We start from the raw sequence: 112,667 nt of genomic DNA, 5'->3' as shown, positions 1-112,667 counted from the left end.
CTCGCTTTGCTGATGATCGATGTCGATCACTTCAAGGCCTATAACGACGAATACGGTCACCCCGCGGGCGATGCCTGCCTGCGCCTGGTCGCGAAGATCATCGCCGCCGAGACGCAGCGCGCCGGCGATCTGGCCGCGCGCTATGGCGGCGAGGAATTCGCCATGCTGCTGCCGAACACCGATGCCGCCGGCTGCGCCCAGGTCGGCGAACGGATCCGCCAGGCCATTCATGAGGCCGGCCTCGTTCATAGCAGCAATCAGGCAGCCGGATGCGTCACCGTCTCGGTCGGCGGCGCGACCTGCCGGCCGGCGCTGGAGCGCACGGCCGGAGTGGCCTCGCTGGTTGAAGCGGCCGACCGGGCGCTCTACGCCGCCAAGGACGCCGGCCGCGACCGCCTGATGATGTCCGGCGAGCTCATGAACCTGCTGCCAAAGGCGTCCGGCCAGTAGGACGGCTCAATAATGCGGCGGAGGCTCGTTGGCGGGTCCCGGCGCATGGGCCTCGGCGTCCTGCAGCCGCTCGCCGAGCTCCGCGATCTTCCGCGTCAACAGATCGATCTGCTTCCACTGCGCCGTGATGGTCTGGTTCAGCGTCTCGATCGTGTCGTCCTGATAGGCGATGCGTGTCTCCAGCGTGTCGATGCGCTCGCCCAGCGTCTTGATGTCATTCGTCACGCGTTGCGTCCTTGTTCCGTTCGCGCAAGCCATGGCCAAGCGCGACGCGTTCGTCGAACACGAAGCATTCGCCGCGCCAGCGGCTCTGCGCCTCCGGCACCTCTTCCAGATATTTGAGAATGCCGCCCTTGAGGTGATAGACCTCGGCAAAGCCGCGCGCGAGCAGATGCGCGCTCGCTTTCTCGCAGCGGATGCCGCCGGTGCAGAACATCGCGATCCTGCGATGCGTGGCCGGATCGAGCCGCTCGGCGGCGAAATCCTTGAACTGGCCAAAGCTCCCGATGCCGGGGTCGACGGCGCCTTCGAACGTTCCCATCGCCACCTCGAAGGCGTTGCGGGTGTCGAGCAGCAGCGTGTCGGGCGCCGAGATCAGCGCGTTCCATTCGCTTGCATCGACATAAGTGCCGACCTGGCGGGTCGGATCGGCAGCCGCATCGCCGAGCGTGACGATCTCCTTCTTCAGCCGCACCTTGAGCCGCCCGAACGGCATCGCTTCGGCAGCCGAGAATTTCAATTCGAGATTGTTCAGCCTGCCGCCGAACATGTCGCCGTGCGCGAGCTCATGGGCGAGGGTGTCGATCGCGTCTGGCGCACCGGCGAGCGTGCCGTTGATGCCCTCCTGCGCCAGCAGCACGCTGCCTTTCAGCTTGAGACCGGCGCAGAACGCACGCAGGGGCTCGCGCAGCTCGCGGTAATCCGGGAGGGCGGCAAACTGGTAGAAGGCGGCGACCTTGGTGGCCGAATTCGGATCAGACATGGCGGCTCGTTTAGCAGGCGCGTGCGGCCTGGAAAACCCGCATGAGCCGCCTGCCCCGAAGGTCTATACGCCCAGCGGATGGCAGCCATTTCACTGGCATGCCAGCATTGCCCCTGCGGGCGGGAATGTGTCATGTAGACCCGGTTTTTCCGAGATGGCGCGCACCTGCGCCCACGGCCAAGAGAGCAAGAAATTCGATGAGAAACTTCCATTTCCCCGGCCGGTCCACGGTCCACGCCACCAACGCGATGGTTGCGACCTCGCACCCGCAGGCCTCGCTCGCGGCGATCGAGGTGCTGCGCGAGGGCGGCACGGCGGTGGACGCGGCGGTGGCCGGCTCGGCCGTGCTCGGCGTGATCGAGCCGCAATCGACCGGCATCGGCGGTGATTGCTTTGCACTGGTCCAGCCGCGCGGCGAGGGCAAGATCATCGCCTATAACGGCTCCGGCCGCGCGCCGAAGGCGGCGAATGCCGACTGGTATCTCGAACGCAAGATCAACTCCGTGCCGCTGACCTCGGCGCATGCGGTGTCGATCCCCGGCGTGGTCGATGCCTTCGCCACCGTCTTGCGCGATCACGGCAAGTTCGGCTTCGACCGGCTGCTCCAGCCCGCGATCAAGGCGGCGGAGGAAGGCTACGTCGTCGCGCCCCGCATCGCGTTCGACTGGAAGAACCAGTTCGAGAAGCTGAAGGCCGGCACCAACACGGTGCGGTACCTGCTGCCGGGCGGCAAGCCGCCGGTGGCCGGTGACGTCATCCGCCAGGCTGAGCTCGGCAAGACCCTGCGCGCGATCGCCAAGGATGGCCGCGATGCCTTCTACAAGGGCCCGATCGCCGAAGACATGGTCGAGACGCTGCGCGGGATCGGCGGCCTGCACACGCTCGACGATTTCGCCGCGCACACCACCGAGACGACGACGCCGATCGGCACCATGTACAAGGGCTACGACGTCTGGCAGTGCCCGCCGAACGGGCCCGGCCTCACCATGCTGCTGATGCTCAACATCCTGTCGCGGTTCGACCTGACGAAGTTCGCTCCGCTCAGCGTCGAGCGCTTCCATCTCGAGGCAGAAGCCGCGCGCATCGCCTACATGCATCGCGAACTGCATGTCGCCGATCCCGAGCACATGCAGATCGAGGTCGCCAAGATCCTCGCCAAGGAGTTCTGCGACGAGCACATCGCCAAGATCCGCATGGACGGCATGCTCGATCTGCCGAACGTCGCGCCGCCGATGAACCCGTCGACGATCTACATTACCGTCGTCGACAAGGACCGCAACGTCTGCTCCTTCATCAACTCGATCGCGCATTCCTTCGGCTCGGCGATCGTCTCGAACAAGACCGGCGTCCTGTTCCAGAACCGTGCCGGCGGCTTCCGCATCCAGCCGGGGCATCCCAACTGCATCGAAGGCGGCAAGCGTCCGCTGCACACGATCATGCCGAGCCTGCTCACCAAGGGCGGCCGCTCCGTGATGCCGTTCGCGGTGATGGGCGGGCAGTACCAGCCGGTCGGCCAGACCCGCGTGCTGACCAACATCCTCGATTACGGCTGCGACGTGCAGGAGGCGATTGATATGCCGCGCGGCCTGCACTACGAGGGCCAGTATCAGCTCGAGGACGGCGTGCCGGCCGCGATCGTCGAAGGGCTGAAGAAGCTCGGCCACAAGACCACCAGCGTGGTCGGTCCGCTCGGTGGCGCGCAGGCGATCTGGATCGATTGGGACAAGGGTACGCTCACCGGCGGTTCCGATCCGCGCAAGGACGGCTGCGCATTGGGTTATTGATCGCCAGCGCAAGTTCCTCGCGCGCGAGATCAGGAAAAGTTGACGAAGGGCGATGCGGCATTTGCAGCATCGCCCTTTTCCGTTCGGAACGGAGCTCATTGCTTCAGGTTAAGGGGCGATGAGCGGTGCAGGCGTGCGCTGCTTCGAGAGATCAGCGGCGGAGGCCCGGATGTCCGACACACCAAGTTCCAAACAATCAGCATTCGATCGGCGCGCCTTCATGGCCGGCGCGGCCGGCAGTGCGCTCGTCCCGATCACGGCGCGCGCGGCCGCAGAGGAGGCCAGGGCCCCCGCGGTAAAGGACCCGTCACTCCCTGTCGATGTCACGCTGCGGGTCAATGGCAAGGACAAGCGCCTTCACATCGACGCGCGAACCACGGTGCTCGATGCGCTGCGCGACCATCTCAAGCTCACCGGCAGCAAGAAGGGTTGCGACCACGGCCAATGCGGCGCCTGCACGGTGCTGATCGACGATCGGCGGGTGGTGTCGTGCCTGACGCTCGCGCTCGCGGCCGAGGGGCAGGAGATCACGACGATCGAGAGCCTCGCCACCGACGATCGCCTGCATCCGATGCAGCAGGCCTTCATCGACAACGACGCGTTTCAATGCGGTTATTGCACGCCCGGCCAGATCATGTCCGCCATTGCCTGCGTCAAGGAGGGGCATGCGGGCAGCGAGGTCGACATCCGCGAATATATGAGCGGAAACATCTGCCGCTGCGCCGCCTACCCCAACATCGTCGCCGCCGTGAAGCAGGCCGCGCCCGAGATCATGAAAGGCTAGGCGCATGCGACCGTTCACGTATCAAAGGGCAACGGACCCGAACGCTGCCGTGCAGGCGCTCAGCGCCGCTGCGGCCGCCAATAGTCCGCTGACCCATGCCCAGGCGCAGCCGCTCGCCGGCGGCACCACGCTGATCGATCTGATGAAGCTCGACGTGATGCGGCCCGCCGCGATCGTTGACATCAATCCGCTCGCGCGCGGCTGGTCTGCGATCGAGCCGAAGGGCGACGGCCTGCGTCTCGGTGCGCTCGCGAAGATGTCGGATGTTGCCTCGCACGACGAGATCCAGCGCAATTACCCGGTGATCGCTAATTCCCTGAAGCTCGCCGCCAGCGCCCAGTTGCGCAACATGGCGACGCTCGGCGGCAACGTGATGCAGCGAACCCGCTGCAGCTATTTCCGCGATGTGTCCTATGACAATTGCAACAAGCGCAATCCCGGCTCCGGCTGTGCCGCCATGGACGGCGTCAACCGCATGCACGCGGTGCTCGGCGTCTCCGACCAGTGCATCGCGACCTATCCCGGCGATTTCGCGCAGGCGCTGATCGCACTGGATGCAACCGTCGAAATCACCGGAAAATCCGGCGTCCGCAGCCTGCCGTTTGCGCAGCTGCACAAGGCGCCCGGTAGCACACCCGACATCGAGACCAGTCTTCAACCGGGTGAGCTGATCTCGGCGTTCTCCATTTCCGGACGCTGGCCCCGTTCGGTGTATCTCAAGGCGCGCGACCGGCAGTCCTACGAGTTTGCTCTCTCCTCGGCTGCGGTCGCCCTCGACGTGCAGGACGGCATGATCAGGGACGCGCGCGTTGCGCTCGGCGGCGTCGCCACCGTGCCCTGGCGGGCGCGCGAGGCGGAGGCGCTGTTGAAAGGACAGAGATTCGACGACGGCCTGGCGCAGCGTGTTGCCGATGCCGCCTTCGCGGACGCCAAGGGGCGGCGGCACAACAGCTTCAAGATTGAGCTCGGCAAGCGCGTCGTGGCGCGCGCGCTCCAGCAAGCCGTAACGATGGAGATCTGATCATGACCGTTGCTGCTCCGGAGCCGAAGACGAACATGGGCCAGCCTGTGCCGCGCTATGATGCGGTCGTAAAAGTGACGGGTCGCGCGACCTACGCGTCCGACATGCCGCTCGCCGACCCCGCGTATGCGTTTCTCGTCACCAGCGCCATCGCCAAGGGACGGATCGACAGCTTCGATCTCGATGACGCCAGGCGCGTCCGCGGCGTGATCGACATCGTCACCCACGAGAACGCACCGAAGCTGAAGGACTCCAAGCTCTTCAGCAACGGCGGCTATGCGGGCACGACGATCCAGCCGCTGAAATCCGCCGAGATCGCCCATGACGGCCAGATCATCGCGGTGGTCGTCGCCGAGACCTACGAGGCGGCACGCGAGGCCGCCAACCGCGTCAAGGTCAGCTACACGGCCGCCACGCCGAGCGCGACCTTCGACTCGCCCGGGACGACCAGTGCGCCTGCGAAGGGTCAGAATGCCCAGTTCAAGGAAGACCCGAAGGTCGGCGATTTCGCCAAGGCGTTCGACGAGGCGGAGGTCAAGCTGACCGCTTCCTATGAGACGCCGGCGCAGCATCACAATCCGATGGAGCTGTTCTCGACGAGCTGCGCCTGGATGGGCGACGAGCTCGTCATCTACGAGCCGAGCCAGTTCGTCTACGGCCTGAAATATGGGGTCGCCGAACACCTCGGCATCGACGCCGACAAGGTGCGCGTGGTCAACCCCTATGTCGGTGGCGGCTTCGGCTCGCGCGGCTCCATGACGCCGCGCACCGCCATCATCGCCGGTATTGCCAGGCGGCTGAACCGGCCGGTCAAGCTGGTCCCGACCCGCGACCAGGGCTTTACCATCACCACCCACCGTGCAGAGACTCGCCACGAGATCAAGCTCGGTGCGCGCCGCGACGGCAAGCTGGTCGCGCTCAGACATGAGGGCGCCGAAGTGTCCTCTCGGCCCGATGCCTATTGCGTCGGCGGCACCAAGACGACGACGCGGCTCTATGCCTGTCCGAATGTCGACAGCCTCGTCTCCATCGTGCGGGCCGACCGCAACACGTCCGGCTTCATGCGCTCGCCACCGGAGGTGCCGTATCTGTTTGCGCTGGAAAGTGCGATGGACGAGCTCGCGGTCAAGCTGAACATGGATCCGGTCGAGCTTCGCCGTATCAACGACACCACTAACGAGCCTATCGGTGGCAAGCCCTACACCTCGCGCTCGCTGATGGCCTGTTTCGACGAGGCCGCCAAGGCGTTCGGCTGGGCGCAGCGCTCGCCGCAGCCGAAGTCGATGTCGGAGGGGGACTGGCTGATCGGCTATGGCTGTGCCGCAACCTGCTATCCGACGCAGATGGGCCCCGCCGCAGCACGCGTCCGGCTGCAGCGCGACGGCCGTACCCGCATCGAGATCGCCGGCCACGAGATCGGGACCGGCGCCTATACCGTCATTGCGCAGACTGCGGCCGAAAGGCTCGGCGTGCCGCTGGAGAAGGTCGCCGTCTTCATCGGTGATAGCGATCTGCCGCCGGCGCCTGTTGCCGGAGGCTCGAATTCCACGGCCAGCACCTGCTCGGCGGTAACGATGGTGTGCGATCAGATCCGGCAGCGCCTGTTCAAGGCGGCGATGCCGGGCCAAAGCTTGACGGACAAGGCCAAGGAGACCGTCGGCCTCGGCCAGACGCCGGCCACGCAGGCAGCAAAGGGCGACCGGCCGCTCGACCTGGAGAAGGCGTTCGACGCGCTCGGGGTCGGCGTCGTCGAGGAATATGGCGAGTGGAAGCCGGAAGGCGCGCCGCTGGATTCCTTCCGCGCCATGCATAGCGGGCAGGTGCGGCTCGTGGGCGGACACCAAATGAAGGATCAGATCGCCTATGCGTTCGGAGCGGAGTTCGTCGAGGTGCGCGTCAACCGCTTCACGCACGAGATCCGCTGCCCCCGCCTGGTCGGCGCCTTCGCTGCAGGCCGCATCATGAACCCGCGCACTGCGCGGAGCCAGCTGATGGGCGGACTGATCTGGGGCATGTCGTCGGCGCTGCTGGAGGCCACCGAGATCGACGAGCGCAATGCGCGCTACGTCAACGACAATTTCGCCGATTACCTCGTGCCCGTGAATGCCGATGTGGCCGACGTCGAGGTCATCTTGCTGTCCGAGCAGGATGACCGCATCAATCCCGTCGGCGCAAAGGGCGTCGGCGAGCTCGCCAATGTCGGCACCAATGCCGCGATCTGCAATGCGATTTACCACGCCACGGGCCAGCGCATCCGCAAGCTCCCGGTCCGGCTGGAAAATATCGAGGTGTGAGGGGTGGAAACCCCAACCGCGTTGCGCTAGACACCTTCCGCCACAAACGGAAGGTGTCTTTATGCAGCGTTTCCAGCGCGCGCTCCTCACCCTGATGTCGGCGCTCGCGATCACCGTGATCGCAGGCGTGTCGCATTTCGTTTCCACCACGGCCTCGGCCCAGACCGCAGGAAAGACCATGACCACAGCTTCAGGCTTGCAGATCATCGACTCCACCGTCGGCACCGGTGCCTCGCCGCAGCCCGGCCAGATCTGCGTGATGCACTACACCGGCTGGCTCTATGAGAACGGCCAGAAGGGCAAGAAATTCGACAGCTCCGTCGATCGCAAGGAGCCGTTCGAATTCCCGATCGGCAAGGGCCGCGTCATCGCCGGATGGGACGAGGGCGTCGCCTCCATGAAGGTCGGCGGCAAGCGCACGCTGATCATTCCGCCGCAGCTCGGCTACGGCGCGCGCGGCGCCGGCGGCGTTATTCCGCCGAACGCGACGCTGATGTTCGACGTGGAATTGCTCGCGGTGAAGTGACGGCGCAGCTGTCGTTCGGGATTCGGCTCTTCGAGCCGCCCTGGAATGACTGCACAAACAAAAAGACCGGCCTTTCGGCCGGTCTTTTCGCATTCAACTCCTTGCGCGTCATTCCGTCGCGCGCTTTGCGGAGGCCGCGGCGCGATCGATCGCATCCTTTGCGGCGTCCTTGGCATCGCCCATGGCCTGCTGGCCCTTGCCCTTCACTTCCTGGACGACGCCTTCGCCCTTCAAGCGCTCGGAACCGGTGGCTTCACCGATGCCCTGCTTGGCCTTGCCGATTGCTTCGTTTGCGTTGCCCTTGATCTTGTCGCTGGTGCTGCCCATGAAACTCTCCTTTTCATCTGGTCGTGTAGTCAACGTCCCGGGGCTATGAGGGTTCCAATTTTGGTATGGCTCGCGGGCGCGGCTTCGGGTTAGTTTGCCGCGCACGGAACCAACAGAAAGCAAGTCCCATGACCGGCCATGACCATTCGCATTCTCACCATGACCACGGTCATGACGATCGCTGGAAACATGACGGCGTGCGCGTCATTCCCGGCAACCAGCTCGATACCAACGTGCCGTCCACGGCCGGCATGGATCGTGCGGCCGCGATCAATTTCGCGCGCGTCGGTGCGCAGAAATTGTGGGCCGGCACGGTCAGCATCAAGCCCGATGCCAAGACCGGCGCGCATCACCACGGCCATCTCGAAAGCGTCATCTACGTCGTGAAGGGCAAGGCCCGGATGCGCTGGGGCGAGAAGCTGCAATTCACGGCAGAGGCTGGCCCCGGCGATTTCATCTTCGTCCCGCCCTACGTGCCGCACCAGGAGATCAACGCCAGCCCGGACGAGGTGCTGGAATGCGTGCTGGTGCGCAGCGACGGCGAAGCCGTGGCGATCAACCTCGACATCGAGCCAATCGAGAAGCCCGAGACCGTGCTGTGGATCGATCCGGTACACCGGGACCCGAACGAGAAGAAGTAGGACTGGCCCGGGGGGCGGCGCGATCGTCCCCCGGGACTCGAAAAAAATATTCGGAGGCCGTGTCGGATGGCCTGTGGGCCATCCGTCCTTGGGCAGAACCCGCCCCAAGGAGCCTCCGATGCCCAAGATGATCTTCGTCAGCCTGCCGGTGACCGACCTCGCGCGCGCCACCGCGTTCTACGAGGCGGTCGGCGCGGTCAAGAACCCGCAATTCTGCGACGATACGGCGAGTTGCATGGCCTTTTCCGAGACCATCTTCGTCATGCTGACGACGCACGACAAATTCCGTCAATTCACGCCGAAGCCGATCGCGGATGCCAGAACCTCGAACCAGGTGCTGCTCTGCCTGTCGGCGGACAGCCGCAGCGACGTCGACGAGATCGTCGGCAGGGCCGAGGCCGCGGGCGGGGTGGCCGATCCCAGCCCGAAGGACGAATACAGCTTCATGTACGGCCGCAGCTTCGAGGATCCGGATGGCCACATGTGGGGCGTGAACTGGATGGATCTGGCGGCCGCGCCCGCGCAGCCGGCCATGGCCGACGCCTGATCGAAGTCCGCAAATATCCAACATTCGAAGAGGAGCACTCGAGATGTCAAAGCTCGTGCCTTGCATGTGGTTCAACGGCGATGCCGAAGAGGCCGCGAAGCTCTATACCTCGCTCGTGCCGAACTCCGAGATCACCCATGTTCAGCGCAACGTTTCGGACGGCCCCTCCGGCAAGACGGGCTCGGTGCTGGTGGTCGAGTTCACGGTGGCCGGCCAGCCCCTAGTCGCGCTCAACGGCGGCATGAAGATGGAGTATACCCACGCCATCTCGCTGATGATCCATTGCGACGACCAGGCCCAGGTCGATAGCGTCTGGAATGCCTTTCTCGCTCATGGCGGCAAGGCAGAGCAGTGCGGCTGGCTCAGGGATCGCTGGGGCGTGGCCTGGCAGGTGGTGCCGAAGGTGATGTTCGAATTCCTGTCGAGCCCCGACAAGGCGGCCGCCGCGCGCGCGATGCAGGCGATGATGAAGATGGTGAAGCTGGATGTCGACGCGTTGCGCCGCGCGTTCGAGGGCAAGTCGGCGGCGTGATGGCAAAGGCGCGTTTGCGCCGTGCCCACCCTTTGCCTCCAATATCGAGAGGTGGTGGGCACGCTTTCGCTATGCGCACCCTACGAAATTACGCCCGCAGCTAATAATTTATCCTTAGCCCGACGCCGCCGTGGATGGTGTTGCCCACCGGCTGCGGGCCCAGTGTGCCGTTGGCGAAGAGATCCACGATCCAGCCCTTCTGCACGCGGAAGCCGAGGCGGCCGCCATATTCGAACCAGCCCTGGTTGCCCATGGTCGGCACCACCACGCCCTGGCCGGTCACGGTCGCCACGATGCCGCTGCGGCTGGCAAACGACTGCACCCAGCCGCCATTGATGTTCGTCTCGAAATTGCTGCCGAACAGATGCGTCCACTGGCCGCCGATCTTGACCAGGCTGGTGCGGTCGGTGCCATCAGCGATGGTGGCGTCGAACGGATTGAATGCCACCGCATTGTCGCTGTAGCCGGACACGCGCTGCCAGAGCTGCCAGACCTCGATCGAGGCTGCGACTTCGTCGCGCGGCGACAGGCGGCTCATCCAGCCGGCGCGGCCGTAGACCGCGTAGTTCGAGGCGTTGGTCGAGCTCGTCACGCTCACCGGCCCGAGGCTGGTGTTGTAGCTGCGGGTGTAGCGCGCCTTCTCCCACGGCGTCAGGATCGTGCCGACGTCGAAGAACGGACGCGACGAGCCCCAGTCGGTGAAGTCGTAACGCAGCGCGAAGGCGCCGATCGGTGCGCTCGTGATCTTGTAGCCGCCTTCGTTGTATTGCGTGTAGGCGATGCCGGCGAGCAGCGACAAATTGTTGGTCAATTCCTTGCGGCCGTGGATGCCGGCCGAGAACGAGCCGGCCGAGCCGAATGCGCTGATGCAATCGCTGCAATTGACTTGCTCGTTGACGCCCAGCAACACCGTTCCGAGCACCCGGTTGGTGATCATCTGGTTGAAGCGCTGGCCCGCGAGGCCGCCGATCGAATTGCCGCTGGAATCCGCGCCGGTCGGCGTCGGCGCCGAGGTCGGTGATGGAGACGGACTCGGCGACGGCGAGGGATAGGGGCTGGGCGAAGGAGAGGGGGAAGGCGACGGCGAAGATGTCGGTGATGGGGACGGAGAATAGGTCGGGTAAGGCGTCGGCTCACCACATTCGATCTCGCAAGAAGCCTGAGCTGTAGCCGGGCGAACATCGAGCGCGACGAACGCAAGCGCGGCGGCCACGGTCAGCAGGCCGGCGAGGATCACGCGCTTCAAGCGGAGTTTCGCCATCGTCAGCGCCCGCACAGCATGCCGTCGTCATGGACCGCGGGCGTGATGGTCGGCGAGGCGTCGGCATATTGGTTCACCGCGCACAGCCCGGCGCTCGCGGCGCAGTTGGCGGCGAAGGTCCAGGGCGGCGAGTTGGATTTGGTGATGCCGACCTTGCCGCCGCTCGAGGTGATGATTGCGGTGTCGCCCGGCTGGGTGAGCTGCACGCACTGGAAGCTCGTCGTGCAGACACTGGCTGCGCCGTCCTGAAGCACGACGACGGAGCGTCCGCGCTGGGAAAGGATGTCGAGCGTGGTGCCGCGCACGCCGATGGTGGCAAGCGGCGTCGTGATCTTGTAGGCGGTCTTCTCGGAATGTCCGGTGACGAAACGGAACGCACCGGTGGTCATGCGGATCGCGACATCGCGGTAGCTGTGTTCGTCGTTGAAGACGGTGCGGTCGAGCTTCAGCGTGGCGCTGGGACCGAGCGACAGATTGGTGCTGTCGGCCATCACGAAGCGCGCCGCGCTGTCGGCGCCGGTGCGCACGGTCTCGTCGCGCAGCATGCTGTCGCCGACATTGATCGGCGTGGTGGACGCAGCGACGCGCACCACCTCGTTCTGGATCACGACGGCTTCGCCGACGCGCGTCTGCGCCATTGCGCAGGGCGCGGCGCCAAGCGCCGCCGACAACAGGGTGGGGAAAAGCCAGAAACGCAAATTCATTTTCGCAACCGATCGATATGTCCCTGATCGTACCGGATCGCGCAAGCTTGCGATGTGGCGGAATTATCACAAGCCGCGCGGGACGTGCGTCATGCTTAGTGACAGTTGCGGCAGAATGCGTTCAATGAAAAACGAGACTTCTATTTTTGTCCGCGGTGACGCAAATTTGCCACGCAAAACAGCCTCCCAGCAGCCGCTCGAATTGCCCGCGGTTCCGATGATGTCGCGAAGCGCAGTGATTGCTGTCGCAATCTTCCTGGTTGCGCATCTCGCGCTGTTGATCGGACTGACGACGCCGGAGAAGTTCGTCTTCGACGAGGTGCACTACGTGCCGGCGGCGCGGCAGATGCTGGCACCGGCGATCTCGCAGCCGATGCTCAATCCGATGCATCCGCCGCTGGCCAAGGAGCTGATCGCGACCTCGATCGCGGCCTTCGGCGACAACGCGCTCGGCTGGCGCTACCCCGCGACGTTGTTCGGCGCGCTCGCCGTCGTCGCGATCTATTTGTGCGGCCTCGCGCTGTTCTCCGCGCAAGGCCCCGCGGTCGCCGCGGCGCTGATCGCGGCCTTCAACCAGATGCTCTACGTGCAGGCACGCATCGCCATGCTCGATATCTTTGCGCTCTCCTTCGGTCTGCTTGCCACCGCCGCCTTCATGCATGGGTTTCGACGACAGCGGCCGCAGGCGCTGTTCGCGCTCGCCGGCAGCCTGTTCGGCTGCGCTGCGGCCTGCAAATGGAGCGGCCTGTTTCCGCTCGGCGTCTGCATCGTCATCGTCGCGGTGATCCGCCTGATGCAGGGCTGGCGCACGCTGTTCGCCGACGCGAAGCCGGACGACTGGTATCGGCCGGACCTCTGGCCCGGCCTCCGGCTGCATCATGTCGTGCTCAGCTTCGCGATTCTGCCGGGCGTGGTCTATCTTGCCGCTTTCGTTCCGCTTTACGGGGTGTCGCTGCCGGAGCTGATCGAGGCACAGCGCCGGATCTTTGCCGACAACACCACGACCGCGATTGCCGGCCACACCTATATGAGTTCATGGCCGTCCTGGCCGCTACTCGCGCGCCCGGTCTGGTTCCTGTTCGACAAGGTCGCGGAAGACAACGTCTCCGCGGTCGTCTTCCTCGGCAATCCACTGGTCTTGTGGCCGGCGCTGCTCGCGCTCGCGCTCGTGCTGCGCGATTTCGTCGTCGAGCGCCGCTGGGATGCGTTCCTGATCGCGGCGTTCTATTTCGGTCCCTGGCTCGCCTGGGCCCTGCTGCCGCGCACGCTGGGTTTCATCTACTATTATCTGCCCGCCGCCACCGCGGCGTCGCTCGCCCTGGTCTATGTGCTGCGCCGGGACGGTCTGCCGCGCTGGCTGCTGTGGGCCTATGTCGGCGTTGCCGGGATCGGCTTTGCGGTCATGCTTCCGGTCTCGGCAGCCTTCATCGGGACCTCGATGCGAAGCTTCGGCCGGCTGATGCTGTTCCAAAGCTGGATCTAGTGCCCGCTTGCGTGCATATGCCTGGTAGAATTATCTTGCCTGAATCAATCTGTGCGTGTGGACTGGCCGCCATCCTCGGGCCTGAGGAGCCTTCGGGTGAGCATGGAGGATCGCATCGCCAGTCCGGACCAGTCCAACGCTGATTGGCTACGGGCCGTCGTCGACACCGCAGTGGACGGCGTGATCCTGATCGATGCGCGCGGCGGCGTGCTGATGTTCAATCCGGCCTGCGAGAAGCTGTTCGGCTATGTCGCCGAGGAAGTCATCGGGCGGAACGTCAAGGTTCTGATGCCGTCGTCCTACCGCGACGCCCACGACGGATATCTTCACAATTATCACGTCAGCGGCGAACGCAAGATCATCGGCATCGGCCGCGAAGTGGTCGGCCAGCGCAAGGACGGCTCGACGTTCCTGATGCATCTGTCGGTCGGCGAGAGCAGGCAGGCCGCGGGCGATTCGATCTTCGTCGGCATCATTCACGATCTCACCGAGCGCGAGCGGGTCGAGCGCGAGCTGCGCGAGAGCGCTGCGCGGCTGCGCGCGGTGGTCGACACCGCCGTCGACGGCGTGATCCTGATCGATTCGGACGGCATCATCCTGAAATTCAATCCGGCCTGCGAAAGGCTGTTCAAATACGAGGCCGACGAGGTGCTCGGACACAATGTCCGGATGCTGATGCCCGAGCCCTACCGGTCCGAGCATGACGGCTACATCCGCAATTTCATCGCGACCGGCGACAAGAAGATCATCGGCATCGGCCGCGAGGTGCTGGGCCGGCGCAAGGACGGCACGACCTTCCCGATGGACCTTTCGGTCGGCGAGGCCCAGCAGGACGGCTCGTCCATCTTCGTCGGCATGATCCACGATCTCAGCGACCGCAAGCGCACCAAGGCCCAACTGATCCAGGCGCAGAAGATGGAGGCGGTCGGACAGCTGTCCGGCGGCATCGCCCACGACTTCAACAATCTCCTCACCGTGATCGTCGGCAATGCCGAATACCTCGCCGAGCAATTGGTGCCGCGCGGGGACCTGAAGCGCCTTGCCGACGACATCTGCAGCGCCGGCGAACGCGGCGCCGAGCTGACGCAACGCCTGCTCGCCTTCAGCCGCAAGCAGCTGCTGCGGCCGGTCGAGACCGAATGCAACAAGCTCGTCGAGTCCATGTACATGCTGTTGCGGCGAACGCTGCGCGAGGACATCGAGATCGCCACGCAGGCCGATCCTGCGCTCCGGCAGGCCTTTGCCGATCCGGCGCAGCTCGAGGCGGCGATCCTCAACCTCGCGCTGAACGCCCAGGATGCAATGGCGTCAGGCGGACGCCTGACCATCTCGGCGGCGAATGCTTCGCTCGATGCCGGTGATCACAATGCGCATCCCGATGTCGGGCCGGGCGAATATGTCGTGATCGCCGTGACCGACACCGGCACCGGCATGCCCAAGCGGGTGCTGGAACGCGCGTTCGAACCCTTCTTCACCACCAAGGAGGTCGGCAAAGGCAGCGGGCTCGGGCTCAGCATGGTGTATGGCTTCGTCAAGCAATCCAACGGCCATGTCACGATCTACAGCGAGCCGGGCCTGGGAACGACGGTGCGGATCTATCTTCCGGCCGTGCTGAGCAAGTCGCAGGGCGTGCCGCTGGCGGTCGAGAAGGAGGTGGCACAGAGCGGTTCGGAAATCGTGCTGGTCGTCGAGGACGATCCGTTCGTCCGCTCCTATGCGGTGATGAGCCTGGAAAGCCTGGGCTACAAGGTGATTTCCGCCGTCGACGGCAAGGGAGCCTTGCAGACGCTTGCCGTAACGCCGCATGTCGACCTGCTCTTCACCGACGTCGTCATGCCCGGGGGCGTCAACGGGTGGGAACTCGCGGGTCTCGCCCGCAAGGAGAGGCCCGAGCTGCACGTATTGCTGACCTCGGGTTATGCCCTCGAAACGCTGGCCGCGAACGGCCACGTCCGGCAGGGCGCCCTGATCCTGGAGAAGCCTTACCGCAAGGCCGAGCTCGCGCGGCTGGTTCGGGAGGCGCTCCCCGGAGCGGTGCCGGTCTGAGCGACGGTCCGCCTGCCGGAGGGCCGGCAGGCGAGGGTTGTCATCAGATCATTTCGACGCGGTCTTGGTGTCCATGTTCACGACCTGGACGCGGCGGTTGATCGGGTCGGCGCCGTTGGCGGTATCCTTCAGCTTGGTCTCGCCGTAGCCGACGGTGACGAGATCGGTGCCGTTGAGGCCGTAGTTCTGCACCAGGTACTTCTTGATGGTGTCGGCGCGCCGTTCGGACAGGCCTTGATTGTAGGCCTCGCCGCCGGTTGCGTCGGTGTGGCCGGCGACCACGAAGGTCGAGCCCTTGAGCGCCGGATCGGACAGAGCCTTGCCCAGCGCCTGCACCGAGGGCACCGACGTCTTGGCAATATCGGCCGAGTTGTAGTCGAACTGGATTTCCAGGTCGATTTTCGGCTTGGTCGCGGCGAGCTCGGCGATCTGCTCACGCTCGCCCGTCGAGAGCGAGCGGGTCGAGCGGTTGCGCACGGTATTCAGGAAGGTCGCTTCCTTGGCCTGCACGGTCGTGTCGGCCTGCGGACCGACGGACAGGCCGCGGGTTGCCGGCTTCGGCTTCAGTGCATCCAGGATCTGGCCAGTGGTGACATTGCTGTCGCCGGCCAGAGCCAGGCCCGCCGTCATCGACAGCGCGGCGGAGAGAGTTATCGCCTTCAGTCCAAAGAACTTATCAAAACGGGTCATTGTCGTATCCTCGCTGTTACGCCTGATAGCGATTTGATGCTGCGAGCATAGGTCGGGTTCAAAGGGCCCGATGTGATCTTGGTCACGGTGACGACACCGCGTCCAGGCCTGTTCTCGTGCATTTTCCGGCGTTCGGGCGGTGAACGGGCACGTTTCTGCGCCGTGTCGGGAGCGGAGTCGTTCGTCCCAATAGAAGTGGTCGCATTCTCTCCGGAATAGGTTCACGCGGCGCCGGGCCCGATGTGATTGAAATCACCTTTTGCGATGCGCAGGGTCTTGGACCGCGTCGCCGCGCGGTCCGGCCGTGAGCAGGAAATCGGCCCGGTGCGCGCCTTGACCGTCTGCTTTCGCACCGCAGCAAGAAAATTATCTTCTCCGCGAAACGTCAGCGCGCGAGAATACGTAATTGCGAAGGCCGGCATGACGCCGGTTTCGTTTTACGGAGGAGACTTTTAGATGAAGATCTTGCTCACGGCCGCCGCCTTTGTCGCGTTCACCCTTTCGCTGTCCCCCGCGTCCGCCGCGATGATGGCGTGCACCAAGGACAACATGATGAAGTCCGCCGCGATGATGGGGGGCACGCCCGACACACCGGCCAAGATGGCGTCGAACAAGGAAATGGCCATGGCCAACACCGACATGAGCAATGGCAAGATGAAGAGCGCCTGCATGCACTACATGAAGTCGCAGAAGGCCATGATGGCGAAGTAGGCCTCGGCGACATCGAACAGCCGCGCTGTCAGCAGATGGCAGCGCGGCTTTTTCTTTGTCGGTTCTGGACCACCGCTTTCTCCCGGCGCGAATCCCGCTACATTGCGTTCTGCAATGTCACGCCCGCCCAAACCCCATCCCCTCTCGACGAAACAGGCCCGGCAGATCTGGCTGCACGCCCAGCGGCTGGATGAGCGCGCCCCGTTCGGCGAGGGAGCGCAGGCCGTTGCGGACGCGGTCGCTCATCTCGGCTACGTGCAGATCGACACCATCAACGTCATCGAGCGCTGCCATCATCACATCCTGTTCAGCCGGATTCCGTCCTATCGCCGCGCCGATCTGCGTCATGCCCAGAGCGTCGACAGAAGCGTGTTCGAATATTGGACGCATGCGCTCGCTTACGTGCCGACCGGCGACTTCCGCATGTTCCTGCCGGCGATGCGCGAGCATCGGCGCGAGGGGCACAAATGGTTCGCTTCGGTGAAGCCGGCCGACACGCGCAAGGTGATGCGGCTGGTGCGAGCCGGTCCGCTGACGATCCGCGACATCGAGGATGACGTGCTCACCGAGAAGGAGCATTTGTGGCAGAGCCGCAAGCCTTCGAAGCGGGCGCTGCAGCTCGCCTTCTATACCGGCGCCGTCACCATCAGCGAGCGGCAGGGCATGCTGAAGACCTATGAGCTGATGACGCGTCATTTCGGCTGGGACAAGCTGCCGAGGCCGGCCTCGGCCAGGGAGATCACGGCCTATCTGCTCGATCGCGCATTGCGCTCGCAAGGCGTAGTCAGCCTCGATTCCATCTGCCATCTCGATGCGCCGCGCAAGAAGGCGGTGGCCGGTCTGATCGCCTCGCGCGTGCGCCGCGGCGAGCTCGTGCCTGTTGCGATCGACGGCGCCGGCAAGCAGGAACATTGGGCGGCGCCGGCCGCGCTCGAGGGGAATGGTGAGATGGTCTCGCCAGACCTCGTCCACATCCTCTCGCCGTTCGATCCCCTGATCATCCAGCGCAAGCGCACCAATCTCATCTTCGGCTACAACCATCTGTTCGAGGCCTATGTGCCGAAGGCGAAGCGCAAGCTCGGTTATTTCGCGCTGCCCGTGCTGGTCGGCGACGAGATCGTGGCCGCGCTCGATCTGAAGACCGATCGGCAGGCCAGGAAGCTCTTGATGCAGAAATGGACCTGGGTCGGGCAGGGCAAGAACACGGCGGGGCGCAAGGCGCTCAAGCAGGGCATCGAGGAGGAGCTCGATCGCTTCGAACGGTTTCAGCTGGCGGAGTAGCTGCGACTTCGTAGGACGGATTAGCCGAAGGCGTGATCCGCCACGGCCGTCGCAGCGAAGAGAGCAGAGGCGGATTACGCTCCGCTAATCCGCCCTACGCCTTTCGGCGAATCGATCGATCCACACGCCGAATGCAATCCCCATCGCATACGCCACCACATTCCACAGCGAGAAGATTCGCCCCAGGAGCAGCGCGCCGGCCGTCGTCAGTCGGAATGCGTCGAGCCATGGCGTGTGCACCAGCCGGGAGAATTCCACGACGATGGCGATGATGGCCGCGATGGCTGCAATCTGCGTCCGCGTGAGTCGCGGCAGCAAAGCTCCGGCCAGCAGAAACACCATCGTGGCCCACAAGAGCGAGCCGCCGTATTTCACGACGAACGCGGGCAGGCCGAGTGGAAAGCCGTACCAGCGCAAGGCCAGTCCGCAGGCGATGACGATCGACGCGAGAGCCGCGCGGATCAGCGATGTCCGGAGCGGCGCAATGGCTTGATCCGGCTGCGTCCCGTGCATTGCTCGCTCCATTGACTCTTCGTCTGCGATGCTGAAAACCGCACACCAGCCCACAAAAGCAACAACCAGGGGGAAGCCATGAGCCAGACCACCATCGATGCCGGTTCCGCCGGCGGCGCCAACAACGCCAAGAGCGAAATCGAAACATCGACGATCCGTGCCATCTCCTGGCGCCTGATTCCTTTCCTGGTGCTGGCCTACTTCTTCTCCTATCTCGACCGCGTCAATCTCGGCTTCGCCGCGCTGACCATGAATGCCGAGCTGAAGTTCACGCCGCTGATCTTCTCCTGGGGCGCCGGCATCTTCTTCATCGGCTATTTCATCTTCGAGGTGCCGAGCAATCTGGCGCTGGAGAAGTTCGGAGCCAGCCGCTGGATCGCCCGCATTATGGTGACCTGGGGCATCATCTCCGCCCTGATGGCGGTGGTCAGCGGCGTGACGAGCTTTTACGTCCTGCGCTTCCTGCTCGGTGTCGCCGAAGCCGGATTCTTCCCCGGCATCATCCTCTATCTCACCTATTGGTATCCGGCCGAATATCGCGCCCGCTTCCTGGCGGCCTTCGCCATCGCGGTGCCGGTCTCGACCGTGATCGGCGCGCCGATCTCCGGCCTCTTGCTCGGGCTCGACGGCATGATGGGCCTGAAGGGCTGGCAGTGGCTGTTCATCATCGAGGGTATCCCCTCCGTGCTGCTCGGCATCGTCACCTGGTTCTATCTCACCGACAAGCCGGAGAAGGCAGACTGGCTCTCGGCCGAGCAGAAGGCCTGGCTCAAGGCGAAGCTCGATTCGGAAATCGCGGCCAAGCAGGCCGTGAAGCATGTCTCGCTCGGCGAAGCGCTGTCCTCGCCGAAGGTGATCGCGCTCAGCCTGATCTATTTCGGCTTCGTCGGGGCGCTCTATGGCATGCAGTTCTGGCTGCCGCAGATCGTCAAGGCGTTCGGGCTGACCAACGCGCAGACCGGCTTCGTCACCGCGATCCCCTATCTGTTCGGCACCATCGCCATGATCCTGTGGGCGCGGCACTCCGACGCCACGCGCGAGCGGGTCATGCATGTCGGTGCGCCGTTGCTGCTCACCGCCGTCGCGCTCGCCGTCTCCAGCTACCTCACCGATCCCACCATGACGATGGTGGTGCTGACGGTGGCCGCGATCGGCGTGTTCTGCTGCTTCGGCGTGTTCTGGACCCTGCCGACCGCCTGGCTCTCCGGCACGGCCGCCGCCGGCGGCATCGCCCTGATCAACTCGATCGGCAACCTCGCCGGCTTCGGCGGGCCGTATCTGATCGGCTGGGTCAAGGAGGCGACGGGACAGACCTCGACCGGCCTCCTGGTGCTCGCCGTGCTGCCTCTTCTCGCCGGCATCCTGGTGTTCATCGGCGGCCACGAGACCAAGCACGAGTTCGCCGGGCAGGGGCGGTAGAGCGCACCGTCCAAGCTACCGGCTAATCTGCGTCGGCGCTTCTCTGTGAGCCAGCCCGAAAACACCAACATTGCGCGTTGAGGCGCAACAGGTCGTCATCATCAAGTCGTCCACCCTCTTAACGATCACGTATTCCTGATGACTGACGATTATTGACTTTTATCAGTGATTAGTCGACATTCCTCTCATTCGAGCTGCAGGAGTGTCCTTCGATGTTCGTCCGGTCGGTTTTGTCGAGCTATTCCAGGCTATTGGCAGGCGTGTCGCTGGCCCTGATGGCCGCGGCCCTGGCCGGGTGCAATGATACCGTCGCCGAGAAGGCCGAGCCGCCGCGGCCGGTTCTGGTCGCAACCGCGCATTATGATGCCGAGACCCCGGAACGCAGTTTCGTCGGCACCGTCAGGCCCCGGATCGAGAGCGATCTCGGCTTCCGCGTCGCCGGCAAGGTCGCCAAGCGCCTCGTCGAAGTCGGCCAGACCGTCGAAATCGGCCAGCCGCTCGCGACCCTCGATGAAGTCGATCTGAAGCTGCAGGCCGAGCAGGCACTGGCCGAGCAGACCGCCGCGACCGGCGTGCTGGCCCAGGCCGCCGCCGCCGAGCAGCGCGCCAAGGATTTGAAGGCCAAGGGCTGGACCACGGATGCGCAGATGGATTCGAGCCGCGCCGCTGCGGACGAAGCCCGCGCGCGCCTGAACCGCGCCGAGCGCGCGCTCGAGCTGAGCAAGAACTCCCTTTCCTACGCGACGCTTGCTGCCGACGCCCGGGGCGTCGTCACCGCAACGCTGATCGAGCCCGGCCAGGTGGTCGCCGCGGGCCAGGCTTCGATCCGTGTCGCCCGCTTTGCCGAGAAGGAAGCGGTCGTCGCGATCCCTGAGACGCTGGTTGGACGCGCCAAGTCGGGCGTCGCCAGCGTCACTCTTTGGTCCGAGCCGGACAAGAAATATGCGGCCAAGCTGCGCGAGATCGCGCCGACGGCCGATCCGGCCACGCGCACCTATCTTGCGAAATTCTCGCTGCCCGAGGCCGACGACAAGGTCGCGCTCGGCATGACCGCGACGCTGACGCTGTCGGACGCCGCGACCGAGCGCGTCGCGCGACTGCCGCTGTCGGCGCTGTTCAACGAGGGCGGCAAGCCGTCCTTCTACGTCGTCGACGACAACGGCGCGCTCACCTTGAAGCCGGTGACGGTGAAGTCCTACGAGAGCAACGACGTGCTCATCACCAGCGGCGTGGATGAGGGCGCCAAGATCGTTGCCCTCGGGGTGCAGAAGCTCGATCCGGGCCAGCGGGTGCGGGTCGTGTCGTCACTGTCGTTTTAATTTTTGTCATTCCGGGCGATGCGCGCCGGAGTGACAAGAGAATGAGTTACGTCGTGTGAGGTGAGTTTCGGCCTTTGTCCCTAAGCAAAGGCTGAAGCGGCGAAGCGATCCAGAACTTGCCCAGCCCCCTGGATTGCTTCGCTGCCTCGCGACGACGGAATGAACAGAGTGGCTGTCGTGTCTTTGGCAACTGGATCGTCTTTTCGGAGAGAGCGATGAAGCGCTTCAACCTTTCGGCCTGGGCCGTCAGCCATCCGACGCTGGTTCTCTTCCTCATGATCATTCTCGGCGTCGCCGGCTTCTTCTCCTATGAGAAGCTCGGCCGGGCTGAGGATCCGTTCTTCACGGTGAAGGTGGTCAACGTCTCCGTGATCTGGCCGGGCGCGACCGCGCAGGAGATGCAGACGCAGGTCGCCGATCCCATCGAGAAGAAGATCCAGGAGCTGCCCTATTTCGAGAAGGTGCAGACCTATTCCAAGCCCGCCTTCACCGCGCTCCAGGTGACCTTCCGCGACTCGACGCCGCCGAAGGACGTGCCTTATCTCTTCTATCTCTTGCGCAAGAAGCTGGTCGATGTGCAGGGCCAGCTGCCGTCGGGCATTCTCGGACCCGTCGTCAACGACGAGTTTTCCGACGTTGATTCCATTCTCTACATGATGACCGGCGACGGCGCCGACTACGCCCAGCTCAAGAAGGTTTCGGAAGGCTTCCGTCAGCGCCTGCTCAAGGTGCCCGGTGTGACCAAAGTCGACGTCTACGGCAACCAGGACGAGCGCATCTTCGTCGAGTTCAGCCACGCCAAGCTCGCCACCCTCGGCATCACGCCGCAGGCGCTGTTCGATTCGCTCGCCAAGCAGAACAACGTGACCCCCGCCGGCACGGTCGAGACCTCCGCGCAACGCGTGCCGCTGCGTGTCACCGGCGCGCTCGACGGTGCCAAGGCCGTCGCCGAAACGCCGGTCGAGAGCAACGGTCGCGTGTTCCGCTTAGGGGATATCGCCACCGTCACCCACGGCTATGTCGATCCGCCGAGCTTCGTCGTCCGCCAGGAAGGCAAGGCCGCGATCGGGATCGGCGTCGTCACCGCCAAGGGCGCCAACATCCTCGAGCTCGGCAAAGAGGTCGAGAAGGCGACGGCCGACTTCATGAAGGCGGTGCCGCAGGGCATCGACGTCAAGCTGATCGCCGACCAGCCCAAGGTGGTCGAGCACGCCGTCGGCGAATTCGTGCACTCCTTCATGGAAGCGCTCGTCATCGTGCTGTTCGTCTCGTTCCTGGCGCTGGGCTGGCGCACCGGCATCGTGGTCGCGCTGTCGGTGCCTTTGGTGCTCGGCATCGTCTTCGTCGTCATGAACATGATGTCGCTCGACCTGCACCGCATCACGCTCGGCGCGCTGATCATCGCGCTCGGCCTGCTCGTCGACGATGCCATCATCGCGGTCGAGATGATGGTGGTGAAGATGGAGCAGGGCTGGGACCGCATGCGTGCGGCGTCGTTTGCCTGGGAATCAACTGCGTTTCCGATGCTCACGGGAACGCTGGTCACGGCCGCTGGCTTCCTCCCCATCGGCTTTGCCAATTCCGCGGTCGGCGAATATGCCGGCAGCATCTTCTGGATCGTGGCGATCGCGCTGGTCGCCTCCTGGTTCGTGGCGGTGATCTTCACGCCCTATATCGGCGTCAAGCTGCTGCCGGAGATGAAGGCGCACCACAACCACGATCCGCACGCGGTCTACGAGACCCGCATGTATCGGGGCCTGCGCGCCATCGTGCAATGGTGCGTCAACCACCGCATCACCGTGGTGGCCGCGACCGTCGGCGTCTTCATCGCCTCGATCGTCGGGTTCGGCCATGTCCAGCAGCAATTCTTCCCGCTGTCGGAGCGGCCCGAGCTGTTCTTCCAGCTGCGCCTGCCCGAGGGCACCGCCTTCAACGTCACCGAAAAGGCGGTGAAGAAGGCCGAGACGCTGCTGAAGGATGACAAGGACATCGAGACCTATACGTCCTATGTCGGCCAGGGCTCGCCGCGCTTCTGGCTCGGCCTCAATCCGCAGCTCCCGAACGAGGCCTTTGCCGAGATCGTCATCGTGGCCAAGGGCGTCGAGGCGCGCGAGCGCATCAAGGCCAAGATCGAGAACGCGGCTGCCGAGGGCTTCCTGTCCGAGGCGCGCGTGCGCGTCGACCGCTTCAATTTCGGTCCTCCCGTCGGCTTCCCCGTCCAGTTCCGCGTGATCGGCCCCGACGCCAACACCGTGCGCGAGATCGCCTACCAGGTCCGCGACGTCATGCGGCAGAACAAGAGCGTCAAGGATGTCCAGCTCGACTGGAACGAGCAGTCGCCTTACCTCAAGCTCGTCGTCGACCAGGACCGTGCCCGCGCCATGGGCCTGACGCCTCAGGACGTCTCACAGGCGCTCGCGATGCTGATCTCGGGCTCGCAGGTCACGACCGTGCGCGACGGCATCGAGAAGGTCGGCGTGGTCGCCCGTGCGGTCTCGTCCGAGCGCCTCGACCTCGGCGGCGTCGGCGACCTCACCATCACCTCGCGCAATGGCGTTGCCGTGCCGCTGCAGCAGATCGCCAAGATCGAGTATGCGCACGAGGAGCCGATCATGTGGCGGCGCAACCGCGACATGGCGATCACCGTGCGCTCCGACGTCGTCGACGGCGTGCAGGCGCCCGACGTCACCAACCAGATCACGCCGAAGCTGAAGGCGATCAAGGATCACCTCGAGCCGGCCTACCGCATCGAGGCGGGCGGCGCGTTCGAGGAATCCGCCAAGGGCAACGCCTCGATCTTCATCCTTTTCCCGGTGATGGTCATGGTGATGCTGACGCTGCTGATGATCCAGCTGCAGAGCTTCTCGCGCCTGATCCTGGTGTTCCTGACCGCGCCGCTCGGCATCGTCGGCGCCTCGCTCGGCCTCAACGTCGCCAATGCCCCATTCGGCTTCGTGGCGCTGCTCGGCCTGATCGCGCTCGCCGGCATGATCATGCGCAACACGGTCATCCTGGTCGACCAGATCGAGACCGACGTCTCCCACGGCCTGACCCGGCGCGAGGCGATCGTGGAGGCGACCGTCCGCCGCGCCCGTCCGGTGGTGTTGACGGCGCTCGCCGCCATCCTGGCCATGATCCCGCTGTCCCGATCGGCCTTCTGGGGTCCGATGGCGATAACCATCATGGGTGGCTTGTTCGTCGCGACGTTCCTGACCCTCTTGTACCTGCCGGGCCTCTATGCGTTGTGGTTCAGGAAGAGCCTGGACGAGGCGGGCACCCCCGAGCAACCTGCCGCGCCGCAGCATGGGAGCGATGACCCCCACGCAATTCCGCTTGCTGAAGCGGCTGAATAAATGAGAAGACTGCTGACGAACGAGTCCTGATCGATGGCCCTTATTTCGGAACATATCGAAGGCGACACCCGGGATCGTATCCTCGAGGTGGCCGAACGGCTGTTCCGCCAGATCGGCTACCAGAAGACCACGGTCGGCGACATCGCCAAGGAGCTCAGGATGAGCCCCGCCAACGTGTATCGCTTCTTCGAATCGAAGAAGGCGATCCATCAGGCGGTGGCCCGCTCGCTCATGGGCGAGGTGGAGCTCGAAGCGCAGCGGATCGTGGCAAGGCCGGGGCCCGTGCTGGACCGCTTCCGCGAGCTCCTCACCACCATCCATCGCATGAACACCGAGCGCTATGTCGGCGACAACAAGCTGCATGAGATGGTCGAGATCGCGATGCAGGAGGACTGGGATGTCTGCGTCAACCACATGGAATGCGTCGCCGGAATGGTCGGCCAGATGATCGCGCAAGGCGTTGCCACCGGTGAGTTCGAGGCGCCCGATCTGCAACTGGCCGCGCTCTGCTCGTGCACCGCGATGATGCGCTTCTTCCACCCCCAGATGATCGCCCAATGCGCCACCAAGCCGGGCCCGAACATCGACCAGATGATCGATTTCGTCATCGCGGGTCTGTCGCCGCGGCACTGACAGGGCGGGCAAATCTTTCCTATAAGCAAGCTGACGTAGCCCGGATGGAGCGAAGCGCAATCCGGGATGGTTCAGCGTTGCGCTGGCGGACCCGGATTACGCTTCGCTCCATCCGGGCTACCAGGACCAGGAAAGATTCCGCGGTGACGGACAAAGACCTGTATTTCTACGAGCCCTCCAAGGGCCACGGCCTCAAGCACGATCCCTTCAACGCCATCATCGCGCCGCGGCCGATCGGCTGGATCTCCTCCCGTGACGCCAAGGGCCACGTCAACCTCGCGCCCTACAGCTTCTTCAACGCGTTCTGCTACGTGCCGCCGATCATCGGCTTCTCCTCCACCAACTGGAAGGACACGGTGGAGAACATCCAGCAGACCGGCGAATTCGTCTGGAATCTCGCCACGATGGACCTTGCCAAGCACATGAATGCGACCGCTGCGCATGTCGCGCCTGAGGTCGACGAGTTCGAGGTCGCGGGCCTCACCGCGGTGCCCGGCAAGCTCGTCAACGTGCCGCGCGTCGGCGAGAGCCCGGTCGCCTTCGAATGCAAGGTGTCCGACATCATCCGGCTCAAGGGCGCCGACGGCAAGGAGGCCGACGCCTGGCTGACGCTGGGTGAGGTCGTCGCGGTCCACATCGACAAGGCCATGATCAAGGACGGGGTCTACCAGACCGCCGCCGCCCGCCCGATCGTCCGCGCCGGTCGCCGCGGCGATTATTTCGAGATCAAGCCCGAAAACATGTTCGAGATGGTGCGGCCGGATTAAGGCCGCCGCTTCGCTCTCCTCGCCGTCATTCCGGGGCGCGCCGTCAGGCGCGAGCCCGGAATCCATTTATCGACAAACATAAACATTACGGCGCGATGGATTCTCAGGTGCGCAATTGCGCACCATAGCTCACGCCTCGCGTGCCCCGGAACGACGTGGGGAGACATCTCGCCCCATTCCCCTCCCGGAACTGCCCGCGCACCCTGGCCGTTATGGTCCGGGGCCCGCCCGGCCGCGTCAATTTTGCAGGCGAGATGTTCGCCTCCGCCAGCCAGTTTCCGCTAAAATGCCCGATAACCGCGCCGATGCACGAGGTCAGCCATGAGCTTCCGCCGCGACAACATCACGAAGCCGATCTTCTCCTGGGCGCGCGGCGTGCTGCCGGCGATGTCCGACACCGAGCGCGAGGCGCTCGAGGCTGGCGACGTCTGGTGGGACGCCGATCTCTTCACAGGCAATCCCGATTGGTCGAAGCTGCTGAAAATTGCGCCAGCCAAATTGACCGAGGAGGAGCGGGCCTTCCTCAACGGGCCCGTCGACGAGCTCTGCGCCATGCTCGACGAGTGGAAGATCTTTTGGGAATGGCGCGACCTGCCGCAGGACGTCTGGCACTTCGTCAAGCGCGAGAAATTCTTCGGCATGATCATCCCGAAGCAATTCGGCGGTCTCGGCTTCTCGCCCTATGCCCATTCGGAAGTGGTGCGCAAGATCTCGACCCGCTCGATCGCGGCCGCCGTTACCGTGATGGTGCCGAACTCGCTCGGTCCCGGCGAGCTCCTGATGCGCTTCGGCACAAGGGAGCAGCAGGAGCGTTGGCTGCCGCGCCTCGCCGACGGCCGCGACATTCCCTGCTTCGGCCTCACCAGCCCGGAAGCCGGCTCCGATGCCGCCTCGATGGTCGACAGCGGCGTCATCTGCAAGGGGGAGTTCGACGGCCGCGAGGTCATCGGGCTGAGGCTCAACTGGCACAAGCGCTACATCACGCTCGGGCCCGTCGCGACGCTGCTCGGCCTTGCCTTCAAGGCCTATGATCCCGATCATCTCGTCGGCGATCAGGAAGAGCTCGGCATCACCGTCGCGCTGATCCCGACCGATCTGCCCGGCGTCGAGATCGGCCATCGCCATCTGCCGTCGATGCAGGTGTTCCAGAACGGGCCGAACCGGGGACGTGACGTCTTTATCCCCCTGGATTACGTCATCGGCGGCAAGGAGCGGCTGGGGCAGGGCTGGAAGATGCTGATGACCGCGCTTGCCGCCGGCCGCGGCATCTCGCTGCCGTCACTCTCTGCCGCGGGGGCCGCTTACGCGGCGCGCACCACCGGCGCTTATGCCCGTATCCGCGAGCAGTTCGGCATCTCCATCTCGAAATTCGAAGGCGTGGAAGAGCCGCTCGCGCGCATCGTGGCGACCGCTTACCAGCTCGATGCGGCGCGCCGGCTGACCTGCGCGGCGCTGAATGCCGGGGTGCATCCCGCCGTCATCTCCGGCATCATGAAGCTGCACGCGACCGAGCGGATGCGCACCGCGATCGACGACGCCATGGACATCCACGGCGGCAAGGCCGTGATCGACGGTCCGCAAAACTATCTCGGCAATCTGCACCGAGCCGTGCCGGTCGGGATTACGGTCGAAGGTGCCAACATCCTGACGCGCAATCTCATCGTGTTCGGGCAGGGGGCGATCCGCGCGCATCCTTATCTGCTCGACGAGATGAACGCGCTCGCGGACACTGATCGCGAGCGTGGGCTGACTGCGTTCGACAAGGCGTTCTGGAAACATGTCGGCCATAGTTTCCAGACGCTATTCCGTGCCTTCGGCCGAAGCTGGACCTTTGGCGCCTTCGCGATGGCGCCCGATGCCGGCGACGCCACGCCGTTCTACCGCCAGCTCTCGCGCTATTCGGCGGCCTTTGCGCTCTGCGCCGACATGGCGCTTCTGACGCTCGGCGGCGCGCTCAAGCGCAAGGAGATGCTGTCGGCGCGCTTCGGTGACATCCTGTCCGAGCTGTATCTGCTCTCCGCCGCGCTGAAGCGCTGGCAGGACGAAGGTCGGCAGAAGGAGGACTTTGCCGCGCTGGAATGGTGCATGGCGAGCGGCTTCAGGACGATCGAGAACCGGCTCGCCGAAATCCTCGCCAACCTGCCGAACCGCTTCGTCGCCGGCTTCCTCAAGCTCGTCGTCCAGCCGTTCGGCGCGCGCGTGCTCGGCCCGTCCGACCGCGTCGTGCACCAATGCGCTGCCATCGTGCTGGAGTCGTCGGCGGCGCGCGAGCGCCTGACGCCGGATCTGGCCCATGTCGACGACGACGGCGGCTTTGCCCGGCTGGAGCGTGCGTTCAAGCTGGTCGTGGGCACCGATGCGATCGCCAAGCGCATGCGCGCGGCGCAGATCCGCGACTGGAAGGAGGCCGTCACCAAGGGTGTGATCACGCAGGCCGAGGGCGAGCAACTGGCCGCTGCTCATAGCGCTGTCACCGAAGTGATCGAGGTCGACGATTTTGCGCCGGAAGCCCTGTCGCCGATTTACAAGAAAACCGTCAATGTGCATCAGTTCTTCCAGGAACTCGGTGACCAGAGGGCGGCGAGCTGATGGCACGACCGGTATTCATCGTCGACGGCAGCCGGACGCCGTTTCTGAAAGCGCGTTCGGGCCCCGGCCCGTTCACACCGGTCGATCTCGCCGTGCAATGCGGCCGGCCGCTGCTGGCGCGCCAGCCGTTTTCGCCCGACAGCTTCGACCAGGTCATCCTCGGCTGCGTCAACGTGATCGCGGACGAGATGAATCCGGCCCGTGTCGCGGCGCTCCGGCTCGGCATGGGCGAGGACATGGTCGCCTTCACGGTGCAGATCAATTGCGGTTCGGGCATGCAGTCGATCGACACGGCCTACCGCTATATCCGCGAAGGCCATGCCGACATGATCCTTGCCGGCGGCACCGAGGCGCTGAGCCACGCGCCGCTGGTCTGGCCGAATTCCGGCGTGCGCTGGTTCGCCGGCCTCGCCACCGCGAAGGGCGTGGCCGCCAAGCTCGCCGCTGCTTTCAAGCTGCGCCCGCGCGATCTCAAGCCGATCATCGGCCTCGAGCGCGGGCTGACCGATCCCGTCACCGACCTCAACATGGGCCAGACTGCCGAGGTCGTCGGCCATCTCTTCGGCATCACCCGCGTACAGGCCGACGCCTATGCTGCCGAGTCATCGCCGGCTCGCGCACGCGCAAGGCGCGGGATATCTCAAGGGCGAGGTCGAAACTGCGTTCTCGCGCGACGGCAAGTTCTTCGACCGTGACGATGGCGTGCGGCCGGACTCCACGGCGGAGACGCTGGCAAAGCTGAAGCCGGTGTTCGAGCGCCCCTGGGGCCAGGTCACCGCCGGCAATTCCTCGCAGATCACCGACGGCGCCTCCTGGGTGATCCTCGCCTCCGATGCCGCAGTCGCAAAGCACAAGCTCACGCCGAAAGCCGCGATCGTCGACAGCAACTGGGCCGCGCTCGACCCTGCGATCATGGGGCTCGGTCCGGTGATGTCGGCGACACCACTGCTCCAGCGCAACGGCCTTACCATCAAGGATGTCGAGACCTGGGAGCTGAACGAGGCTTTCGCCACCCAGGTGCTGGGCTGTCTCGCGGCCTGGAACGACGACAAATTCTGCCGTGAGATACTTGGTCTCGACGGCGCGGCGGGTGAGATCGACCGTGACAAGCTCAACGTCGATGGCGGGGCGATCTCGCTGGGTCATCCCGTCGGCACATCCGGCAACCGCATCGTGCTGCATCTCGTCAACGCGATGAAGCGGCTCGGCACGCGGCGGGGCGTCGCCACCGAATGCATCGGTGGCGGGCTCGGCGGGGCCATGCTGATCGAGGCGGTGTGACCATGGATTCGAAGATCATGACCGCGCTCGGCGACCGCGTCCTGGAACTGGGGCCCAAGCCCGCGCCGGACAGTCCGTACAAGCATTTCAAGCTCACCCGCGATGAAGACGGCGTCGCCTGGCTGCTGTTCGACCGCGCTGATGCCAGCGCCAATACGCTCTCGTCCGACGTGATGGAGGAGTTCGACGCCGCGCTCGCGGCGATCGAGACCGAGCGCCCGGCCGGCCTCGTGATCCGCTCCGCAAAGCCGTCCGGCTTCATCGCGGGCGCCGACGTCAACGAATTCCGCGGCGCGTCCGACCCGGAAGTGGTGGAGACCCGTATCCGGGCCGCGCATGCGGTGGTCGATCATCTCGAAGCGCTCAAATTGCCGACGGTCGCGGTTATCCACGGCTTCTGTCTCGGCGGCGGGCTCGAGGTTGCTCTGGCCTGCCAGTCGCGCGTCGCCTTCGACGGCGCGCGCTTCGGCTTCCCGGAGATGATGCTCGGCCTGCATCCCGGCCTCGGCGGCACCGCGCGGTTTACCGCGCTGGTCAACCCGACCCAGTCGATGGCCTTGATGCTGACCGGCCGCACCATCGATGCGCGACGGGCCAAGGCGATCGGCCTCGTCGATACCGTCACGCAGGAGCGCCATGTCCGGGGCGCGGTGAAGGATGCGCTGTTCGGCCGGATGAAGCGGGCGCGCGCTGGCTTCCTGACTCGCGCGGCGAACTTCGGCCCCGTGCGCGGGCTGCTCGCAAAACGCATGCGCTCGGAGGCGGCGAAGGCCGCGTCTCGCGAGCACTATCCCGCGCCTTACGCGCTGATCGACCTCTGGGAGAGCCATGGCGGCAGCAAGGCCGCGATGCTGAAGGCCGAGCAGGCGTCCTTCGCCAAGCTGATGGTGACGCCGACCGCGCAGAATCTGATCCGCGTCTTCTTCCTGCGCGAGCAGATGAAGAAGGCAGCAGGCTCCGGCAACTCGATCAAGCATGTCCACGTCATTGGCGCCGGCGCCATGGGCGGTGATATCGCGGCTTGGATAGCCGGGCAGGGCTTTCGCGTCTCGCTCGCCGACATGAAGGCCGAGCCGATCGCGGGCGCGGTGAAGCGCGCCGCCGAGCTCTATGGCAAGATCATCCGCAAGCCGACCGAGGTGCGCGACGCGCTCGATCGCCTCATCCCCGACATGGACGGGGAGGGGGTGCGCAACGCGGATCTCATCATCGAGGCGGTCCCGGAAAAGCTTGAGCTCAAGCAGAAGGTCTATGCCGGGATCGAGCCGCGCATGAAGCCGGGCGCGATCCTTGCGACCAACACGTCGAGCATTCCGCTGCAAGATTTGCGCACCACGCTCGCGCGGCCGGAGCGCCTAGTCGGCCTGCATTTCTTCAATCCGGTATCGCGGCTGCAATTGGTCGAGGTCGTCAGCCACGACGGCAACGACGCGCAGGCGCTGAAGGACGCACTTGCTTTCGTCGGTGCGATCGACCGTCTGCCATTGTCTGTGAAGAGCTCGCCCGGCTTCCTCGTCAACCGCACGCTGACGCCCTACATGCTGGAAGCCATGGTGATGCTGGACGAGAAGATCGACCAGCGCCTGATCGACGCCGCAGCCGAGCAGTTCGGCATGCCGATGGGGCCGATCGAGCTCGCCGACCAGGTCGGGCTCGACATCTGCCTCGACGTCGGGGACATGCTGCGGACCAAGTTCGGCGATCTGCTGCCGCCGACGCCCGCCTGGCTGCGCGACAAGGTCGCCAGGGGCGAGCTCGGCCGCAAGACCGGCAAGGGCTTCTACACCTGGAAGGACGGCAAGGCAGAGAAGGCGCCGCTCCCCGAGACCGGTCCGCGCGTCACCGACCAGATGATCGACCGCCTGGTGCTGCCGATGTCCAACGTCTGCGTTGCGGCGCGTCGCGAAGGCATCGTCGATGACGCCGATGCGGTCGACGGCGCCATGATCTTCGGCACCGGTTATGCACCGTTCCGCGGCGGTCCGCTGAACTATGCGCGCACGCGCGGCGTGGAGAATGTCGTGTCCACCTTGCGCGGGCTCGCCGAGAGGTTCGGCGGACGTTTCGCGCCGGATGCAGGCTGGGACGGTTTGCGATAGGGAGCCGTCGGCAAAAGATGCTATCATGGGTGGTGGAGCCCAAGGAGCATCGCCGATGCCGACGATCCCGTTCTTCAAGCACGCGACCTCGCGCGAGATCATCATCACGCGGCTGTGCTGCGGGGCCGACGTCGTCGTGATCCTGTGTTGCGCAGGCTATCTCGTCGGGACTTATCCCGCGGCGGGATTGCGTTGGCCGTCGCTGATCGTGGCGCTCCTGGCCGGGTATTTCCTCGCTGACCTGTTTTCCGGGCTGGTGCATTGGGTGGTCGACACCTGGCTCGACGAGGGGATGCTCGGCCGCGGCATCGCGATCACGCGCGAGCATCACACCCATCCCGGCCACGTCCTGTTCTACGACTTCCTCGACCAGGCATCGCTCGGTGCGGCACCGAGCGCCGTAGTGGTCGGAATTGCGGCCGCCGTCACGGCGTCGTTTCCGGTTTCCACGTTCACTTATGCGCTGATGATCGTCTGGTTCGTGATCGCGACCTGCATGCTGTTTGGCATGAGCTTTCACAATCTCGCGCACTGGTCACACCGCCCGCCGCTCCTGCGCATCGCGCAACGGCTGCATCTGGTCTGCTCACCCGAGCATCATTGGCGTCATCACCATGACCACACCATCCGCTATTGTGTCATCAATGGATGGGCCAATTATCCCTGCGACCGTCTCCGGATTTGGAGCAGGCTGGAACGGCTGGTGACGGCGGCGACCGGACGCGCGCCGCGGGCCGACGATGCGGAGTGGCAACGCAGACTGAACGATGCCGGCGGCCTCGTCGGAGCGCCGCGACCAGCTGGATAGCGCAAGCTTGTCTCGTGTCGATGTTGCGCAAGACGCCGCGGCTTTGTATCGAGAGCTGAGAGCCGCGGGAGACCAGCCACATGACCGATACGCAAATCCACGCCCCTAACAGCTCAGGCACCGGGCCAAGCGGCGATCTCTGTATCCGCACGCTGGCGATGCCTGCCGACACCAACGCCAATGGCGACATCTTCGGCGGCTGGCTGCTGAGCCAGATGGATGTCGGCGGCGGCGTATTTGCGTCGAAGGTCGCGAAGTCGCGGACCGTGACGGTCGCGATCGAGGCGATGAACTTTCGCAAAGCCGTCTATGTCGGCGATCTCGTGTCGGTCTACGCCAATATCGTGCGCGTGGGCCGCACCTCGCTCACCGTGCATCTGGAAGCGTGGGCGCTGCGTCGCGGGGAGGAGCATCCTTTCCTCGTCACCGACGGCAACTTCACCTACGTCTCGATCGACGAACACGGTCGCCCGCAGGCGGTTCGTCCGGCCGACGCAACCATCGCGACGTAACGATGTGCCTTATTGATATTGCATCGTCAGCTTCGTGAATGATGACCGATCACGCGTTCCTGCGTCGCGGCTTCGCCAAGAACCAGTCAAGAACCAGTCATAAAACGGATGAGGTCCCGGCGTACTCAATTGCGTGCCGATTCGAGGTGGTAACGGCCTCAAATGCCCTGGGAACCTTTGGGCAGGAACACCGTTATTTGCCCGCACTGAGGAATCCACGGACTATGCCGGACAGCTACATCATCGAAGTCGACTCGCAGACCGCAGGTATCGTCGTTCGTTCTTCCGGGGGCTACTGCTTCTTCGCCTCGTCCCACCGATTCAACCGTCTCGAAGGCCAGCTCTTCCGCAACGCGCGCGAAGCCGAGCGCGCCGCGCGCAAGCTGGTGAACGGAGATGTGAAGGAAGCGGCGTAAGCGCCCGCCGGTCGATCGGCCCGCGAAATGTGGGCGGAATTTTTTGCCGCCCTTGATACTGCCTTCTTCCTTCTCCCCTTGCGGGAGAAGGTGGCGCGAAGCGCCAGATGAGGGGGTCTATCGACGAATTCAAAACCTAAGAGACTAACTCGCTGAGGCAGCCCCTCACCCGTCTCTCCGCTGTCGCGGCGAGCCACCCTCTCCCACAAGGGGAGAGGGCAAGAGCGTCATCACAACTTCGTTGCAGCCCGCGACAGCAGCTTCCACTCGTCGCCTTGCTTCTGCCAGTTCATCAGGATGTGAAGATTGGTCGATACTTTCTTCCCATCGGCCGCCATCTCCTGCTCGCCCAGCCAGTGGAAGCGGACGATCGCGGCGGGGCCGACGACCTTGATGGTCGGGTCCTTGTACTCGATCGACAGGAATTTGGATTTGCCGTCGGTGGCGTTGGCAATGAACGTCGCCTTGTCCTCGACCTTGCCACTGGAATGGCTGTAGCTGAGATCGTCCCAGCACAGCGCGCCGAGCGCCTTCGGATCAGCTGCGATCTGGGCGAGACGGAAGGCCTCGACCTTTTTCGCCACCGCCTCTTCGTCTGCCGAGGCGGCGAGCGCCGGTGGGGTGAGCGCAAGCGCGGAGACGGCAAGAGTCGAAAGAGCAAGGTCGCGTCGGTTGATCATCGTTTCCTCCTTTTTGATCTTGCGAGGAGTGTTGCAGCCGCGCGCGACTTTGTCGAGTGCTGCATTGTCGTCATGTGGATGCGCCATTGCGCGCTCGAGCCCGTATTGATACGCCTTTCGCATTGATGCGCCGCGGTTTTGGGAAAGTAGGGAAATGATCGAAGCAATCGGCAGGGCATTGTTGTTCGACATCGACGGCACGCTCGCCAACACCGACCCGCTGCATCTCGAGGCCTTCAACCAGGTGCTCGGTCCCCGCGGCCATGTGTTCGACCACGCGCGCTTCTCCAGGGAGCTGCAAGGCTTCGCCAACGTATCGATCGGCGACCGCTTTCTGCCCGACGAAACGCCGGAGCGGCGCGCCGCGATCCTCGCCGAGAAGGAAGCGATCTTCCGTGACCTCGTGGTCGGGCAGATCGAACCGTTGCCGGGGCTGATGGCATTGCTCGACCGCGCAGACGCGGCCGGCGTTCCCATGGTTGCCGTGACTAATGCGCCGCGTCTCAACGCCGAGCTGCTGCTGTCGGGCCTCGGCATCACCGCGCGGTTCAAGGCGATCGTGATCGGCGACGAGCTGCCGCACGGCAAGCCGCATCCGCTGCCCTATCAGGAGGGGTTGCGCTTCGTCGGAGCCAGTGCGGCGGCTTCGGTTGCGTTCGAGGATTCCCGCTCCGGCGTGCAATCGGCCGCCGCCGCCGGCATTCCGACGATCGGAATCCGGACCAGCCTCAGCCACGCCGACCTTGTCGGTGCCGGCGCAATTGCCTCTGCGAGCGCGTTCGACGATCCGGACCTGCTCGTGCGCCTTGCCGCCGCCATGGCATGGTGAGCCCGCCTCATCCGTTAACCGTGATCGAGGCGCGCATTGACCGCCGCTGCGAACCGCCGCACCATGCCGCTTCCTGATTTGAGGCCCTTGCCGTGACCGGACTGACCCATCGCCAAGCCGAAATCCTCAACATCGCGCGCGCCTCGGGCCGCGTCATGGTCGAGGAGCTCGCGCGCCGCTTCGAGGTCTCGGCGCAGACCATCCGAAAAGATCTCAACGACCTCTGCGAGCGGCGCTCGCTGACCCGCATCCATGGCGGCGCCATCATCGCCTCCGGCGTCGAGAACCTCGCCTATGAGGCGCGCCGCTTCGTCGCCGCCGACGAGAAGAAGGCGATCGGAGCTGCCGCCGCATCCCTGATCCCGAACGGGTGCTCGCTCTTCATCAATATCGGCACCACGACGGAGGAGGTCGCGAGCGCGCTCACCTCGCATGAGGATCTCCTCGTCATCACCAACAATCTCAACGTCGCGATGCTGCTCTACCGCCACCCCCGCATCGAGGTCGTGGTTGCCGGCGGCACGGTGCGGCGCGCCGACGGCGCCGTGGTCGGCTCGACCGCGACGCAGCTGATCGGCCAGTTCAAGGTCGACTACGCCATCATCGGCGCATCCGCGATTGATGAAGAGGGCGCGCTGCTCGACTTCGACTATCGCGAGGTGCAGGTCGCGCAGGCCATCATCGCCAACGCCCGCAGCGTCATGCTGGTCGCCGATTCCACCAAGCTGCGTCGCAGCGCGCCGGTGCGCATCGCCCACATCACGCAAATCCAGACCTTCGTCACCGACCAGGAGCTTCCCGAGCGCCTCGCCACCATCTGCCACAGCAAGGGCATCGAGGTGATGGCGGCGATGCCGAAGGGCGCGGACATCGACGATGCGCCGGCAGATAGCCAGGATGCCGCACCGGAGGCCGCGCCGGTGGTGCGTCTGCGATAAGACTAGGCGTCGCCCCACGGATTGTGCAGCGCCACGCCAGTAGGTTCGAAATCCCCGACATTACGCGTCACGACGGTCAAGCCGTGAACAAGCGCGGTCGCTGCAATCAGGGCATCGCGTTCAGCCCGCGGATTGGGAATGTGAAGTTGCGCGCAGCACTGCGCGACCGCCGTATCGATAGCCAGAATCCGCCCTTCGAAGCGGGCCAGGACGTAATCGTCGATCCAGGCTCGCAGGATAGCACCTTGAACTGCGTCTTTCCGCTCGATCAGTCGCGCCCCGAGTTGAATTTCAAGAATCGAGATGGCGGACATGAAGAAATTTGCCGCGGGCACTGCATTGGCCCAAGCGAGAACCTTGCGATCAGCCTTGTCCGGCCGCCTCAGTTCGGAAATGACATTGGTGTCCAGCAGAAACATCAGTCGAGATCAGCGGGCCTGGAGATGCCGCCCTCGATGCGAGGCGGATCGAAATCGAAGTCCGCGTTCGCCTGAGCCAGAGCTTCGGCGAGGCTCATGTACCCGCCGCTCAGGCGCAGATAGTCTTCGAAGGTTAGCAGGACATGGGCCGGGCGGCCGCGATCCGTAATGAAGACCGGGCCCTGCGAGGCAGCCTTCTTGGCACCGCCGGTATCCTGGTTGAATTCTCGGCTGGTCAGAGTCGTCACCATCGTCAGTGCGTCCTTCGCCGTAGCAATGTCACCAGCCAAAAATATGTAGTTATGTTGCTACATTCAAGGCGGACGGATGCTTCGGGGTATGGCTTGGCCGTCCCTTGGGCAGTCCGCCGCCAAATTTGCCCGTTCGTCGGCCAATTTCTTCGCCTTATGGACGTCGAAAAAGTTCCGCTTTCGCTTCCTTTCGCCTCTCTTTCATCTTGCTTTCGTTTTTCGGTGTGATCTAATCAAAAACGAAAGTAGCCGACCGAAGGAACGGGCGGCCGTCAGGGGAAGCGTCTGTTGGAGCGTATCTTCGACCTCGCCATCATCGGAGGCGGTGTTAATGGCTGCGGCATCGCGCGGGACGCGGTGGGTCGCGGTAACACTGTCTTCCTGTGCGAAATGAACGATCTGGCGAGCGGGACATCCTCCTGGTCGACCAAGCTGGTGCATGGCGGCCTGCGCTATCTCGAATATTACGAGTTTCGCCTGGTCCGCGAGGCGCTGATCGAGCGCGAGATCCTCTGGGGCATCGCGCCCCACATCATCCGCCCATTGCGTTTCGTTTTGCCGCATCACGCTGGCTTACGCCCGGCCTGGCTGCTGCGCCTCGGCCTCTTCCTCTATGATCACATTGGCGGCCGGCATCTGCTGCCCGCGACCCGCTCGGTCGATCTCGGGCGTGACGAGGTCGGCAAGCCGCTGATCCCGAATCGCTACAGCCGCGCCTTCGAATATTCGGATTGCTTCGTCGACGATGCCCGCCTCGTCGTGCTCAACGCACGCGATGCCGCCGACAAGGGCGCCGAGATCCGTACCCGCACCCGCGCCACCGAGATCCGCCAGGCCGATGGCCTCTGGACCGTCGGCATGGTCAACACGCTGACCGGCGAGCGCTCGCAGATCCAGGCGAAGGCGCTGGTCAATGCTGGCGGCCCCTGGGTCGAGGACGTGCTCGGCCGCGGCGCGGGCGTCAACGCCAAGGCCAAGGTGCGGCTGGTGCAGGGCTCGCACATCGTGGTCCGAAAGCTCTACGACCACGACCGTGCCTACATGTTCCAGAATGCCGACGGGCGCATCATCTTCGTGATCCCGTATCAGGATGATTTCACGCTGATCGGCACCACGGACCGCGACTATGACGGCGATCCCGCCAAGGTGAAGGCGACGCCCGAGGAGATCCAGTATCTCTGCACGGCGGCGAGCGAATATCTGGCCAAGCCGGTGACGCCGGACGATGTGGTCTGGACCTATTCGGGCGTGCGACCGCTCTATGATGACGGTGCCAGCGAGGCCAAGGCTGCGACGCGCGACTACGTGTTCGAGCTCGACACGCCCGGCGGGGCGCCACTGCTGTCGATCTATGGCGGCAAGATCACGACCTATCGCCGCCTCGCCGAGGAGGCGCTGGAGCGGCTCGCGCCTTACTTGCGCAGCGCGAAGGCGCGCGAGGGCTGGACCGGCAAATGGCCGCTGCCGGGCGGTGACATGAACGTGTCCGACATCGACGGCCTGATCGCCGAACTTCAGCGGGGCTATCCTTTCCTCAGCCATGAGCATGCGCGGCGTCTCGCCCGCGCCTATGGCACAAGGGCCGCCAAGCTGCTCGGGGATGCCAAGGCAGCCGCCGATCTCGGCCAGTCCTTTGGTGCGACGCTCACCGAGCGCGAGGTCCGCTATCTCATCGCCCATGAATGGGCCGTGACCGCCGAGGACGTGGTCTGGCGCCGCTCCAAGCTCGGCCTGCGACTATCTGCCGACGAGATCGCCGTGCTCGACGACTGGATCAGGAGCCACGCGGTGTCGCAAAGTCCCCTGCTGGAAGCGGGAGGACGCTCATGACCGTGACACTCGACCACGTGACCCGGACCGTCGAGGGTGTCGAGCACATCCGCGACGTCTCGCTGACGCTCGAGAGCGGCACGCTGAACGTGCTGCTCGGGCCGACGCTGTCGGGCAAGACCTCGATCATGCGGCTGCTCGCCGGCCTCGACAAGCCGACCAGTGGCAAGGTGGTGGTGAATGGCAAGGACGTCACCGGCGCCGATGTGCGCCAGCGTTCGGTCGCCATGGTCTACCAGCAGTTCATCAACTACCCCTCGCTCACGGTTTACGAGAACATTGCGTCGCCCCTGCGCGTACAGGGCAAGCCGCGCGACGAGATCGAGGCGCGGGTGGCGGAGGCCGCAAAGCTGCTGCGGCTCGAGCCGTTCCTGAAGCGCACCCCGCTGCAACTTTCCGGCGGCCAGCAGCAGCGCACCGCGATCGCGCGCGCTTTGGTCAAGGGCGCCGATCTCGTGCTGCTCGACGAGCCGCTCGCCAATCTCGACTACAAGCTTCGCGAGGAACTGCGCGCCGAGCTGCCGCGGATCTTCGAGGCCTCGGGCGCGATCTTCGTCTATGCCACCACCGAGCCGACCGAGGCGCTGCTGCTCGGCGGCAACACGGTCTGCATGTGGGAGGGACAGGCGCTGCAGATGGGCGAGACCGCCAACGTCTATCGCCGGCCGCAGACGCTGCGGGTCGCCCAGGTGTTTTCCGACCCGCCGCTCAACCTGGTCGGCATCGAGAAGAAGAACGGCTCCGTGCAATATGCCGGCGGTACGGCATCGCCCGCCTCCGGTCTCTATTCGAGCCTTGCCGACGGCGCCTATCGCGTCGGCTTCCGAGCGCATCAGCTTGCGCTCGCCAATGGCGAGGCCGATCGTCACGCCTTCCACGCCACTGTTACGGTGACCGAGATCACCGGTTCGGAGAGTTTCGTGCATCTGACCCGCGACGGATCGAACTGGGTGGCGGTGCTGCACGGCGTGCACGAGTTCGAGCCCGGCCAGACGCTCGATGCCGTGCTCGATCCCAATGATGTCTTTGTGTTCGACGCGGCTGACCGCCTGGTCGCCGCGCCGGCCTCCTAAGGGGGAGGTGCGCCATGGCCCGCATTGACCTCGTCGATCTCGCGCATTCCTACGGCGGCAATGATGCGCCGCAGGAGAGCTTTGCGCTGAAGCCTGTGACCATGACCTGGCGGCAGGGCGGCGCCTATGCGCTGCTGGGCCCGAGCGGCTGCGGCAAGACCACGCTGCTCAACGTCATCTCCGGCATCATCACGCCGTCGCGCGGGAAAATCCTGTTCGACGGCAAGGACATCACACCGCTGTCAACCCAGAAGCGCAACATCGCCCAGGTGTTCCAGTTTCCGGTGATCTACGACACCATGACGGTCGGACAGAATTTGGCGTTCCCGCTGAAGAACCGCGGCGTGCCGCAGGCGGATATCGACCGGCGCGTCGCCGAGATCGGCCGTCTGCTTGACCTCGAACCCTATCTCAACCGCAAGGCGACGCGTCTCACGGCGGATGCCAAGCAGAAGATCTCGCTCGGCCGCGGCCTCGTGCGCAACGACGTCGCCGCGGTGCTGTTCGACGAGCCGCTGACGGTGATCGATCCCGAGCTGAAATGGCAGCTCCGCTCGAAGCTGAAGGCGCTGCATCGCGAGCTCGACCTCACGATGATCTACGTCACCCACGACCAGACCGAGGCGCTGACTTTCGCCGACACCGTCGTCGTCATGCATGACGGCCGCGTCGTGCAGAGCGGCACCCCGGCCGAGCTGTTCGACAAGCCGGCGCACACCTTCGTCGGCTATTTCATCGGCTCGCCCGGCATGAACATCCTGCCGGCGGAGGTGAGGGGACGCAAGGCCATCGTCGGCGGCCACGTCATCGCGCTCGACCGCGCTTACGACAACCTGCCTGCCGGCGCCAAGATCGAGATCGGCGTCCGTCCCGAATTCGTCGAGGTCGTCGCGCCCGCGCCGGGCCTGCTCACGGCGAAGATCGAGCGCCTCGACGATCTCGGCCGCATCCGTTTCGCGCGCGCGCGCTTCGGCGATGCCAAGCTCGCGGCGCGTGCGCCGGCGGGCTTCACCAGTCCGGACGGCATGGCCGGACTGAAATTCGATCCATCGCACGTCCACGTCTATGCCGACAGCCTTCTGGTGGAGGGAGCCGCCTGATGGACAAGACCGTCAACCAAAAAGCCTGGTTCCTGGTGCTGCCGGTGTTCCTGGTCGTCGCCTTCTCGGCGGTGCTGCCGCTGATGACGGTGGTGAACTATTCGATGCAGGACACCTTCGGCAACAACCAGTTCTTCTGGAACGGCGTCGGCTGGTTCAAGGAATTGCTCGATCCCTCGACCGATCTGGGCGGCCGCTTCCTCGCCTCGCTCGGGCGTAACCTGTTCTTCTCGATGGTGATCCTCGCCATCGAGGTGCCGCTCGGCATCGTCGTCGCTTTGTCGATGCCGCGCCAGGGCTGGACGGTGGCGGCCTGCCTCGTCATCCTCGCGCTGCCGCTGCTGATTCCGTGGAACGTTGTCGGCACGATCTGGCAGATCTTTGGCCGTCCCGACATCGGCCTGCTCGGCTATGTCCTCAACGCCGCGGGCATCGACTACAATTACGTCTCCAACGACATCGACGCCTGGGTCACCGTCATCGTGATGGACGTCTGGCACTGGACCAGCCTCGTCGCGCTGCTGTGCTATGCCGGCCTGAAGTCGATCCCGGAAGCCTATTACCAGGCCGCCCAGATCGACGGCGCCTCGCGCTGGGCCGTGTTCAAGGCGATCCAGCTGCCGAAGATGAACCGCGTGCTGCTGATCGCGGTGCTGCTGCGCTTTATGGACAGCTTCATGATCTACACCGAGCCGTTCGTCGTCACCGGCGGCGGACCCGGGAACTCCACCACCTTCGTGTCGATCGAGCTCGTCAAGATCGCGCTCGGCCAGTTCGACCTCGGCAAGGCCGCGGCGCTGTCGCTGGTCTACAATCTGATCATCCTGATCGTCTGCTGGATCTTCTACACCGTCATGACCAATGCGGGCGCCGAGCGGAAGCCCCAGGAAGGAGCCGCGTGATGCACTCGATTCCCGGCCGCCGCCTCATCATGGGCCTGTTCCTGATCTTCCTGCTGCTGCCGATCTACTGGCTCGTCAACATGAGCTTCAAGACCAACGCCGAGATCGTCTCGACGATGACGCTGTGGCCGCACACGCCGACGCTGCAGCACTACAAGCGCATCTTCACCGACGAGAGCTGGTATTCCGGCTACATCAACTCGCTGGAATACGTCGTCCTCAATACCATCATCTCGATCTCGGTGGCGCTGCCGGCGGCCTATGCGTTCTCGCGCTACCGCTTCCTCGGCGACAAGCACCTGTTCTTCTGGCTGCTGTCGAACCGCATGGCGCCGGCCGCGGTCTATGCGCTGCCGTTCTTCAACCTCTATTCGGCGATCGGCCTGTTCGATACGCCCTGGGCCGTTGCGCTTGCGCACTGCATCTTCAACGTGCCGCTGGCGGTGTGGATCCTCGAAGGCTTCGTCTCCGGCGTGCCGCGCGAGATCGATGAAACGGCGTTCCTGGACGGCTATTCCTTCCCGCGCTTCTTCATCAAGATCCTGGTGCCGCTGATCGCGAGCGGCATCGGCGTCGCCGCCTTCTTCTGCTTCATGTTCTCCTGGGTCGAGCTGCTGCTCGCGCGCACGCTGACCTCGGTCTCGGCCAAGCCGATCGCCGCGATCATGACGCGCACGGTGTCGGCGTCTGGCATGGATTGGGGCCTGTTGGCCGCCGCCGGCGTGCTCACAATCATCCCGGGCGCGCTCGTGATCTGGTTCGTCCGCAATTACATCGCGAGCGGTTTCGCGCTCGGTCGGGTCTAGGGAGGCATCAATGGAAACCATCGCATGGATGGCCTGGACGCCGCCGACGGCGATCTTCTTCGCCGCGCTCGCCTGCACGCTCGCCGTGATGACGTGGCTTGCGGCGGTCTATCCCGAGGCCGAGCGCGTCGGTGTGCTGCGCATCCCGACCACGCGCGGCGATCGCCTGTTCATCTCGCTGATCTCGGCGGCCGTTATCCACCTTCTCTGGATCGGCTTCTTCGGCACCGATGCGATCGCAACGCTGCCGATCGGCGAGGACGGCGTCGAGATCTCGCGCCTGTGGCTCGCAAGTGGAATTTCGCTGGTGACGGCCGTGCTCATATTCCGCACGGTCTGAAGCTCGCGAAGGGACGGCCAGGCCCGGGGGCAATCCGGGTCTGTATAAAAGTTTGTCGCTGCAACGGAGGAACAACATGCGACAGTTTAGGAGAAGGAAAGGTCCATTGACCAAGAGCAGTTTTCTGACCATGTCCAGCGCCGCCGCCATCATCGCGGTGTCGTTCGCCGTCTCGGCGCCGGTCCGCGCCGCCGACGACGCCGTGATCCAGAAGTGGATCGCGGAATTCCAGCCCTCGACGCTGTCGAAGGAAGACCAGAAGAAGGAGCTGGAGTGGTTCGCCAAGGCGGCCGAGCCCTTCAAGGGCATGGAGATCAACGTCGTCTCCGAGACCATCACCACCCACGAATATGAATCGCAGACGCTGGCCAAGGCGTTCTCCGAGCTCACCGGCATCAAGCTCAAGCACGACCTCATCCAGGAAGGCGACGTCGTCGAGAAGCTGCAGACCCAGATGCAGTCCGGCAAGAACGTCTATGACGGCTGGATCAACGATTCCGACCTGATCGGCACGCATTTCCGCTACGGCCAGACCATCGTGCTGTCGGATTACATGACCGGTGAGGGCAAGGACGTCACCGATCCCATGCTCGACGTCAACGACTTCATCGGCAAGTCGTTCACGACCGGTCCGGACGGCAAGCTCTATCAGCTGCCCGACCAGCAGTTCGCGAACCTCTATTGGTTCCGCTACGACTGGTTCACCAACGCCGACTACAAGGCCAAGTTCAAGGCCAAGTATGGCTACGAGCTCGGCGTGCCCGTGAACTGGTCCGCCTATGAGGACATCGCCGAGTTCTTCACCAACGACATCAAGGAGATCAACGGCGTCAAGGTCTACGGCCATATGGACTATGGCAAGAAGGACCCCTCGCTCGGATGGCGCTTCACCGACGCCTGGCTGTCGATGGCCGGCAACGGTGACAAGGGCATTCCGAACGGTCTGCCGGTCGACGAGTGGGGCATCCGCATGGAAGGCTGCCGCCCGGTCGGCTCCTCGGTCGAACGTGGTGGCGACACCAACGGTCCGGCCGCGGTCTACTCGATCACCAAGTACCTCGAGTGGCTGAAGAAGTATGCGCCGCCGCAGGCGCAGGGCATGACGTTCTCCGAAGCAGGCCCCGTGCCGGCCCAGGGCAACATCGCCCAGCAGATGTTCTGGTACACCGCCTTCACCGCCGACATGGTGAAGCCGGGCATCGCCGTGATGAACGCGGACGGTACGCCGAAATGGCGTATGGCGCCGTCGCCGCACGGTGCGTACTGGAAGGAAGGCATGAAGCTCGGCTATCAGGACGCCGGCTCCGTGACGCTGCTGAAGTCGACCCCGGCGGACCGCCGCAAGGCGGCCTGGCTCTATCTCCAGTTCATCATCTCCAAGTCGGTGAGCCTGAAGAAGAGCCATGTCGGTCTCACCTTCATCCGTGAATCCGACATCTGGGACAAGTCGTTCACCGAGCGTGCGCCCAAGCTCGGCGGCCTGATCGAGTTCTACCGCTCGCCCGCGCGCGTGCAGTGGACCCCGACCGGCAACAACGTGCCCGACTATCCGAAGCTCGCTCAGCTGTGGTGGCAGAACATCGGCGATGCGTCGTCCGGTGCGAAGACGCCGCAACAGGCGATGGATGCTCTCGCGGCGGCTCAGGACTCCGTCATGGAGCGCCTGGAGAAGTCCAACGTGCAGGGCGCCTGCGGTCCGAAGCTCCACAAGAAGGAGAAGCCGGAGTACTGGTTCGCGAAGGCCGAGAAGGACGGCACCATCGCGCCCCAGCGCAAGCTTGCCAACGAGAAGCCGAAGGGCGAGACGGTCGACTACGACACCCTGATCAAGTCGTGGCCGGCGACCCCCCCGAAGCGCGCGGAAGCCAAGTAAGCGGCGAATAGCGTCACCAAATGCGAAAGGCCGGGAGCGATCCCGGCCTTTTTTCTTATCCTCGCCCCGCTTGCGGGAAGAGGGAGAAGATCACTCCGCCGGCTCGGCCGCCAGCGCCGGATAGTCCGTATATCCCTTCGCGCCGCCGCCGTAGAACGTGTTCTTGTCCCAGTCGTTCAGCGCTGCGCCCTGCTTCAGCCGCTCGACGAGGTCGGGATTGGAGATGAAGGGCTTGCCGAAGGCGATGAGGTCGGCCGCGTTCGCATCCAGCACCTTGGTGGCGAGATCGAAATCGTAGCCGTTGTTGGCGACGTAGGCGCCGGCGAAGCGCTTGCGCAAGGATGCATAGTCGAACGGGGCGAAGTCGCGCGGGCCGCCGGTGGCGCCTTCGACGACGTGGAGATAGACCAGCTTCAGCGCGCTGAGACCGTCGACGATGTGATCGAACAGGGCTTGCGGATTGCTGTCGGAGATGTCGTTGGCCGGCGTCACCGGCGAGATGCGGATGCCGGTGCGATCGGCGCCGGCCTCCGTCGCAACGGCCTTGGACACCTCGAGCATCAGCCGCGCGCGGTTTTCGATCGAGCCGCCATAGGCATCGGTGCGCTTGTTGGCGCCGTCCTTGGCGAACTGGTCGAGCAGATAACCGTTGGCGCCGTGGATTTCGACGCCGTCGAAGCCGGCCTCGAGCGCGTTCTTGGCGGCACGCTTGAAGTCGTCGATGATGCCTGGAAGCTCGCCGAGCTCCAGCGCGCGCGGCTCGGAGACGTCGGCGAAGGTACCGTTCACGAAGGTCTTTCCCTTGGCGCGGATCGCGCTCGGCGCCACCGGGGCGGCGCCATTCGCCTGCAGATCGACATGCGAGATGCGGCCGACATGCCAGAGCTGGATGAAGATCTTGCCGCCACGCTCATGGACCTTGTCGGTGACCTTGCGCCAGCCGGCGACCTGATCCTTGCTGTAGATGCCGGGGGTGTCCTGGTAGCCTTGGCCCTGCTGTGAGACTTGGCTCGCTTCGGTGATCAGAAGCCCTGCGGAGGCGCGCTGGCCGTAATACTCGGCGGCGAGCGCGCCGGGTACGAATGTGCCGGGCACGGCGCGGTTGCGCGTCAACGGCGCCATGACGAGGCGGTTGGCCAGCGTGATCGGGCCGAGCTTGTAGGTCTCAAACAATTTGGTCGAACGGCTCATTTGCGATGTTCCAGACGGTGAAAGGTCAGAGACACTTGTGCATCGCGACATCAGGCGCAAGGGCGGAGCCATACTCAAAGCGCAGGCTAGCTACGCGGCCGGGCCGCGTAGCATGATTCATGTGCAATTCCGGCTGCGGCAGGAGAATTCCACCGCGCAACCGTGCGATTTGGCAAATCAGTTCGCGCCCATGAAATCGCGCTTGCCGATCTCGACGCCGTTGTGGCGCAAGATTGCATGGGTCGTCGTGGCGTGGAAATAGAAATTCGGCAGCGAGAAGGCGCTCAGGAATTGCTGGCCCTTCATGGTGATGGATTTGTCCGGGCCGGCCGGGAAGGTGACGTCCTTGGTCTCGGCGCCCTCGAATTGCTCCGGCTTGAACGACTTCACGTAGTCGATGGTCTTCGCCAGCCGCTGCTTCAACTCCGCGAAGCTCGTCTCGGTGTCGGGCGTCGAGGGGACCTCGCTATGCGTCAGCCGGGCACAGCCCTTGGCGGCGAAATCGCTGACGAGCTGGACCTGCTTCGACAGCGGCAGCATGTCCGGAAACAGGCGCGAGCCAAGCAGGACGCTGGGATCGATCTTCTTGGCCGCGCAATGCGCCTCGGCTTTGGTAAGCAGCCCGGTCACGCTGTTCAGCATTTGCAAATAGGCAGGGACGACCGCGTCGTAGAAGGACATGTGATGCTCGCTTGTGAATGGGAAACCTCAGGAGAAAACCTGATCCACTCACATGGGAGGCTCATGGAAAAATGCAATCGCGGGGAGGGCTTGTGCGGTGCGAAAATTCTATCGCACCACGCCCGCCGGATGCGCCTGCGCCGTGCCTCCGCGCAGCCGTGCCAGCAGCTCGGCGGTCGGCCAGGAATCCGCGGGCAGGCCGAACTTGATCTGCATCGCCTTCACGGCGGCGCGGCTCTGCTGGCCCATCACGCCGTCGACCTTGCCGACATTGAAGCCGGCACGCACCAGGAGCTGCTGCAATTCCTTGAGCTCGTTGAACGGCAGTTGCGGGACCGGTTGGGCCGGCTTGCGCATGGGAGCTGCACCCGCAATGCGCGAGGCGAGATAGCCCGCCGTGGTCGAATAGATCAGCGAGTTATTCCACTCGGTGTAGGCCGCGAAATTCGCATAGGCCATGAAAGCCGGCCCAAAGCGTCCCATCGGCAGCAGCACGGACGCCGGCAGATTGTCGTTCGGCAGGGGACGGCCGTCGGGATAGGTGACGCCGAGCTGCGCCCAGGTCGAGCGCGGCTCCTTCACCGTGAGGTCGGTCTTGTCCCACGGCAGGTTCGGCGGCACCTTGATCTCCTCCAGCCACGGCTCGCCGCGCCGCCACTTCAAGCCGTTGGCGATGTAATTCGCGGTTGAGCCGATCACGTCGGCCGGCGAGCGCAACAGGTCACGCCGTCCGTCGCCGTCATAGTCCACGGCGTAGTTGGCGTAATGCACCGGCAGGAATTGGGTCTGCCCGAGCTCGCCGGCCCAGGAGCCGATCATCTCGTCGGGATGCAGATCGCCGCGGTCGATGATCTTCAGCGCGGCGATGGTCTCGCCCACGAACATCTCGGAGCGGCGGCAGTCATAGGCGAGCGACACCAGCGATTTCAGCGTCGGCAGATTGCCCATGTTCGCGCCGAAGTCACTTTCCAGCCCCCAGAATGCGGCGATCACCGCCGGCGGTACGCCATATTCCTTCTCGGCGCGCGCGAACGCGGCCGCATGTTGCTTGATGTGCTGCTGGCCGTTCTGCATGCGGTAGGGCGCGGCCATGCGTCCGGCGAATTCGGTGAAGAGCTGGCCGAACACGCGCTGGCCGCGGTCGCGATTGACGATTCCTTGATCGTAGATGAGATAAGGCGAGGCCTCCGCGATCGTCCGCTGCGACACGCCGGCCGCCACCGCCTGGCTCTTCACGTCGGCCAGGAAGCGATCGAAGCTCGCGCCATTATGACAAGAAGCCGCGCGCGGCGAGGGCACGGAGGCTTTTGGCGCGACAGGCCTGGCGGGCGGCTGCTGGAGCTGGGCGGAGGCGCTGGCGGAGCATGCGAGGAGCGCGGCGGCCGCAATCGCAAATCGGATCTGGAGCATAGGGGTTCCGGCGGGGAGGGCAGGCGTGGATTCGCCCGAAGTTTAGGTGAAGTGACGGCTCCAGACCATTCTTTCCATGCCGTGCCGCTTGGCATGCGAGCGAGCCGCTGTCGCGGGGACTAGCCGAATAGCCGCATCAGCAGCGCCTTCCCGACCGGAAGTGCCCTGACGCCCCGATACGCGCGGACATATTCGCCGGCATAAAACGCTCTGATCGCATGCACGCGCGTGTCCATCCCCTCCTCAAACCGCACGGCAAATCCATCCGTGGTGCGTCGGACCACGACGGCCGCGATCGAGCGGCCGTAGATCTTGCATTCGATCGTGCTGCCGGGGAGCGGCGGATCGGGATCGATCAGCCGGGCGCCGGTGATGGAGATGTCGGCGAGCCGCGCCAGATGCGACTTGCCGGCCTGACGTAGGAGGATGGCCTCGTTGCGATCGAAACGCTCCGCCTTGCGCTTGCGCGGCTGCTCGATGCAGACGAAGCAGACCACGGTGAGGATGAGCGCGTTGTAGAGGCTCCAGGCCAGCGCCAGTCCGCCATAGGCGATGTTCTCGCCGCGAAGGTGCAGGATGAAGGCATAGGCGATGGCGGCGAGCGTGATGAGAAGGGCGCAGCCATAGAGCCGCAGCAGCGGCCATTCGACAAATCGCCTGTCGCGGTCGCCGCCCTTCGCAGTCACCTTGAATTTATGCCCTTTCGGCTTCGTCAGACCGGTGGCGACGGCCTTGAGCACCGCGGGCGCGGCGATGAGTTGCGACACGTCCGTCATCATGGCGAGCGAACGGCCGCGCGACAGCCAGGCCATGGTGAGACCGTGCCAGACGTAGAACGGCAGGAAGAAGCGTAGCAGTTCGGTGAGGTTCGCCTGCACGGCTTTGATGCCGAACAGCAGGAACAGCCATGGCACCACGAGCCCGGCCACCTTCGAAACGTAGACTGCCGACCAGCTCATGAAGGCGTCCACAAGGGAGAGTCGGTCGATGAAGGAGAGTTTAGACTCCTGCGAGAGCGGTCCGCTGCGGCCGCGGACGATCTGCATGAAGCCAAGGCACCAACGCGCGCGCTGGGTGATGTATTCCTTCAGCCCCTCCGGCGCGAGCCCGATCGTCAGCCGCTCGTTAAGATAGACCGTGGTCAGGCCGAATTCCTTCAGGCGCAACGTCACGAGATAGTCTTCCGTCACGGACTCGGTTGGAAAGCCGCCGATCTGCACCAGTCCGTCGTATCGAATGAGCGATGAGGTGCCGCAGCAGAAGGCGACGCCCCAGGCGTCCTTTGCCGGCATCAGGATGTCGAAGAAGAACCGCTGCTCGTCCGGCCAGACGTCGGTTGCGGCAAGGTTGGTCTGGATTGGATCGGGATTGATGAAGTGCTGCGGTGTCTGCACCACGCCCACCGAGGCATCGTCCATCAGCGAGACGGTTCGCGCGAGGAAGTCGGGCCGCGGTACGAAGTCGGCGTCGAGGATGGCGATGAAGTCAGGCCGCTCCGATAGTGTGCCGACATGCCTGAGGGCATGGTTGATGTTGCCGGCCTTGGCGTGATGGTTGTCGCGGCGCGTGAGATAGTGACAGTTGAGCTCGCCCGACAGGCGCCGCAGCCACGGCCGGCGGCCGTCGTCGAGCACCCAGACCCGGTAATTGCCGTACTCCATTCCGGTCGCGCCGATGATCGTGCGCTCCAGGATTGATCGCTCCTCGTTGTAGGTGCAGATGAAAACGTCGATCAGCGGCGCGGCGGGATCGGTGGCGCGGCCGTCGATCCTGGCCGATCCGGTACGGTCGAGCGTTCGGCTCAGGAAGAACAGCGACAGCGTGACCGCGACGAGCGAGGCCACTTCCAGCAGCATGAAGGGATAGCCGATTACCGCATCGGCCGTCAGATGCGGCGGCGGAAGGGTTGCCGTGACGCGCCAATGGAGATAGCGGAGCAGGAAAACGAGTGACACGATGGCCAGCAACGAGCGCGCCATCGTGCTGTCGCGCCGCAACAGCGGCACGATCGCCATGAAGGCGCCGAGCGTGATCAGGCCGGGTGTCAGCGCCGCCATCACGACGCGGGCTCATGCCTTGCAAACACGACGCGTCCGGTGCGACCGACGGTGCAGGTGCGCGCGGCGGTATCGCCCAGCGCGACGGTCACGCGATAGGGCTCCTTGCTCAGCGCGTCGGGATTGATGGCGAGGTTGGCGGGCGCGCCGGCGGCACCGGTCAGATTGACGACGGCACCGGAGATCGCCTCGCCGCCGTCGTTCGGCTCGAACGTCGCGCGGTCGCCGAGCTGCAAGCGGTTGTAGACGCTTTCGGTGACGTTGGCGGTGATGACGGCGCCGCTGCAATCGAGCACCTTGAGCAGGGGCTGGCCGGCCTGCACGTCCTCACCCGGTGAGGTCATCATCTCCCAGACGCGGCCCGCGACGGGCGTCGTGATGTTGGCCTCGGAAAGATCGGCGAAGCGAACCTCCTCGACGATGATCTCGTTGGCGAGCCAGGCGATCTCGGTGTCGCCGCGGACAAGATCGGCCTCGAGGTCGCCAGCGCGCTGACGCATCTCCTCCTCGCGTTGCACCGAGCTGGGCCGGTCGTTGTAGCTGTCGCCGAGGAACGAGCCATTCTGTGCGGCGGCAAGTTCGACCTTGGCGGCATCCAGCCGCTTGCGCGCGCCGAGCTCGGTCTGCTGCGACACCGAGAGCTCGCGTGTCAGGCGGGCCAGCTCGACGGTCGAGACGTTGCCGGATTTCGCCAGCGAGGAGGCACGTTCCACTGCAGCGCTGGCCTCGTCCCGTCGCGCGGCCGCTGCTTCGATCGAGGTCTGGATCTCCGCGATACGGGCCTCGAGCTGCAGCACGCGTCCCTCGCGGAATTGCGCGGCCTGCCGCGCCAGATCCTTTTGCGCGGCCTGAGCCAAGGCAAGTTTCGCAGCAAGGCTCGGCCTCTCGTTCTCGAGGCGCGCTTTCTGCCGCCGGAGATCGTCGAGCCGGGTGCGGTCGCCGCGCGAGTTCACGACGCGCAGGACCACGGTTCCGGCATCGAGCCTGGCCTGATCGGTGACGTGCCGGACGGCCGATACGCGCCCGCCAATCGGCGTGCGCAGGGTGACGAGGCGCGAATTCAGCACCGCCTCGACGCTCGAATTCTCCCACAACGCGCGCAGCGGCAGCCAGCCGAAAATCGCGATGATGGCAAGTCCGATGACGATCTTGGTGCTCCGCCGCAGGCGGGACCAGCGACGCGGCGCGTCCGGCGCGATCGGCGCTTCGGGTGCGCGGCCGGGCTCGTCGTTGGCGAACATCTGCTCGTACAGCGCTTCCTGCAATCCCTTCGCGTCGGTCCTGGTGTCGTGAGGAGAGGGAGCGGATGCGGGATCGACGGAAGCGGGCGAGCGGTCCATCATGGCGGTCACCTTGCTGACGGGGTGCCAACGGAACCGGTCAATGCGCAACCACCGCGGGGCGTGCCGGGCTACCGCGACTTAAGCGGAGATGCGCTTTCCAGATTGCTAAGCGTCCGTGCGCGTTTTTGCGCAAATCCCGATCAAGGTTTAGCGGAGCAAGCAAGGCTGCTGCCCCAGTCCTGATGCGAGATGGATCTGCGGCCGGGCGACGCACGACCTTGCGGGATCTGGCGGCATTCATAGTTCTGGAGCGGCGGCCGAAGGTTTGCCCGCGGCCGGCCCAGGAGACGGCCATGAACTATCTTCGTACCGCAATGCTGCTTGCAGGCCTGACTGCCCTGTTCATGGGCGTCGGCTATCTGATCGGCGGTGCCTCGGCCGCCATGATCGCGCTCGTCATTGCTGCGGCGACCAATCTCTTCACCTACTGGAACTCCGACCGCATGGTGCTCTCGATGTACGGCGCCCATGAGGTCGACCGTTCGACGGCGCCGGAGCTGGTCGGGCTCGTCGCCGAGCTCGCCGGCCGCGCCGGCTTGCCGATGCCGCGCGTGTTCCTGATGGACGAGGTGCAGCCCAACGCCTTCGCGACCGGGCGAAACCCGGAGAATGCCGCGGTCGCCGTCACCACGGGCCTGATGCGCCAGCTCAGCCGCGAGGAGCTCGCCGGCGTGATCGCGCACGAGCTCGCCCATATCAAAAATCACGACACGCTGTTGATGACGATCACTGCGACCATCGCCGGCGCGATCTCCATGCTGGCGCAGTTCGGCATGTTCTTCGGCGGCAATCGCGAGAACAACAATGGTCTCGGCATCGTCGGCTCGATCCTGATGATGATCCTCGCTCCGCTCGGCGCCATGCTGGTGCAGATGGCGATCAGCCGCACCCGCGAATACGCCGCGGATAATCTCGGTGCGCGCATCGCGGGACAACCGATGTGGCTGGCCTCCGCGCTGGTCAAGATCGAGGGTGCCGCGCATCAGGTGCCGAACTACGAGGCCGAGCGAAACCCCGCGACCGCGCACATGTTCATCATCAACCCGCTGTCGGGCCATGGCGTGGACAATCTGTTCGCCACCCATCCCTCGACGCAGAACCGCATCGCCGCGCTCCAGCAGCTGGCGGCCGAGCTCGGCCCTCGGGGTGCGCCGTCGGTCGGCGCCAACGAGAACTATCCGCCGGCGAGCCCGTGGGGGCGCTCGTCATCACGTGGTCCTTCAAGTGGCCCCTGGGGCTGACGGAGCCGGCCCGGATCGGGGCCCGTTTTGTGACCTGGCGCACACAGGATCGCCTGATCGGGTGCTAACACGCGCGGGTGATGCTTTCTTCGAAAGGGGATGCGTGGCCGGCCCACTGCCGGTCACCGTCGAAGATGACCAGGTTTGCCATACCATTGCTGATCGTCCTTTGCGTGCTCTTGGGCCTGTCCACGCACATGGTCGTCAATTGCGGCGATGAGGACGATCCCGACATCTGCTCGGCGGTGATCGGCTTCTCGCCGCTGCGCGGCTCGCTGATCGCCTTTGCCTATGAAGGGCGCGGACGGATCGCGCTGCGCCATGGCGACTTCAGGCGGGCGATCGCCGATTTCGACGAGGCGATTCACCTCAATCCCAACCGCGCTGCACTCTATCGCGACCGCGCGCTCGCGCGCCGCCAGAACGGCGACCTCGAGCTCGCCATCGCCGATTATGACGAGGCGATCGCGCATGATCCCAAGCTCGCTGCGCCCTATCACCAGCGCGGCCTCGCGCTCGCCGCCACTGGCGATCTCGATCGCGCCATCCTGAGCTACAACACGGCGGTCCGCCTCGATCCCAGCAATGCCGAGGCCCGCCTCGACCGGGGCCTCGCGTTCCTCGCCCGCGGCCAGGCCGACGACGCGCGCGCCGATTTCGAGGCGGCGCTGGCGCTGCCATCAGGCAAGGACGGCCGCGCGCGCGAAGCCGCTCGCGCCAAGCTTGCCGAGCTCGCGAGCGCCGAGCCGGCGCAGGCGTCCGTGCCGAGGCGATAAAATTCCCGTGGATCTTGCTCTCTGTACCCTCTCCCCCTTGTGGGAGAGGGTGGCTCGCCGCGTAGCGGCGAGACGGGTGAGGGGTATCTGTCCGCGCGTGAATTTCTTGCGTTGAGTTTGCGGAGGCAACCCCTCATCCGGCGCCATAGCCGAAGCTTTGCTTCGGCGTTCTTCAGAGAACGGCGGCCCATGGCCGCCTGTGCCACCTTCTCCCACAAGGGAGAAGGGAAGAACTCCAGCGCTTACTTCGCCTTCTTGGCTTTGGCCTTCTTCGCCTTGGCAGCCTTCTTCGCCGGCTTCTCGTCCTTCGCCTTCTTCTCCACCTTCACCGCAACCGGCGTGCTGGCGGCGATCCGCATCGACCGCGCGTAGCTGTCGGCGACGTTGTCGGCAGACATCTGGAGGCGCTTGGCGGCAGCGGTGGCCTGCTCCAGAGTGGCCTTGGCCATCATCTTGAAGCGCTCGGCGGTCTCCTTGCTCTTGGCCTTGGCCGCAAGGCCGTTGAAGCGATCCCGCCGCTCCTTGGCGCGGGTCATCAGGCCCGTATGCAGCTGTCTGGCCAGTTGCCGGATCACGACATCCAGGTCGGCGTCCGCCATGTTGTTCTATCCTCTTGAAATCAGGTATCGATGCGGGCGGGACTATGCAGATCGGGCCCCGCCTTGGCAATTCCCGGCCGGGCGTCATCCGCAGCTTCCGTCCGGCCAAAACCCAAAAAGCCGCGCATGGCGCGCGGCTTTTCCAATGTTTCGGCGGGGTGCCTTATTTCAGCGAGGCAACCGGACCGTTCGCTGCCGCCGGCTCGGGGTCGAATCCGAACACGCCGACCAGATATTTGTAATAGTCCGGCATCTTCTCCTTGAGCGTCTCGCGCGACTTCGGGTCGTGGAATTCGCTCTTTCCGGCCAGGAAGATGCTGGCGGTCACCGCGAAGAACTCCATGGGATTCTTCATCGCATAGGAGTCCTTGGGCAGCAGGTCCTTGGACTTGGCCAGGGCGTAGTAGGCGATCACGCCCTTGTTGGAATAGCCGTCCGGCAGGAGCCGCGCATGATAGGCATGAAGCAGCTCGTGCAGCAGCACGGCCTCCTTTTCGTAGCGCATCATGTCCGGGCGCAGCATGATCACGCCGAGCCCCGAATCGACCGCGAGGTCGACGGCGTTCGGATTGGTCCAGCGCTGCTTGTCCGGATCCCACACCGTGAGCGTCCGCGGCGCGGTGCGGCGGATGTCCGGCGTGACCCGGCCGTAGCACGCGGTCGCGGCGCCTTCGTCGAGGCAGGCGAGCTCGCTCGCAACGATCGGCACCGTATGGAAGAAGCGCAGCACGCGCGGCGACAGGCCGGCGCCTTCGACGAGGTCGATCTGCTGCTTCAGATTGTCGGTGAGCTTGTCGACGTCCTTGCGGTCGGAATTCTCCGACAGGTCGAACATGTAGCCGCGGTAGCTCTGGAAGCCCGGCGGCAGCGGCTGTGCTGCATCGGCATCGAGCGATCCGGCATAGGATGGACTGGCGAAGAGCGCGCCGACGATGGTTGCAGTCAGCAGCAACGCAATGCGCATGATGAACCCCCTGATGTCACTTCGCCCGGCACAATAGGTCACCGTTGTTTGCGAAAAGTGAGTGGGGCGAGACTAAGGCACCGATGTTGAGGCGTGCTTAACCGTTGGTTGCAGAACGCCGCAGCGGATTAGGGCAGGGTTAACCAAGCATGGATTGGCGGGGCGCTTCGGCGTAACATCGTTCCGGGCAACAAGCCCCTCATCACGAGCCGGAAGGGAGGATGCCATGTATGCCGCCATCCGTCAGGCCAAGGCGAAAAGCGGGAGTGCGGAAGAGCTGGCGCGCCGGATCAAGGACGGCGCCGTTCCGATCATCAGCGACGTCGACGGCTTCCGCGCCTATTACGTCGTCTATGCCGGCGACGACACGGTCACCGCGATCTCGATCTTCGACAAGTTCGAGCAGGCCGAGGAAGCGAACCGGCGCGCGATCGCCTGGATCGAAAAGGATCTCGGCCCGCTGCTGGCGGGGCATGCGAGCGCCGCCGCGGGCCCCGTGATCGTGCACACGCTGGCGTGAGGTGCTGCAGTCTCGTGCCCTGGACGCCGCGCAGCAACGCTTCGGCGGTGCGCTGCAGAGCCGGGGCCCAGATGCTGCGGCACGCGTGGCTCGTTGGGTCCCGGCTCTGCGCAGCAGCGTTGCACGCTGCAGTGCGTCCGGGACACGAGACCTGCATCTCCCTCACAACTCCCGCGCATTCGAGAATGCGAAGCTCGACACCCGCCGCGTCGTCTCGTCCAGAATCAGCGTGCGCGTGATCGGCGGTTCGGCGCGCTGGGCGCAGTTTTCGCGCTCGCAGAGACGGCAATTGACGCCGATCGGCGTGCCCTCGGTCTTCTCGAGGTCCATGCCGGCGGCATAGGTCAGGCGCGCGGCATGGCGGATCTCGCAGCCGAGGCCGATGGCGAAGCGCGGTTGCGGCAGCGGGTGCGGCGCGACCGGGCGGCGCACCATCTGCGCGATCGAGAAATAGCGCGTGCCGTCGGATAGCTCGATCACCTGCTTGAGCAGGCGATCCGGCGTGTCGAAGGTCGAATGCACGTTCCACAGGGGACAGGTGCCGCCGAACTTCGAGAACGGGAAGGTGCCGGACGAGAAGCGCTTGGAGACGTTGCCGGCATTGTCGACGCGCAGCAGGAAGAACGGGATGCCGCGCGCGTTCGGCCGCTGCAAAGTGGTGAGCCGGTGGCAGACCTGCTCGAAGCCGGAATTGAAGCGCTGCGCCAGCACGTGGATGTCGTAGTTCAACGCTTCGGCGGCGGCGAGGAACGCCGGATAGGGCATCATCACCGCCGCCGCAAAGTAATTGCCGAGCGTGATGCGGAACAGGCGGCGCGGCGCGTCGTCGAGCGGTCCGGCACGGCCGATGATGCTCTCCAGGGCCTGCGCGCATTCCCCTAAGCCAAGCTGGAAGGCGAGCTGAAAGGCGCGGCCGGGCGGGTCGACCAGCTCGGAGATCAGGAGCTGGCGGCGGTGGCGATCGAAACGCCGCAGCGTCTCGCGCATCACGTCGACCGGCATGACGCGGGTCTGGATCGAATGCTTTTCCCGCAGCCGGGCGGCCAGCGCCGCATAGAGTCCTTCGGCCGGCACGTTCAGCTCATCGCGCAACGTCTCGGCGGCCTGCTCCAGCTCCGGAAAATAGTTGCGGTTGGCCTCGATCAGCTCGCGCACCCGCTCGACCGGGTTGGCTTCGTAGCGCGTGCCGACGTCGCGGTCGGCCATTTGCGCTGCGGCCAGCGTCTCGCCCTGGCGGGCCTCGGTATAGGCCGCATAGAGCCGCTGCAGCGCATGGGTGACGCCGGGGCAGAGCTCGGCGAGGTCGCGCAGCTCCTGCTTGGGTACGTCGATCTGGCGGAACAGGGGATCGGAGAAGATCTCGTTGAGCTCGGCGAAGAAGCGATCCTCGTCGGCGGTGGCGAGGTCGCGCAGATCGAGGTCATAGGTCTCGGCCAGCCGCAGCAATATCTGCGCTGTCACCGGGCGCTGGTTTCGCTCGATCAAATTGACATAGCTCGGCGAGATCCCGAGCCCCTCGGCAATCTGGGTCTGCGACAGCCCCAATTGCTGCCGGATCCTCCGGAAGCGCGGGCCGACGAAGAGTTTCTTGCCGGAACTGGCGGGCATGTCTCGGATCTCCAGGGTCGGACAAGGACAGGCTTGCTGACCTATTATTTTACAATCTTTACAAAATAACATCTATTACATGTTCTGATGTTACATGACATCACCAATAAAAAACAAGCCATCTATACGAAGTTTCTGTTTTCGCGTTTAGCTCCTGACACGCATATCGCAATGCACTGTCAAGAATGTCGATGGCCTGCCATCGCCATCGCCAGCAAAGGGATTAGGCACATGAACTACCAGCCGCGCGGCATCAGCACCCTCCAGGGCCCGTCCTCGTATCAGGACGAGGTCAAGGCGGCCCAGGCGCTCCTCGAGACCCAGCCCACCTGGAACGGCGTGTCGGCCGAGGCCGTCGCTCGCATGCGCCTGCAGAACCGCTTCAAGACCGGCCTCGACGTCGCCCGCTACACCGCGGCGCTGATGCGGGCCGACATGGCGGCCTATGACAAGGACCCCACCAAGTACACCCAGTCGCTGGGCTGCTGGCACGGCTTCATCGCCCAGCAGAAGCTTATCTCGGTCAAGAAGCACTTTGGCGGCAAGACCGATCGCACCTATCTGTACCTCTCCGGCTGGATGATCGCGGCGCTGCGCTCCGAGTTCGGTCCGCTGCCCGACCAGTCGATGCACGAGAAGACCTCCGTGCCGGCGCTGATCGAGGAGCTCTACACCTTCCTGCGTCAGGCGGACTCCCGTGAGCTCAACGACATCTTCCGCCTGCTCGACAAGGCGCGCAAGGAAGGTGACACGACCCGTGAGAAGGAGCTGATCGCGAAGATCGACAACTTCCAGACCCACGTCGTGCCCGTCATCGCCGACATCGATGCCGGCTTCGGTAATGCGGAAGCGACCTATCTGCTCGCCAAGAAGATGATCGAAGCGGGCGCCTGCGCGCTGCAGATCGAGAACCAGGTCTCGGACGAGAAGCAGTGCGGCCATCAGGACGGCAAGGTCACCGTGCCGCACGAGGTCTTCCTGGCGAAGATCCGCGCCTGCCGGCACGCCTTCCTCGAGCTCGGCGTCGAAGACGGCATCGTCGTGACCCGCACCGACTCGCTCGGCGCCGGCCTGACGCAGCAGATCGCCGTCAGCCACAAGCCCGGCGACCTCGGCGACCAGTACAACAGCTTCCTCGATTGCGAGGAGATCACTGCGGAGAACGCTCGCAACGGCGACGTCATCATCAACCGCAACGGCAAGATGATGCGTCCGAAGCGCCTGCCTTCGAACCTCTACCAGTTCCGTCCCGGCACCGGTGCGGACCGCTGCGTGCTCGACTGCATCACCTCGCTGCAGAACGGCGCCGACCTGCTCTGGATCGAGACCGAGAAGCCGCATATCGAGCAGATCGCCAGCATGGTCGATCGCATCCGCAAGGTGGTGCCGAATGCTAAGCTCGCCTACAACAACTCGCCGTCGTTCAACTGGACGCTCAATTTCCGTTGGCAGGTCTACGACGCGATGAAGGAAGCGGGTCAGGACGTCAGCAAGTACAACCGTGCCGAGCTGATGAAGGCGGAGTACGACGATACGCCGCTGGGCAAGGAAGCCGACGAGCGCATCCGTACCTTCCAGGCGGATTCGGCCAAGCGCGCCGGCATCTTCCACCACCTGATCACGTTGCCGACCTATCACACGGCGGCGCTCTCGACCGACAATCTCGCTCGCGAGTATTTCGGCGAGCAGGGCATGCTGGGCTACGTCAAGAACGTCCAGCGCGCCGAGATCCGTCAGGGCATCGCCTGCGTGAAGCATCAGAACATGGCCGGCTCCGACATCGGCGACGACCACAAGGAGTACTTCGCCGGCGAGGCTGCCCTGAAGGCGGGCGGCGCCCACAACACGATGAACCAGTTCGGCTAACGCAGCACGCTATTGGACAGGAGACTGACAATGACCAAAGGCAGCAATTTCTGGGTGATCGGCGGCGAGTTCGGCTCGATGAACTTCCACAAGCTCGTGGAGGGCTCCGCCCAGGTCAAGGGTCCGTTCAAGACCCGCAAGGAAGCGGAGGACTGCTGGAAGGAAGTCTCGGAAGAGAGCCGCCACAAGGCTGGCGTCCGCTTCTCGATCGTGGAAGAGCCCTCGCGGGTCTCGGCCTGATCGCCCCCACTTAAGAATACGTCCAAGGACGGATGGTCCCATCCAGGCTCTGCCTGGGTGGGATCGTCTGTTTTTGGCACAGGTGAAACGGCTGTGGGCGCCGTAAGTATCTGGAATTGTGGGCCTTTGCTGAGGGTGTGGTTGCTGATAGGTTAATAGGGATAAGTCGAGGACGAGGCCGACCATGTCAGAGCCCGAGACCAGCGGGACCCCTCCCGGCCAGCCGCGCCCGGTGCGGCTGCGCGATGCGCTGCTGCGTGCGCGGATCGAGGCCGCGGACCGGACCGGCGTCGTGGTCGATCTCAGGGATGCCGAGGTGGCGCGGCTCGAAATCCTCAATGATGCGCTCGACCCGCTGTTCGCGCAGGTGCCCGACCAGATCGACCTGTTCGACCGCGGCGTCAGCCAGGGCGACACGCCGCGGCTGTGGATCGACGTCGTCGCCCACATCGTGATGGGACGAGACAAGCGGATGTACCGCTTCGTGCAGGACACCCGCTTCGGCCGCATCGTGCTCGCCGAATCGCACGACACCGGGGCAATCGTCGAGGCCGTCACCGACTATGTCGCGCGCCGCATGGTCGAGCGCGAGCGGGCCATGGTGGTCCCGCCCGAACCCATGCCGGTGGCCGAGCCGCCGCCGCGTCGCTCGCGCCTCTGGCCGTTCGTGTTCGGATTCGTGCTCGGCGCCGCCGCGCTGTTCGGGCTTGCCGTGGTGGCGGCGTTGCGGAGCTGGTGAATTTCCTTCACGTCATTCCGGGGCGCGCGAAGCGCGAACCCGGAATCCATTCATCGCCACGCACTGCGGCCCGATGGATTCTCAGGTGCGCAATTGAGCACAGTAGCTCATGCTGCGCCTGCGCCGGGATGATAGCGAGCTAGATCAGCCTCACATGCTTGATCTGCCCGACCTGAAAACCGGCCCCAAGCCCGCGCACCGTCTGCTCGCAGCGCCAGCCGGCATTGTCCTTCTCGATTCTGAGCAGGTTATACGCCGCCGCCGGGTAGCGCCCGTGCGCGAGTGCGGAGGCCGAGGGCACGCCGAGCGCGGGAATGTTGCCGTTGGGGCCTTCGAACCACATCGTCGAATGAATGTGGTCGTGCCCGTGCAGGATCAGCTCGACGCCGTGGCGCTTGAGCAGCGCCAGCAGCGCGGCTGCGTCCGTCATCCGCTTCTGGCGCGCGTCGGATTTCAGCGGATGATGCACCAGCAGCACGCGAAAGACGTCCTCGGCCGCGAGGCGATCGAGCAGCGCTTCGAGGGCTGCAAGCTGATCGCGTCCGAGCGTGCCCGTTGCCATCAGCGGCAGCGTCGGCACCGCCGTGGACAGGCTGATCAGAGCGAGCGGCCCACGCCGGCGCACGGAGGGAAATCCGATGCGGCCGTCGTCGCCCGAGAGATAGGGGGCGAAGGTCTCGCCGAAGCGGTGGAAGGTCGCGCGCACATAGGCGTCGTGATTGCCGGGAATCGTCGTGACGCGGTCGGGCGGGCCGACCTCGTCGAGCCAGGCGCGAGCCGGCGCGAACTCGACTTCGAGCGCGAGGTTGACGAGGTCGCCGGTCACTGCGATGTGGTCGGGTGCCTGCGCCTTCATGTCGGCAACCAGCGCATCGAGCACCTCGCGGCGCTGGTACTTGTGGCGGTTGCGCGTCCAGTTGACGTAGCCGAACGCGCGCTTGCCCGCGAGCTCGATCAGCCGCGGTTTCGGCAGGGGCGCCAGATGCGGATCGGACAGATGGGCGAGCGTGAAGGGAGCCAGCGTGTTGGGAGCCATGGGGCGCGATTGCCTCGCTATTGCTCCGCTGTAATGGCAAGGTCGCAAGGAACGCGCAAGCAGAGCCTGAACCGCGGCGTCGAGGAAGCCTGATGGGAGAACGTCTGAACCGTGTCCGACGGAAAGCCGAGCCGCTGCTGCGGCGATTCTTCCACGCCTATTTCCTGATCGTCCGCGGCATGACGCTCGGCGTCCGCGCCGTGGTGCTGGATGCCGAGAACCGTGTGTTCCTGGTCCGGCACAGCTATGTCAGCGGCTGGCATTTGCCGGGCGGCGGCGTCGATCTCGGCGAGACCATGGAACAGGCGATGCGGCGCGAGCTCAAGGAGGAGGGCGAAATCGACCTCACCGGTGCTGCCGAGCTGCATGGCATCTTCCTCAACAGCCACGTCTCCCGCCGCGATCACGTCGCAGTCTACGTGGTCAGGCATTTCCGGCAGGACCGCGTCCCTGAGCCCAACCGCGAGATCGTCGAATGCGGGTTCTTCGCGATCAATGCGCTGCCCGAGGGGACCACGGGCGGCACGCGACTGCGCATTGCGGAAGTGCTGGATGGCAAGCCCCTGATTGCGACGTGGCGGTAAAGTGATCTGGCGGTGAGGTAATCTGGCGTGAAGCGATCCGGCGTTGAGGCCATCTGGCGGGCGAACGATTCAACCGTCGGACCGGCCGCTCTTTTTTGCCTGCAGCTCCAGCGCAAGCAGGCTCTGCTCCTGAATCAGCGCGCAGTTCTGCCGTTCCAGCCTGTGCAGCCGCGCCGTCATGTTGTGCATGAATGCGAAGACCACCAGGAACAGGGCGCCGAACATCACCACGAATGGAAATACGACGCCGGTCAAATGGCTGACGAGATAGGCGATGCTCGGAAACAAGGCGAACGCCGCCGGGATGATCGCCACCATGGACAGCATCAGGAAATCGTAGAGATCCAATCTGCCTCGCAGCGTCTTCTTCAGCAGCATCAGCATGTAGATCAGTGCGAAGACGGAGATGACGATGACCGTCTCTGTGCTGGGAAGAACGTTTGTCATCGCGGTCCCCTCGGGATGGTCGACGAGCTGGTGAAGTGGCAGGACGATGTGGAACAGCGCGTCATGGCGATCTCACCAGACGCGCGAGCAGGATGTAGCCGAGAACGCGGATCATGTAGCTCGCCGATTTCAGCCCGTCGATCGAGCTGACGCCGGTTTCGCGCGCCCGCATCTCGACCGGAACCTCGTTGACCGTGAGGCCGGCGCGCATCGCCCAGGCCAGTGAGATCGGCTCGGGGAAATCCGCAGGATAGGCCTTCGCGAAGAAGGCGATGGCGGAGCGGTCGAGCAGGCGCATGCCGCTGGTCGGATCGGTGATGCGTCCGCCGGAGAACAGGCTATTGAGCGCCAGCACGATCAGCTTGATGCCCGCGCGCCGCATGCGCGTCGAGCAGAAGCCGGCATTGTCGATGAAGCGGCTTCCGATGGTGATGTTGGCGGGGTCTTTGCGATAGGCGTTCAGCAGCGTCTCGATGGCGCGTGGATCGTGCTGGCCGTCGCCGTCGATCTGGATGCAGAAATCGAAATCCTGACGCGCCGCGTATTTGATGCCGGTCTGCACCGCGCCGCCGATACCGAGATTGTGCGCGAGGCGGGCGACCGGTGAGCGGCAAGCTGCGACCACGCTGGTTGCGTCGGACGAGCCGTCGTCGACGACCAGGGTGTGATAGCGGCGGCCGGTCGCGGCGATCTCTCCGAGGAGATTGCCGATCGAGGCTTCTTCGTTGAAGCAGGGGATGACGAGCAGGATGCGCGGTGCGGCGGCACCGTCGTGGCACGCGTCGGTTGAATTCGATGCCGCACCCGAATCCAAGCCCATATCCATGCCCAACTCGGCCACGTCAGCCTCACCTCCAAGATCCCCCACCTTGCTATACTTGCCGATGCTTTTCCTGTACAGGCGGCCTGCCTTTTCCCCAGCTGCGCCGGGCCGCCCGGCAGACCTCCATGAGAGCTGCAAAAGTCCTTGTCTCGATTTTGTTTCTGGCAATTCTGGCCAGCAATATTCGCTTGATCTCGCATTGGAGCGAGAGCCGCGGCGTCTATGACGACATCTGCTATCTCAGGCAGGCGCATCTGTTCCACCGCTTCGGATGGCACGGGCTCGACACCAGTCTCGCCCGCGAAACCGACGGTTATCTCGCCAGCAAATTGCGCAGTATCGGTTATCCGGACTGGAACGATCGGACCCGGGCGCCGTGCCACACGCTGACGACCGACGGCAGCAAGAGCGTGATGACGCCGCCGCCAGGCACCGGGTTCGCGCTGGCGCTGTTCCCGGAAGGGTTCCAGGTCGTTCCGCTCTACGTGCTGGCGAATTCGATCGTCGCAGCTCTTGCGCTTTACGGCGTGTGGCGGGCGCGCGAGAGAGGCGCGTTGACGCTTGCCGCATTGTTCGGCGCGCTCTCGATCTATTTCATGATCAATCCGACCAAGGCGAGCTATTCGATGGCGCCGACCATGGTCGTCTGTGCATTGACGGGCCTGCTCACGGCGAAGCTGTTCGTCGAAGAGGGTCGGCGCCGGCTGTTGATGATCGCAGCCATCGGCATTCTGCTTGGCCTGTCCGCGAGCTTCAGGATTGCCAACGTCGTTCTGTCCGCCGGCTATTTCCTGTTCTTCGGATTGTCCTTCCTGATCTGGCGCAGCCGCGAGACCTTTGCGGCAGGGCTCGCATTGGGCCTCGCATTCCTGGTGGGGCTGTTGCCGGTGTTCGCGGCGAACCTCGTCAATTCGGGCCATCCCCTGGTCTCGGCCTATGGCGGTCAGGATACCGCGCCGCCGCGCCTCGATCCCGAAGTGCTGCTGGCCTATTTCCGCGACACGCAGTTTTCGCTGATCGTGATCGCCTGCGCATCCACGGTGCTGTTGTGGCGCTTCGCGGGCCATCCCGGCGTCAGGAAGCTCGCGCTGCTGGTTGCCGGCAATCTCGTGCTGAACCTGGCTTTCTTTGCCACGCATCCGGTCTTCACGCCGTACTATGTCATTCCGATCCTGATGCAGTCGCTCTGGACGCTGCTGTTCGCGGCCGTCCTCACCCGCGGCCCGGTTCGGGGGTCCATCGCCCACGAGGCCGATGGACCGCAGCCCGCCGAGATGTTATCCCGCTTGTGACATTGACGCGTTTTCCGGACGCGAATTGGGACTTCTTCGCTCGAAGACGCATGCCGACATGACCGATCTCTCACTGACCATCCTTCCCGAAGCTGCCGGCGACGCCCAGGCGATCGAACGGTTGCACGAGCGTACATTCGGCCCCGGCCGCTTCGTGCTCAGCGCCTATCGCATCCGCGAGCACGTCGATCATCTGCTCGAATTGTCGTTCACCGCCCGCATCGGCACGCTGCTGGTCGGCTCGGTCAGGCAGCTGCCGGTGCTGGTCGGCGAGACGCCGGCCTTGCTGCTCGGGCCGCTCACCGTCGAGCCGCCATTCCGCGATCGCGGTATCGGCCGGCAGTTGATGGAGCGCGCGCTGAAGGACGCGAAGGCCAAGGGCCATTCCATCGTGCTGCTGGTCGGCGACGAGCCCTATTACAGCCGCGTCGGCTTCAAGCAGGTCCCCAAGGGCCGCGTCACCATGCCGGGCCCGGTCGATGCCGCCCGCATCCTGGTGTTCGAGCTCGTCGATGGCGCCTTCGAGGGCGTGTCGGGTCCGGTCGGTCCGGACTGGAGCAAGGCGCGGGCAGGGTAGGGATATATCTCCGGGCTACGGCGATCTCTTGGAGTCACGACCATGCAGGTGCGTCCCGCCGACCCCGCCGAGATCGATCACCTCGCGCAGGTGTGGCACGACGCCTGGTACGGCTCGCACGCCTTGCTCGCACCGCCCGATCTTGTCCGCCTCCGCACGTTGCCGAACTTTCGCGATCGGCTCGCAGCCATGCTCGACACCATCAATGTCGTGGGCCCGGTCGGCGCGCCCTCGGGCTTCTGCGCGATCAAGTCTGACGAATTGTATCAGCTCTTCGTGTCGCAGGCTGCCCACGGCACGGGGGTGGCTGCCGCACTGATCGCGGACGCCGAGAAACGCCTCGCGGCGCGGGGAGTCGAATTGGCGTGGCTCGCATGCGCAGTCGGCAACATGCGTGCCGCGCGATTCTACGAAAAGAGCGGCTGGGACAAGGTCGGCACCTTCGTCATGATGTCGGAGACGTCGATTGGGCCCTTTCCCGTCGATCAATGGCGTTTCGAGAAGCGGCTCGCGCGCTCGGCGTGAGTCCACAGCCCCGATTTCACTGCGCTCCATCCGGGCTACAGCCCACCGCTGAACGGTGTCGGGGCCCTAAAGGCCCCGACCGCATTCCGCCTCAGAACTTGAAGTTCGCGAATGCCCGCACCCCGATGCCGGGCATCAAGACCTCGTCCTTGTTGTAGGACACAGAGTTGCGGATGTTCTCGTTGAGGAGATTGTTGCCGACGATGCCGGCCATCATCTCGCGTGCGCCGAACCAGTTGCGGTCGAGCTTGGTCTTGTAGCTGACTTCGGCCTTCAGCAGATTGTAGCCCGCCGTCGGCGTCTCCGCGATCACCGCGACGTTGTTCTGCGCGAAGGCGTGCAGCAGGTTCACGCGCATCAGCCAGTTGTCGTCGCGCCAGAACACACCGCCGCCCATGCGCATCGGGGGAATGCGCGGCACGTTGGTGCCATCGCTGAACGTGGCACGGACGAAATCGAACTGGTTCTCGATGCCCCAGATGCCGCCCTGGAAGGCGCCGACGTCGAGCTGCGACTGGAATTCGCCGCCGCGGAAGTTCGCGTTGCGCTGTGAGTAGACCGCCTGGTTCAGCTCGGCGCCCGGGGTGCCGCAGGATGCGAAGTCGTCGTCGCAGGACACGCCGGTGAGGCGGCGATAGATGAAATTGTCGAAATGCGTGTAGTAGACGGTCGCCTCGAAGCGGAACGGCCCCGTCGCCCTGCGCACGCCGAGCTCGACCGATTTCGCCGTCTCGATGGTGAGATTGGGATTGCCGATGTCGAACGTCGCCGTCGCATCGTGGCCGCCACGCGAGAACAATTCGGCCGCTTTCGGCGCGCGCTCGACATATTGCGCGGTGATGCTGCCGACCATGCCGCCGGGCAGGTCCTGCAACAGCCCGATGCTGCCGCTCTTCGGCGTGAAGGACGGATTGCGCGCGGTCGCCGCCTGCGGCGCGCCGTCGGGAAGGTAATCCGTTGGGAAATCCGGCGTCGTGCCGTGCAGCTCGACATGCTCGATGCGGCCGGCGATCTGCGCCCGCGTCGCGTCCGTGAACTTGAACTCGTTGAAGGCGTAACCGGCAACGCGCGTGCTGTTGTTGGGGTCCCACAGGCCGTTGAACAACGTGCCGGGATTGTCAGGGCTCGGCGCGCTCAATTCCTGATGCCCGACCTGGAATCCGAGCGCCGTCGTCACCTCCGCGAAGCGTGCGTTGAACGGCATCAGCTGTACCTCGGTGCGGATTTCCTGCTCCTTGTTGGTGAAGGTCTGGCGGATGCCGTCACTGTTGAGATCGGCGGGATCAGCAAGGCCGATCTCGTTGTGGCGGTAGTCGGTCGCGCCGGCCCAGAAGCGGACCGTGTCGATCGCGGCCGCATCGGGATGGTACTCGCCCTTGACGTTGATCTTGGTCTGGTGGCCGTCGATCCGGGTTTGGTGGTCGGCGCCGTCGATGCCGGGGATGTGGTAGAGCGAGTCGTTCTGCGTGATCGACGCGCCGATATAGCCGCCCTGGAAGAAATAGGAGCCGCCGATCGAGGCGCCGTCCGAACGCGTCGCCGAGTTCGGCTGGCGGCCGTTCACGGGGCGCGACTGGTCGTTCAGATAGGGATAGCCCGGAATGGAGTAGTCGGAGGTCGTGCGGCCATAGGCATCGGCGTGGAACGCGAAATTGCCGCCGCCGGTGTCGAGCAGCACGCCGCTTTCGACGCCGCGGTCGACCGAAGAGAACGCGGTGCGCGTCTCGGCGGTGACGCAAGGCGAGGTCGAGGCGCTTGCGAGCGGGGCCTTGGTCGGCAGGCCGTAAGCCTGGAATGACGGCGCGCAGGATGGCACCGCATCTGGAATCCGGTTGTTGGTGGCGCTGACGACGCCGCCGATCGAGGTCGAGCCGTAGCGCAGCGCGGCGGGTCCGCGCACCACTTCGATCTGGTTGGTGGCGAGCGGATCGATCGGGACGAAATGATCCTCGCCGAGATCGGATGCGCCGCTCGAATTGGTGCCGTTTTCGACGATGCCGACCCGGTTGACATCGAGCCCACGGATGATCGGCCGGCTGGAGGCGCCGGGCGCGAAGCTCGATCCGGTGATGCCGGGCTTGGAGAACAGGAGATCGCCGAGTTGGCCGCCGCCCTCGCGGCGGATCTCCTCGTTCGGCACCACCGTGACCGTCGCGAACTGGTTGGTCACAACAGGCAGCACGCCCTGCTGGGGTGTGGCGGGCGCGGCCGTTGCCGGCGTTGCTTCCGCCGCCTGCTCGCGGCTGCGCACCCGCGCCGTTCGTGTGCCGCGCCCAGCGTTGCGGGACGGCACCACCGCCCTGCGCACGATGGGGCTCGGCGCGGTCACTGTGACAGCGGGGATCTCGGTCGACGATTTGTCTTGCGGAGGTGTTTGGGCGAAAGCGGGCGTGGCTGCGGCACCGAGCAGGAGCAGGCTTGCTCCACCAAGACGCTGCGCGCGTCGCGATTGAAATGACATGTCCTGATTCCAGTCAGGCGCCGTCCGCATGATTGTCTGCTGATCGGAGGCGGCCTGCCGTCGCGGGGCGACGGAATTCGACTTCAACGGATCCCGGGCATGCGCCGATTGGCGGCGAGCCCAGGCATGATCAAGCGTTGGAGGTCAGGACGCGGGAGGGGCGCGCGGCTGGAACGCCGTGCCGGCCGATTTCAGGTGGAGAAACTCGGCATCGGTGGTGCGGTAGAGCAGGTCGATCGCCTGCGGCAGTTGCAGCAAGGGCGGCGTCGCGAACAGGATGGTGCCCGCCATCGCGACGACGGCGCAGATCGCGCAATTGTCGTCAGCCGGATGGTCGCGATCGGGGCTCGAGGGCGATGGCTTGTGAACCGCGGTGCGGTCGGCCGAAGCCTGGTCTTTGGCACTGTCTTTGCCGCCGTCGGTCTGCTGCAGCGTGGCCTGGGCCAGCGGTGCGGCCTGCGCAAACCAATGGCTGTGGCCGAACGTCAGCGCGAACTGCACCAGCATCGCGAACAACGCGAGCCGGGCGCCGTGCCTGATATTCGACCGGAACCACTTCATCGGAACAAGCTACCCCCACATCGCGAGGCGCCAGATCCGAGGGCGTCACGATGTTATAATGTAACATCACTCGACCCATGAGTAGATGTCAACGGCTCTCGAACCAGCCAGCGAGGGGTGGCGGGCCGATGTGGCGTTCGAGCAACGGAGCGCTCAGCGCCCCTCGCGCACCCACGTCGCCGCGAACGCGCCGAGCAGCAGCAGAAGTCCGATCAGGCCGGCAAAGATCGGCAGCACGCCGACGCCCTTCACCACGCTGGCGTCGCGCATCCGTACGCCCATCCAGCCGTCGCCGGCAAAGACGCTGGCCGAGCGCACCGGGAGGATGCGCGGCAGCTCGACGCTGGTGCTGCTTGCCACGCGCACCGCGTTGCCGCCGGTCGCCTGGGTCAGAGGCTTCAGGGTATCGACCGTCGATGTGACTTCCGAGAACTCCTTCGGATTGGTCGGGCCGACATTGATCAGCGCCTTCAGCGTGCCGTCGGTAGCCTGCCACAGGCCGAGCTCGCTCGCCGGCAGGCTGGCACGCCATTCGCCGGGCTCACCCGGGTTCAGCGTCAGATCCTGTGACACGCCCGACGGCGAGGTCACGCTCACCGGCTGGACGCTGTCCGCCATGGTCTGGCGCACCACGACGAGGTCCTTGCCCTGCACCTGCAGACGCAGCGCCTCCTCGTCCAGATCAGGCTGCTTCATCAGCCAGTGCGACATCCGCCTGAGCAGGTCGAGATGCGGGCCGCCGCCCTCATAACCGCGCGCCCACAGCCAGATGTGGTCGGAGAGCAGTAGCGCGACGCGGCCGTCGCCGAAGCGGGACAGGAACAGCAGCGGCTTGCCGTCGGCGCCCGTCATGACAGGCGGGTTGACGGAATTGCGGGTGTCGACCGTCCTGAAGAAACGGCTCCAGCGCGGCGGCTCGGAGGCCGAGCCCTCGAGAGCGCGCGTCACGGGGTGGCGTTTGCCGATGTCGGACAGATGCGCATAGAAAGGCTTTTCCGTCACCCCGACCGGTTCAGCCGGCAGCACCGTATCCAGCGGCGTGCGCCAGATGCTGGTGTTGGAGGCGTAATCGGGTCCCGCCGAGACCAGCACCGCGCCGCCAGCGCGGACATAGCGCGCGATGTTGTCGAAATAGGCGATCGGCAGCACGCCCTGGCGCGCGTAGCGGTCGAAGATGATCAGCTGGAATTCGTTGATCTTCTGCTGAAACAATTCGCGGGTCGGAAACGCGATCAGCGACAATTCGTTGATTGGCGTGCCGTCCTGCTTCTCCGGCGGACGCAGGATGGTGAAGTGCACGAGGTCGACGCTGGCGTCGGATTTCAGGAGGTTGCGCCAGGTGCGCTCGCCGGAATGCGGCTCGCCCGAGACCAGCAGCACCCGCAGCTTGTCGCGCACGCCGTCAATGGCGACGACGGCGCGGTTGTTCACCGGCGTCAATTCGCGCTCGAGCGGGGAGGCCTCGATCTCGACGATGTTCGGGCCGGCATGCTTGATGTCGACGTCGACGCTCGCGGCCTGGCCGCTCGACAGCGTGCGCTCGTTGATGACCTCGCCGTCCCTGCGGATCGTGACCCTGGCGCGTTCGCCGGTGACGCCCTGGTCGTCGAGGCGGTAGCTGATGGTCTGGGTCTGCCCGACGATGCCGAAGCGCGGCGCGGCCGTGATCGCGATGCGGCGGTCGCGCTCGTCCTTCTGGCCGGTGATCAGCGCGTGTACCGGCGCCTGGAAGCCGAGCGCGCCGGCGTTCGCGGGAATGTCGTGGACGCGGCCGTCGGTGATCAGGAACGCGCCGGCGACGCGGTCGACCGGCACGTCGGACAGGGCCGAGGCGAGGGCGCCGAACAGTTTTGTGCCGTCGGTCTCGCCGTCAGCCTGTCCGGCCTCGACGACGCGCACTTCCAGCCCCTTGATCTTCTTCAGGTTGTCGACCAGCGCTTCCTGCGCCTGCGCGGCTTCACGATTGCGGCTGCCGAAATTCTGGCTCGGACTTTTGTCGACGACGACAGCGGCGACCGAGGTGAGGGGTTCGCGGTCCTCGCGGGTGAAGGAGGGATTGGCGAGCGCGAGCAGGAACAGCGCCAGCGCGGCCACGCGCACGGCGGCGCCGCGCGCGCGCGCAACCAGCAGCACGAGCGCGATGACGACGATCGCGGCGAGCGCGAGCCACAGCACGATCGTGGGGACCAGCGGCGTGAAGGCGATGCCGTAGTTCATGACGATCCTATTGCCCCAGCCGTTCGATCAGCGCCGGTGCATGCACCTGGTCGGCCTTGTAATTGCCGGTCAGCGTGTACATCACGATGTTGGCGCCGGCGCGGTAGGCGAATTCGCGCTGGCGGGTGTCGCCGCCGGTCACCGGCAGCATGGCCTGGCCGTCGGGCCGCACGGCCCAGGCGCCGGCGAGATCGTTCGAGGTGATGATGATCGGCGAGACGCCGTCGCCGCCGCGCGCCGGCCGCTGCGCGCTGTCCTCGTCCTCGTCGCGCGGCAGGGTCTCGACCCAGGTCTGGCCGGTGACGAAGCGGCCGGGGAAGTCGCGCAGCAGATAGAAGGTCTTGGTCAGCACGTGCTCGCGCGGCACCGGCTCGAGCTCGGGCACGTCGAGCGAGGACAGGATCTGGCGCAGCGTCTGCATGGCCGGCGTCTGCGCGGCGCCGTTCGCGCCGGGCGGGGCTTCGATCGCGTCGCGGGTGTCGAACAGCACGGTGCCGCCCTGCTTCATGTAGGCGTCGATCTTGTTGATGGCGTCCTGCGGCGGCTTGGGCGCGCCCGGCACGATCGGCCAGTAGATCAGCGGGAAGAAGGCGAGCTCGTCGCGCGCGGGATCGACCCCGACGGGGTCGCCGGCCTCGAGCGCGGTGCGCTGCGCCAGGAACAGCGTCAGCCCGTTCAGCCCCGCTTTGACGATGGAATCGACGTCGGCATTGCCTGTGACGACATAGGCGAGGCGGGTCTGCGCCGTCGCTCGCATCGCGAAATCGTCGGTGGCATCGTCGGCGCGAGATGGCGCCGGGACGAGCGATGCGAACAGCAGGCCAAGGACAATGCCAAGCACGATCATGGCGGGCGCGGCGCGGCGGCGCAGCAGCGCGGCGATCCCGCCGCCGAGCACCGCGACGATGATGGCGTCGATCAGGAACAGCGCGAGCGCCGTCGACAGCAGCCAGCCGCGCAGGTCCTGCGGCTCGGCGTTGGTGTAGGTGGCGTGCCGGGCGCGCAGGCTCGCGGTGTTGAGGGCCGCGATGCGGTCGGCGCTGGCAAGCGTGTTCACGGCGAGCGGTCCTTCGGCCGGGCCATAGAAGCCCGGCGGATGATCTGACGTGGCGCGGTCGCGATAGTCCGCGGGCAGGGGTTTTGCGGTCGCCGGCGGCGGGCCGAAGGCGCCAAAGCCGTCGAGAATGTGCAGCGGCGCCACCGTCTCGGTGGTCGCTTCGCTGGCGACGCCCGCGCCGGGCTTGGACGTGTAGCCGGACATGTCGACCACCCGCCGCAGCATTTCGACGAAGGTGCCCGACATCGGCAGGTCCGACCAGCGCATGTCGGCGCTGACGTGGAACAGGCTGACCAGCCCCTTGCCGCGATGCTCGCCGGTGACGAGCGGCGTGCCGTCCTCCAGCGAGGCCCAGCTCTTGGTGGCGAGCACCGCGTCGGGCTCGGCCAGCACCTGGCGGCTCACGGTGACGTCCTTGGGGACCATCACGCCGGCAAACGGGCCGTCGGCGGCGAAGGTCGCAAGATGCTGCGGCTTCTCCCAGGTCAGGCTGCCGCCGAGGGTGCGGCCGCCCTTGCGCAGCTTGACCGGCACCAGATCGTCCTCGGCCTGCGCGAGGCGGGGACCTGCGAACCGCACCAGGACGCCGCCCTGGTCGATCCAGGCATTGAGCCGCTCGCGCAGCTCAGGGGCGATGGTGCCGACATCGGCAAGGATGATCATCGGCAGCTTCTGGTCCAGAAACTGCGTGATGCCCTGCTGCGGCGAGCCCTTGTCGGCGAGCCTGACATCGGCGAACGGCGCCAGCGCGCGGGTGAGATAGAAGGTCGGCGCCAGCAGCGGCTGCGCGGTCTCGCTGGTCGCGCCCGAGACGATGCCGATGGCGCGGCGGCGCCAGCGCTTGTCGAGCAGCTGCACCGCGCCGGCGGAGCGCTCGCCCGAGATCTCGAGCCGCGTGATGTCGTTGCGCAGCTCGACCGGCAGGTCGAACGCCGCTTCGGTCTCCTTGTCCTGCGGACCGAACGAGAAGCGCGCCTCGCCGATCGGCGAGGCCTTCTGGTCCAGCGCGCGCACGGTGCCGATCGCGATGCCGCTGTCGGTGCGCAGCACCTTCACCGTCATCCGGGCGGCGGCGTTCTCGGCCGCGACCAGCGCCAGTGGCGAGGAGGTGCCGCCTTCGAAGATGGTCAGGCTGCGCTCGCCGACGGTCTTGCCGAGGCCGGTCACGAACTCCTCGCCGCGGCCGGTGTCGACGCCGTCCGACAGCCAGGCGATCTCGCAATCGCCGGTGGCTTTCAGGAAGCGGTCGATCGCGGCGAGCGTGTCGACGCGGTCGATGGAATAGGGCTTTGGCGCGAGCTGCCGCAGCGCGACGCGCGCGGCGCCCGCCGGCATCAGGGTGATGTCGCGGTTCGGCTCGGACAGCGGCACTAGCGCGATGGCGCGGCGGTCGTTGTCGGCATTGGCGATCAGCTCGTCGGCGGCCCTGACCCTGACGTCCCAGTGCGATGCGGCGCTCCAGCCGTCGTCGAACATGATCATCAGCGGCGCCTTGCTGCCGGCGAGGCCGGTCTGCGGATTCCAGATCGGGCCTGCGGCCGCGAAGATCACCAGCGCAGCCGCAAGCAGACGCAGCGCGGTCAGCCACCACGGCGTCCGCGATGGCGTCTCTTCCCGCGGGGCGATGTCGAACAACAGGCGCGTCGGCGGAAACTCGATGCGGCGCGGCCGGGGCGGCATCACACGCAGCAGCCACCACAGCACCGGGAGGCTGACGAGGCCGATCAGCAGCAGCGGTTCGGTGAAGGCGAGCGGCAGCCCCATCATGCGGCAGGCCCCGCCTTGATGGTCGTGGCGCGGGCGCCCGACTTGCTCACCTGCATGCCGGCATGCAGGAACAGCAAGAGCTCGGCAGCGGAGCGGTCGGTGGCGTGCGTGGTGAACAGCCAGTCGAGCTTGCCCGTCTCGGCGCGGATCTGGTCGCGGTGCAGCGCGAGCCGCGTGGTGTAATCCTGCGCCCAGCTCTCGGCGCGGCCGGCGGTGATCACGCCGAAGCCTTCGGGCTCGACGAACTCGACGCGGCCGGAATAGGGGAATGATTCTTCGGCGGGATCGACGATTTGCACCAGCGTGCCGTGCGCGCCCGAGCCGGAAAGTCCCGCGAGCGTCGTCCTGATCTCGGAGATCGGCGACCAGAAATCCGACAGCACGATCGTCTCGGCGAGCGCGGCAGGCACGAAGGACGGCGGCAGGCTGAGACGATCGGCGTCGTCATGCAGCATCGCCTGCGCCATTTTGTCGATCACGCTGCGGCTCGCGGTCGGCGCCATCAGCCCGGGAATGCCGACGCGTTCGCCGCCGGAGACCAGGAGCTCGGCCAGCGCGAAGGCGACGATCAGCGTCCGCTCGAGCTTGGACTCGCGCGCGGTCTTCGAGGCGAACGCCATCGAGGGCGAGCGGTCGGGCCAGATCCACACGGTGTGCGAGGCTTCCCATTCGAGCTCGCGGACATAGAGATGGTCGTCGCGCGCCGAGCGTCGCCAGTCGACGTTCTGCGCCGGCTCGCCGGAGACGAAACGGCGATACTGCCAGAAATTCTCGCCGGAGCCGGCGCGGCGCCGACCATGCAAGCCGTGGATGACGTTGGCGGCGATACGGCGGGCTTCGAGCACCAGGCGTGGCAAGGACGCGGCGAGCGTGCGGCTTTCGCCATCGGCACGTCGGATCGCGATGATCTCCTTCGCCGTGTGCCCGTTCTCCGCTGCCATCAACCGATCCGTGTCTTGAGCTGCTTGATCACGTCCGGAATCGTGCGGCCCTCGGCGCGCGCCTGGAACGTCAGGGCCATGCGGTGCTTCAGCACGGGCTCGGCGAGGTCGAGCACGTCGTCGACCGAGGGCGCGAGGCGGCCGTCGATCAGCGCACGCGCGCGCACGGCCAGCATCAGGGATTGGCTGGCGCGCGGGCCGGGGCCCCAGGCGATGAACTTGCCGGCTTCGCCGCTCTCCGCGCCCGGACGGGCCGAACGCACCAGCGACAGGATCGCCTCCACGACGGAATCGCCGACCGGCAGGCGCCGGATCAGCCGCTGCGCGGTGATCAGCGCGTCCGCGGTCATCGATCCCTTCGCCAGCGTTTCCTCGGCGCCGGTGGTCTCGAACAGGATGCGGCGTTCGGCGTCGCGATCGGGATAGTCGACGTCGATCTCCATCAGGAAGCGGTCGAGCTGCGCTTCGGGCAGCGGATAGGTGCCTTCCTGCTCCAGCGGATTCTGCGTCGCGAGCACGTGGAACGGCTTCGGCAGATCGTGGCGCGCGCCGGCGACGGTGATGTGCTGCTCCTGCATCGCCTGCAGCAGTGCCGACTGCGTGCGCGGTGAGGCGCGGTTGATCTCGTCCGCCATCAGCAGCTGCGCGAACACCGGACCCGAAATGAAGCGGAAGGCGCGCTTGCCCGCGGTGCTCTCGTCCAGCACCTCGGCGCCGAGAATGTCGGACGGCATCAGGTCCGGCGTGAACTGGATGCGCTTGGCGTCGAGGCCGAGCGTGACGCCGAGCGTCTCGACCAGCTTGGTCTTGGCAAGGCCGGGCACGCCGATCAGCAGCGCATGGCCGCCGGAGAGGATGGTGACCAGCGTGTTTTCGATCACGCGATCCTGCCCGAAGATGACGGACGCGATCGCTTCCTTCGCGGCGCGAATCTGGCCCGACACCTGCTCGGCCGAACGGACGATCCCGTCCTCGAGTTTCTCGACACTCTCCGCCATCCGTTCGCTCCTTCAGCCCGCCATGCGGCTTGCCTAGGCCGTCATGTCATCGCATCACGTCAGATCATCACGTTAGATCATGGGCCCCATGCTAGACTTGCAGGAAGGCCATGTATTCGTTGAATTAACCTATCCCCACCTTATCGGCTTCGGGTTATGTACGGCATCACGAAGTGGCGACCTCCCACACCGGGCTAATCCGGGGTGGAACCGTGCACCCGAGTACAACGTAGACCTGCACCAAACGTGCCAAGGACAAAGTCAGGGCAAACCATGGCGAACCAAGGGCAGAGCGCCAATCACGGTCTCGAAGGGCTGACGGCCGCTGCGAAAAACGCTGCCAATACCGAAGGCGCCAAAAAGGGCCTGCCGCCGGTGCATCTGTGGAATCCGCCGTTTTGCGGCGATCTCGACATCCGAATCGCCTCCGATGGTACTTGGTTCTACTTGGGTACGCCAATCGGACGTCCCGCTTTGGTGCGGCTGTTCTCGACCATCCTCAAGCGCGAGGGCGACAAGCATTTCCTGGTCACGCCGGTGGAGAAGGTCGGCATCCGCGTCGACGATGCGCCGTTCATGGCGGTCGAGATGCTGACGCATGGCGAGGGCCGCCAGCGCGTGCTGAGTTTCCGCACCAATGTCGACGACTGGGTCACCTGCGATGCCGCGCACCGGCTGCGCTTCGAGCAGGCGGCGGACGGTGGGCTGACGCCCTATTTGCATGTCCGCGCCGATCTCTGGGCCAAGGTCACGCGGGCGCTCTATTACGATCTGGTTGACATGGGCGAGGAGCGGATGGTCGATGGCCAGCCGATGTTCGGCGTCGAATCATCCGGCGAATTCTTCGCCATGGCCGATGCGGAGCAGGTGAGGGCCGCGCTTTGAACAAGCCAATCCTGAAGAAAGATCCAGCCGCGATTGGCGCGGCGGATTTCTTCGCCCGCTCGAAGGCGAAGCTCGGCTTCGACGTGCCGGCCGGCCTCTACGATCCCAACATCATTCCCGCCTCGGGCGATCCCGGCACCGACAAGATGCTGGAGATCGTCGCGCGCGAGCAGCCGGTGCGGCCCGCGGCGGTCCTGATCGCCGTGGTCGATCATCCGGAGCCGACCATCCTGCTGACGCAGCGCTCGGCCCATCTCAACGACCATGCCGGCCAGATCGCCTTTCCCGGCGGCAAGATCGACGCGACCGATTCCTCGCCGCTGGACGCGGCGCTCCGCGAGGCCGAAGAGGAGGTCGGGCTGTCCAGGGATTTCGTCGAGCCGCTCGGCTATCTCGATCTCTACGGCACCGCGTTCGGCTTCCGGATCTTGCCGACAGTCGCCAGGGTGCGGCCCGGCTTTTCGCTCAGCATCAACCATTCGGAGGTTGATGACGCCTTCGAGGTGCCGCTATCCTTCCTGATGAACCCGGTGAACCATCAGGTGCACAGCAAGGAATTCCGCGGCATGGAGCGGTTCTACTACGCCATGCCGTTCGCGGAACGCTACATCTGGGGAGCGACGGCCGGAATGCTGCGTGTGCTGTATGAGCGGATCTATTCGTCATGATCCGGCCGATTCTGACCGAGATCGGAATCTTCCTCATTCCCTTTGCCGTCTATGCGCTGTTCCTGGCCGCGACGCGCTCCGGCCTGTTCGCGCGCTCGTCCTGGCCGGTCACCGTCGTGGCGCGCCTCGTCCTGGCAGCGCTCGTGCTCGTCATCGCGGGGTTGATCGGCTTCGCGCATTTCTCCGGCGCCGCCCCGGATTCGACCTATATTCCCGCCCATATCGAGAATGGCAGGCTGGTGCCCGGCGTGGAAAGATAGGGGCGGCACGATGAGCGCGGAGCCGATACTCGCCGATGCGCCCTGGCTGATCTCGGGCGGGACCGCGCGTGTCCTGCGATTGCTCAATGCCGACGGCGAGGAGGCGCGGGTGGTCGGTGGCGCCGTGCGCAACGCGCTGCTCGGCCTTGTGCCCGGCGACATCGACATCGCGACCACGGCGCGGCCGGAGGAGGTGATGCGGCGCGCCAAGGCCGCCGGCATCAAGAGCGTGCCGACCGGCATCGATCACGGCACCGTCACGCTGGTCATCGACAGCCACCCCTACGAAGTCACGACGCTGCGCGAGGATACCGAGACCTTCGGCCGCAAGGCCAAGGTCGCGTTCGGCCGCGACTGGGTGAAGGACGCCGAGCGGCGCGACTTCACCATGAACGGCCTGTCGGTCGATGCGAGGGGCGTCGTCTACGACCATGTCGGCGGCATCGCGGATGCCAGAGCGCGCCGCGTGCGCTTCATCGGCGATCCCGACCAGCGCATCGCCGAGGATTATTTGCGCATCCTGCGCTTCTTCCGCATCCACGCCGCTTTCGGCGCGGGCGAGCCCGACCGCGACGGCACGCTCGCCTGCATCCGCGGGCGCGACGGCCTCGCCAGCCTCTCGGCCGAGCGGGTGCGCATGGAAATGCTGAAGCTCTTGGTGGCATCGGGCGCCGCGGCCGCCGCGCTGGCCATGGCCGAGGGCGGCTTGCTGCAGGCGCTGGTCGGCGGCGTCGTCTACACCGGGCCGCTGGCGACGATGATCGCGATCGAGCGCGAGCTCGGCCTCGCCGCGAGCAGCACGCGGCGCCTCGCCGCGCTGACCGTCGCCGTGACCGAGGATGCCAAGCGCGTCGCCACGCGCCTGCGGCTATCCAATGCCGAGACCAAGGCGCTGGATTCGATGGGTCACCGCTGGTGGCGCCTCGCCACCAAGGACGATGCCAATGCCCGGCGGCTGCTCTACCGGCTCGGGCCTGAGCGCTATCACGATCGCGTGTTGCTGGGCTGGGCGAGGAACGGCGGCGATGTCACCTCGATGCGCTGGCGCGCGCTCGCCGAGCTGCCGCAGCGCTGGACTGCGCCGAAATTTCCGCTGAAAGCCGCCGATTTCCTCGCGCGCGGATTGGCCGAAGGACCCGCGCTCGGGCATGTGTTGACGCTCGCCGAGGACGCTTGGCTTGCGGCGGATTTTCCACTAGATGAAGCCGCGCTCGCTTCCATCGCCGATCAAGCTGCGGCCCGCATCAGCCGCGACGAGAGAACGTGACCATCGTCTCAGCCTTCGCCGACATCTCGATCTTTCAGCTCTTGCTGGTCGCGTTGATGGCGTTGTTTGCTTCGATCATCGGTGGTCTCGCCGGTTACGGCACCGGCGCCCTGATGCCGCTGGTGCTGGTGCCGCTGGTCGGCGCCGAGCCCGTGGTGCCGATCATCGCGATCTCCGCCATCTTCACCAATTGCAGCCGCGCGGTCGCCTACCTGCGCTACGCCGATCGCCGCCGCGCAGCTATCGTGCTCGCCTGCGCCGCGCTGACGACCGCGGTCGGCGCCTTCGGCTACACGCGGCTGAGCAATGCGGGCGCAGCCGTCGTGATCGGCGCGATGCTGATCCTGAGCGTGCCGCTGCGCCGGGTGCTCCGCCGCCGCGAGGTCAAGATCTCCGACAGCGGCCTCGCCGCCGGCTCGGTCGGCTATGGCGTGCTGGTCGGCGGCACCTCCGGCTCCGGCGTGATCCTGCTGTCGCTCCTGATGGCCGCGGGCCTGGAGGGCGCCGCCGTGATCGCGACCGACGCGATGATCTCGCTCGGCACCGGCCTCATCAAGATCTCCGTGTTCGGCCTCGCCGGCGCCGTCACCGCGCAGGTGCTCGCCTTCGCCCTCCTGATCGGCGCGATCGCGATCCCCGGCGCGTTCCTGGCAAAAGCCTTCGTCGAGCGAATGCCGCTGCACATCCACACCGTGATCTTGGATGTCGCGGTGATCACCGGCGGGCTGGTGATGATCTCGGCGGCGGCGCGGCAGCTCTTGGCGTAGACGGGCCCAACTGGGCATTCGCAAGTATCCGCGATCCGGGCTTGTTCTGGTAACGTTGGCTTCTGAGCGCCAAGCGGACGTCGCCTGGATCGGCTTTCTTCAGGAGCGCCGCCGCCAAAAGGGATGCTGTCCGGAATATGTGCATCCAATATAATGAAGTCTTGCTGTCTCAGGCGAGGATTAGCCCCGGCAGTTCAGGGAAGCGCCCGAAAAACAGCCTGTCGGCAGTGTGGCTCGAGAGTTGCTTTGCGACATACACGGCAAGCAGAGACGGCTTCGCGCATCGATGATCGGCTCAGTTCGGTGAACTTCACCGAACGATGTGATGCCGTCCACTCGACGGGCCCTGAGGCCAACGTGAGCAGCAAGCGGGGCCTAAGTTCCATAATTGTCTATGTCCGAGACCGGACATAGTTGATATAGTCTGCTTCATCATCGACCAGCCCTAGGCATTTATCGATGACTGAGAGCGCGTTTGCTCCCGCCTGAATTGCCAGCGGTGAGACATGTGCCACATTTGCAAAACCCTCGACGATCAAATCCGTCGCTACCGTCGTCTACAGGACCGCATCAACGACCGTCAGGTGGAAGAGGCTACGCTCCATATGGTAGCCGAGCTGGAGGCGAGAAAGGCCGCCCTTCACCCCGCAGACAAGTAAACGGTCTCAGTTGGCTGTTTCCCAGCTTCGACTGCCAAGCGGCTAGGGGCCATGAACGGGAGCTAGTCGCAATATCTTAGCCTCGCTGTCCGTGTCGGGATACCGGCGGAGGTTTGTTGGTGGCCTCGCTCGCAGTTCCTATGTCGGAGGCCCGACGTATAGGATAAGGTCTTGCAATCACCGTTCCCTGAATTGGCGACTACCGGTGACTGAGAGTGTTGTGCTCCCGCCTAACCGCAGGAATGCCACGTGTCTCCATCCGATCCCCGCTTCCCCGATGAGCCTCAGCGCTGCCCCAAATGCCAAGAGCCCCTTTACCTGGTCGGTATCACGACAGGTCCTAAAGGACTCAATGTACGATCATTCGAATGCGGCAGATGTAACCATGCCATCACAGTGTCGGCTGTCTTGTCCCGATGAAGCAGGATGGGCCAGCCGCGTCCGCCGCAGACGAGCGACCATCCGACCAAGACGTTCGTCGGGATCTCGAAGCAATGTCCACCAGCGAACTTCGACAATTGTTGTTTGAGGTTGAGCAAGTCATGCTTGCCAGAGGTTTGCGGCCAGACAGGTTCTTTTGAACTCAAGAGACTGCCTAGAAAGTGGGTAGTCCGAGGCGAGCGCCCACCTTTGCTCGTTGGCAGGCAAGTAGCTGGCCGCGACATGACGTCAGCTCATGGCCCTCAAGTGACCTTCACGGCGATGCACGCTGAGGACAAGCCCAAATGCTATGTCCGGATCGGATTTACCAAATATCCTTAGAGTGTCGCTCGCGAGCGGAAATATCGATGACTGAGAAGCACGTCGCTTCCATACCGATTGGGAGGCTTTCGATGATTTCCATCAAAGAGTGCAAAATATTCGCTGCCGAATACAAAACTCTGGGATGCGAACCTGATATTTCCGCTCGCCGATCCACTGTGCTTCTTAGCATTTCACGTAGTTGGATAGCGCTGGCACACCAGCTTGAAAACCTGACGATGATAGTCAAAGACGAAGAGAAGTAAGGCCGCCCCAGACAGGCCAGGATGCAATCCCTGTCGCCTTTGACCGTAAACGGACTCTGGATGTGCGGCCGGCGGTTCATGATCAGTCCTGCGTCACCCGATTGTTCTCATGCAGCTGAAATGCCCACTTCGATACTTAGAAACTTACCGCCGGCACGGTGAGTACTTTGAATCATCTCAGTAGCGATAAATTCTCAGGGTCGAAGCGCGGGAAGACCAGCGTTGCAAGTGCGGCGCCCAGCCCGCGCCAAAGCACACGAAGATGGACTCCATGCCTGGCCTCACCGGTCGGGTTTTTGAATGCCAGTCGGCGAACGCACTTTGACCGAGGACAAAGAGTGAGGCCGCCGCCTCAATTGGCGGCCTCTTTCATGTTGTCGATGTGGTCCATGTCGCCTATTGGCCCGTAGCTGACCTGCGCGGCGGCGTCCGCCGACAGCCGCTTTTGACCCGAAGCGGTCAAAGCGGTTGCATCTCGGCGATCTAGCCGGCGTTGATACTTCGACCTAATATTGAGAGATGTCGCTCACCAGCCCGATCAGGCCTTATGATCCCACTTGGCCGCAGCAGTACGCGGCAGAAGAGGCGCGACTGAAACCTATTTTTGGCTCCGCGCTGGTTGGAGTTCATCACGTTGGTAGCACCGCTGTACCCGAATTGGCCGCCAAGGGTGAAATTGACGTCCTCTCGGTGGTGAAGTCAGCGAGCGGGCTGGAACATTGGAGTCAATCATTAGCGGCGCTAGGCTATCGTCGTGGAGGCGACCTCTCGGCTGGCCACTATTTCTTCAAGCGGGACGTGAACGGTGTCCGCACTCACAAGCTTCATGTGTGCCTCGTTGGCCACGGACAGATTGAGCGGATGCTGAGATTTCGAGACCATCTGCGCAAGGATGCAGGGGACCGTTCGAGATATCAGGAATTGAAGCTAAGGCTCGAGCGCGAAAACACCTCAGGTATTCGGCAATACTTGATAGCCAAAGATCCGTTTATCCAAGATGTACTGGCCAACCTCGATTGATTGTTGACTAGCCGAACACAGGTTCAGCCATCGTCTCAGGAAGCAGGCCTGCCAGCCTTCGAGCCTTGAGTCCGCTTGTGGCCCTTAGATGACCTCACGTTCCTATGAGCGAACGTCGGCTTTCCCACCTATAGCGGACCACATCGGAACGTGGCTCCGGGCAGTCGTCGGCGCCTTCATGATGCGCCAGACCTACTAGGTGCTCACCAACCAAGCACATCTGCGGCGTCAGCCGATATGAAGCTACTTGGGCTTTTGCTTGTCCGCTAACTCGCGAGCGGCCAACCCAAGCTCCAGCTCTCTGAGCTGTTCGACCAACTCTTTGACGATCTCATCGTAGTCAGATGGCGTCAGTGAATGCACGCCTCGCAATACCATTTGCTTCTGAAGGATCGTCGCCATCATGGCTTTAACGCTCATGGGCCGCTCAAATTCAACTCGCTACAAAATCAATCTGAAGTAGATGCCAAGCGCTGCGGATGCGCAATCTCCGTAGAATTACGGCCCATGACGAGGGCGTTGCGGGCATCCAAGAACCACTTTGGCAGGTGCTCGACAATTGAGCGCGAAATAAGAAGCGCCGGATTGCGTTCCTTGTTTCGGGACGCGATCTGAGCGTATCGAAAGCCGAGTCGCGCTTCGGCAAGTAAAATTTGGTTCTGTGTCATAATCATAATGACTCCGACGCAAAAATAGAAAATAGGGTGGAAAAACAAAAACATCGGGAGGAGTAGGTGGATACTGTGAGTCGCCTGCGCGCGATGGCATCGCTGTGCCGTCAGACTGCCGCGCATCACCCTGATCGAAGTTGCAAACTGCTCGCTGAAGCTGAGTTTTGGGAGCATTTGGCCGATGATGCACTGCGCGATCAGTCGTGCACATCTGGCTTCCCGCTCCCAGCAATCGGAGATGATGCGAACGCTACGCAATCGGCCCCCAGTATGGCGGCATGAGCGCTTTTGGCGCCAGAGTCCCCTTGAGGGTCACGGCTACCCCTATGCAGAGCGTCATGTTCTGGGGAGAAGCAGGTCTCAATTTCCTCACGGCGTACGTGCGAGGCAGCGCTTGGAATAGCGGTAAGTCACGAAAGCTGGACTAATTTTTTTTGGCAGGGGTTGCGTTCATGGATAGCGTAGAGCGGTGCTTCGCCGCGGTGACGGCAATTGGATTTTTTGTGACCGTCGTGGGGGTCATACTGCTGCAGACGATCTAGGTTCTAGCTCCGCGCGAATTGCAGGCCAGCTCGCTGGGACCGGGCTTTGGGCTGTAGGTCAGCCGCGCTGCGCTCAAGATCACTTGGGGCTACTTCTTCAACAGTATCCCTAGTGTTCGCGCCATTCGCCTCACTGATCCTGCGTGACGGCCTAGCTCGGCTGCTATCTTCGATACGCCAGCGCGTGCTCGGGCGAGCCTGACCAGTCGTCGAATTTCCTGCTCGTCCCATTGTTTTGGCTTCAGTGTTTTCATGGTGCGGCGCTCAACCCGCGCCAGCTAACCAGCGAGCCTACTAGCCGACACTTGGGAAATTTACGGGGTGGTGTGGTCCCACGAGGCGCGCGGGAGGGCGCTCATGACCCAAACCGTCCGTCCGTACCAGCAATCCGAAGAAGCCGTACCCTAGACAGTCTGCCTCGCCTGGGGGATCATGCGACGTTAGGCGAGCTGGGACGCCGTTATGGACGTCGGAGGTTGGCTGCGGAGGCTTGGCCTCGAGCAATATGAGGCGGCATTCCGCGATAATGAGATTGACGATACCGTCCTGCCGAACCTGACGGCGGAGGACTTGAAGGACCTTGGGGTAGGACTTGTAGGGCATCGCCGCAAGTTGCTCGACGCCATTGCCGCCTTTCGCGCCAAAACGGGCGCACCGGCGCCGCTATCCGATGTTCCAATGGCGACCGACAACGTCACGAAGGATACGGCCGAGCGCCGCCAGGTTACCGTGATGTTCTCGGACCTCGTTGGCTCGACGTCGCTCTCCACACGCATGGACCCAGAAGACCTGCGCGATGTCATTTCGGCTTATCAAACTTGCGTCGCCGAGACGGTGCGTGGGTTTGAGGGTTTCGTCGCCAAATACATGGGCGACGGCGTACTCATTTATTTCGGCTATCCGCAAGCCCACGAGGACGATGCTGAGCGCGCCGTGCGCGCGGGGCTTGAAGCAATTGCCGCAGTGGGCGCACTCAAATTGTCCGTTCCGCTGCAAACCCGCGTCGGTATCGCGACCGGACTGGTGGTTGTTGGCGATCTAATCGGATCGGGCGAGGCACAGGAGCGCGGCATCATCGGCGAAACGCCTAACCTTGCCGCACGCCTGCAGGGCCTGGCTGAGCCGAACACGGTTGTAATTGCCGAGACCACGCGAAGGCTCTTGGGCAATCTGTTTGAACTTAAGGACGTTGGACCTCAGGAACTCAAAGGCATCCCGGGCCGCATCAGAGCTTGGGCGGCACTGCGACCGTCTATAGTCGAGGGCCGCTTCGAGGCCCTCCACGCGGGCGGCGGATTGAGCGAACTTATAGGGCGTCAGGAAGAACTCGAACTGCTAATGCGGCGCTGGTCGAAGGCAAAGACCGGCCAGGGTCAAGTGGTGTTGCTTTCCGGCGAACCAGGCATTGGCAAGTCACGGCTCACGGCAGCGCTAATTGAACAACTTGCTTCCGAGCCGCACACGCGCTTGCGCTATTTCTGTTCATCGCAGCATACAGACAGCGCGCTTTACCCGATCATTACCCAGATGGAGCGTGCGGCCGGATTCGCGCATGACGACACGATACAAGCAAAGCTCGACAGGATAGATACCCTGCTAGCGCAGTTCTTGACGCCACACCAAGATATTGCGCTGCTCACTGAGATGCTTTCCCTGCCGAACGACGGACGATATCCCAATCTAGAGTTAACTGCACCGCAGCGCCGACAAGAAACGTTTGAGGCGCTAACCAGGCAAGTTGAGGCTCGATCCAAGCCTAATCCGGTCCTGATGATATTCGAGGACGTGCATTGGATCGATCCGACGAGCCTTGAAGCACTCGGTCACACGATCGATCGCCTAAGAAATCTCCGGGTGCTGCTGATTATCACGTACCGGCCCGAGTTCGAGCCGCCGTGGATCGGAAGGCCATATGTCACTGCAGCTCATCTAAACCGCCTCGGCGAAGACGAGAGCAAGGCCATAGTCAACCGGATATCTGGAAGCGCGCTACTTCCCGCAAACATCAGACAGGACATAATTGAACGCACCGATGGCATACCCCTGTTCGTCGAGGAGATAACCAAGGCGGTGCTGGAGGCAGGTGAGGAAGGTGGTGAGAGATCAGCTGCGAGTATGCCCTCGCGATCCGTCGCCGTTCCTCCGACCCTCCATGCTTCGTTGCTGGCGCGGCTTGACCGGCTCGGATCACCCGCCAGGGAAGTGGCTCAGGTTGGCGCGGCAATCGGTCGAGAATTCTCCTACGAGCTACTCCTTCCCGTAGCGCAGCGGAGCTCGGCTGGGCTGAATGGAGCACTCGATCAGCTTGTATCCGCCGAACTGATCTTCAGACGCGGAATGCCACCACACGCGGAATACACCTTTAAACACGCCCTGGTTCAAGATGCCGCCTACAGCACGCTGCTGCGGGCACCCCGTCAGAGGCTGCATGCACGAATTGCCGAAGCGCTCGAACAGCTATTTCCCCAGCGCGCCAGTATCGAACCCGAGCTGTTAGCGCACCATTTCACAAATGCCGGACAGGCAGAACGCGCTATTTCATACTGGTTGAAGGCCGGACGGCGTGCAGCGGAGCGATCCGCCGACAAGGAGGCTGTGCGTCATCTCAGGCGGGGCCTGGAAATATTGATGGTGCTGCCGCATTCCGCACAGAAGGACCAGCAGGAACTCGACTTTCAGCTCGCCTTGGGCACGCCTTTGGCCGCTCAGCATGGGTATGGCAACCCAGTCGTCGGAGCTGCGCGCGATCGCGCGATTGCCTTGTGTGAAAAATTAGGCGACATGCAGCACCTATTGCCCTGCCTCTACGGGCAATATGCCTATTGCATAGCGAGCGGCAAGATCCGCAAGGCACTTGAGTATTCGGAGCGCTGCCAATCGCTGGCCGCGGAAACCGGCGACCGCGTGGCGCGATTGATCGCACACCGCGCCATGGGCGCATCGCTGCTTGAAATGGGCGAGTTCGAGGGCGCCAAGACGCAGCTTGAACAGATCCTTGCAATCGACAGGACCGACGCGGACCAAGCTCTTTCGGTGCTTTACCTCGCGGATCCGCACGCGTCAGGTCTTGCCTATCTGGCACTGAGCCTGTGGGCCTTGGGATACCCCGACCAGGCAGTTGCGGCACGCCAAAAGGCAATCAAACATGCCTTGGATACAGAACACGCAAACACCAGCGGCATAGTTGCCATCTACGCTGGCGCACAATTGTCCGTATTGCTCGGCAAGATGGAGGACGTCAGGAACTACGTTGATAACTTAAACGCACAACTCGGCCCGCGCGTGCCACTCTGGGCAACTAGCTGCGGTCAAATACTTAAGGGATGGGCGATCGGGTGTGCAGAGCAGCTGGAAGGCGGCATTGCGCTGATGAAGCACGGAATACATGCGGCCGAAACACAGGTTCGGTTTCATTCCCCGCAGTACCATTCTCTCCTTGCAGTCCTCCAAGCACGCGCGGGAGATATGCAGGACAGCGTGAGCACGATCAGAAAAGCCAAAGAGCTGATGGACGAAACAGGCGAGTTTCTCTGGCAGGCCGAGGTGCTCAGAATAGAGGGTGAACTCCGATTGCTTTTCGGAGCACCTACAAATGAAGCGGAAGCAGGCTTTGTTCAGGCCCTCGAAGTCGCCCGCAAGCAGCGGGCAAAATCGCTCGAGCTGCGCGCCGCGATGAGCCTGGCGCGGCTGTGGCGCGATCGAGGGAAGGGGGATGAGGCCCGCGAACTTCTCGCTCCGCTCTACGGCTGGTTCGCCGAGGGCTTTGACACGTTGGACTTGAAGCAGGCCAGAGCGTTACTCACCGAGCTGGCGCAATGAGGGTTGTCGTATCGCGAAGGCCAGCTTCGGAGGGGCAGCTTCTGGCCCGATGGCGACGTTCGGTTCGGCTCACAAATCGCCTGCTAACTGGGGCAGACCGGAAGTGACACGGCGCGACTCAAACCGGCGCTGTTGACGGATATCGCTCTCTCCGACGGCTAAAACCGAAACGTTCCCGGATCGAGACCGAGCCCCACCCGTCCAGACACGACATAGTTGTTCGTGCTCATTGCGATGTGCTTCGTCGCGGCCTGGATGTCACGGACATAGCGCTCGATCGGCGAGGTTTCGAAGATCGAGCCCGTGCCGGTTTCTGCGGCGAGCAAGTCGGCGATCCGCAGCGCCGTTTCGGCGGCATGGGTGCAAGCCGTCCTGAATACGGCGCGAGCTTCGATCAGGCGCGGTCCATCCTCGGTCAACGCGGCTGTCAGTTGCGACATTGCATCGATCAGGAAGGCACGGGCCGCACGATGCAACGCGTCGGCCCTGCCGTAATTGCTTTGCACGATGTCGCGGTCGCGCATCGTCGTGACCTGGCCCTGCCGGGCCTTTCGCCCGGCAAGTTCGACGAAGGCGTTCATCGCACCGCGCGCAATCCCGAGCGGGACGGTCGCGACCGTCCAGGCAAACACCGATACGGCCGGCAACTGATAGGCAACTCCGTCTTGCGTTGCGCTAACCCCGATGAAGTCATGCGCGTGCTGCGCGGCAACGAAAAGATCGCGAACCTCGAAGTCGCAGCTGCCCGTCGCACGCAGCCCTGACACGCGCCAGGTGTCGTGGATGACGACATCGCGCCGCCTGAAATAGTAAAACCGCGGCGGCTCCTCATTTCCGCCGGCATCTTTCATACTTGCAAGGGCCGTGAAGTGCGAGGCATGGTGAGCGCCGCTGCCGAACGGCCAGCGGCCTGTGATGCGATAGCCACCCTCCACCTTGTGCGCGAGGCCGACAGCGGCGGTTGCGGACACGATGAATGCGCGCGGATCGGAAAAGAACTCGCGCGCGACCGGCTCCGGCAAATAGCCGCCGGCGCGGCTCATGCCTCCACCGTTGCCGACCAGCCACCCGATCGAACCGTCGAGCATGGATGCTGCTTCCACTACCGACATGAAATCGGTCGGGGACAGTTGCGGCCCCCCGAACGCGCGAGGCAGCCACAACCTGAATAGCCCGGCATCCGCCAGTGCGTTGAATACGGTATCAGGGAGCCGGCGTTCGGTGTCGAAGGCGTCGCGATGTTTGGCGATCAGGGGCGCAAGCTGCGCAATCGCATCCAGGTAGTCCGCCACCCGGCCGGGGGATCCCGCCAGCATGTTGCAAGTGCTCCAGCTAAGTCGCCGATCACTCTCGGCCCCCACCCGCCGCGCTGGCAAGCTCGGATAATTCAGGTGCAAGATGAATTGGATTCACCTAGACTATGCTGATGCGCCAGCTTCCTCCGCTTACCGAGTTGCGAGCCTTCGAGGCCGCAGCCCGTCATCTCAGTTTCAAGAAGGCGGCAGCGGAACTTTGTGTCACGCCGACGGCCATCAGCCATCAGATCAAGCTGCTCGAACGCCACTGTGGCAGGGACCTTTTCCGCCGAAGGCCCCGTCCCCTCAAGCTGACCGCTGCTGGCGAGCTTTTGTTTCCGACGGTCCGAGATGGATTCGCAAATTTCGCGAATGCGCTGGAGAAGGTGTGCGGAAGCGCAGCTGGCGGACGGCTGCGCATCACCTCCACCAATGCGTTTGCGGCGCGATGGCTAGTGCCGCGGTTGCCCAAATGGCGGGAGGCGCATCCGCGCCTCAAGCTCGACATCCTGGGGACGGACCTCGTCCTTGACCTCGCGGCTGGTGAAGCCGACATCGCCATTCGATATGCGCGCCAGCCGCCGGCCGGAACGAAGTCCATCGAGCTGACGCGCGACACGTTTCGCGTGGTTGCGAGTCCGAAGCTGGTTGGCGCTAGCGATAAATCACTTAGCCCGGCCGAACTTGCAAACTTTCCCCTGATCGAGATCGCATGGCCACCCGGCGACCGGGCCGCACCGACCTGGCAGCGCTGGCAAGCAAAGGCGCGACAGCGCTTTGAGAGGGTGCCTGACCTCGCACGCTTAGCCAATCTCGCGTTTCGTGAAGAACTGCATGCCATCGAAGCGGCCATCGCAGGTCAGGGCATTGCGATCTGCAGCGATGTGTTGGTGGCGCCCGAGCTTGCGAGCGGCGCACTCAAGGAAGTCTCGAAGCTGACGCTCCCCGGCTACGGCTTTTATCTAATGTACGTGCCGGCACATCCGAGGGTAGGGTCGATTGAAGCGTTCTCTGAATGGGCTCGATCGATGAGCAGAAATCCGATCATTGAGCTCTCTGGGGTCGATTGAAGTTTGCCTAGGTGGCGTGGGTGCATTTTTAGCACTTAGTGGACGTCGCACGCTACCCACAGACTTCCGGTTATGGCCCTTCGGCGACATCCAGCGATGTCCGCCGTCGCGCCGTGATGGGCAGAGAAGCGAACATCGGGGAAAGCTAGCAAGCAGACATGACAGGCCGATCACGCGGGCCGGCCAAGGCGGGAATTCCGCCGACGCCGAGGTGGAGAGCAGGGCGACGCAAATCAGGGGATATTGCGAGGCAAACTCCGCCGCATGCGCAGCAACGGATAAGGCCGCCCCTCACGATCGGCGTGCATCGATGAGATCACGCGAAAACTCATCGCGCTGTAGAATGCGACGGCCTGGGTGTTTTGGGCATTCACCTCGACCTCGAGGTTCTCGCCCCGAGCGGCCGCCTCGGCCACGAACCGCCGTCCCAGTCCCTGACGGCGAAACGCCGGCGCGATGTAGAGCGAGTCGATCTCTGATCCTTGCACCCTCATGAATCCGATCACCCGATCGCCGTCGTCAACCGCAACAGTGAAGTCGCGGTTCGGGAGATAGTCCCTTCGGACCTGGATGCAGATGTCCGCAAAATCGGATTCGCTGAGGAAATCGTGCGTCGCCAGCACCGAGGCGTGCCACACCTCGTACATCGGTTCTATGTCGTCAGGCCGCGACGTCCGCAGCCGCCAATCGGTCATGATGAAGCTAGTCGTTCGTCAGCTCCAGAAGATGCGGCACGGCCTCGGTGTCGACGGTCGCGCCGAGGCGCTCATAGAATCGCATGGCCGACGCGTTGTGCTTCCACACATCCCAGCCGAGCCTCGTGACGCCGTGATCGGAGCCCCACTCCTTGGCCTTCATCATCAGCGCTCGGCCGACGCCGTTTCCGCGCACGTCGGCGTGCACCGCAATGTCGCTGATATATAGCGCGGCCTTTGCGCTATAGAGCTCGTGAGTCAGGATCCACGCGATCATGCCGACGACGCGATCTCCAAGCAGCGCGACAAAGAGGTGCACGGGCGCATGCTCGCGCACATAGAAGGCGACATACCGGTCCGGCGTCAGAGGCGGTGGCGGCTCTTCGATATGAGCCGCAAGTGCGTCCGCAAGATCGCGAACGGCGGCATAGTCGCTCGCCTCGGCTTTCCGGATGTTCAATTCGCCACTCACGATGCCGTGCCCTCCCGTTGGCGCTGAAAAGCGCCCGCGGGGTCATCTACGTGCAAGCTCGGCAGGTCGTTACGTCAGCAGGCGAAGAAATTTTTGGCGGCCGCTCCCGTTCGAGGCCGAGCAGACGGCCGCAGCCCGCGCGAAACTCCCTGCCGCAAGTTTCGACGATGGCATCATGCCCCCGTTTTGCCCGACGGAGCAAGGGCCGTTTCGTAAAATCCGTAAGCCCTTGATCTTGCAGGGCCCGGCTACTGTGCATGGGGTTGTTTTGCGATTTTTATCTTTTGGCCTGCTCAGGAGCGGTCCGGCACCAGCTCCGTCAGCGAGCGGATGATGCGGTCGGGCTTGACGGTCGAGCCTTCGGGCAGGCCGTCACCATGCACGTCGATCCAGATCGAATAGATGCCGAGCCGCTGCGGCGTCACGACTTCCCATTCCAGATTGTCGCCGATCATCCAGGTGTCCTCAGGTGTGACGCCGAGCGCCTCCATCGCGTGCAGATAAGCGCGCTCCTCGGGCTTGCCGAAGCCGTGCTCGCCCTCGATCTGGATGTGGTCGAAGCGATGGGTCAGCTCGAACCGCTCGACCTTGGCGCGCTGCATCTCGGCGGCGCCGTTGGTGACGAGGGCGAGCTTGACGCCGCTGGCCCTGAATGCGTCGATCGCATCATGGGCGCCGGGGAAGACGAAGATCGCTTCCTCGCGGTAGGTGGTGAATCGGTCGGCGATGCGATCGGCGAGATCGTCGGGCAGGGCGCGATGGCCGCTTGCGGCAAGCGCGGCAAAGCCGCCGCGCACCGTGAGCCGCCGCGCCTCGCCGAGCTTCATCCGCCATGCGGCTTCCGCGTTCGCCCAGAAGTTTCGCGCGAAGGCGAGCACCGCGGCCGCGACCTGCGGCGGCGGCAGCGGCGCGAGCTCCTCGGCAAACTCGTTCGCGATCGTGTTCCAGGCGATCTCGGGCCGGCCATAGGCCGACAGGATGGTGTCGTCCATGTCGATCAGCATGGCGCGGGGCAGCGGCTTCAAAGCGGGCTTCATCGTCGTCACGGCCATTTCACCTCGGGCGGCATCGACGACAGGATCGACTCGACATTGCCGCCGGTCTTGAGCCCGAAGATGGTGCCGCGATCATAGAGCAGGTTGAACTCGACATAGCGGCCGCGCCGGATCAATTGCTCCTCGCGGTCGGCGGCGGTCCAGGCGCTTTCGAAATTGCGCCTGATGATCTCGGGGTAGACCTTCAGGAAGGCGCGGCCGACGTCCTTGGTGAATGCGAGGTCGGCGTCCCAGTCGCCGCTGTCGTGCCAGTCGTAGAAGATGCCGCCGATGCCGCGCGCTTCTTTCCGGTGCGGCAGGTAGAAATACTCGTCGCACCATTTCTTGTACTTGTCGTAATCGGCAACGCCGCCGTGCTGGTTGCACGCCTCTTTCATCGCGGCGTGGAAGGCAATGGTGTCGGCATCGTCCTGCATGCGCCTGCGGTCGAGCACCGGCGTGAGATCGGCGCCGCCGCCGAACCAGGCCTTCGTGGTGACGACGAAGCGTGTGTTCATGTGCACGGCGGGCACGTTCGGATTGCGCATATGCGCGATCAGCGAGATGCCCGAGGCCCAGAATTTCGGATCGTCCGCGGCGCCGGGAATCTGAGCCCGAAACTCCGGGGCGAACTCGCCGTGCACCGTGGAGCAATGCACGCCGACCTTCTCGAACAGCCGGCCGTGCATCATCGACATCACCCCGCCACCGCCGGCCGCGCCGGTATGGTCGGTGCGCTGCCAGGGCGTGCGCTTGAAGCGGCCGGCCTCGCCCGGATAAAGGCTTGGCGGCGCGTCGTCCTCGAGCCGCTCGAAGCTCGCGCAGATGTCGTCGCGCAAGGCTTCGAACCAGGTGCGGGCGCGGGTCTTGCGGTCTTCGATCGTCGAACTGTCCATCTGCATTCCCGGTCGCGTCCTATCTGATGCCGAGCGACTTATGCGTCTGCACGCTGAGCCGCCATTGCGGGTGGTGCAGGCAGTAGTCGATCGCGCGCGCGGTGTTCTCGATGACCTCGGGGCCGTCCATCGGCTGCAGCGAGAAGCGCTCGAAGGCGAGGTTCTCGAACGCTTCAGGGGCGGCGAGGGCCTGCGGATAGACCAGCTTCAGCTCGTGGCCCTGGCGCAGCACCAGCTCGCTGCCGCCCTTGGGGCTGACGCAGATCCAGTCGAGGCCATCGGGCGCTTCGATGGTGCCGTTGGTCTCCACCCCGATTTCGAAGCCACGGGCGTGGAGCGCCTCGATCAGCGCGGCATCGACCTGGAGCAGGGGCTCGCCGCCGGTGAGCACCACGTAGCGGCCAGCTTCGGTGGCGCGCCATTGCGCGGCGATGGTGTCGGCGAGCTCGGCCGCGGTGCCGTAGCGGCCGCCGAGGGTGCCGTCGGTCCCGACGAAATCCGTGTCGCAGAACTTGCAGGTGGCCTCGAGGCGGTCCGCCTCGCGCCCGCTCCAGAGGTTGCAGCCGGCAAAGCGGCAGAACACGGAGGCGCGCCCGGCATGGGCGCCTTCGCCTTGCAAGGTCAGGAAGATTTCCTTGACCGCGTAACTCAATCGTCTCTCCTCAAACCTTCAAACTTGCGGGTTCCGGATCTGCCGCAGCGCCTCGCCTGCGGCCATGGCCGCCGTCATGGCGACGTTGAGCGACCGCAACCCGGCTTTGATCGGGATCACCAGTCGCGCATCCGCGGCCTCGACCACCGCGTCGGTGACGCCGGCGCTCTCGCGCCCGAATAGCAGGATGTCCGACGTCTGGTAACGGAAATCGCGATAGTCGGTGGCGGCCTTGGTGGTGAACAGCAGCAGGCGGTAGCCATGCGCGGCGCGCCAATCCTCGAATTTCAGCCAGGAGTCGTGCCTGACGATGCTGACATGGCCGAGGTAATCCATTCCCGCCCGGCGGAACGCGCGGTCGGAGACCGGGAACCCCGCCGGTTCGATGATATGGGCGTCCAGTCCGAGGCAGGCGCAGAGCCTGAGAATCGTGCCGGTGTTCTGAGGGATGTCGGGCTGGAAAAGCGCTATCTGCATCGGGTGGAGGCGGGTTGGTTGCGGGTCGGAAATGTCTCAATAAAACATCGCATGGCCGGGAATTCGTGCATGGCACGCCCCCGCGCCGATAGCGGGCTTGCGCTCGCCCGGCAAGGGTGCCAATAGAACGATTCTGGACTGCTGTTTCGCCTGTTTAGAGGCGAATAAGCGAAGTTCTGCCGCCGCGGGGGGCCGCGGGCGCCGGCAGCCTTTCCGGGGACCTCATGGGCGCCTCCTGGAGCGGTTCCGCCGGCTGCGTAAGAAGAAAGGGTTGGAATCGTGACGACAGCGTCTTCGGCGGACCATCCGACACGCCGTGATTTCTTATTCGTTGCAACGGGGGCAGCTGCCGCAGTAGGGGGCGCAGCCGCGCTCTGGCCCTTCATCTCCCAAATGAATCCTGACGCCTCGACCATCGCCGCCGGTGCGCCGATCGAGGTCGATCTCAGCCCGGTCGCCGAAGGGCAGGACATCAAGGTGTTCTGGCGCGGCAAACCGATCTACATCAGCCACCGCACCAAGAAGCAGATCGACGAGGCGCGCGCCGTCAACGTGGCGAGCCTGCCCGATCCGCAGACCGACGAGGCCCGGGTCAAGTCCGGCCACGAGCAATGGCTGGTCGTGATCGGCATCTGCACCCATCTCGGCTGCATCCCGATCGCTCATGAAGGCAGCTACGACGGGTTCTTCTGCCCCTGCCATGGTTCGCAGTACGATTCGTCCGGCCGCATCCGCCAGGGGCCCGCGCCCGCGAACCTGCCGGTGCCGCCGTACACGTTCGTTTCCGACACCAAAATCCAGATCGGCTGAGCTTCGGACGCACGTCCGAAGCTTCGCGCCGTCTCGTCGTTTTATTTCCTCAGGATCGCATCATGAGCGGACCATCCGACTACCAGCCGAGCAATCCGGCCCTGCAATGGATCGAGCGGCGCCTGCCGATCTTCGGCCTCATGCACTCCTCGTTCGTCGCCTATCCTACCCCGCGTAACCTGAACTATTGGTGGACCTTCGGCGCCATCCTCTCCTTCATGCTGGGGATGCAGATCCTGACCGGCGTGATCCTGGCGATGCACTACACGCCGCATGCCGATCTCGCCTTCAAGTCGGTCGAGTTGATCGTCCGCGACGTGAACTACGGCTGGCTGCTGCGCAACATGCACGCCTGCGGCGCGTCGATGTTCTTCTTCGCGGTCTACGTCCACATGCTGCGCGGTCTCTATTACGGCTCCTACAAGGAGCCGCGCGAGGTGCTGTGGATCCTCGGCGTCATCATCTACCTCCTGATGATGGCGACCGGCTTCATGGGCTACGTGCTGCCCTGGGGCCAGATGAGCTTCTGGGGCGCCACCGTCATCACCAATCTGTTCTCCGCCATTCCCTATTTCGGCGAGAGCATCGTGACGCTGCTGTGGGGCGGCTATTCGGTCGGCAACCCGACGCTGAACCGCTTCTTCTCGCTGCATTACCTGCTGCCGTTCCTGATCGCGGGCGTCGTGGTGCTCCACGTCTGGGCACTGCACGTCGCCGGCCAGAACAATCCTGACGGCGTCGAGCCGAAGACGGAAAAGGACACGGTGCCGTTCACGCCGCATGCGACCATCAAGGACATGTTCGGCGTCGCCTGCTTCATGCTGCTCTACGCCTGGTTCATCTTCTACATGCCGAACTATCTCGGCGACGCCGACAACTACATTCCGGCGAACCCGGGCGTGACGCCGCCGCACATCGTGCCGGAATGGTATTACCTGCCGTTCTACGCGATCCTGCGCTCGATCCCGAACAAGCTGGCGGGCGTCGTCGCGATGTTCGGCGCGATCATCATCCTGTGCTTCCTGCCCTGGCTGGACGCCGCGAAGACCAAGTCGTCGAAGTATCGTCCGCTGGCCAAGCAGTTCTTCTGGATCTTCGTCGTGGTCTGCATCCTGCTCGGCTATCTCGGCGCACAGCCGCCGGAAGGCATCTACGTCGTTGCCGGCCGCGTTCTGACGGTCTGCTACTTCGCCTACTTCCTGATCGTGCTGCCGCTGCTCTCGCGCATCGAGAAGCCGCGGCCGGTGCCGAACTCGATCTCCGATGCGGTTCTGGCCAAGACCGGCAGCCGATCGACGCCGATGGTGTCGACCGCGATCATGCTGGCACTGGCGGGTTCGCTGTTCGCGGGCTCGGTCGAGAGCGCGAAGGCGTCTGAAGGCAGCGACACGCCTCCCGGCAACAAATGGTCGTTCTCCGGCCCTTTCGGTAAGTTCGACCGCGGCGCGCTGCAGCGCGGCCTGAAGGTCTACAAGGAGGTCTGCGCCAGCTGCCACGGGCTGTCCTATGTCTCCTTCCGCAACCTCGCCGAGCCCGGTGGGCCCGGCTATTCGGTGGCGCAGGCGGCAGCCTTCGCGTCCGAATACAAGGTCAAGGACGGTCCGAACGATGCGGGCGACATGTTCGAGCGCGCAGGGCGGCCGGCGGATTATTTCCCCTCGCCGTTCCCGAACGAGCAGGCCGCACGTGCCGCGAACGGCGGCGCGGCGCCGCCCGACCTGTCGCTGATCACCAAGGCGCGCTCCTATAAGCGCGGTTTCCCCTGGTTCATCGTCGACTTCTTCAGCCAGTACCAGGAGCAGGGTCCGGACTACGTCTCGGCGGTGCTGCAGGGCTTTGACGATCATGTCCCCGAGGGCGTCACCATTCCGGAAGGCTCGTACTACAACAAGTACTTCCCGGGCCATGCCATCAAGATGCCGAAGCCGCTTAGCGACGGCCAGGTGACCTATGACGACGGCTCGCCGACCACGGTGGCGCAGTATTCCAAGGACGTCACCACGTTCCTGATGTGGACCGCCGAGCCGCACATGGAAGCGCGCAAGCGCCTCGGTTTCCAGGTCTTCATCTTCCTGATCCTGTTCGCGGGCCTGATGTACTTCACCAAGAAGAAGGTCTGGGCCAGCTCGCACTGAGCAGCGCGCGCGAAACGAGAAATGAGAAGCCCCCGCAAGGGGGCTTTTTTTCTGAGCTCAGCTCTCGGTCATTCCGGGTTCGCACTGTCGTGCGCCCCGAAATGACGAGAGTGTGGATTGCGCCTCGCGGTCCCACCCGCCAAAATGCCGTCAATCGCTCTGCCAGAAACTCATCGGAGGACACCATGGGAACCGCCATCACCTTCAAGCGCCCGGATGGCAAGGACGCCTCGGGCTATCTCGCCAATGCCGCGCGCGGCAACGCGCCGGGCGTGGTCGTGATCCAGGAATGGTGGGGCCTGTCGGACCAGATCAAGGGCCTGTGCGACCGCTTTGCGCTGGCCGGCTTCGATGCGCTGGCGCCCGATCTCTACAAGGGCAAGGTGGTGCCGTATCACGACACGGACAGCGCCAACAAGGAGATGAACTCCCTCGACTTCATGGACGCCACCACGCAGACGGTGCGCGGCGCCGCGCAATATCTGGCGCGCAACGGCGCCAAGGTCGGGCTGACAGGCTTCTGCCTCGGCGGCGCCGTGACCATCATCGGCTCGGTGCATGTGCCGGAGCTGTCCGCCGGCGTCGTGTTCTACGGCATCCCGCCGGAGCAGGCGGCCAAGCCGGCCGACGTCAAGATTCCGCTGCAGGCTCATTTCGCCAACAAGGACGATTGGTGCACGCCGGAGCTGGTCAATGGCTTCGAAAAGGCCATGAAGGCCGCCGGCAAGTCGCTCGAGCTGTTCCGCTATGACGCCGAGCACGCCTTCGTCAACGAGCAGCGCCAGGCCGTGCACGACCGCGAAGCTGCTGAACTCGCCTGGGGCCGGGCGACGGAGTTTTTCAGGAAGCATCTGGGGTAGCATGACGGGCAGCCCGAACCTCAGCTTTCGGCCGCTCGAAATGCACGATCTCAAGGCGATCAGTCTCGTGCACTACCGCGCCTGCCTGATCGCCTATCAATTCATGAACTGGTCGTATTCGCTGCAGGAGGTCGAGGCCTGGTATTCGCCTAAATTCGCCGAATGGAGCTGGACACTCGCAGCATTCGAGGCGGACGCCATGGCGGGTTTCATTGCGCTGAAGGGCCGGCATGTCGATCAGCTCTTCGTCGATCCATCGTGTCACCGGCGCGGCGCCGGTTCGGCGCTGCTGGAGCGAGCGATCGCGAGTGTGCATGCGAGTGCTCATGGCCGGATCACGCTCGATGTTTTCGAGCAGAATTTCGCTGCGCGTGCGTTCTACGAGAAGCACGGCTTTCGCGAGCGCGATCGATGGATGAACGAGGAAGAAGGCGCCATCGACCTGCTATATCTCCGCGAGGGCTGAACAACCGTCAGGCCGTTTTCACGCTTTCAAGCCTCGAAAGAGGGCCCGGACGGGCAGGGGCGTGGTTCCGTCTCTTGACATGGCCTCTCTCGGATGGTGAGTATCCGCCCATGAGCACCGCCGTCCGCCCAGCCCGTCTTTGGTGGCGCACCTCCTAAGAGGTGGCCGGTGCGATTTATTCTCCCAAAATCGTCTGAGGTCGCCTGCACAGTGCGGCGGCCTTCTCGTTTGTCCTGTGTGGCGTTCCCTCGGCAAGTTTCGTAAGAGGACCACATGAACAGGACAGTCTTTGCCCTCCCGGCCCGAAGCGATTACGTGACCCGCGCAGGTCTCGCGATCACGCGCGTGGCCGAGCAGTTCACGGGCGGCGCCAACCGGCTCGACGATCTCATCAACCTGCTCGACCGCCGCCGCGGCGTGGTGCTGTCCTCGGGCACCACCGTGCCCGGCCGCTACGAGAGTTTTGACCTCGGCTTCTCCGATCCGCCGCTCAAGCTCGAGACCACTGGCGTCGATTTCAAGCTGGAAGCGCTGAATGGGCGCGGCCAGGTGCTGATCGCCTTCCTCGCCGATGTCCTGCGCGAGCCCTGCGTCGTGATTTCCGAGAAGAGCGCGACGCATCTTGCCGGCCACATCGTCCGCGGCGACGCGCCGGTCGAGGAGGACCAGCGCACGCGGCGTGCCAGCGTGATGTCGCTGGTGCGCGACATCATCGCAGCCTTCTCCGCCAATGACGACGGGCTGCTCGGCCTGTTCGGCGCCTTCGCCTACGACCTCGTGTTCCAGATCGAGGATCTCGAGCAGAAGCGCGCACGCGAGGCCGACCAGCGCGACATCGTGCTCTACGTGCCCGATCGCCTGCTGGCCTATGACCGCGCCACCGGCCGCGGCGTCGTGCTCGCCTACGACTTCGCCTGGAAGGGCAAGTCGACCGCAGGCCTGCCGCGCGAGACCGCCGAAAGCCCTTATTTGAAGACGCCGCGCCAGGGCTTCGCCGATCACGCGCCCGGCGAATATCAGGCGACCGTCGAGACCGCGCGCGCCGCCTTTGCGCGCGGCGATCTCTTTGAAGCGGTGCCGGGACAGCTGTTCGCCGAGCCTTGCGACCGCTCGCCGGCCGAAGTCTTCCAGCGCCTCTGCGTCATCAACCCGTCTCCTTACGGCGCGCTGATGAACCTCGGCGAGGGCGAGTTTCTCGTCTCGGCTTCGCCGGAAATGTTCGTGCGCTCGGACGGTCGCCGGGTCGAGACCTGTCCGATCTCGGGCACCATCGCGCGCGGCACGGATTCGATCGGCGATGCCGAGCAGATCCGCAAGCTTCTGAACTCGGAGAAAGACGAGTTCGAGCTCAACATGTGCACCGACGTCGACCGCAACGATAAGGCGCGGGTCTGCGTTCCCGGCACCATCAAGGTGCTGGCGCGCCGGCAGATCGAGACCTACTCAAAACTGTTTCATACCGTCGATCACGTCGAGGGCATGCTGCGCCCCGGCTTCGACGCGCTCGATGCCTTCCTCACCCATGCCTGGGCGGTCACCGTGACAGGCGCGCCGAAGCTGTGGGCGATGCAGTTCGTCGAGGATCACGAGCGCTCGCCGCGGCGCTGGTATGCCGGCGCCATTGGAGCTGTGAATTTCGACGGCAGCATCAACACCGGCCTCACCATCCGCACCATCCGCATGAAGGATGGTCTCGCTGAAGTGCGCGTCGGTGCGACCTGCCTGTTTGATTCAGACCCCGCCGCAGAAGACCGCGAATGCCAGGTCAAGGCCGCAGCCCTATTCCAGGCCCTGCGCGGCGATCCGCCGAAGCCGCTGTCGACCTTCGCACCGGATGCGACCGGCTCGGGCAAGCGGGTGCTGCTGATCGACCACGACGACAGCTTCGTGCACATGCTCGCCGATTATTTCCGCCAGGTCGGCGCCGACGTCACCGTGGTCCGCCATGTGCACGCGCTCGACATGCTCAAGCAGAAGACTTGGGATTTGCTGGTGCTGTCGCCGGGGCCCGGGCGTCCTGAGGATTTCGCGATCAAGAAGACGATTGATGCGGCGCTCGAGAAGAAGCTGCCGGTGTTCGGCGTCTGCTTGGGCGTGCAAGCGATCGGAGAATATTTCGGGGGCGAGCTCGGCCAGCTCACCCATCCCGCCCACGGCCGCCCCTCACGGGTGCAGGTGCGCGGTGGGCGCTTGATGCGCAATCTGCCGAACGAGATCGTCATCGGCCGCTATCACTCGCTCTTCGTCGAGCGCGACAGCATGCCGGAGGTGCTCGACGTCACCGCCAGCACCGAGGACGGCGTCGCCATGGCGCTGGAGCACAAGACCCTGCCGGTCGCCGGCGTCCAATTCCACCCGGAATCGCTGATGTCGCTCGGCAACGAGGTGGGACTACGTATTGTTGAAAACGCGTTCCGGCTGGATGCGCGTGTCGATTGAGAGGCACCAATGACCTTTGACCACGACATCAAGGCGAGCGTCCGCACCATCCCCGACTATCCCAAGCCCGGGATCATGTTCCGCGACATCACCACGTTGCTCGCGGACGCGCGCGCGTTCCGCCGTGCAGTCGACGAACTCGTCAATCCCTGGGCCGGCAACAAGATCGACAAGGTCGCCGGCATGGAGGCGCGTGGCTTCATCATCGGCGGCGCGGTGGCACACCAGCTCTCGGCCGGCTTCGTGCCGATCCGGAAAAAAGGCAAGCTGCCGCACACTACGGTGCGGATCGCCTATTCGCTCGAATACGGCATCGACGAGATGGAGATGCATGTCGATGCCATCCAGCCCGGCGAGCGCGTCATCCTGGTCGACGACCTCATCGCCACCGGCGGCACCGCGGAAGGCGCCGTAAAATTGCTGCGCCAGATCGGCGCCAACGTCGTCGCGGCCTGCTTCATCATCGACCTGCCGGAGCTCGGCGGCGCCGCCAAGCTCCGTGCCATGGACGTGCCGGTGCGCACGCTGATGACGTTCGAGGGGCACTGAGCCGCCGTCGGCGGTCAGATCACCTCGGCCTTGAGCTCGGCCCGCCAATGCAGCAGGCGCTCCTTCAGGAGCGCGTTCCTGACATAGGCACTCTCTTCGTCCTCCAGACGCTCGCATTCGCCAAACGTCAGGCCGGCCTCGCCATGGGCTTTCCAGGCGGCCTGGAGGCTGCGGCAGGTATGGCTGCCTTGGCGGAGCGAGAACCAGATGCGGTTCTGGATCGTCTCGAGGTTCGGCGCCTGGCCGACCCAGGCCTCGCCTGAGGCCGCGCAGCGGACAACGTAGATGCCTGCAACTGTCTTGCGCTCCTTGTAGGCGGCGATCGCTGCTTTCCGGTCAATGCTCACGGGGGATGGGCCTTGCTGAGGGGATATGGATGCCCGCCTCCATACGTCGGCTCCAGCCTGCAGTCAATATTATCCGGGTAAAATAATCAGGACCGCTGCAGGATCAGGCTGAGCTCGAGCTCGCGGAAGGCGAGGTAATTGCGCCGGGTCCATTGGTGCAGCTCGGTCGAGGCGTCCTTCTCCTGGCGGAGATAGCCGGTGAAGGAGAAGTTCAGCCGGTCGATATAGGTCTTGAGGAAGCCGGGCAGGGCGGGCAGGCGGAACAGCCGGCCGCCGGCCATCGCAGCCGGCAGCTCGCCGCGCACGACATATTCGTTGTCGACCGTGATCAGGTTCATCCGCGGGATCCGCCCGCGCAGCATCTCGTGGGCGCGGGCAGAGACGCGGTCGGTGTCGGCGACGAACAGGATCTGGGGCGCGACGTGTCGGCGTGCCGCCTCCTTCAACAGGCCGATCTCGTCGGTCATCTTGAAGAACTCGTCGAAGGCGTGGAAGCCGAGGTCGATCACCTTGGGAAGCCCATCGTCGATGATGACGCGGTCCATCAGCTGCATCTTGCCGTAGGTGTCGATCACGTCAGCGGTCTCGGTGACCCCCGGCAGGTAGTCGAGCAGCGACGGCTCCTTCAGATTGACGTCGAAGGCCGCGACATTGCCGTTCTTGAGCAGCAGGAATTCACTCAAAAGCCGCGCCAGCAGGGTCTTGCCGACCTGCGGGCGGGGCGAGCAGATGATGTAGACGGGCGTTGCGGGCATCGACAGCTATATCAGTCGAACTTGGCGACCAATCCAGCCGTATCAGCCCGGCTTGCGCAACTATTTTTCGCTGTTGCGGGTCACGGACTTCGAACCGACGATGTCGGTCAGGCGGATGCGGTCGAACTCGCTCCAGACGTTGGCGAGCCAGTGCCTGACATAGCCGCGCAGCACGAAGGAATAGTTCGCGGCCTCGTCGTTGATGCCCTTGTTGGCAACGAATTTCAGGAACGGGACGGACGACACTTCGACCTGCTCATAGGCCATTTCGTTGAGCTTGGGGATGGTCAGCTCGGTGGCGTCCTTGATGCGGTGGAAGTAGGAATTATAGGTCGCCTGGTCCCACTGGAAGAACTGGGTGTCGTTGATGAAGTTCTTCACCAGGAAGTATTTGGCACCGGTCATGAAGCCCGCGGTCTCGGCGATTTCGTCCAGAGAGGCGATCGAGGGTCCGAGGATGTGGAACACGGCAAAGGTGATCTGGCCGGCCTTGGCGGCGTCGAGGAAACCGATGTCGCGCAAGGAGGCGAGCGCCGGCGAGAGCAGGCCGGCGCGGACGTCGATCACGGTGACCGACGGGCTCGTCGCGTTGAGCGTATCGAAGATCTTCATCTGATCGGCCGTCGTCGTCATGTCGACGATCTCGGTGATGTCAGGGTGGAAGCGCTTCAGGGTTCCGCGGGGCGACTCCGTGTCGAAGGCGCGCGTCGGCACGTTGTTGGCTGAGAAATAATCGAGCAAGGTACGCGACACCGTGGTCTTGCCGACCCCGCCCTTGTCCGCGCCCACCACAACCACTGCCGGCTTTGCCATTGCTGTCCCCTAACGCGCGCCCCCCGATCGCGAGGTCGCGATCGGCCGGGCCCCAAATCGATGTCCCGAGGATGGTCCCAAGGATGTCCCGAGTCTGCTGTTGGGCGCGAACATGGCAGAAACAAGGGAGAATTCAATTCCGCAGGCCGTCGATACGGCAATTCCCGAAGTTTTTCCCAAGCGCGGCGAAACTGCCGCGCATGACGGCTTATCGCGCGCTCAATGACGGCCCCAAGGGCCCATGGGACTACCCACGGGGTTGCTGTTCGCGGTTCCGGGGGCAGGCACGGGCGGCGGAGCGGCTGGGCCGCTGGCATCGTTCCAGGGACCATGATGGAGCGGTGGTGGGGCATGCTGCGGGTCGGCTGGCGCCTCGGGCTCGCCCGTTTCCTCGGTCGGTGGCAGCGGGCCCGGATCATGGCCGCCGGCAAACTTGACCAGTGCATCCACCCTCGATTGCACCGAGGGGTGGGTTGCGAACAGGTCGGCAAAGCCTTCGCGGGGATTGTCGACGCAGAGCTCCATCACGGCCGAGGTCGCGCCGGGCAGCTCGCCACGATTCTCGATCTTGCGCAGCGCCGAGATCATGGCATCGGGATCTTTGGTCAATTCCACCGAGCCAGCGTCGGCGAGATATTCGCGCGAGCGCGACAAGGCGAGCTTGACCACCTGCGACAGCAGCCAGGCCACCACGATCAGCACGATCGCGATGATGATCACGATCACCGCGCCGCCGCCGGAGCTCTTGCTGTCGCTCGACGACGAGGAAGACGACCGCGACGACGAGGAGGAGCCCGAGGACCACGAGCCGCCGGAGCCGGAGCTCCAATTGAAATTTGTGAACAGGCGGAAGAACAATTCGCCGAAGAAGCCAACCACGCCGGCGATGATGACGGCGACCACCATCAGCTGCACGTCGCCGTTCTTGATGTGGGTCAGTTCGTGGCCCAGCACCGCCTCGATCTCCTTGTCATTGAGCGTATCGAGGAGACCCGTGGTGACGGTGATGGAATATTGCCTGGGATTGAGGCCGGTCGCGAACGCGTTCAGCGCCGGGCTGTCCATGATCTTCAGCTTCGGCATGGTGATGCCGCGTGAGATGCAGAGGTTTTCGAGCAGATTGTAGAGCCGCGGCTCCTCCTGTCGGGTGACGTCGTGGCCGCCGGTCACCGCATCGATCATCGATTGGTGGAAGAAATAGGCGATCACGATCCAGGCCGCGGCCACGACCGTTGCAACGGGTGCTGCGACCTTCAGATCCAGGAAGGCGCGGCTCAGGTAATAGGCGACCGTGCCATTGCTGTTGATGACGACCTCGGCGACCAGCGCGCCGGCATAGACCAGCACATAGACCAGCGCGAACAGGCCGCCGAGCAACAGCATCGAACGAAACTTGTTCGAGGCGATGTGCGTGTAGAGACCATACGCGGCCATGACGCGGTTGCCCTGCGACCTAGCGGCTCAAGATCAGAACTTTACCTGCGGCGCCGCCTCGACCTCGGTGCGGCTGGCGCCGAGATCGAAGAAGTCCCTCTTGGTAAAGCCGAACATGCCGGCGAACAGCGCCGCGGGCAGCTGCTGGATGCCGGTGTTGTATTCCTGGACCGCGTTGTTGAAGAAGCGGCGGCTCGCTGCGATCTTGTTCTCGAGGTCGGAGAGCTCGGATGCGAGCTGCTGGAAATTGGCGTTGGCCTTGAGGTCCGGATAGGCCTCCGACAGCGCGATCAGCCGGCCGAGCGCGCCGGACAGCTGGTTCTCGGCCGCGGACACCTGCGCGGGGCCTTGCGCCGACATCGCCGAATTGCGCGCCTTGATGACGTCGTCGAGCGTGCCGCGCTCATGCGAGGCATAGCCCTTCACGGTCTCGACCAGATTGGGCACGAGATCGTGGCGCTGCTTGAGCTGAACGTCGATATCGGCAAAGGCCTGGCCGACGCGCTGGCTCAGCGCCACAAGGCGGTTGTAGGCGCTGAACGCGAGGAAAGCGAGGACGACGATGACGCCGAGAACGATCCAGCCGGTCGACATGGAGAACTCCTGAAGGGGGAAGAAGGCGGGCCTAGCCTAGACCAAATTGGCGCAGAGCGAGAGCCCCGGCGCAGAGGAGAGGTAGGACTTGGTCGAACGGGGAGCCGCTCGAGTTCAAGGCAAAAGCCCCGATGAGGTTAACTTTCGGCAATGACGGCGTCGCCCCAGCGCCAACGCCGGGCACTTGCGTAGGCGGCCTTGTCGCGCCGTGGGACCTTTGTCAGTGCGACACCTTCTTCGGTGCAGAGTTTCGCCGCGATCTCGGCCTTGCCAACATCCGGCGGGGCCAGCACGCGTGCGGCGCGGCTCGCCGGCGCTGTGCGGGTCAGCGCGACGTAGATGAAGCGCTCGTCCTCGAACGGCACCTCGGCGCTCTTGATCTGCCGGTGCGCCTGCGAGCGGGGCAGGCGCTGGCTGAAGTGACACCAGTCGGGTGCGATGAGCGGGCAGGGCCTTTCGTGCGGGCAGGGCGCGGCGACGTAGGCGCCAGCCGTGATCAGTTGCTGGCGCAGCGCGAGGATGCGCGCGTAACCCGCGGGCGTGCCGGGCTCGATCACGACCAGCGCGTGGCGCGCTTTGGCCCACATGGTTTCCGCGAGCTTGCGTTGGTCGGCCTCGCTGAGCTCGCCGATGATGTAGCTGGCAATCACGAGATCGGCTTGCGAGACCTCCGCGAGGTTCGCACCGGCATCGCCGGGCAGATAGCGGCACTCCGCCAATCGCGAGCTGTCGCGTGCAAGGTCGAGCGCGAGCCGGCTCAGCGTGGCGTTGGCGTCGAGCAGGGTGAAATCCTGCAGCGAGGGAAAGGCCTCCGCTGCCGCCCAGCTCGCGGTGCCCGGGCCTGCGCCGACGTCGAGCAGCGTTTCAGGTGCGAGGCTTGGTGCGATCTCGGTGAGCGCATTCAGGCTTGCAGCCACCGCCGCGTAGGTCGCCGGCATGCGCGCCAGCGCATAGGCGAGCGCATCGGCTTCGGACTTGATCGTGCCGGAGCCGCCGCCTGCGCGATAGGCGGTCGAGATTTTTTGCGAGCGCTGCGCCGCGTCGGTGCGCGAGAAGCCCTGCAGCTTGCCGTCGAGGGCGGCCTTCAGTTCGGCGGGGAGGGTGGGGGAGATCATCATCAACCTCACGTCATTCCGGGGCGCGCGAAGCGCGAACCCGGACTCTGGAGGTTATAGCGCGAGATTCCGGGCTCTCGCTGCGCGAGCCCCGGAATGACGCCGGAGATATCACGCCACGTTCTGATCGAGAATGTCCACGGCCTCGGCGAGGCTCACCGACACCAGCTGCGACACGCCGCGCTCGGCCATGGTGACGCCGAACAGACGGTTCATCCGCGCCATGGTGATCGGGTTGTGCGTGATGATGATGAAGCGCGTGTCGGTCGAGCCGGTCATCTCGTGCAGGAGGTTGCAGTATCGTTCGACGTTGTGGTCGTCGAGCGGCGCGTCGACTTCGTCCAGCACGCAGATCGGCGAGGGGTTGGTCAAGAACACCGCGAAGATCAGCGCCATCGCGGTCAGCGCCTGCTCGCCGCCCGAGAGCAGGGACAGCGTCTGCGGCTTCTTGCCCGGGGGCTTGGCGATGATTTCGAGACCGGCTTCCAGCGGGTCGTCGCTTTCGATCAGGTGCAGCGCGGCCTCGCCGCCGCCGAACAGCTCGACGAACAGGCGCTTGAAGTGGTTGTTGACGACCTCGAACGAAGTCAACAGGCGCTCGCGCGCTTCCTTGTTGAGGCTCTGGATGCCCTGGCGCAGCCGCTTGATGGCTTCCACGAGGTCATCGCGCTCGGTGACGAGGCCGGTGTGCTGGGTTTCGACCTCGCGCAGCTCTTCCTCGGCGCGCAGATTGACGGCGCCGAGGCGCTCGCGGTCGCGCCGCATCTTTTCGAGGTCTTCCTCGATGTCGTGCAGCGGCGGCAGCTCCGCGCCGGGCTCGAGCTCGGCAAGGCCGGCGACGGCCTGCGGCTCGACCTCGAGCATGTCGCGGATCTCGCGCTCGATGTCCTCGAGCCGCCGCCGTGCGCCTTCCATGCGCTCCTCGGCGCGGGCCGTGGCCTCGCGCGAGCTCGACAGGGCTTCCAACGTCAGCTTGGCGACGCGGTCGGTCTCGGCCATCGCGCTTTCCGCGGTGGCGAGCGCGTCGGCGGCCATGCGGCGGTCGTTTTCCGCGTATTCGATCTCGGTGATCAGCGCGCTGCGCTTCTCGGCGAACACTTGCGGCGCGTTTTCGAGCTCGCTGCGCTCGATCGTGAGCTCGGCGATGCGGGCCTGGATGGTGTCGATGTGGGAGGCCGCGCTTTCCTTGCGGTTCTGCCACTCGGTGCGCTCGGCGAGGATCGCCTGCACGCGACGGTCGGCGAGCTCGGCCTCGCGGGCCAGCGCCTGCGCTTCTGCACGGACCTGGGCGGCCATGCGGCGGTGGCCTTCGATGTCGCTGCGGACGGCGGCGAGACGGGTCTCGGTGTCCTCGCTCGACGGCAGCTCGGAGATGCCGGCCTCGGCATATTCATAGGCAGCCTCGGCTTCGGCGCGGTCGGCGGCGAGGCGGCTGTGCGCTTCCGACAGCGTCGCCTTGCGCGCGGCATGGCGACTGATCTCGCGCTCGGCGGTGGCATGGCGCTCGCGCGCGACGTTCAGCTCGCGCTGCGCGGCGCGCCAGGCTTCGCGGCTGGCGCCTTCCGTGCTGGCGGCCATCTGCAGCTCGGACTCGGCATTCTCCAGCGCCTGGCGCTTGATCTGCGCGTCGATGCGGGCCTGCTCCAGCTCGTTCTCAATGTCGACGAGGCGGGCACGCTCGGCGAGGCGGCGGGCCGCGCCGGTTGGAGCGTGGGCGGCAGCGACAAAGCCGTCCCAGCGCCAGACGTCGCCTTCGGGCGACACCAGCCGCTGGCCGGTCTTGAGCTGCGAGACCAGCTCGGCACCGCGCTCGCGCGGCACCACGCCGATCTGGGCCAGGCGTCGGGCCAGCTCGGCCGGCGCCTGCACGTGATTGGAGAGCGGCACGGCGCCTTCGGGCAGTTCCGGATCGCCTTCGGTGTGGCCGACATTGGTCCAGCGCATCGGCGCCGACGGGTCGATCGGGGCGTCGAGATCGTCGCCGAGCGCGGCGCCGATCGCCTTCTCGAAGCCCTTGTCGACGGTGATGCCGTCGATGATCGGCGGCCACAGATTCTTGGTCTCGCCGTTGACGATCTTGGAGATCGTGCGTGCCTCGGTGTCGAGCCGCTGCACACGCTTGTCCGCTTCGACCAGCGGCGAGCGCGAAGATTCCAGCGTCTGGCGCGCGGCGACGTGCGCGGCTTCGCTGGCCTGCGCCGCGGCTTCCGAAGCCGCCAGCGTCTGCTCCGCGGTCTCGACCAGAGCGGTCAGCTCGTCGAGGTCGCCGAAGCCGCCGGTCTCGGCGGCAAGCTTCTGCTCTTCCGCGGCGACGTTCGCGATCTCCTGGTCGAGCCGGGCGAGCTTGTCGCGGTGGGTGCGGACATTGGCCTCGAGCTGATTGCGCTTGGCGGTGAGGTCGGCGAGCGCGGTGGTGAGCTCGGCGAATTGCTGCTCGGTCTCGGTCAGCACCGCCTCGGCTTCGGCGACGCGCTCGTCGACGCCGGAGCGCTTCTCGACGCGCGACTTGATCTCTTCCTTGAGCTCGGCGTCTTCGGTGTCGAGCCGCTGCAGCGCGACGCCGGCATCCATCGTCTGCTGCTGGGCGCGGGAGATGTCGCCCTCGAACTGGGCGAGGCGGCGCTCCAGCTCGGCGACGCGCTCCTTGGCGCGCTCTTCCTCGCGGTCGAGCAGCTCGCGGGCATTGGTCAGGCGCTGCAGCCCGGCGGCGGCGCGCGCTTCGGCATCGCGCAGCGCCGGCATTTCGGCGGCACGGATCGCCTGGATGCGAGCGGCCTCGGCCTGGTGCTGGGTGCGCTCGGCCATCTCGCGGACGGCGAGATCATGGGTCTGGCCGGATTCGTTGACGTCGGCATGCGCGCCGATCCAGCGCAGATGGAACAGGGTGGCTTCGGCCTTGCGGACCTTGGCCGCGACCTCGCGATAGCGCACCGCCTGGCGAGCCTGCTTCTTCAGGCCTTCCATCTGCCCGGAGAGCTGGCCGATCACGTCCTCGACGCGGGTGAGATTGGTTTCGGCAGCCTTCAGCCGCAGTTCGGCCTCGTGGCGGCGGGCATGCAGGCCGGCAACGCCCGCGGCGTCTTCCAGCACGCGGCGGCGCTGCTCGGGCTTGGCCTGGATGATCTCGCCGATCTTGCCCTGGTGGACGAGGGCCGGCGAGCGCGCGCCGGTGGCGGCATCGGCGAACAGGATCTGCACGTCGCGCGCGCGCACGTCGCGGCCGTTGATGCGGTAGACCGAGCCCGCTTCGCGCTCGATGCGGCGGGAGATTTCGAGCAGCTGGCTGTCGTTCATCGCCGCCGGCGCGGTGCGATCGGCATTGTCGATCGTCATCGTCACTTCGGCGTGGTTACGCGCCGGACGGTTGCCGGAGCCGGCGAAGATCACCGCGTCCATGTCGGCGGCGCGCAAGCTCTTGTAGGAGGTCTCGCCCATCGCCCAGCGCAGCGCTTCGACGAGATTCGACTTGCCGCAGCCGTTGGGGCCGACCACGCCGGTCAGGCCGGGCTCGATGACGAAGTCGGTCGGCTCAACGAAGGACTTGAAGCCGTGAAGTCGCAGGCGGGTGATTTTCATAAGCACGCATCTCTGTTGGCAGGCGCGAATCCCCCTGCCGGGACACTACCATGGAAGGCAATGTCGCTATCCGGGCGAGTCGCGCGAGGCGCCTCATGCGGCTGGACAATGGCCGCGGTATGCCGCGAGGGCAACCGGCGAAAGCCGCTTTTCCCAAGGGATTTATGCCGGGAAAGATACGGCTTTCGCGATGCGAATCAGAGTCTTGACGCGCGAATCAGCTCTTCAGCAGCGGATTGATCTTCTTAGCGAACTCCTCGAACGAGGCCTCGCCCTTGATCTTCTCGCCGTTGATGAAGAAGGTCGGCGTCGAATCCACCTTGAGCACGTCGCTGGCGTATTTCTGGTCGGCGGCGATCTTGTCGAGCAGCGCCTGGTCCTTCAGGCAGGCTTCCACCTGCTGCTGCGTGAGGCCGGCCTGCTTGCCGATGCGCGTCAGGGTCTCGGTGGTGTTCTTCACAACCCAGTCGTTCTGCTGGCGGAACAGCATGTCGGTGACCGCGAAATATTTCGGCCCGTCGTCCTTCGCGATGCACCGCGACAGCATCGAGCCGGCCGCGGCTTTGATGTCGAGCGGGAACTCGCGGAAGATGTAACGCACCTTGCCGGTGTCGATGTATTCCTTCTTGATCTTCGGGAACACCTGCTCGTTGAAGGCGGCGCAGTGCGGGCAGGTCATCGAAGCGTATTCGGTGATGGTGACGGCGGCATCCTTCGGGCCGAGCGCCATGTCGGGCAGCGACACCGGCTTGGCCACATCGCCAGCCGACTGAGCCATGGCGTCAGAAATCCACCGGAGCGGCGAGAACCCGGCGACCGCGGCAAGCCCGGTCAGCGACAGCATCGTGGTGAAGGCGCGGCGGGTGATGATCAAGGTCGGCTCCCGAATTGGCGTGGTCTCGCCCCGAGGTCAGCAAGGTTCCCGGGCGGCCTGTCGCTAGCTTGAAACGTGGTTTGAGGCAATGGCGAGCGGCAGGGACGGGTCCAGATTGGCCGCAAAATAAGGCTCAATTTCGCTTGATGGCCGCCCCAAGCCGCGCCAACGCCGTCTTCAGTTCTTCGTCTTCAATCGCCCCCAGGCTCTCCGCCACCTTGGCGACCGATTTGGGGTCCGGCGGGCCGGGCCGCTTCCGGGCCCGCGGCCGCGAGAGCGGGGCCTGGCGGAAAGCCAGCTTGCCGACCGCGCTCCAGCCGAAGAAACGGTTGACCCGCTGCAGGATCACGTCGGCGGAATGCTGGATCTCCAGCGCCATCGGCCCCTCGACCCGCAGCACCAGCGTCGCCGGCTCCTGCGGCTGGCCCTCTACGGGCCGCGGCCATTGCATCTTCAAGGGCTCGGCATGGGCCGCGATCTCGGGCCCCGCGATCTGCGCCCACCGCGTCACCAACTCGCGCGCGGCAAAGCCCTGCTTGGCATAGGCCTCGGCAAAGACGTCGTCGAGCAGGATGCCGAGCGGTTTGGCGCTGATCGGGCCGGGTTTGAAGATGGGACCGGATTTGGACATGGGGCCTTATAGCATTTTGGCGGGCGGGCCACATGGGCTTCGCCGTCATGGCCGGGCTTGTCCCGGCCATCCACGTTCTTCCTACTCATCCACGTTCTCCCGCGAAGAAAGACGTGGATGCCCGCGACGAGCGCGGGCATGACGTGGAGAGATCGACGTAACGTCGTTAGGGTGAGAGCATGAGCCCCAAATCTGCCCTCAAGGCCAGGCCGGAACCTGCGCCGTCGAAAGCGTCATCGCGCCCGACCCTCCTGCTCGCCTGGTACGACCGCCACCGGCGCCGGCTGCCTTGGCGGGCGGCGCCCGGAGAGGCGTCGGACCCGTACCGCGTCTGGCTGTCGGAGATCATGCTGCAGCAGACCACGGTGAAGGCGGTCGGGCCTTACTTCGAGAAATTCGTCGCGCGCTGGCCTGACGTCACGGCGTTGGGGAACGCCTCGCAGGACGACGTGCTGCGAATGTGGGCCGGCCTCGGCTATTATTCGCGTGCGCGCAATCTCTACGCCTGTGCCGTTGCCGTGACGCGCGAGCGCGGCGGCGTCTTTCCGGACACCGAGGAGGGTCTGCGCGCGCTGCCGGGGATCGGGCCCTACACGGCGGCGGCGATTGCAGCGATTGCCTTCGACCGCCATACCATGCCGGTGGACGGCAATATCGAGCGCGTGGTGTCGCGGCTTTTTTCCGTTGAAGAAGAACTCCCGCAGGCGAAGCCGCTGATCCAGCAATTGGCGGCGACGCTGCTGGCGAATTCGCGCGCCGGCGACAGTGCCCAGGCGCTGATGGATCTGGGCGCCTCGATCTGCACGCCGAAGAAGCCGGCCTGCTCACTGTGTCCGCTGAATGAGGATTGCATCGCGCGTGCGCAAGGCACGCAGGAAACCTTTCCGCGCAAGGCGCCGAAGAAGAGCGGCACGTTGCGCCGCGGCGCCGCCTTTGTCGTCACGCGCGGCGGCGAGCTGCTGGTCCGTTCGCGGCCGGAAAAAGGCCTGCTCGGCGGCATGACGGAAGTGCCGGGCTCGGACTGGCTCGCCGGCCAGGACGATGCGACCGCGAAGCAGCAGGCGCCGGAGTTGAAGGGGTTGTCGCGCTGGCAGCGCAAGGTGGGCGTCGTCACCCACGTCTTTACGCATTTTCCGCTGGAGCTCGTGGTCTATACCGCGAAGGCGGAGGCGCGCACGCGTGCACCCGAGGGTATGCGCTGGGTGCCGACCGCGACCCTGGCCGGCGAAGCGCTGCCCAACGTCATGCGCAAGGTGATCGCGCACGCGCTGGATCTTCCACCAGGCCGATCCTCCTGACAGCACGCTGGCAGCAGCGTTGCGCTAGGGGATTGCGAAATGGAGGCTGCCAATGGTCAAGACCGCGCTCGACAATTTTCCAAGGCCGCCCTGCGCCGAACTCCTCGGCTGGCGCCTGCTCGACGCCCGTCCGGAGGAGGGCTGGATCAAGCTCGCCTTCGAGGGTAAGCCCGAGTTCTGCAATCCGGCGGGCTTCATCCAGGGCGGCATGCTCTCGGCCATGCTCGACGACACCATGGGCCCGGCCGTGCTGGTGATGAGCGAGGGCCGGCTCTACACCACCACCATCAGCATGACCGTGAACTTTTTGGCGCCGGCCAAGCCTCGGACGATTATCGGCGAGGCCAAGGTGACGCAGCTCGGCAGAACGATTGCGTTCGTCGAGGCGAAGCTGATGGCGGAAGACGGCACGGTGCTGGCAACGGCGAGCGCGAGCGAGCGATTGCTGGAGGCGGCGAGGGTGGTGGGGAAATAGGCCGG

The 112,667-nt window shown here is 64.7% G+C and carries 105 protein-coding genes and 1 pseudogene (1 of these 106 only partly in view); 60 read left to right on the top strand and 46 right to left on the bottom strand.

Annotated features, from left to right (window positions below):
- On the top strand, nucleotides 1–450 hold the 3' portion of the coding sequence (locus RPS27_RS38265; RefSeq protein WP_211419526.1) for a diguanylate cyclase. It extends 1,455 nt beyond the left edge of the window; 450 of the gene's 1,905 nt are visible here — the last part of the coding sequence; its start codon lies beyond the left edge, outside the window; its stop codon occupies nucleotides 448–450.
- A gap of 6 nt (nucleotides 451–456) precedes the next feature.
- On the opposite strand, the gene RPS27_RS38260 is transcribed toward RPS27_RS38265, so the two are convergent.
- Both RPS27_RS38260 and RPS27_RS38255 read right to left on the bottom strand, forming a co-directional pair.
- A complete protein-coding gene (locus RPS27_RS38260) occupies nucleotides 457–675 on the bottom strand; it encodes a SlyX family protein (protein WP_194406523.1) in 219 nt (72 codons plus the stop codon).
- Nucleotides 665–1,432 carry a rhodanese-related sulfurtransferase gene (locus RPS27_RS38255; RefSeq protein WP_212065647.1) on the bottom strand — a complete coding sequence of 256 codons (768 nt, stop codon included), beginning with the start codon at nucleotides 1,430–1,432 and terminating at the stop codon, nucleotides 665–667. Before RPS27_RS38255 ends, RPS27_RS38260 begins: the two co-directional genes overlap by 11 nt.
- A 197-nt stretch (nucleotides 1,433–1,629) precedes the next feature.
- On the opposite strand from RPS27_RS38255, the gene ggt reads away from it, so the two are divergent.
- The 5 genes from ggt to RPS27_RS38230 all read left to right on the top strand — a co-directional run bounded on the left by ggt (nucleotide 1,630) and on the right by RPS27_RS38230 (nucleotide 7,841).
- Nucleotides 1,630–3,216, top strand: coding sequence for a gamma-glutamyltransferase (ggt, locus tag RPS27_RS38250; protein ID WP_211419524.1), 1,587 nt, complete (start codon nucleotides 1,630–1,632; stop codon nucleotides 3,214–3,216).
- A gap of 220 nt (nucleotides 3,217–3,436) precedes the next feature.
- Complete coding sequence (locus RPS27_RS38245; protein WP_212065712.1) at nucleotides 3,437–4,000, top strand: (2Fe-2S)-binding protein; 564 nt, start codon at nucleotides 3,437–3,439, stop codon at nucleotides 3,998–4,000.
- A gap of 4 nt (nucleotides 4,001–4,004) precedes the next feature.
- Nucleotides 4,005–5,021: an FAD binding domain-containing protein gene (locus tag RPS27_RS38240; protein WP_212065646.1), complete on the top strand. Its 1,017-nt coding sequence runs from the start codon at nucleotides 4,005–4,007 to the stop codon at nucleotides 5,019–5,021.
- 2 nt (nucleotides 5,022–5,023) lie between these two features.
- The gene (locus tag RPS27_RS38235) at nucleotides 5,024–7,315 is read left to right on the top strand and encodes a xanthine dehydrogenase family protein molybdopterin-binding subunit (protein ID WP_313755035.1); all 2,292 of its coding nucleotides are present in this window, start codon (nucleotides 5,024–5,026) and stop codon (nucleotides 7,313–7,315) included.
- Nucleotides 7,316–7,376: 61 nt separating this feature from the next.
- Nucleotides 7,377–7,841, top strand: coding sequence for an FKBP-type peptidyl-prolyl cis-trans isomerase (locus tag RPS27_RS38230; protein ID WP_018323238.1), 465 nt, complete (start codon nucleotides 7,377–7,379; stop codon nucleotides 7,839–7,841).
- Between the two features lie 108 nt (nucleotides 7,842–7,949).
- Here RPS27_RS38230 and RPS27_RS38225 read toward each other — a convergent pair whose 3' ends face one another.
- The gene (locus RPS27_RS38225) at nucleotides 7,950–8,168 is read right to left on the bottom strand and encodes a CsbD family protein (RefSeq protein WP_194406528.1); all 219 of its coding nucleotides are present in this window, start codon (nucleotides 8,166–8,168) and stop codon (nucleotides 7,950–7,952) included.
- 128 nt (nucleotides 8,169–8,296) lie between these two features.
- On the opposite strand from RPS27_RS38225, the gene RPS27_RS38220 reads away from it, so the two are divergent.
- The 3 genes from RPS27_RS38220 to RPS27_RS38210 all read left to right on the top strand — a co-directional run bounded on the left by RPS27_RS38220 (nucleotide 8,297) and on the right by RPS27_RS38210 (nucleotide 9,888).
- The gene (locus tag RPS27_RS38220; protein WP_194406529.1) at nucleotides 8,297–8,809 is read left to right on the top strand and encodes a cupin domain-containing protein; all 513 of its coding nucleotides are present in this window, start codon (nucleotides 8,297–8,299) and stop codon (nucleotides 8,807–8,809) included.
- Between the two features lie 118 nt (nucleotides 8,810–8,927).
- On the top strand, nucleotides 8,928–9,356 hold the full coding sequence (locus RPS27_RS38215; RefSeq protein WP_212065644.1) for a VOC family protein: 429 nt from the start codon (nucleotides 8,928–8,930) through the stop codon (nucleotides 9,354–9,356).
- 43 nt (nucleotides 9,357–9,399) lie between these two features.
- Complete coding sequence (locus RPS27_RS38210) at nucleotides 9,400–9,888, top strand: VOC family protein (RefSeq protein WP_212065643.1); 489 nt, start codon at nucleotides 9,400–9,402, stop codon at nucleotides 9,886–9,888.
- Nucleotides 9,889–9,988: 100 nt separating this feature from the next.
- Here RPS27_RS38210 and RPS27_RS38205 read toward each other — a convergent pair whose 3' ends face one another.
- Complete coding sequence (locus RPS27_RS38205) at nucleotides 9,989–11,149, bottom strand: hypothetical protein (protein WP_285811335.1); 1,161 nt, start codon at nucleotides 11,147–11,149, stop codon at nucleotides 9,989–9,991.
- 2 nt (nucleotides 11,150–11,151) lie between these two features.
- Nucleotides 11,152–11,853: a FecR domain-containing protein gene (locus RPS27_RS38200; RefSeq protein WP_211419516.1), complete on the bottom strand. Its 702-nt coding sequence runs from the start codon at nucleotides 11,851–11,853 to the stop codon at nucleotides 11,152–11,154.
- A gap of 52 nt (nucleotides 11,854–11,905) precedes the next feature.
- On the opposite strand from RPS27_RS38200, the gene RPS27_RS38195 reads away from it, so the two are divergent.
- A complete protein-coding gene (locus tag RPS27_RS38195) occupies nucleotides 11,906–13,336 on the top strand; it encodes a phospholipid carrier-dependent glycosyltransferase (RefSeq protein WP_212065641.1) in 1,431 nt (476 codons plus the stop codon).
- Between the two features lie 102 nt (nucleotides 13,337–13,438).
- The gene (locus tag RPS27_RS38190; RefSeq protein WP_249131549.1) at nucleotides 13,439–15,382 is read left to right on the top strand and encodes a PAS domain-containing sensor histidine kinase; all 1,944 of its coding nucleotides are present in this window, start codon (nucleotides 13,439–13,441) and stop codon (nucleotides 15,380–15,382) included.
- A gap of 48 nt (nucleotides 15,383–15,430) precedes the next feature.
- Here the strand turns inward: RPS27_RS38190 and RPS27_RS38185 are convergent, their stop codons facing one another.
- Both RPS27_RS38185 and RPS27_RS38180 read right to left on the bottom strand, forming a co-directional pair.
- Nucleotides 15,431–16,072 carry an OmpA family protein gene (locus RPS27_RS38185; RefSeq protein WP_211419513.1) on the bottom strand — a complete coding sequence of 214 codons (642 nt, stop codon included), beginning with the start codon at nucleotides 16,070–16,072 and terminating at the stop codon, nucleotides 15,431–15,433.
- 221 nt (nucleotides 16,073–16,293) lie between these two features.
- Complete coding sequence (locus RPS27_RS38180) at nucleotides 16,294–16,494, bottom strand: hypothetical protein (RefSeq protein ID WP_212065639.1); 201 nt, start codon at nucleotides 16,492–16,494, stop codon at nucleotides 16,294–16,296.
- Between the two features lie 34 nt (nucleotides 16,495–16,528).
- Here RPS27_RS38180 and RPS27_RS38175 point away from each other — a divergent pair, with 34 nt between their 5' ends.
- Nucleotides 16,529–16,783, top strand: a complete 255-nt coding sequence (locus tag RPS27_RS38175) for a hypothetical protein (RefSeq protein ID WP_063196637.1) — start codon at nucleotides 16,529–16,531, stop codon at nucleotides 16,781–16,783.
- A 114-nt stretch (nucleotides 16,784–16,897) separates the two neighbouring features.
- A complete protein-coding gene (locus RPS27_RS38170; RefSeq protein ID WP_212065638.1) occupies nucleotides 16,898–18,064 on the top strand; it encodes a winged helix-turn-helix domain-containing protein in 1,167 nt (388 codons plus the stop codon).
- Between the two features lie 84 nt (nucleotides 18,065–18,148).
- Here RPS27_RS38170 and RPS27_RS38165 read toward each other — a convergent pair whose 3' ends face one another.
- Nucleotides 18,149–18,577 carry a DUF2809 domain-containing protein gene (locus tag RPS27_RS38165; RefSeq protein ID WP_212065637.1) on the bottom strand — a complete coding sequence of 143 codons (429 nt, stop codon included), beginning with the start codon at nucleotides 18,575–18,577 and terminating at the stop codon, nucleotides 18,149–18,151.
- Nucleotides 18,578–18,655: 78 nt separating this feature from the next.
- Here RPS27_RS38165 and RPS27_RS38160 point away from each other — a divergent pair, with 78 nt between their 5' ends.
- The 11 genes and pseudogenes from RPS27_RS38160 (at nucleotide 18,656) to RPS27_RS38110 (ending at nucleotide 33,773) form a co-directional block, all read left to right on the top strand.
- Nucleotides 18,656–19,996 carry an MFS transporter gene (locus tag RPS27_RS38160; protein ID WP_211419510.1) on the top strand — a complete coding sequence of 447 codons (1,341 nt, stop codon included), beginning with the start codon at nucleotides 18,656–18,658 and terminating at the stop codon, nucleotides 19,994–19,996.
- A gap of 212 nt (nucleotides 19,997–20,208) precedes the next feature.
- Nucleotides 20,209–21,315 (top strand): efflux RND transporter periplasmic adaptor subunit, encoded by a 1,107-nt coding sequence (locus tag RPS27_RS38155; protein WP_194406539.1) that lies wholly within the window; start codon nucleotides 20,209–20,211, stop codon nucleotides 21,313–21,315.
- Nucleotides 21,316–21,530: 215 nt separating this feature from the next.
- On the top strand, nucleotides 21,531–24,668 hold the full coding sequence (locus tag RPS27_RS38150; protein ID WP_212065635.1) for an efflux RND transporter permease subunit: 3,138 nt from the start codon (nucleotides 21,531–21,533) through the stop codon (nucleotides 24,666–24,668).
- 33 nt (nucleotides 24,669–24,701) lie between these two features.
- On the top strand, nucleotides 24,702–25,301 hold the full coding sequence (locus RPS27_RS38145) for a TetR/AcrR family transcriptional regulator (RefSeq protein WP_194406541.1): 600 nt from the start codon (nucleotides 24,702–24,704) through the stop codon (nucleotides 25,299–25,301).
- 143 nt (nucleotides 25,302–25,444) lie between these two features.
- Nucleotides 25,445–26,068 carry a flavin reductase family protein gene (locus RPS27_RS38140; protein ID WP_194406542.1) on the top strand — a complete coding sequence of 208 codons (624 nt, stop codon included), beginning with the start codon at nucleotides 25,445–25,447 and terminating at the stop codon, nucleotides 26,066–26,068.
- 321 nt (nucleotides 26,069–26,389) lie between these two features.
- Nucleotides 26,390–28,657, top strand: a complete 2,268-nt coding sequence (locus RPS27_RS38135) for an acyl-CoA dehydrogenase (RefSeq protein ID WP_212065634.1) — start codon at nucleotides 26,390–26,392, stop codon at nucleotides 28,655–28,657.
- Nucleotides 28,657–29,938 (top strand): annotated as a pseudogene (locus tag RPS27_RS38130) (acetyl-CoA C-acetyltransferase). The gene RPS27_RS38135 and the pseudogene RPS27_RS38130 overlap by 1 nt, the downstream one beginning before the upstream one ends.
- 2 nt (nucleotides 29,939–29,940) lie before the next feature.
- Nucleotides 29,941–32,037: a 3-hydroxyacyl-CoA dehydrogenase NAD-binding domain-containing protein gene (locus RPS27_RS38125; RefSeq protein ID WP_313755034.1), complete on the top strand. Its 2,097-nt coding sequence runs from the start codon at nucleotides 29,941–29,943 to the stop codon at nucleotides 32,035–32,037.
- A 55-nt stretch (nucleotides 32,038–32,092) separates the two neighbouring features.
- Nucleotides 32,093–32,845 (top strand): fatty acid desaturase CarF family protein, encoded by a 753-nt coding sequence (locus tag RPS27_RS38120; RefSeq protein WP_212065632.1) that lies wholly within the window; start codon nucleotides 32,093–32,095, stop codon nucleotides 32,843–32,845.
- 80 nt (nucleotides 32,846–32,925) lie between these two features.
- A complete protein-coding gene (locus RPS27_RS38115; protein ID WP_211419503.1) occupies nucleotides 32,926–33,357 on the top strand; it encodes an acyl-CoA thioesterase in 432 nt (143 codons plus the stop codon).
- 224 nt (nucleotides 33,358–33,581) lie between these two features.
- Nucleotides 33,582–33,773 (top strand): hypothetical protein, encoded by a 192-nt coding sequence (locus tag RPS27_RS38110; RefSeq protein WP_018645288.1) that lies wholly within the window; start codon nucleotides 33,582–33,584, stop codon nucleotides 33,771–33,773.
- A 230-nt stretch (nucleotides 33,774–34,003) separates the two neighbouring features.
- Here the strand turns inward: RPS27_RS38110 and RPS27_RS38105 are convergent, their stop codons facing one another.
- Nucleotides 34,004–34,453, bottom strand: a complete 450-nt coding sequence (locus tag RPS27_RS38105) for a nuclear transport factor 2 family protein (protein ID WP_313755096.1) — start codon at nucleotides 34,451–34,453, stop codon at nucleotides 34,004–34,006.
- Between the two features lie 154 nt (nucleotides 34,454–34,607).
- Between RPS27_RS38105 and RPS27_RS38100 the strand changes: the two genes are divergently transcribed.
- Nucleotides 34,608–35,282, top strand: coding sequence for an HAD family hydrolase (locus RPS27_RS38100; RefSeq protein WP_212065631.1), 675 nt, complete (start codon nucleotides 34,608–34,610; stop codon nucleotides 35,280–35,282).
- A gap of 92 nt (nucleotides 35,283–35,374) precedes the next feature.
- On the top strand, nucleotides 35,375–36,220 hold the full coding sequence (locus tag RPS27_RS38095; RefSeq protein WP_194406550.1) for a DeoR/GlpR family DNA-binding transcription regulator: 846 nt from the start codon (nucleotides 35,375–35,377) through the stop codon (nucleotides 36,218–36,220).
- A 2-nt stretch (nucleotides 36,221–36,222) separates the two neighbouring features.
- Here RPS27_RS38095 and RPS27_RS38090 read toward each other — a convergent pair whose 3' ends face one another.
- Complete coding sequence (locus RPS27_RS38090; protein WP_212065630.1) at nucleotides 36,223–36,639, bottom strand: type II toxin-antitoxin system VapC family toxin; 417 nt, start codon at nucleotides 36,637–36,639, stop codon at nucleotides 36,223–36,225.
- Entirely contained in the window at nucleotides 36,639–36,890 is a 252-nt protein-coding gene (locus RPS27_RS38085) for a type II toxin-antitoxin system prevent-host-death family antitoxin (protein WP_212065629.1), read from the bottom strand. Before RPS27_RS38085 ends, RPS27_RS38090 begins: the two co-directional genes overlap by 1 nt.
- Before the next feature lie 288 nt (nucleotides 36,891–37,178).
- Between RPS27_RS38085 and glpD the strand changes: the two genes are divergently transcribed.
- The 7 genes from glpD to RPS27_RS38050 all read left to right on the top strand — a co-directional run bounded on the left by glpD (nucleotide 37,179) and on the right by RPS27_RS38050 (nucleotide 44,814).
- Complete coding sequence (gene glpD, locus RPS27_RS38080; RefSeq protein WP_212065628.1) at nucleotides 37,179–38,720, top strand: glycerol-3-phosphate dehydrogenase; 1,542 nt, start codon at nucleotides 37,179–37,181, stop codon at nucleotides 38,718–38,720.
- Complete coding sequence (locus RPS27_RS38075; RefSeq protein WP_212065627.1) at nucleotides 38,717–39,793, top strand: ABC transporter ATP-binding protein; 1,077 nt, start codon at nucleotides 38,717–38,719, stop codon at nucleotides 39,791–39,793. The genes glpD and RPS27_RS38075 overlap by 4 nt, the downstream gene beginning before the upstream one ends.
- A 14-nt stretch (nucleotides 39,794–39,807) precedes the next feature.
- Nucleotides 39,808–40,893 (top strand): ABC transporter ATP-binding protein, encoded by a 1,086-nt coding sequence (locus RPS27_RS38070; protein ID WP_212065626.1) that lies wholly within the window; start codon nucleotides 39,808–39,810, stop codon nucleotides 40,891–40,893.
- On the top strand, nucleotides 40,893–41,795 hold the full coding sequence (locus tag RPS27_RS38065; protein WP_194406556.1) for a carbohydrate ABC transporter permease: 903 nt from the start codon (nucleotides 40,893–40,895) through the stop codon (nucleotides 41,793–41,795). Before RPS27_RS38070 ends, RPS27_RS38065 begins: the two co-directional genes overlap by 1 nt.
- Nucleotides 41,795–42,601 carry a carbohydrate ABC transporter permease gene (locus RPS27_RS38060; RefSeq protein ID WP_194406557.1) on the top strand — a complete coding sequence of 269 codons (807 nt, stop codon included), beginning with the start codon at nucleotides 41,795–41,797 and terminating at the stop codon, nucleotides 42,599–42,601. The genes RPS27_RS38065 and RPS27_RS38060 overlap by 1 nt, the downstream gene beginning before the upstream one ends.
- 10 nt (nucleotides 42,602–42,611) lie before the next feature.
- A complete protein-coding gene (locus RPS27_RS38055) occupies nucleotides 42,612–42,941 on the top strand; it encodes a DUF2160 domain-containing protein (RefSeq protein WP_194406558.1) in 330 nt (109 codons plus the stop codon).
- A 130-nt stretch (nucleotides 42,942–43,071) separates the two neighbouring features.
- Nucleotides 43,072–44,814, top strand: coding sequence for an ABC transporter substrate-binding protein (locus RPS27_RS38050; RefSeq protein ID WP_194408201.1), 1,743 nt, complete (start codon nucleotides 43,072–43,074; stop codon nucleotides 44,812–44,814).
- 90 nt (nucleotides 44,815–44,904) lie between these two features.
- On the opposite strand, the gene RPS27_RS38045 is transcribed toward RPS27_RS38050, so the two are convergent.
- The 5 genes from RPS27_RS38045 to RPS27_RS38025 all read right to left on the bottom strand — a co-directional run bounded on the left by RPS27_RS38045 (nucleotide 44,905) and on the right by RPS27_RS38025 (nucleotide 51,496).
- Nucleotides 44,905–46,005: an alkene reductase gene (locus RPS27_RS38045; RefSeq protein ID WP_212065625.1), complete on the bottom strand. Its 1,101-nt coding sequence runs from the start codon at nucleotides 46,003–46,005 to the stop codon at nucleotides 44,905–44,907.
- Nucleotides 46,006–46,182: 177 nt separating this feature from the next.
- The gene (locus tag RPS27_RS38040; protein WP_194406560.1) at nucleotides 46,183–46,686 is read right to left on the bottom strand and encodes a DUF1993 family protein; all 504 of its coding nucleotides are present in this window, start codon (nucleotides 46,684–46,686) and stop codon (nucleotides 46,183–46,185) included.
- A 108-nt stretch (nucleotides 46,687–46,794) separates the two neighbouring features.
- Complete coding sequence (locus RPS27_RS38035; protein ID WP_212065624.1) at nucleotides 46,795–48,096, bottom strand: lytic murein transglycosylase; 1,302 nt, start codon at nucleotides 48,094–48,096, stop codon at nucleotides 46,795–46,797.
- A gap of 119 nt (nucleotides 48,097–48,215) precedes the next feature.
- Nucleotides 48,216–50,153: a glycosyltransferase gene (locus RPS27_RS38030; RefSeq protein ID WP_249131492.1), complete on the bottom strand. Its 1,938-nt coding sequence runs from the start codon at nucleotides 50,151–50,153 to the stop codon at nucleotides 48,216–48,218.
- Entirely contained in the window at nucleotides 50,153–51,496 is a 1,344-nt protein-coding gene (locus tag RPS27_RS38025; RefSeq protein ID WP_212065622.1) for an HlyD family secretion protein, read from the bottom strand. The genes RPS27_RS38030 and RPS27_RS38025 overlap by 1 nt, the downstream gene beginning before the upstream one ends.
- Before the next feature lie 293 nt (nucleotides 51,497–51,789).
- Here RPS27_RS38025 and htpX point away from each other — a divergent pair, with 293 nt between their 5' ends.
- Together htpX and RPS27_RS38015 are read left to right on the top strand one after the other, a co-directional pair.
- A complete protein-coding gene (gene htpX / locus RPS27_RS38020; protein ID WP_212065621.1) occupies nucleotides 51,790–52,737 on the top strand; it encodes a zinc metalloprotease HtpX in 948 nt (315 codons plus the stop codon).
- A gap of 134 nt (nucleotides 52,738–52,871) precedes the next feature.
- Nucleotides 52,872–53,513 carry a tetratricopeptide repeat protein gene (locus RPS27_RS38015; protein ID WP_194406565.1) on the top strand — a complete coding sequence of 214 codons (642 nt, stop codon included), beginning with the start codon at nucleotides 52,872–52,874 and terminating at the stop codon, nucleotides 53,511–53,513.
- A 242-nt stretch (nucleotides 53,514–53,755) separates the two neighbouring features.
- Here the strand turns inward: RPS27_RS38015 and RPS27_RS38010 are convergent, their stop codons facing one another.
- A complete protein-coding gene (locus RPS27_RS38010) occupies nucleotides 53,756–54,112 on the bottom strand; it encodes a hypothetical protein (protein ID WP_194406566.1) in 357 nt (118 codons plus the stop codon).
- A gap of 163 nt (nucleotides 54,113–54,275) precedes the next feature.
- Nucleotides 54,276–55,076 carry a hypothetical protein gene (locus RPS27_RS38005; protein ID WP_212065620.1) on the bottom strand — a complete coding sequence of 267 codons (801 nt, stop codon included), beginning with the start codon at nucleotides 55,074–55,076 and terminating at the stop codon, nucleotides 54,276–54,278.
- A 226-nt stretch (nucleotides 55,077–55,302) separates the two neighbouring features.
- Here RPS27_RS38005 and RPS27_RS38000 point away from each other — a divergent pair, with 226 nt between their 5' ends.
- Nucleotides 55,303–55,596 carry an antibiotic biosynthesis monooxygenase gene (locus tag RPS27_RS38000; protein WP_014497428.1) on the top strand — a complete coding sequence of 98 codons (294 nt, stop codon included), beginning with the start codon at nucleotides 55,303–55,305 and terminating at the stop codon, nucleotides 55,594–55,596.
- 162 nt (nucleotides 55,597–55,758) lie between these two features.
- On the opposite strand, the gene RPS27_RS37995 is transcribed toward RPS27_RS38000, so the two are convergent.
- Nucleotides 55,759–57,204, bottom strand: coding sequence for a short-chain fatty acyl-CoA regulator family protein (locus RPS27_RS37995; RefSeq protein ID WP_194406568.1), 1,446 nt, complete (start codon nucleotides 57,202–57,204; stop codon nucleotides 55,759–55,761).
- Nucleotides 57,205–57,435: 231 nt separating this feature from the next.
- Here RPS27_RS37995 and RPS27_RS37990 point away from each other — a divergent pair, with 231 nt between their 5' ends.
- From RPS27_RS37990 to RPS27_RS37980, 3 genes are all read left to right on the top strand, one after another.
- Nucleotides 57,436–59,070: an isocitrate lyase gene (locus RPS27_RS37990; RefSeq protein ID WP_212065619.1), complete on the top strand. Its 1,635-nt coding sequence runs from the start codon at nucleotides 57,436–57,438 to the stop codon at nucleotides 59,068–59,070.
- Between the two features lie 30 nt (nucleotides 59,071–59,100).
- Nucleotides 59,101–59,310 (top strand): hypothetical protein, encoded by a 210-nt coding sequence (locus tag RPS27_RS37985; RefSeq protein ID WP_028134831.1) that lies wholly within the window; start codon nucleotides 59,101–59,103, stop codon nucleotides 59,308–59,310.
- A gap of 184 nt (nucleotides 59,311–59,494) precedes the next feature.
- On the top strand, nucleotides 59,495–60,049 hold the full coding sequence (locus RPS27_RS37980) for a hypothetical protein (RefSeq protein WP_194406570.1): 555 nt from the start codon (nucleotides 59,495–59,497) through the stop codon (nucleotides 60,047–60,049).
- Nucleotides 60,050–60,188: 139 nt separating this feature from the next.
- On the opposite strand, the gene RPS27_RS37975 is transcribed toward RPS27_RS37980, so the two are convergent.
- On the bottom strand, nucleotides 60,189–61,070 hold the full coding sequence (locus tag RPS27_RS37975; RefSeq protein WP_212065710.1) for a metallophosphoesterase family protein: 882 nt from the start codon (nucleotides 61,068–61,070) through the stop codon (nucleotides 60,189–60,191).
- A gap of 107 nt (nucleotides 61,071–61,177) precedes the next feature.
- Between RPS27_RS37975 and RPS27_RS37970 the strand changes: the two genes are divergently transcribed.
- Complete coding sequence (locus RPS27_RS37970; protein WP_212065618.1) at nucleotides 61,178–61,669, top strand: NUDIX domain-containing protein; 492 nt, start codon at nucleotides 61,178–61,180, stop codon at nucleotides 61,667–61,669.
- Between the two features lie 69 nt (nucleotides 61,670–61,738).
- Here RPS27_RS37970 and RPS27_RS37965 read toward each other — a convergent pair whose 3' ends face one another.
- Both RPS27_RS37965 and RPS27_RS37960 read right to left on the bottom strand, forming a co-directional pair.
- Nucleotides 61,739–62,116, bottom strand: coding sequence for a DUF2304 domain-containing protein (locus RPS27_RS37965; protein ID WP_212065617.1), 378 nt, complete (start codon nucleotides 62,114–62,116; stop codon nucleotides 61,739–61,741).
- A 61-nt stretch (nucleotides 62,117–62,177) separates the two neighbouring features.
- Nucleotides 62,178–62,942: a glycosyltransferase family 2 protein gene (locus tag RPS27_RS37960; RefSeq protein WP_313755033.1), complete on the bottom strand. Its 765-nt coding sequence runs from the start codon at nucleotides 62,940–62,942 to the stop codon at nucleotides 62,178–62,180.
- A gap of 122 nt (nucleotides 62,943–63,064) precedes the next feature.
- Between RPS27_RS37960 and RPS27_RS37955 the strand changes: the two genes are divergently transcribed.
- From RPS27_RS37955 to RPS27_RS37945, 3 genes are read left to right on the top strand one after another with little or no spacing between them, the layout of a single operon-like run.
- Entirely contained in the window at nucleotides 63,065–64,231 is a 1,167-nt protein-coding gene (locus RPS27_RS37955; protein WP_249131491.1) for a hypothetical protein, read from the top strand.
- A gap of 58 nt (nucleotides 64,232–64,289) precedes the next feature.
- Nucleotides 64,290–64,808 carry a GNAT family N-acetyltransferase gene (locus RPS27_RS37950; protein ID WP_194406574.1) on the top strand — a complete coding sequence of 173 codons (519 nt, stop codon included), beginning with the start codon at nucleotides 64,290–64,292 and terminating at the stop codon, nucleotides 64,806–64,808.
- A 42-nt stretch (nucleotides 64,809–64,850) separates the two neighbouring features.
- Nucleotides 64,851–65,333 (top strand): GNAT family N-acetyltransferase, encoded by a 483-nt coding sequence (locus RPS27_RS37945; protein WP_212065615.1) that lies wholly within the window; start codon nucleotides 64,851–64,853, stop codon nucleotides 65,331–65,333.
- 91 nt (nucleotides 65,334–65,424) lie between these two features.
- Here RPS27_RS37945 and RPS27_RS37940 read toward each other — a convergent pair whose 3' ends face one another.
- The 6 genes from RPS27_RS37940 to RPS27_RS37915 all read right to left on the bottom strand — a co-directional run bounded on the left by RPS27_RS37940 (nucleotide 65,425) and on the right by RPS27_RS37915 (nucleotide 75,335).
- Entirely contained in the window at nucleotides 65,425–67,794 is a 2,370-nt protein-coding gene (locus RPS27_RS37940) for a TonB-dependent receptor (protein ID WP_212065614.1), read from the bottom strand.
- Nucleotides 67,795–67,938: 144 nt separating this feature from the next.
- Nucleotides 67,939–68,355, bottom strand: a complete 417-nt coding sequence (locus tag RPS27_RS37935; RefSeq protein ID WP_211419481.1) for a DUF2946 family protein — start codon at nucleotides 68,353–68,355, stop codon at nucleotides 67,939–67,941.
- A gap of 153 nt (nucleotides 68,356–68,508) precedes the next feature.
- A complete protein-coding gene (locus RPS27_RS37930) occupies nucleotides 68,509–70,572 on the bottom strand; it encodes a hypothetical protein (protein ID WP_212065613.1) in 2,064 nt (687 codons plus the stop codon).
- 7 nt (nucleotides 70,573–70,579) lie between these two features.
- Nucleotides 70,580–73,396 (bottom strand): DUF4159 domain-containing protein, encoded by a 2,817-nt coding sequence (locus RPS27_RS37925; protein ID WP_212065612.1) that lies wholly within the window; start codon nucleotides 73,394–73,396, stop codon nucleotides 70,580–70,582.
- Nucleotides 73,393–74,337, bottom strand: coding sequence for a DUF58 domain-containing protein (locus RPS27_RS37920; protein ID WP_194406580.1), 945 nt, complete (start codon nucleotides 74,335–74,337; stop codon nucleotides 73,393–73,395). Before RPS27_RS37920 ends, RPS27_RS37925 begins: the two co-directional genes overlap by 4 nt.
- Complete coding sequence (locus RPS27_RS37915) at nucleotides 74,337–75,335, bottom strand: AAA family ATPase (RefSeq protein WP_194406581.1); 999 nt, start codon at nucleotides 75,333–75,335, stop codon at nucleotides 74,337–74,339. Before RPS27_RS37915 ends, RPS27_RS37920 begins: the two co-directional genes overlap by 1 nt.
- Before the next feature lie 273 nt (nucleotides 75,336–75,608).
- Here RPS27_RS37915 and RPS27_RS37910 point away from each other — a divergent pair, with 273 nt between their 5' ends.
- The 7 genes from RPS27_RS37910 (at nucleotide 75,609) to RPS27_RS37880 (ending at nucleotide 81,868) form a co-directional block, all read left to right on the top strand.
- Nucleotides 75,609–76,220, top strand: a complete 612-nt coding sequence (locus RPS27_RS37910; RefSeq protein ID WP_194406582.1) for a DUF1285 domain-containing protein — start codon at nucleotides 75,609–75,611, stop codon at nucleotides 76,218–76,220.
- The gene (locus RPS27_RS37905; RefSeq protein ID WP_211419478.1) at nucleotides 76,217–76,888 is read left to right on the top strand and encodes a CoA pyrophosphatase; all 672 of its coding nucleotides are present in this window, start codon (nucleotides 76,217–76,219) and stop codon (nucleotides 76,886–76,888) included. The genes RPS27_RS37910 and RPS27_RS37905 overlap by 4 nt, the downstream gene beginning before the upstream one ends.
- Nucleotides 76,885–77,148 (top strand): DUF6111 family protein, encoded by a 264-nt coding sequence (locus RPS27_RS37900; protein WP_211419477.1) that lies wholly within the window; start codon nucleotides 76,885–76,887, stop codon nucleotides 77,146–77,148. Before RPS27_RS37905 ends, RPS27_RS37900 begins: the two co-directional genes overlap by 4 nt.
- A gap of 10 nt (nucleotides 77,149–77,158) precedes the next feature.
- The gene (locus tag RPS27_RS37895; protein ID WP_212065611.1) at nucleotides 77,159–78,415 is read left to right on the top strand and encodes a CCA tRNA nucleotidyltransferase; all 1,257 of its coding nucleotides are present in this window, start codon (nucleotides 77,159–77,161) and stop codon (nucleotides 78,413–78,415) included.
- Complete coding sequence (locus RPS27_RS37890) at nucleotides 78,412–79,182, top strand: sulfite exporter TauE/SafE family protein (RefSeq protein WP_212065610.1); 771 nt, start codon at nucleotides 78,412–78,414, stop codon at nucleotides 79,180–79,182. The genes RPS27_RS37895 and RPS27_RS37890 overlap by 4 nt, the downstream gene beginning before the upstream one ends.
- A gap of 1,447 nt (nucleotides 79,183–80,629) precedes the next feature.
- Nucleotides 80,630–80,848 carry a hypothetical protein gene (locus tag RPS27_RS37885; RefSeq protein WP_211419474.1) on the top strand — a complete coding sequence of 73 codons (219 nt, stop codon included), beginning with the start codon at nucleotides 80,630–80,632 and terminating at the stop codon, nucleotides 80,846–80,848.
- A 519-nt stretch (nucleotides 80,849–81,367) separates the two neighbouring features.
- Entirely contained in the window at nucleotides 81,368–81,868 is a 501-nt protein-coding gene (locus tag RPS27_RS37880; protein WP_211419473.1) for a GrpB family protein, read from the top strand.
- A gap of 243 nt (nucleotides 81,869–82,111) precedes the next feature.
- Here RPS27_RS37880 and RPS27_RS37875 read toward each other — a convergent pair whose 3' ends face one another.
- Together RPS27_RS37875 and RPS27_RS37870 are read right to left on the bottom strand one after the other, a co-directional pair.
- The gene (locus RPS27_RS37875) at nucleotides 82,112–82,288 is read right to left on the bottom strand and encodes a hypothetical protein (protein ID WP_212065609.1); all 177 of its coding nucleotides are present in this window, start codon (nucleotides 82,286–82,288) and stop codon (nucleotides 82,112–82,114) included.
- Between the two features lie 29 nt (nucleotides 82,289–82,317).
- The gene (locus tag RPS27_RS37870; RefSeq protein ID WP_212065608.1) at nucleotides 82,318–82,797 is read right to left on the bottom strand and encodes a hypothetical protein; all 480 of its coding nucleotides are present in this window, start codon (nucleotides 82,795–82,797) and stop codon (nucleotides 82,318–82,320) included.
- A 746-nt stretch (nucleotides 82,798–83,543) separates the two neighbouring features.
- On the opposite strand from RPS27_RS37870, the gene RPS27_RS37865 reads away from it, so the two are divergent.
- Nucleotides 83,544–86,900, top strand: a complete 3,357-nt coding sequence (locus RPS27_RS37865; RefSeq protein WP_212065607.1) for an adenylate/guanylate cyclase domain-containing protein — start codon at nucleotides 83,544–83,546, stop codon at nucleotides 86,898–86,900.
- 158 nt (nucleotides 86,901–87,058) lie between these two features.
- On the opposite strand, the gene RPS27_RS37860 is transcribed toward RPS27_RS37865, so the two are convergent.
- Nucleotides 87,059–88,216, bottom strand: a complete 1,158-nt coding sequence (locus RPS27_RS37860) for an acyl-CoA dehydrogenase family protein (protein ID WP_212065606.1) — start codon at nucleotides 88,214–88,216, stop codon at nucleotides 87,059–87,061.
- A gap of 104 nt (nucleotides 88,217–88,320) precedes the next feature.
- Between RPS27_RS37860 and RPS27_RS37855 the strand changes: the two genes are divergently transcribed.
- Nucleotides 88,321–89,265, top strand: coding sequence for a LysR substrate-binding domain-containing protein (locus RPS27_RS37855; protein WP_249131490.1), 945 nt, complete (start codon nucleotides 88,321–88,323; stop codon nucleotides 89,263–89,265).
- Between the two features lie 233 nt (nucleotides 89,266–89,498).
- Here the strand turns inward: RPS27_RS37855 and RPS27_RS37850 are convergent, their stop codons facing one another.
- From RPS27_RS37850 to RPS27_RS37825, 6 genes are all read right to left on the bottom strand, one after another.
- Entirely contained in the window at nucleotides 89,499–89,903 is a 405-nt protein-coding gene (locus RPS27_RS37850; protein WP_313755032.1) for a GNAT family N-acetyltransferase, read from the bottom strand.
- A gap of 64 nt (nucleotides 89,904–89,967) precedes the next feature.
- Entirely contained in the window at nucleotides 89,968–90,432 is a 465-nt protein-coding gene (locus RPS27_RS37845) for a GNAT family N-acetyltransferase (protein ID WP_212065604.1), read from the bottom strand.
- Between the two features lie 293 nt (nucleotides 90,433–90,725).
- On the bottom strand, nucleotides 90,726–91,484 hold the full coding sequence (locus RPS27_RS37840) for an HAD family hydrolase (RefSeq protein ID WP_211419466.1): 759 nt from the start codon (nucleotides 91,482–91,484) through the stop codon (nucleotides 90,726–90,728).
- Nucleotides 91,475–92,362 (bottom strand): oxygen-dependent coproporphyrinogen oxidase, encoded by an 888-nt coding sequence (gene hemF / locus RPS27_RS37835; protein WP_212065603.1) that lies wholly within the window; start codon nucleotides 92,360–92,362, stop codon nucleotides 91,475–91,477. The genes RPS27_RS37840 and hemF overlap by 10 nt, the downstream gene beginning before the upstream one ends.
- Nucleotides 92,363–92,381: 19 nt before the next feature.
- The gene (gene queE / locus RPS27_RS37830) at nucleotides 92,382–93,014 is read right to left on the bottom strand and encodes a 7-carboxy-7-deazaguanine synthase (RefSeq protein WP_212065602.1); all 633 of its coding nucleotides are present in this window, start codon (nucleotides 93,012–93,014) and stop codon (nucleotides 92,382–92,384) included.
- Between the two features lie 18 nt (nucleotides 93,015–93,032).
- Nucleotides 93,033–93,491, bottom strand: a complete 459-nt coding sequence (locus tag RPS27_RS37825) for a tRNA (cytidine(34)-2'-O)-methyltransferase (protein ID WP_211419463.1) — start codon at nucleotides 93,489–93,491, stop codon at nucleotides 93,033–93,035.
- Between the two features lie 279 nt (nucleotides 93,492–93,770).
- On the opposite strand from RPS27_RS37825, the gene petA reads away from it, so the two are divergent.
- The 6 genes from petA (at nucleotide 93,771) to RPS27_RS37795 (ending at nucleotide 100,750) form a co-directional block, all read left to right on the top strand.
- Nucleotides 93,771–94,301 (top strand): ubiquinol-cytochrome c reductase iron-sulfur subunit, encoded by a 531-nt coding sequence (gene petA / locus RPS27_RS37820; RefSeq protein ID WP_194406595.1) that lies wholly within the window; start codon nucleotides 93,771–93,773, stop codon nucleotides 94,299–94,301.
- Between the two features lie 62 nt (nucleotides 94,302–94,363).
- Nucleotides 94,364–96,436: a cytochrome b/c1 gene (fbcH, locus tag RPS27_RS37815; protein ID WP_212065601.1), complete on the top strand. Its 2,073-nt coding sequence runs from the start codon at nucleotides 94,364–94,366 to the stop codon at nucleotides 96,434–96,436.
- A 185-nt stretch (nucleotides 96,437–96,621) separates the two neighbouring features.
- Nucleotides 96,622–97,296, top strand: a complete 675-nt coding sequence (locus RPS27_RS37810; protein WP_211419462.1) for a dienelactone hydrolase family protein — start codon at nucleotides 96,622–96,624, stop codon at nucleotides 97,294–97,296.
- Nucleotide 97,297: 1 nt separating this feature from the next.
- The gene (locus tag RPS27_RS37805; protein ID WP_212065600.1) at nucleotides 97,298–97,762 is read left to right on the top strand and encodes a GNAT family N-acetyltransferase; all 465 of its coding nucleotides are present in this window, start codon (nucleotides 97,298–97,300) and stop codon (nucleotides 97,760–97,762) included.
- 273 nt (nucleotides 97,763–98,035) lie between these two features.
- The gene (locus RPS27_RS37800; RefSeq protein ID WP_212065599.1) at nucleotides 98,036–100,201 is read left to right on the top strand and encodes an anthranilate synthase component I; all 2,166 of its coding nucleotides are present in this window, start codon (nucleotides 98,036–98,038) and stop codon (nucleotides 100,199–100,201) included.
- 9 nt (nucleotides 100,202–100,210) lie between these two features.
- Nucleotides 100,211–100,750: an adenine phosphoribosyltransferase gene (locus tag RPS27_RS37795; protein WP_018323310.1), complete on the top strand. Its 540-nt coding sequence runs from the start codon at nucleotides 100,211–100,213 to the stop codon at nucleotides 100,748–100,750.
- A 14-nt stretch (nucleotides 100,751–100,764) separates the two neighbouring features.
- Here RPS27_RS37795 and RPS27_RS37790 read toward each other — a convergent pair whose 3' ends face one another.
- The 9 genes from RPS27_RS37790 to RPS27_RS37750 form a co-directional block, all read right to left on the bottom strand.
- Nucleotides 100,765–101,097, bottom strand: coding sequence for a GIY-YIG nuclease family protein (locus tag RPS27_RS37790; protein ID WP_211419459.1), 333 nt, complete (start codon nucleotides 101,095–101,097; stop codon nucleotides 100,765–100,767).
- 86 nt (nucleotides 101,098–101,183) lie between these two features.
- A complete protein-coding gene (locus RPS27_RS37785) occupies nucleotides 101,184–101,852 on the bottom strand; it encodes a hypothetical protein (protein WP_212065598.1) in 669 nt (222 codons plus the stop codon).
- Between the two features lie 60 nt (nucleotides 101,853–101,912).
- On the bottom strand, nucleotides 101,913–102,665 hold the full coding sequence (locus RPS27_RS37780; protein ID WP_063196576.1) for a hypothetical protein: 753 nt from the start codon (nucleotides 102,663–102,665) through the stop codon (nucleotides 101,913–101,915).
- Nucleotides 102,666–102,884: 219 nt separating this feature from the next.
- Nucleotides 102,885–104,099, bottom strand: coding sequence for a M48 family metallopeptidase (locus RPS27_RS37775; protein ID WP_212065597.1), 1,215 nt, complete (start codon nucleotides 104,097–104,099; stop codon nucleotides 102,885–102,887).
- Between the two features lie 33 nt (nucleotides 104,100–104,132).
- Nucleotides 104,133–104,693, bottom strand: a complete 561-nt coding sequence (locus tag RPS27_RS37770; RefSeq protein ID WP_194406603.1) for a LemA family protein — start codon at nucleotides 104,691–104,693, stop codon at nucleotides 104,133–104,135.
- Between the two features lie 137 nt (nucleotides 104,694–104,830).
- Nucleotides 104,831–105,811, bottom strand: a complete 981-nt coding sequence (locus RPS27_RS37765; protein WP_212065596.1) for a small ribosomal subunit Rsm22 family protein — start codon at nucleotides 105,809–105,811, stop codon at nucleotides 104,831–104,833.
- A 108-nt stretch (nucleotides 105,812–105,919) separates the two neighbouring features.
- A complete protein-coding gene (gene smc / locus RPS27_RS37760) occupies nucleotides 105,920–109,384 on the bottom strand; it encodes a chromosome segregation protein SMC (RefSeq protein ID WP_212065595.1) in 3,465 nt (1,154 codons plus the stop codon).
- A 217-nt stretch (nucleotides 109,385–109,601) separates the two neighbouring features.
- Complete coding sequence (locus tag RPS27_RS37755) at nucleotides 109,602–110,258, bottom strand: DsbA family protein (RefSeq protein WP_212065594.1); 657 nt, start codon at nucleotides 110,256–110,258, stop codon at nucleotides 109,602–109,604.
- Nucleotides 110,259–110,391: 133 nt separating this feature from the next.
- Nucleotides 110,392–110,889: a DUF721 domain-containing protein gene (locus RPS27_RS37750; RefSeq protein ID WP_063196570.1), complete on the bottom strand. Its 498-nt coding sequence runs from the start codon at nucleotides 110,887–110,889 to the stop codon at nucleotides 110,392–110,394.
- A 179-nt stretch (nucleotides 110,890–111,068) separates the two neighbouring features.
- Here RPS27_RS37750 and mutY point away from each other — a divergent pair, with 179 nt between their 5' ends.
- Together mutY and RPS27_RS37740 are read left to right on the top strand one after the other, a co-directional pair.
- On the top strand, nucleotides 111,069–112,187 hold the full coding sequence (mutY, locus tag RPS27_RS37745; protein WP_212065593.1) for an A/G-specific adenine glycosylase: 1,119 nt from the start codon (nucleotides 111,069–111,071) through the stop codon (nucleotides 112,185–112,187).
- 52 nt (nucleotides 112,188–112,239) lie between these two features.
- Entirely contained in the window at nucleotides 112,240–112,662 is a 423-nt protein-coding gene (locus tag RPS27_RS37740; RefSeq protein WP_313755031.1) for a PaaI family thioesterase, read from the top strand.
- The last annotated feature ends 5 nt before the right edge of the window (nucleotides 112,663–112,667 follow it).

The sequence above is a fragment of the Bradyrhizobium sp. WYCCWR 12699 genome, from assembly GCF_032144035.1.
Classification (GTDB): Bacteria; Pseudomonadota; Alphaproteobacteria; order Rhizobiales; family Xanthobacteraceae; genus Bradyrhizobium.
This window is presented reverse-complemented; position numbering and strand designations above follow the sequence as displayed.

Bases quoted from the DNA above. Each gene is read 5' to 3' on its own strand.
- RPS27_RS37990 (WP_212065619.1), top strand. From the start codon at position 57,436: ATGAACTACCAGCCGCGCGGCATCAGCACCCTCCAGGGCCCGTCCTCG.
- hemF (WP_212065603.1), bottom strand. From the start codon at position 92,362: ATGGACAGTTCGACGATCGAAGACCGCAAGACCCGCGCCCGCACCTGG.
- RPS27_RS37940 (WP_212065614.1), bottom strand. From the start codon at position 67,794: ATGTCATTTCAATCGCGACGCGCGCAGCGTCTTGGTGGAGCAAGCCTG.
- RPS27_RS38190 (WP_249131549.1), top strand. From the start codon at position 13,439: ATGGAGGATCGCATCGCCAGTCCGGACCAGTCCAACGCTGATTGGCTA.
- RPS27_RS38210 (WP_212065643.1), top strand. From the start codon at position 9,400: ATGTCAAAGCTCGTGCCTTGCATGTGGTTCAACGGCGATGCCGAAGAG.
- RPS27_RS37840 (WP_211419466.1), bottom strand. From the start codon at position 91,484: ATGGCCGTGACGACGATGAAGCCCGCTTTGAAGCCGCTGCCCCGCGCC.
- RPS27_RS37895 (WP_212065611.1), top strand. From the start codon at position 77,159: ATGAGCGCGGAGCCGATACTCGCCGATGCGCCCTGGCTGATCTCGGGC.
- RPS27_RS37825 (WP_211419463.1), bottom strand. From the start codon at position 93,491: ATGCAGATAGCGCTTTTCCAGCCCGACATCCCTCAGAACACCGGCACG.
- RPS27_RS38170 (WP_212065638.1), top strand. From the start codon at position 16,898: ATGTCACGCCCGCCCAAACCCCATCCCCTCTCGACGAAACAGGCCCGG.
- RPS27_RS38115 (WP_211419503.1), top strand. From the start codon at position 32,926: ATGACCGATACGCAAATCCACGCCCCTAACAGCTCAGGCACCGGGCCA.
- RPS27_RS38055 (WP_194406558.1), top strand. From the start codon at position 42,612: ATGGAAACCATCGCATGGATGGCCTGGACGCCGCCGACGGCGATCTTC.
- RPS27_RS37985 (WP_028134831.1), top strand. From the start codon at position 59,101: ATGACCAAAGGCAGCAATTTCTGGGTGATCGGCGGCGAGTTCGGCTCG.
- RPS27_RS37930 (WP_212065613.1), bottom strand. From the start codon at position 70,572: ATGAACTACGGCATCGCCTTCACGCCGCTGGTCCCCACGATCGTGCTG.
- RPS27_RS38100 (WP_212065631.1), top strand. From the start codon at position 34,608: ATGATCGAAGCAATCGGCAGGGCATTGTTGTTCGACATCGACGGCACG.
- RPS27_RS37935 (WP_211419481.1), bottom strand. From the start codon at position 68,355: ATGAAGTGGTTCCGGTCGAATATCAGGCACGGCGCCCGGCTCGCGTTG.
- RPS27_RS38085 (WP_212065629.1), bottom strand. From the start codon at position 36,890: ATGGTGACGACTCTGACCAGCCGAGAATTCAACCAGGATACCGGCGGT.
- RPS27_RS38070 (WP_212065626.1), top strand. From the start codon at position 39,808: ATGGCCCGCATTGACCTCGTCGATCTCGCGCATTCCTACGGCGGCAAT.
- RPS27_RS38235 (WP_313755035.1), top strand. From the start codon at position 5,024: ATGACCGTTGCTGCTCCGGAGCCGAAGACGAACATGGGCCAGCCTGTG.
- RPS27_RS37855 (WP_249131490.1), top strand. From the start codon at position 88,321: ATGCTGATGCGCCAGCTTCCTCCGCTTACCGAGTTGCGAGCCTTCGAG.
- RPS27_RS37740 (WP_313755031.1), top strand. From the start codon at position 112,240: ATGGTCAAGACCGCGCTCGACAATTTTCCAAGGCCGCCCTGCGCCGAA.
- RPS27_RS38050 (WP_194408201.1), top strand. From the start codon at position 43,072: ATGTCCAGCGCCGCCGCCATCATCGCGGTGTCGTTCGCCGTCTCGGCG.
- RPS27_RS37925 (WP_212065612.1), bottom strand. From the start codon at position 73,396: ATGATGGGGCTGCCGCTCGCCTTCACCGAACCGCTGCTGCTGATCGGC.
- RPS27_RS38040 (WP_194406560.1), bottom strand. From the start codon at position 46,686: ATGTCCTTCTACGACGCGGTCGTCCCTGCCTATTTGCAAATGCTGAAC.
- RPS27_RS37915 (WP_194406581.1), bottom strand. From the start codon at position 75,335: ATGGCGGAGAGTGTCGAGAAACTCGAGGACGGGATCGTCCGTTCGGCC.
- RPS27_RS38185 (WP_211419513.1), bottom strand. From the start codon at position 16,072: ATGACCCGTTTTGATAAGTTCTTTGGACTGAAGGCGATAACTCTCTCC.
- RPS27_RS38030 (WP_249131492.1), bottom strand. From the start codon at position 50,153: ATGGCGGCGCTGACACCCGGCCTGATCACGCTCGGCGCCTTCATGGCG.
- RPS27_RS37980 (WP_194406570.1), top strand. From the start codon at position 59,495: ATGTCAGAGCCCGAGACCAGCGGGACCCCTCCCGGCCAGCCGCGCCCG.
- RPS27_RS38110 (WP_018645288.1), top strand. From the start codon at position 33,582: ATGCCGGACAGCTACATCATCGAAGTCGACTCGCAGACCGCAGGTATC.
- RPS27_RS37960 (WP_313755033.1), bottom strand. From the start codon at position 62,942: ATGGATATGGGCTTGGATTCGGGTGCGGCATCGAATTCAACCGACGCG.
- RPS27_RS37880 (WP_211419473.1), top strand. From the start codon at position 81,368: ATGTCGCTCACCAGCCCGATCAGGCCTTATGATCCCACTTGGCCGCAG.
- RPS27_RS37970 (WP_212065618.1), top strand. From the start codon at position 61,178: ATGGGAGAACGTCTGAACCGTGTCCGACGGAAAGCCGAGCCGCTGCTG.
- RPS27_RS37995 (WP_194406568.1), bottom strand. From the start codon at position 57,204: ATGCCCGCCAGTTCCGGCAAGAAACTCTTCGTCGGCCCGCGCTTCCGG.
- RPS27_RS37780 (WP_063196576.1), bottom strand. From the start codon at position 102,665: ATGGCAAAGCCGGCAGTGGTTGTGGTGGGCGCGGACAAGGGCGGGGTC.
- RPS27_RS38240 (WP_212065646.1), top strand. From the start codon at position 4,005: ATGCGACCGTTCACGTATCAAAGGGCAACGGACCCGAACGCTGCCGTG.
- RPS27_RS37950 (WP_194406574.1), top strand. From the start codon at position 64,290: ATGACCGATCTCTCACTGACCATCCTTCCCGAAGCTGCCGGCGACGCC.
- RPS27_RS37860 (WP_212065606.1), bottom strand. From the start codon at position 88,216: ATGCTGGCGGGATCCCCCGGCCGGGTGGCGGACTACCTGGATGCGATT.
- RPS27_RS38220 (WP_194406529.1), top strand. From the start codon at position 8,297: ATGACCGGCCATGACCATTCGCATTCTCACCATGACCACGGTCATGAC.
- RPS27_RS37795 (WP_018323310.1), top strand. From the start codon at position 100,211: ATGACCTTTGACCACGACATCAAGGCGAGCGTCCGCACCATCCCCGAC.
- RPS27_RS38230 (WP_018323238.1), top strand. From the start codon at position 7,377: ATGCAGCGTTTCCAGCGCGCGCTCCTCACCCTGATGTCGGCGCTCGCG.
- RPS27_RS38205 (WP_285811335.1), bottom strand. From the start codon at position 11,149: ATGGCGAAACTCCGCTTGAAGCGCGTGATCCTCGCCGGCCTGCTGACC.
- RPS27_RS38135 (WP_212065634.1), top strand. From the start codon at position 26,390: ATGAGCTTCCGCCGCGACAACATCACGAAGCCGATCTTCTCCTGGGCG.
- RPS27_RS38010 (WP_194406566.1), bottom strand. From the start codon at position 54,112: ATGGCGGACGCCGACCTGGATGTCGTGATCCGGCAACTGGCCAGACAG.
- RPS27_RS38145 (WP_194406541.1), top strand. From the start codon at position 24,702: ATGGCCCTTATTTCGGAACATATCGAAGGCGACACCCGGGATCGTATC.
- RPS27_RS38105 (WP_313755096.1), bottom strand. From the start codon at position 34,453: ATGATCAACCGACGCGACCTTGCTCTTTCGACTCTTGCCGTCTCCGCG.
- RPS27_RS38175 (WP_063196637.1), top strand. From the start codon at position 16,529: ATGAAGATCTTGCTCACGGCCGCCGCCTTTGTCGCGTTCACCCTTTCG.
- RPS27_RS37765 (WP_212065596.1), bottom strand. From the start codon at position 105,811: ATGATGATCTCCCCCACCCTCCCCGCCGAACTGAAGGCCGCCCTCGAC.
- RPS27_RS37875 (WP_212065609.1), bottom strand. From the start codon at position 82,288: ATGAGCGTTAAAGCCATGATGGCGACGATCCTTCAGAAGCAAATGGTA.
- RPS27_RS38015 (WP_194406565.1), top strand. From the start codon at position 52,872: ATGACCAGGTTTGCCATACCATTGCTGATCGTCCTTTGCGTGCTCTTG.
- RPS27_RS37785 (WP_212065598.1), bottom strand. From the start codon at position 101,852: ATGCCCGCAACGCCCGTCTACATCATCTGCTCGCCCCGCCCGCAGGTC.
- RPS27_RS37865 (WP_212065607.1), top strand. From the start codon at position 83,544: ATGGACGTCGGAGGTTGGCTGCGGAGGCTTGGCCTCGAGCAATATGAG.
- RPS27_RS38225 (WP_194406528.1), bottom strand. From the start codon at position 8,168: ATGGGCAGCACCAGCGACAAGATCAAGGGCAACGCAAACGAAGCAATC.
- RPS27_RS38035 (WP_212065624.1), bottom strand. From the start codon at position 48,096: ATGCTCCAGATCCGATTTGCGATTGCGGCCGCCGCGCTCCTCGCATGC.
- RPS27_RS37910 (WP_194406582.1), top strand. From the start codon at position 75,609: ATGGCGAACCAAGGGCAGAGCGCCAATCACGGTCTCGAAGGGCTGACG.
- htpX (WP_212065621.1), top strand. From the start codon at position 51,790: ATGAACTATCTTCGTACCGCAATGCTGCTTGCAGGCCTGACTGCCCTG.
- RPS27_RS38025 (WP_212065622.1), bottom strand. From the start codon at position 51,496: ATGATGGACCGCTCGCCCGCTTCCGTCGATCCCGCATCCGCTCCCTCT.
- RPS27_RS38090 (WP_212065630.1), bottom strand. From the start codon at position 36,639: ATGTTTCTGCTGGACACCAATGTCATTTCCGAACTGAGGCGGCCGGAC.
- RPS27_RS38045 (WP_212065625.1), bottom strand. From the start codon at position 46,005: ATGAGCCGTTCGACCAAATTGTTTGAGACCTACAAGCTCGGCCCGATC.
- RPS27_RS37965 (WP_212065617.1), bottom strand. From the start codon at position 62,116: ATGACAAACGTTCTTCCCAGCACAGAGACGGTCATCGTCATCTCCGTC.
- RPS27_RS38155 (WP_194406539.1), top strand. From the start codon at position 20,209: ATGTTCGTCCGGTCGGTTTTGTCGAGCTATTCCAGGCTATTGGCAGGC.
- mutY (WP_212065593.1), top strand. From the start codon at position 111,069: ATGAGCCCCAAATCTGCCCTCAAGGCCAGGCCGGAACCTGCGCCGTCG.
- RPS27_RS38255 (WP_212065647.1), bottom strand. From the start codon at position 1,432: ATGTCTGATCCGAATTCGGCCACCAAGGTCGCCGCCTTCTACCAGTTT.
- RPS27_RS38120 (WP_212065632.1), top strand. From the start codon at position 32,093: ATGCCGACGATCCCGTTCTTCAAGCACGCGACCTCGCGCGAGATCATC.
- RPS27_RS38200 (WP_211419516.1), bottom strand. From the start codon at position 11,853: ATGAATTTGCGTTTCTGGCTTTTCCCCACCCTGTTGTCGGCGGCGCTT.
- RPS27_RS38000 (WP_014497428.1), top strand. From the start codon at position 55,303: ATGTATGCCGCCATCCGTCAGGCCAAGGCGAAAAGCGGGAGTGCGGAA.
- RPS27_RS38195 (WP_212065641.1), top strand. From the start codon at position 11,906: ATGTGGCGGAATTATCACAAGCCGCGCGGGACGTGCGTCATGCTTAGT.
- RPS27_RS38180 (WP_212065639.1), bottom strand. From the start codon at position 16,494: ATGCCGGCCTTCGCAATTACGTATTCTCGCGCGCTGACGTTTCGCGGA.
- RPS27_RS38065 (WP_194406556.1), top strand. From the start codon at position 40,893: ATGGACAAGACCGTCAACCAAAAAGCCTGGTTCCTGGTGCTGCCGGTG.
- RPS27_RS37800 (WP_212065599.1), top strand. From the start codon at position 98,036: ATGAACAGGACAGTCTTTGCCCTCCCGGCCCGAAGCGATTACGTGACC.
- RPS27_RS37955 (WP_249131491.1), top strand. From the start codon at position 63,065: ATGAGAGCTGCAAAAGTCCTTGTCTCGATTTTGTTTCTGGCAATTCTG.
- ggt (WP_211419524.1), top strand. From the start codon at position 1,630: ATGAGAAACTTCCATTTCCCCGGCCGGTCCACGGTCCACGCCACCAAC.
- RPS27_RS38160 (WP_211419510.1), top strand. From the start codon at position 18,656: ATGAGCCAGACCACCATCGATGCCGGTTCCGCCGGCGGCGCCAACAAC.
- RPS27_RS37885 (WP_211419474.1), top strand. From the start codon at position 80,630: ATGACTGAGAAGCACGTCGCTTCCATACCGATTGGGAGGCTTTCGATG.
- RPS27_RS37805 (WP_212065600.1), top strand. From the start codon at position 97,298: ATGACGGGCAGCCCGAACCTCAGCTTTCGGCCGCTCGAAATGCACGAT.
- fbcH (WP_212065601.1), top strand. From the start codon at position 94,364: ATGAGCGGACCATCCGACTACCAGCCGAGCAATCCGGCCCTGCAATGG.
- RPS27_RS37945 (WP_212065615.1), top strand. From the start codon at position 64,851: ATGCAGGTGCGTCCCGCCGACCCCGCCGAGATCGATCACCTCGCGCAG.
- RPS27_RS38125 (WP_313755034.1), top strand. From the start codon at position 29,941: ATGGATTCGAAGATCATGACCGCGCTCGGCGACCGCGTCCTGGAACTG.
- RPS27_RS37775 (WP_212065597.1), bottom strand. From the start codon at position 104,099: ATGGCCGCGTATGGTCTCTACACGCACATCGCCTCGAACAAGTTTCGT.
- RPS27_RS37920 (WP_194406580.1), bottom strand. From the start codon at position 74,337: ATGGCAGCGGAGAACGGGCACACGGCGAAGGAGATCATCGCGATCCGA.
- RPS27_RS38005 (WP_212065620.1), bottom strand. From the start codon at position 55,076: ATGCGCATTGCGTTGCTGCTGACTGCAACCATCGTCGGCGCGCTCTTC.
- RPS27_RS38150 (WP_212065635.1), top strand. From the start codon at position 21,531: ATGAAGCGCTTCAACCTTTCGGCCTGGGCCGTCAGCCATCCGACGCTG.
- RPS27_RS38060 (WP_194406557.1), top strand. From the start codon at position 41,795: ATGCACTCGATTCCCGGCCGCCGCCTCATCATGGGCCTGTTCCTGATC.
- RPS27_RS38165 (WP_212065637.1), bottom strand. From the start codon at position 18,577: ATGCACGGGACGCAGCCGGATCAAGCCATTGCGCCGCTCCGGACATCG.
- RPS27_RS38215 (WP_212065644.1), top strand. From the start codon at position 8,928: ATGCCCAAGATGATCTTCGTCAGCCTGCCGGTGACCGACCTCGCGCGC.
- RPS27_RS37770 (WP_194406603.1), bottom strand. From the start codon at position 104,693: ATGTCGACCGGCTGGATCGTTCTCGGCGTCATCGTCGTCCTCGCTTTC.
- smc (WP_212065595.1), bottom strand. From the start codon at position 109,384: ATGAAAATCACCCGCCTGCGACTTCACGGCTTCAAGTCCTTCGTTGAG.
- RPS27_RS37900 (WP_211419477.1), top strand. From the start codon at position 76,885: ATGATCCGGCCGATTCTGACCGAGATCGGAATCTTCCTCATTCCCTTT.
- RPS27_RS38075 (WP_212065627.1), top strand. From the start codon at position 38,717: ATGACCGTGACACTCGACCACGTGACCCGGACCGTCGAGGGTGTCGAG.
- RPS27_RS37810 (WP_211419462.1), top strand. From the start codon at position 96,622: ATGGGAACCGCCATCACCTTCAAGCGCCCGGATGGCAAGGACGCCTCG.
- RPS27_RS37750 (WP_063196570.1), bottom strand. From the start codon at position 110,889: ATGTCCAAATCCGGTCCCATCTTCAAACCCGGCCCGATCAGCGCCAAA.
- RPS27_RS38245 (WP_212065712.1), top strand. From the start codon at position 3,437: ATGGCCGGCGCGGCCGGCAGTGCGCTCGTCCCGATCACGGCGCGCGCG.